The sequence below is a fragment of the Brevibacillus sp. NPDC058079 genome, from assembly GCF_042885155.1.
Taxonomy (GTDB): domain Bacteria; phylum Bacillota; class Bacilli; order Brevibacillales; family Brevibacillaceae; genus Brevibacillus.
Genome location: NZ_JBHVSO010000018.1, coordinates 1 through 83557 on the forward strand (window position 1 = coordinate 1; position 83557 = coordinate 83557).

At 47.0% G+C, this 83557-nt stretch carries 75 protein-coding genes; 36 read left to right on the forward strand and 39 right to left on the reverse strand.

Annotation, left to right across the window (positions count from 1 at the left end):
* The first annotated feature begins 18 nt into the window (after positions 1 to 18).
* The gene (locus tag ACFVS2_RS31145) at positions 19 to 114 is read left to right on the forward strand and encodes an IS3 family transposase (RefSeq protein ID WP_390240434.1); all 96 of its coding nucleotides are present in this window, start codon (positions 19 to 21) and stop codon (positions 112 to 114) included.
* Between the two features lie 67 nt (positions 115 to 181).
* Here the strand turns inward: ACFVS2_RS31145 and ACFVS2_RS31150 are convergent, their stop codons facing one another.
* The 4 genes from ACFVS2_RS31150 to ACFVS2_RS31165 form a co-directional block, all read right to left on the reverse strand.
* The gene (locus tag ACFVS2_RS31150) at positions 182 to 1165 is read right to left on the reverse strand and encodes a FecCD family ABC transporter permease (protein ID WP_390240321.1); all 984 of its coding nucleotides are present in this window, start codon (positions 1163 to 1165) and stop codon (positions 182 to 184) included.
* On the reverse strand, positions 1162 to 2172 hold the full coding sequence (locus ACFVS2_RS31155; protein ID WP_390240323.1) for a FecCD family ABC transporter permease: 1011 nt from the start codon (positions 2170 to 2172) through the stop codon (positions 1162 to 1164). Before ACFVS2_RS31155 ends, ACFVS2_RS31150 begins: the two co-directional genes overlap by 4 nt.
* A gap of 85 nt (positions 2173 to 2257) precedes the next feature.
* Positions 2258 to 3226: an ABC transporter substrate-binding protein gene (locus ACFVS2_RS31160; RefSeq protein ID WP_173620454.1), complete on the reverse strand. Its 969-nt coding sequence runs from the start codon at positions 3224 to 3226 to the stop codon at positions 2258 to 2260.
* 214 nt (positions 3227 to 3440) lie between these two features.
* Positions 3441 to 4589: a glycosyltransferase gene (locus ACFVS2_RS31165; protein ID WP_390240325.1), complete on the reverse strand. Its 1149-nt coding sequence runs from the start codon at positions 4587 to 4589 to the stop codon at positions 3441 to 3443.
* Positions 4590 to 4762: 173 nt separating this feature from the next.
* On the opposite strand from ACFVS2_RS31165, the gene ACFVS2_RS31170 reads away from it, so the two are divergent.
* From ACFVS2_RS31170 to ACFVS2_RS31220, 11 genes are all read left to right on the forward strand, one after another.
* Entirely contained in the window at positions 4763 to 5605 is an 843-nt protein-coding gene (locus tag ACFVS2_RS31170; protein WP_390240327.1) for a class I SAM-dependent methyltransferase, read from the forward strand.
* 49 nt (positions 5606 to 5654) lie between these two features.
* Positions 5655 to 6356 carry a glycosyltransferase family 2 protein gene (locus tag ACFVS2_RS31175; RefSeq protein WP_390240329.1) on the forward strand — a complete coding sequence of 234 codons (702 nt, stop codon included), beginning with the start codon at positions 5655 to 5657 and terminating at the stop codon, positions 6354 to 6356.
* A 2-nt stretch (positions 6357 to 6358) separates the two neighbouring features.
* On the forward strand, positions 6359 to 7072 hold the full coding sequence (locus ACFVS2_RS31180) for a hypothetical protein (RefSeq protein ID WP_390240331.1): 714 nt from the start codon (positions 6359 to 6361) through the stop codon (positions 7070 to 7072).
* 5 nt (positions 7073 to 7077) lie between these two features.
* On the forward strand, positions 7078 to 7380 hold the full coding sequence (locus ACFVS2_RS31185; RefSeq protein ID WP_173620450.1) for an alpha-helical endospore appendage domain-containing protein: 303 nt from the start codon (positions 7078 to 7080) through the stop codon (positions 7378 to 7380).
* Between the two features lie 257 nt (positions 7381 to 7637).
* Positions 7638 to 7970, forward strand: a complete 333-nt coding sequence (locus tag ACFVS2_RS31190; protein ID WP_173620449.1) for an alpha-helical endospore appendage domain-containing protein — start codon at positions 7638 to 7640, stop codon at positions 7968 to 7970.
* Between the two features lie 222 nt (positions 7971 to 8192).
* Positions 8193 to 8537: an alpha-helical endospore appendage domain-containing protein gene (locus ACFVS2_RS31195; protein ID WP_173620448.1), complete on the forward strand. Its 345-nt coding sequence runs from the start codon at positions 8193 to 8195 to the stop codon at positions 8535 to 8537.
* Between the two features lie 64 nt (positions 8538 to 8601).
* Entirely contained in the window at positions 8602 to 8970 is a 369-nt protein-coding gene (locus ACFVS2_RS31200; RefSeq protein ID WP_007720338.1) for an alpha-helical endospore appendage domain-containing protein, read from the forward strand.
* Positions 8971 to 9005: 35 nt separating this feature from the next.
* Positions 9006 to 9788, forward strand: a complete 783-nt coding sequence (locus ACFVS2_RS31205) for a hypothetical protein (RefSeq protein WP_390240334.1) — start codon at positions 9006 to 9008, stop codon at positions 9786 to 9788.
* 28 nt (positions 9789 to 9816) lie between these two features.
* Complete coding sequence (locus tag ACFVS2_RS31210) at positions 9817 to 10740, forward strand: MBL fold metallo-hydrolase (RefSeq protein ID WP_390240336.1); 924 nt, start codon at positions 9817 to 9819, stop codon at positions 10738 to 10740.
* Positions 10741 to 10766: 26 nt separating this feature from the next.
* On the forward strand, positions 10767 to 12638 hold the full coding sequence (locus tag ACFVS2_RS31215) for a glycosyltransferase (protein WP_390240338.1): 1872 nt from the start codon (positions 10767 to 10769) through the stop codon (positions 12636 to 12638).
* A 199-nt stretch (positions 12639 to 12837) separates the two neighbouring features.
* Positions 12838 to 13818 (forward strand): alpha-helical endospore appendage domain-containing protein, encoded by a 981-nt coding sequence (locus ACFVS2_RS31220; RefSeq protein WP_390240340.1) that lies wholly within the window; start codon positions 12838 to 12840, stop codon positions 13816 to 13818.
* 79 nt (positions 13819 to 13897) lie between these two features.
* Here the strand turns inward: ACFVS2_RS31220 and ACFVS2_RS31225 are convergent, their stop codons facing one another.
* Positions 13898 to 14239 (reverse strand): zinc ribbon domain-containing protein YjdM, encoded by a 342-nt coding sequence (locus ACFVS2_RS31225; RefSeq protein ID WP_007720328.1) that lies wholly within the window; start codon positions 14237 to 14239, stop codon positions 13898 to 13900.
* 64 nt (positions 14240 to 14303) lie between these two features.
* Positions 14304 to 16157, reverse strand: a complete 1854-nt coding sequence (locus tag ACFVS2_RS31230) for a hybrid sensor histidine kinase/response regulator transcription factor (protein ID WP_390240342.1) — start codon at positions 16155 to 16157, stop codon at positions 14304 to 14306.
* Between the two features lie 156 nt (positions 16158 to 16313).
* Here ACFVS2_RS31230 and ACFVS2_RS31235 point away from each other — a divergent pair, with 156 nt between their 5' ends.
* The 4 genes from ACFVS2_RS31235 (at position 16314) to ACFVS2_RS31250 (ending at position 20801) form a co-directional block, all read left to right on the forward strand.
* On the forward strand, positions 16314 to 18206 hold the full coding sequence (locus ACFVS2_RS31235) for a serine hydrolase domain-containing protein (protein ID WP_390240344.1): 1893 nt from the start codon (positions 16314 to 16316) through the stop codon (positions 18204 to 18206).
* Positions 18207 to 18381: 175 nt separating this feature from the next.
* A complete protein-coding gene (locus ACFVS2_RS31240; protein ID WP_390240346.1) occupies positions 18382 to 18999 on the forward strand; it encodes an IS607 family transposase in 618 nt (205 codons plus the stop codon).
* Positions 18977 to 20089, forward strand: a complete 1113-nt coding sequence (locus tag ACFVS2_RS31245) for an RNA-guided endonuclease InsQ/TnpB family protein (protein WP_390240348.1) — start codon at positions 18977 to 18979, stop codon at positions 20087 to 20089. The genes ACFVS2_RS31240 and ACFVS2_RS31245 overlap by 23 nt, the downstream gene beginning before the upstream one ends.
* 163 nt (positions 20090 to 20252) lie before the next feature.
* Entirely contained in the window at positions 20253 to 20801 is a 549-nt protein-coding gene (locus ACFVS2_RS31250; protein WP_390240436.1) for an NADPH-dependent FMN reductase, read from the forward strand.
* 148 nt (positions 20802 to 20949) lie between these two features.
* On the opposite strand, the gene ACFVS2_RS31255 is transcribed toward ACFVS2_RS31250, so the two are convergent.
* The 5 genes from ACFVS2_RS31255 to ACFVS2_RS31275 form a co-directional block, all read right to left on the reverse strand.
* Positions 20950 to 22131, reverse strand: coding sequence for an ABC transporter permease (locus ACFVS2_RS31255; RefSeq protein WP_390240350.1), 1182 nt, complete (start codon positions 22129 to 22131; stop codon positions 20950 to 20952).
* Entirely contained in the window at positions 22128 to 22847 is a 720-nt protein-coding gene (locus ACFVS2_RS31260) for an ABC transporter ATP-binding protein (RefSeq protein ID WP_390240352.1), read from the reverse strand. The genes ACFVS2_RS31255 and ACFVS2_RS31260 overlap by 4 nt, the downstream gene beginning before the upstream one ends.
* Positions 22848 to 22859: 12 nt before the next feature.
* A complete protein-coding gene (locus ACFVS2_RS31265; RefSeq protein ID WP_390240354.1) occupies positions 22860 to 24122 on the reverse strand; it encodes an efflux RND transporter periplasmic adaptor subunit in 1263 nt (420 codons plus the stop codon).
* A 166-nt stretch (positions 24123 to 24288) separates the two neighbouring features.
* Positions 24289 to 25380, reverse strand: coding sequence for a sensor histidine kinase (locus tag ACFVS2_RS31270; RefSeq protein WP_173620438.1), 1092 nt, complete (start codon positions 25378 to 25380; stop codon positions 24289 to 24291).
* Complete coding sequence (locus ACFVS2_RS31275) at positions 25373 to 26074, reverse strand: response regulator transcription factor (RefSeq protein ID WP_390240357.1); 702 nt, start codon at positions 26072 to 26074, stop codon at positions 25373 to 25375. Before ACFVS2_RS31275 ends, ACFVS2_RS31270 begins: the two co-directional genes overlap by 8 nt.
* Positions 26075 to 26270: 196 nt before the next feature.
* Here ACFVS2_RS31275 and ACFVS2_RS31280 point away from each other — a divergent pair, with 196 nt between their 5' ends.
* From ACFVS2_RS31280 to ACFVS2_RS31290, 3 genes are read left to right on the forward strand one after another with little or no spacing between them, the layout of a single operon-like run.
* A complete protein-coding gene (locus ACFVS2_RS31280; RefSeq protein ID WP_390240359.1) occupies positions 26271 to 27056 on the forward strand; it encodes a transporter substrate-binding domain-containing protein in 786 nt (261 codons plus the stop codon).
* Positions 27057 to 27107: 51 nt separating this feature from the next.
* Positions 27108 to 27761, forward strand: a complete 654-nt coding sequence (locus ACFVS2_RS31285; RefSeq protein ID WP_017246731.1) for an amino acid ABC transporter permease — start codon at positions 27108 to 27110, stop codon at positions 27759 to 27761.
* The gene (locus tag ACFVS2_RS31290) at positions 27758 to 28480 is read left to right on the forward strand and encodes an amino acid ABC transporter ATP-binding protein (RefSeq protein WP_390240361.1); all 723 of its coding nucleotides are present in this window, start codon (positions 27758 to 27760) and stop codon (positions 28478 to 28480) included. The genes ACFVS2_RS31285 and ACFVS2_RS31290 overlap by 4 nt, the downstream gene beginning before the upstream one ends.
* A gap of 65 nt (positions 28481 to 28545) precedes the next feature.
* On the opposite strand, the gene ACFVS2_RS31295 is transcribed toward ACFVS2_RS31290, so the two are convergent.
* The 14 genes from ACFVS2_RS31295 to ACFVS2_RS31360 form a co-directional block, all read right to left on the reverse strand.
* Entirely contained in the window at positions 28546 to 30237 is a 1692-nt protein-coding gene (locus tag ACFVS2_RS31295; protein WP_390240363.1) for an amylo-alpha-1,6-glucosidase, read from the reverse strand.
* A complete protein-coding gene (locus ACFVS2_RS31300; protein WP_390240364.1) occupies positions 30227 to 30883 on the reverse strand; it encodes a YesL family protein in 657 nt (218 codons plus the stop codon). Before ACFVS2_RS31300 ends, ACFVS2_RS31295 begins: the two co-directional genes overlap by 11 nt.
* Positions 30884 to 30896: 13 nt before the next feature.
* Positions 30897 to 31709, reverse strand: coding sequence for a carbohydrate ABC transporter permease (locus ACFVS2_RS31305; RefSeq protein ID WP_081437287.1), 813 nt, complete (start codon positions 31707 to 31709; stop codon positions 30897 to 30899).
* Positions 31706 to 32626, reverse strand: a complete 921-nt coding sequence (locus tag ACFVS2_RS31310; RefSeq protein WP_390240438.1) for a carbohydrate ABC transporter permease — start codon at positions 32624 to 32626, stop codon at positions 31706 to 31708. The genes ACFVS2_RS31305 and ACFVS2_RS31310 overlap by 4 nt, the downstream gene beginning before the upstream one ends.
* A 57-nt stretch (positions 32627 to 32683) precedes the next feature.
* Positions 32684 to 33985 carry an ABC transporter substrate-binding protein gene (locus ACFVS2_RS31315; RefSeq protein ID WP_390240366.1) on the reverse strand — a complete coding sequence of 434 codons (1302 nt, stop codon included), beginning with the start codon at positions 33983 to 33985 and terminating at the stop codon, positions 32684 to 32686.
* 118 nt (positions 33986 to 34103) lie between these two features.
* Complete coding sequence (locus tag ACFVS2_RS31320; protein ID WP_390240368.1) at positions 34104 to 35300, reverse strand: response regulator transcription factor; 1197 nt, start codon at positions 35298 to 35300, stop codon at positions 34104 to 34106.
* On the reverse strand, positions 35272 to 37008 hold the full coding sequence (locus ACFVS2_RS31325) for a cache domain-containing sensor histidine kinase (protein ID WP_390240370.1): 1737 nt from the start codon (positions 37006 to 37008) through the stop codon (positions 35272 to 35274). The genes ACFVS2_RS31320 and ACFVS2_RS31325 overlap by 29 nt, the downstream gene beginning before the upstream one ends.
* A gap of 94 nt (positions 37009 to 37102) precedes the next feature.
* Entirely contained in the window at positions 37103 to 40207 is a 3105-nt protein-coding gene (gene ebgA / locus ACFVS2_RS31330) for a beta-galactosidase subunit alpha (RefSeq protein WP_390240372.1), read from the reverse strand.
* Between the two features lie 18 nt (positions 40208 to 40225).
* Positions 40226 to 41224 carry an ROK family protein gene (locus ACFVS2_RS31335; RefSeq protein WP_390240373.1) on the reverse strand — a complete coding sequence of 333 codons (999 nt, stop codon included), beginning with the start codon at positions 41222 to 41224 and terminating at the stop codon, positions 40226 to 40228.
* A 28-nt stretch (positions 41225 to 41252) separates the two neighbouring features.
* Entirely contained in the window at positions 41253 to 42197 is a 945-nt protein-coding gene (locus tag ACFVS2_RS31340; protein WP_390240375.1) for a 1-phosphofructokinase family hexose kinase, read from the reverse strand.
* A gap of 1 nt (position 42198) precedes the next feature.
* A complete protein-coding gene (locus ACFVS2_RS31345) occupies positions 42199 to 43290 on the reverse strand; it encodes a bifunctional phosphoglucose/phosphomannose isomerase (RefSeq protein ID WP_390240377.1) in 1092 nt (363 codons plus the stop codon).
* A 29-nt stretch (positions 43291 to 43319) separates the two neighbouring features.
* Positions 43320 to 44183, reverse strand: a complete 864-nt coding sequence (locus ACFVS2_RS31350; RefSeq protein ID WP_390240379.1) for a class II fructose-bisphosphate aldolase — start codon at positions 44181 to 44183, stop codon at positions 43320 to 43322.
* A gap of 34 nt (positions 44184 to 44217) precedes the next feature.
* Entirely contained in the window at positions 44218 to 44997 is a 780-nt protein-coding gene (locus tag ACFVS2_RS31355; protein WP_390240381.1) for a DeoR/GlpR family DNA-binding transcription regulator, read from the reverse strand.
* Between the two features lie 183 nt (positions 44998 to 45180).
* Positions 45181 to 46053 carry a LysR family transcriptional regulator gene (locus ACFVS2_RS31360; protein ID WP_173620421.1) on the reverse strand — a complete coding sequence of 291 codons (873 nt, stop codon included), beginning with the start codon at positions 46051 to 46053 and terminating at the stop codon, positions 45181 to 45183.
* Positions 46054 to 46202: 149 nt separating this feature from the next.
* On the opposite strand from ACFVS2_RS31360, the gene ACFVS2_RS31365 reads away from it, so the two are divergent.
* Positions 46203 to 46793, forward strand: a complete 591-nt coding sequence (locus tag ACFVS2_RS31365; protein ID WP_390240383.1) for a DJ-1/PfpI family protein — start codon at positions 46203 to 46205, stop codon at positions 46791 to 46793.
* 55 nt (positions 46794 to 46848) lie between these two features.
* On the opposite strand, the gene ACFVS2_RS31370 is transcribed toward ACFVS2_RS31365, so the two are convergent.
* A complete protein-coding gene (locus ACFVS2_RS31370) occupies positions 46849 to 48186 on the reverse strand; it encodes an erythromycin esterase family protein (RefSeq protein WP_390240385.1) in 1338 nt (445 codons plus the stop codon).
* A gap of 259 nt (positions 48187 to 48445) precedes the next feature.
* On the opposite strand from ACFVS2_RS31370, the gene ACFVS2_RS31375 reads away from it, so the two are divergent.
* Positions 48446 to 48604: a hypothetical protein gene (locus ACFVS2_RS31375; RefSeq protein ID WP_007720288.1), complete on the forward strand. Its 159-nt coding sequence runs from the start codon at positions 48446 to 48448 to the stop codon at positions 48602 to 48604.
* Positions 48605 to 48633: 29 nt separating this feature from the next.
* On the opposite strand, the gene ACFVS2_RS31380 is transcribed toward ACFVS2_RS31375, so the two are convergent.
* A complete protein-coding gene (locus ACFVS2_RS31380) occupies positions 48634 to 50424 on the reverse strand; it encodes a response regulator (RefSeq protein WP_390240387.1) in 1791 nt (596 codons plus the stop codon).
* Between the two features lie 261 nt (positions 50425 to 50685).
* On the opposite strand from ACFVS2_RS31380, the gene ACFVS2_RS31385 reads away from it, so the two are divergent.
* Complete coding sequence (locus ACFVS2_RS31385) at positions 50686 to 52860, forward strand: serine hydrolase domain-containing protein (RefSeq protein WP_390240389.1); 2175 nt, start codon at positions 50686 to 50688, stop codon at positions 52858 to 52860.
* 234 nt (positions 52861 to 53094) lie between these two features.
* On the opposite strand, the gene ACFVS2_RS31390 is transcribed toward ACFVS2_RS31385, so the two are convergent.
* Positions 53095 to 53583, reverse strand: a complete 489-nt coding sequence (locus ACFVS2_RS31390) for a hypothetical protein (protein WP_390240390.1) — start codon at positions 53581 to 53583, stop codon at positions 53095 to 53097.
* 39 nt (positions 53584 to 53622) lie between these two features.
* Positions 53623 to 54594, reverse strand: a complete 972-nt coding sequence (locus ACFVS2_RS31395) for a YpjP family protein (RefSeq protein WP_390240391.1) — start codon at positions 54592 to 54594, stop codon at positions 53623 to 53625.
* 270 nt (positions 54595 to 54864) lie between these two features.
* Here ACFVS2_RS31395 and ACFVS2_RS31400 point away from each other — a divergent pair, with 270 nt between their 5' ends.
* The 5 genes from ACFVS2_RS31400 (at position 54865) to ACFVS2_RS31420 (ending at position 58668) form a co-directional block, all read left to right on the forward strand.
* Entirely contained in the window at positions 54865 to 55308 is a 444-nt protein-coding gene (locus tag ACFVS2_RS31400; protein WP_390240393.1) for a MarR family winged helix-turn-helix transcriptional regulator, read from the forward strand.
* Positions 55309 to 55359: 51 nt separating this feature from the next.
* Positions 55360 to 56301 (forward strand): ring-cleaving dioxygenase, encoded by a 942-nt coding sequence (locus ACFVS2_RS31405; RefSeq protein ID WP_390240395.1) that lies wholly within the window; start codon positions 55360 to 55362, stop codon positions 56299 to 56301.
* A gap of 15 nt (positions 56302 to 56316) precedes the next feature.
* Complete coding sequence (locus ACFVS2_RS31410; protein ID WP_390240397.1) at positions 56317 to 57375, forward strand: LLM class flavin-dependent oxidoreductase; 1059 nt, start codon at positions 56317 to 56319, stop codon at positions 57373 to 57375.
* 19 nt (positions 57376 to 57394) lie between these two features.
* Positions 57395 to 57961: an NADPH-dependent FMN reductase gene (locus ACFVS2_RS31415; protein ID WP_390240399.1), complete on the forward strand. Its 567-nt coding sequence runs from the start codon at positions 57395 to 57397 to the stop codon at positions 57959 to 57961.
* A gap of 62 nt (positions 57962 to 58023) precedes the next feature.
* Positions 58024 to 58668 carry a hydrolase gene (locus tag ACFVS2_RS31420; RefSeq protein ID WP_007720277.1) on the forward strand — a complete coding sequence of 215 codons (645 nt, stop codon included), beginning with the start codon at positions 58024 to 58026 and terminating at the stop codon, positions 58666 to 58668.
* Positions 58669 to 58742: 74 nt separating this feature from the next.
* On the opposite strand, the gene ACFVS2_RS31425 is transcribed toward ACFVS2_RS31420, so the two are convergent.
* A complete protein-coding gene (locus tag ACFVS2_RS31425; protein WP_390240402.1) occupies positions 58743 to 59348 on the reverse strand; it encodes a TetR/AcrR family transcriptional regulator in 606 nt (201 codons plus the stop codon).
* Between the two features lie 157 nt (positions 59349 to 59505).
* On the opposite strand from ACFVS2_RS31425, the gene ACFVS2_RS31430 reads away from it, so the two are divergent.
* The 3 genes from ACFVS2_RS31430 to ACFVS2_RS31440 all read left to right on the forward strand — a co-directional run bounded on the left by ACFVS2_RS31430 (position 59506) and on the right by ACFVS2_RS31440 (position 61683).
* Entirely contained in the window at positions 59506 to 60075 is a 570-nt protein-coding gene (locus ACFVS2_RS31430) for a hypothetical protein (RefSeq protein WP_173620407.1), read from the forward strand.
* Entirely contained in the window at positions 60072 to 60710 is a 639-nt protein-coding gene (locus tag ACFVS2_RS31435) for a GNAT family N-acetyltransferase (protein ID WP_390240404.1), read from the forward strand. Before ACFVS2_RS31430 ends, ACFVS2_RS31435 begins: the two co-directional genes overlap by 4 nt.
* Before the next feature lie 85 nt (positions 60711 to 60795).
* Positions 60796 to 61683 carry a TIGR01777 family oxidoreductase gene (locus tag ACFVS2_RS31440; RefSeq protein WP_390240406.1) on the forward strand — a complete coding sequence of 296 codons (888 nt, stop codon included), beginning with the start codon at positions 60796 to 60798 and terminating at the stop codon, positions 61681 to 61683.
* A gap of 177 nt (positions 61684 to 61860) precedes the next feature.
* Here the strand turns inward: ACFVS2_RS31440 and ACFVS2_RS31445 are convergent, their stop codons facing one another.
* Both ACFVS2_RS31445 and ACFVS2_RS31450 read right to left on the reverse strand, forming a co-directional pair.
* Entirely contained in the window at positions 61861 to 62043 is a 183-nt protein-coding gene (locus ACFVS2_RS31445) for a PspC domain-containing protein (protein WP_390240408.1), read from the reverse strand.
* 38 nt (positions 62044 to 62081) lie between these two features.
* Positions 62082 to 62777 (reverse strand): hypothetical protein, encoded by a 696-nt coding sequence (locus ACFVS2_RS31450; RefSeq protein ID WP_390240410.1) that lies wholly within the window; start codon positions 62775 to 62777, stop codon positions 62082 to 62084.
* Positions 62778 to 63123: 346 nt separating this feature from the next.
* On the opposite strand from ACFVS2_RS31450, the gene ACFVS2_RS31455 reads away from it, so the two are divergent.
* The 3 genes from ACFVS2_RS31455 to ACFVS2_RS31465 all read left to right on the forward strand — a co-directional run bounded on the left by ACFVS2_RS31455 (position 63124) and on the right by ACFVS2_RS31465 (position 65453).
* The gene (locus ACFVS2_RS31455) at positions 63124 to 64377 is read left to right on the forward strand and encodes a helix-turn-helix domain-containing protein (protein ID WP_390240412.1); all 1254 of its coding nucleotides are present in this window, start codon (positions 63124 to 63126) and stop codon (positions 64375 to 64377) included.
* 16 nt (positions 64378 to 64393) lie between these two features.
* A complete protein-coding gene (locus ACFVS2_RS31460) occupies positions 64394 to 64573 on the forward strand; it encodes a hypothetical protein (RefSeq protein ID WP_048035417.1) in 180 nt (59 codons plus the stop codon).
* Positions 64574 to 65060: 487 nt separating this feature from the next.
* A complete protein-coding gene (locus ACFVS2_RS31465) occupies positions 65061 to 65453 on the forward strand; it encodes a VOC family protein (RefSeq protein WP_390240414.1) in 393 nt (130 codons plus the stop codon).
* Between the two features lie 31 nt (positions 65454 to 65484).
* On the opposite strand, the gene ACFVS2_RS31470 is transcribed toward ACFVS2_RS31465, so the two are convergent.
* The 3 genes from ACFVS2_RS31470 to ACFVS2_RS31480 all read right to left on the reverse strand — a co-directional run bounded on the left by ACFVS2_RS31470 (position 65485) and on the right by ACFVS2_RS31480 (position 71686).
* Positions 65485 to 68676, reverse strand: a complete 3192-nt coding sequence (locus ACFVS2_RS31470) for a hypothetical protein (RefSeq protein WP_390240440.1) — start codon at positions 68674 to 68676, stop codon at positions 65485 to 65487.
* A gap of 81 nt (positions 68677 to 68757) precedes the next feature.
* Positions 68758 to 70233, reverse strand: a complete 1476-nt coding sequence (locus tag ACFVS2_RS31475) for an RtcB family protein (protein ID WP_390240416.1) — start codon at positions 70231 to 70233, stop codon at positions 68758 to 68760.
* Positions 70234 to 70597: 364 nt separating this feature from the next.
* Positions 70598 to 71686 (reverse strand): ankyrin repeat domain-containing protein, encoded by a 1089-nt coding sequence (locus ACFVS2_RS31480; protein WP_390240418.1) that lies wholly within the window; start codon positions 71684 to 71686, stop codon positions 70598 to 70600.
* Between the two features lie 232 nt (positions 71687 to 71918).
* On the opposite strand from ACFVS2_RS31480, the gene ACFVS2_RS31485 reads away from it, so the two are divergent.
* Entirely contained in the window at positions 71919 to 75032 is a 3114-nt protein-coding gene (locus tag ACFVS2_RS31485; RefSeq protein ID WP_390240420.1) for a S8 family serine peptidase, read from the forward strand.
* 152 nt (positions 75033 to 75184) lie between these two features.
* On the opposite strand, the gene ACFVS2_RS31490 is transcribed toward ACFVS2_RS31485, so the two are convergent.
* Positions 75185 to 76684 carry a malate:quinone oxidoreductase gene (locus ACFVS2_RS31490; protein WP_390240422.1) on the reverse strand — a complete coding sequence of 500 codons (1500 nt, stop codon included), beginning with the start codon at positions 76682 to 76684 and terminating at the stop codon, positions 75185 to 75187.
* A gap of 349 nt (positions 76685 to 77033) precedes the next feature.
* Here ACFVS2_RS31490 and ACFVS2_RS31495 point away from each other — a divergent pair, with 349 nt between their 5' ends.
* Complete coding sequence (locus tag ACFVS2_RS31495) at positions 77034 to 77582, forward strand: hypothetical protein (protein WP_390240424.1); 549 nt, start codon at positions 77034 to 77036, stop codon at positions 77580 to 77582.
* Between the two features lie 38 nt (positions 77583 to 77620).
* Here ACFVS2_RS31495 and ACFVS2_RS31500 read toward each other — a convergent pair whose 3' ends face one another.
* Positions 77621 to 78067, reverse strand: a complete 447-nt coding sequence (locus ACFVS2_RS31500; protein WP_390240426.1) for a DMP19 family protein — start codon at positions 78065 to 78067, stop codon at positions 77621 to 77623.
* 181 nt (positions 78068 to 78248) lie between these two features.
* Here ACFVS2_RS31500 and ACFVS2_RS31505 point away from each other — a divergent pair, with 181 nt between their 5' ends.
* On the forward strand, positions 78249 to 79628 hold the full coding sequence (locus ACFVS2_RS31505) for an SMI1/KNR4 family protein (protein ID WP_390240428.1): 1380 nt from the start codon (positions 78249 to 78251) through the stop codon (positions 79626 to 79628).
* Between the two features lie 90 nt (positions 79629 to 79718).
* On the opposite strand, the gene cysI is transcribed toward ACFVS2_RS31505, so the two are convergent.
* Positions 79719 to 81440, reverse strand: coding sequence for an assimilatory sulfite reductase (NADPH) hemoprotein subunit (gene cysI, locus ACFVS2_RS31510; protein ID WP_390240430.1), 1722 nt, complete (start codon positions 81438 to 81440; stop codon positions 79719 to 79721).
* Positions 81441 to 81473: 33 nt separating this feature from the next.
* Positions 81474 to 83300 carry an assimilatory sulfite reductase (NADPH) flavoprotein subunit gene (locus ACFVS2_RS31515; protein WP_390240432.1) on the reverse strand — a complete coding sequence of 609 codons (1827 nt, stop codon included), beginning with the start codon at positions 83298 to 83300 and terminating at the stop codon, positions 81474 to 81476.
* Positions 83301 to 83557: the final 257 nt, after the last annotated feature.

Consider the following 83557-nt stretch of genomic DNA (forward strand, 5'->3'; position numbering starts at 1 on the left):
CAAGATGCTCAAAGAAGAATTGAGGAATATATCCATTTTTACAACGAAGAACGTCTTCAACTGAAATTAAAAAAACTGACGCCTAGTGAATTTAGGCGTCAGTTAGCGGCCTAACGGCCGGGGTTTTTCTTATTGTCTACGAAATGGGGTCTTGACCAAGAGGAAAAGATGGCTTTTCTTTTTACTTTTTCTTCTCTTGACGCACCAAATACAAGAAGTATGGAACACCGATGACCGCCGTCACAATACCCGCGGGAATCTCGATCGGAGGATTCAGTCCCCTCCCCAATGCATCTGCAATGACGAGAATCAACGCGCCCAAAACCGCCGCACCTGGCAATAGATAACGATGCTGATGACCGAACAGCTTTCTCGCCATATGTGGTGCAATCAATCCCACAAATCCGATCGAGCCAATCGCCGCTACACTTGCGCCTGCCAATGCAACCGCGAGCAGCAAGAGCATATAGCGTGTTCGCACGACATTCAGTCCGAGCCCCGTAGAGCTCCCTTCATCCAGACTGATAATGTCCAGCTTTCGGTGCAGGGCAAAGCTAATAGGAATGAATACGAGCAGCCACGGCAGCAAAGCGTAAATTTCATCCCAGCCTTTCCCCCACAAGCTCCCTGCCAGCCAGACAAGAGAATCATTGGCTTGCATCGGATACTTCACCATGATGAATTCCGTCAACGCTTGGCAGATCGCTCCTACTCCCATGCCGACCAACGCAAACGTAGTTGGCTGTGCACCGCTTTTCCGAGCGAAATAGATGAGGGCAATCGCTACCGCCAGTGCTCCCAAAAACGCGACAATCGGGAGAAGAAGCGGTGAAGCGGTCGGAAACAGAATGATGACAACAACCGCGAACAAACCCGCGCCTTTGGTTACCCCTACGACATCCGGAGATGCCAGCGGATTACGGATCATTCCTTGCAAAATCACACCAGCGATCGCGAAGCCCGCTCCAGCAAGAATCGCGAGCAACGCCCGCGGCAATCGATAGTTTTCAATCATAAACGTAAGCGACGAAGATTCTCCCATAATCACTCGAATGATTTGATCAGGGCCGATAAAGATCGGGCCGATCCCCATGCTAAGCAATGCTGCCGCTAAGACTAAGGCGCCTAGGCCAACTAGGAGCAGGGTGTTTTTTCGCGAAGTCATACCATTTCCCTCCCCTTTTTTCTCGCCAAGTACAGAAAGAACGGGGTTCCCAGGAGAGCCGTTACAATTCCTACAGGAGACTCAAACGGATAGGAAATCAAGCGAGCCAGTACATCGGAATAGGTGACCAAGACAGCTCCACCAAGCGCAGACACAGGGATAACGACCCGATAGTCCGTACCCACGAGCCTCCTTGCGATATGTGGAACCATCAGTCCGACGAAACCAACAGCCCCGGCGACAGCAACAGAGGCGCCTGCCAAAATAACGACCACAACATAAGACAGCAGTCGGACGCGGGCGATTTTTTGTCCCAACCCCATCGCGACTTCCTCCCCCAGTCGAAACACTGACAAAGAGCTGGACAGCCAGATCGCCAGAAGGAGTCCCGCCATCGACCATGGCAAAATTAATTGCACATCCGTCCAAGCTGCTCCGCTAATGGAGCCAGACAACCAGTACAATACATTCGAGATTTGTTCGTTAAAGATGATGATTCCCTTCGTAATGGAGGTGAGCAGCAGGTGGATGGCCATTCCTACCAATGCGATCTTGAGATTGGTCATCCCGCGGGAAGCTGCGAATCCAAAGACAACAAGTCCTCCAAGAATCGCTCCAGCAAATGCAAAATAGATGAGATTGGCTTTCCCGATATCCGGTAAAAACACAATCGCGAGTACGACCACCAGACAAGCCCCCGCATTCACGCCAAATACTTGCGGGGATGCGAGCGGATTGCGAGTAACGGCCTGCATCACGGCACCTGCCACAGCCAAATTCGCCCCGATAATGGCTCCCAGCACTGCTCTCGGAACGCGGATGGTTTGGAAAATCAAGAGCTCCTTGGAGTATTCACCCGATAGCCAATGCGTCACTAATGATCGAATTTGCAGCGAAGCTACTCCGGTAAACAAGCTCAGCAACAAACCTATAAACAAGAGGATTGCTAAGCCGATCACTATGAGGACAAAGGTACCTTTTCGTTGTCGTGTCGTTGTTTTCTGCAATACAAGCACCTCGATCAACTACCACGTGCAGGAACACCGAAAAGACCAGATCAGCGATCGGTCTTTCCAGAATTTGCACCGTATGTTATTTTTCCTTGCTATACAAGAGATTTACTGCCTCTTCCACAATGCGTTCCGCAGATTTCAATCCGCGATAGCGCGTCCAGAGGTCACGATTTACTTTGTGTACTTCCTGATTTTTGACTGCGGTGATATTGTTCCAGAGCGGATTTTGCTTCCACTCGTTCAACAGCGCGTCGTCGGCTTCCGCCAGGAAAATCACATCTGGGTCCCACTGCACCATTTGCTCCAGACTGATTTTTACCGTTGGTTCTGCCGCATCCTGAATCGCATTTTTGATTCCAATCATTTCGAGCAATTCGCCATCAAACGATTTCGAACCATGTGCTGACAGCGAATCTGCGCGGAATACTCCCAGCATGACATTGCGGGAATCCCCAGCCGGTACCCTCTTCTTAAACTCTGCGATGATCTCCTTGTGCTTGATCAGGCGTTGTTCTGCTTCTTTTTGCTTGTTCAGAGCTTCCCCAATCGTGGCAAACGAGCTCAAGTTTTCCTGATACGTCGAGTTGCGGCTTTTCAAAATGATCGTCGGTGCGATTTTTTGCAAATCCTTGTATATGTCCTTGTGGCGATTCAAATCACCGATAATCAAATCTGGCTGCAACGAGCTGATGACTTCCAGACTCGGCTGCTGGCGTGTCCCAACAGGAGTATACTCGATTTTTTTGCCGATCAGTCCTTCTACGTCCTTATCCTTCTCCTGCGCGATTCCTACAGGCGTCACTCCCAGCTCCCATAGTCCGTCTACAAAGGAGTACTCCAACGCGACGACTCTTTTCGGGTCTCCGGTAATTTCCGTTTCGCCCAGCTCGTGTTTCACGATGCGCTTTTGTGCGGTTTGCGCACTATCTTGACCTGCTGCTGGCTGTTTTTGCTCTGCGCTGCCGCACCCGGTCAGTAATACCGTACCTGCCAGTGCAAGCGTCCAAAGCATATGACCGAGACGTTTCATTCCGTTTGTTCGCTTCATCTTTTGTCCCTCACTCGATGTAATTGATAATGATTATTATTACCGACAAAATGCGTTTTTTATTGTAACAATCCGCTGCCGCAAATGAAACATTGTGCTTATTAAACCTTTTACCGCAATAAAGGTCATTAACGTCATTTTGTTCATGCTCTGCCATTACGAAAAAAAGCCGTTACGCCTGAACCATCGACGTAAACGGCTTTTCGCCACGATGCTATTTGTTGTTTGGCGTATGACTTACTTCAGTCGCTAAGCTCAGCTTCTCTAATGCTTCCTTGGCAGGCGCATGATTCTCCGCCATCTCCAATGCCGTCTGATAAGCTGCCACAGCCTCATCCACTTGACCCAAGCCTTCGTAGCAAAGCCCTTTGTAATACCAGGCGTGAAAACTTCCCGATCCCTTCAAGGTCAGATGACGAATGTTGCTCTCCCCTAGCTCCAAGCAGTGATCGAACGTCATCAATGCTCGTTTATAGTCGTTTTTCAAATACTGAATGATCCCTTTGTACAAATGCAAATCAACGTAGTCAGGATAAATCTCGATTGCCTTTTCAATTCCTGGCCACGCTCCCTCAGCACTGCCGATCGAGATCAACGTAGAGTACTTGAGCTTATAAAGAAGCGAAGGAGGCATCATGTGGTTTTCGAGAAACCCGATAATAGACAGATTCACGAACTTGAACGTTTTCTCATGCTCCTGGATACGTGAGAATTCACTGGCAAGATGATACTCAATCCATGGAGAGTGGTCCTCTTTTTCCAATTCCTTCATGAGTAGCCCAATATTGCGCTCGAATTTGTTCTTTCTGCCAGTAAATTCATTCATGTAGCCGTAATGGTATATCCGTACAGGCAAGATTTGAATGTGGAGATCTTCGGTCAGATTGGGAAGGACCTCTTCTACGTTGAGCGTTTCATGGATGGGAAAATGGAAGCGAAAACCGATGCCATTGCGAAACAAACGTGAGTGAGCGATATGAAAAGCATCGTCTTCATTTATTTCATCTCCAATGTAATTTATTAGATGAATATAAAAAAGAGAATCTTCTTGACTGCGAAGCAGCTCTTTCAATTTCGTGCTGTCTTCCTTATTCATTTCCTCATCGGCATCCATCCACAAAATCCAGTCGCCCGTTGCCTTTTCCAGTCCAAAGTTTCGTGCTTCTGCGAAGTTATCCTGCCACTCATACGAGTGCACGACCGCTCCGAATGACTTGCCTATCTCTACCGTTTTGTCGGTACTTCCCGTGTCTACGATAATCATTTCATCCACAAGATCTTTCACGCTTTCCAAGCACTTGTGAAGGCACTCTTCTTCGTTTTTTACAATCATACATAAGGAAATTTTGGGCGCCTCAGACATGCTACTCATCTCCTTTTACACACATCAATGAGATCGTAGTCTATCCCCCCTTTACTCTATGAGCGGACTGCTCCTTTCAGAACGGCGCCATTTCCTTGGTTTTCGAACTATTTGCTGGAGCAGCGCATAGGTAGTTGTAGGCAGATATCACAAAGAAAGCAGGGATCGTATCCATGCATGACTCATGCCCTTTGTGCAACAGCGCTCAGGTTGCGCTTTTCCACCAGTACGCTACCTTCTCGCTACTTACGTGCAAAGATTGTGATCTCGTTTTTCAACCTCACCTCGATCAGGTCGACGTAACACAGCTGGTTGCAGACATTTATGATGCGAGTTGGGTTTCCATGCGTGATCAATACGCCAAAAATACATTTACGGAACATGCGATCTTCCATACATTGCTGCTCGATATGTGGTTTTCGGAAAAAGGGAAGTTGCTCGAAATTGGTCCAGGAACAGGAGAGTTGTTATTCCTTGCTCGTGAGGCTGGGTGGGAGGTTGTTGGGGTGGAGCCGTCGCACCAATCATGCGCATACGCCCAAGACCGGTATGGGTTACAACTAGTTCATTCGTTATGGAACTCCTCCGTTCTCGCCCCCGAACACATTGGTACGTTTGATGCCATTGTTTTTTGTCACGTCTTTGAGCATATTTCGCATCCGAAGCAATACCTTGAAGAATTGAAGGTGTTTCTTAAACCAGGAGGAAAGATCATTTTTAGTGTGCCGAACAAAAACTCGTTCACCAATAAATTGTTTGGGGTGTATTCCCCGCTGTATACCGAGAATGACCACCTCTTTCATTACTCCCGTGACAATCTGATCTCACTGCTTCATCAAGGTGGCTGGGAGGTTCTCTCCATCTTTTCTCGAGAAGAAACGAACCGCTTGGAAAACCATCTGCGCAAGACCACGCAAACACCTCTACCGATCCAGGACATCATGAAGCTAGCCGTGAACCTCCAGTCGACCTTCCAAGGCCATGAAATCTTCTGCATTGCCACACGACAAGCCTAACCTGCCATCCGTAACAAAATTTCGAATAGGCAGGAGGTGCAGTACGTAGATGACCAGAGCCAAACTGACTCTTTCTATGATTGTGAAAAATGAAGGCAATCGGTATTTGAGACGAGTGTTGGAAGCACATAAAGACTTTATTGACGCAGCCGTCATCATCGACGATGGCAGTATCGATCATACCGTGGATCTCTGTAGAGAGGTTCTCAAGGGCATTCCTCTTCATCTGGTTCAAAACGCTACCTCTCTGTTTTCCAACGAGGTCACCCTGCGCAAACAACAATGGCAAGAAACGATCCAGACTGATCCGGGATGGATTTTGAATCTGGACGCCGATGAAATCATGGATAGCTCCTTCCCCTCAAAAGTTTCCGAGATTTTGGAACAACAGACACACGAGGCGATCTACTTTCGTTTGTACGATATGTGGAGCGAGACGCATTATCGCGAAGATGTGTATTGGAAAGCCCATCATTACTACCGTCCTTTTATGATCAAATACCGCCCTGACTTCCCATATGTATGGAGGGAAACCCCACAGCATTGCGGCAGATTCCCTCTCTCGATCAACCAGTTCCCTTACCTGTGCCATCCATCACGCGTGAAACATTTTGGCTGGGCCCGACTCGAAGACAGACAAAACAAATACAACCGCTATCAGCTCCTCGACCCCGACGCCCGATATGGCTGGAAGGAACAGTATGAATCGATCTTGGATCAACATCCCAATCTGTTGGAATGGGTGGAATGAGGATGATCATTCGCGATATCGAAAAGGCTTTGCAGCAGCCCAATTGTAATCACTGGCGATACAACTCACTCACGTTGAGCAAACAGGCCCTCGTACATGCATGCCGTCATATCAAACATGAAAATGAGGAGTGCCAGGTGCTTCAGTTCGGTGGAGGTGACTCCGCTCTGTTTTGGAAAGCACTTGGCGAGCTTGAGCTGCTCCGGGTCCAAGCAACCATTGTGGAGCATCATCCGATTCGTGCAAAGGAAATCACGGAGAGTCTAGGTGATGTACCGCATGTCGCATTGGTAACCAGCTCTTTGAAGCAACTATCCGAAGAGGAATGGAACAAGGTCTTCGACAATCCAGCAGAGAGCAGGAGCTTGTGGACTGCCATCGGACAGCGTGTTCCTGAGAATCAATTTGATCATTTTTCTATTCAAAATGCCTTTTACGCCGATTTGGACCAACTATCGCTTTCCGGTCATTCAGTAGATGTCATGGTTGTAGACGGTCCGCATGGCAACGGTCGCTCTCTTGCCTATCCACTATTTGTTGCCACTCTCAAACCAGATGCGCTTATTCTCGTAGATGATTTTGATCACTATCCCTTTCTGGCTCATCTCGGAAAAATCTATCACTATGAAGAACTTTTTCGAGAGATTGCCGGAAATCGTCGCTGGGTATTGGTAAGGCTCCAGGGAACCAAAAATATCACTAAATCCATGAGGTGATGATCATGTCTCAAGCATCGATCCCTAATATTACGCCGGTTATCTCGATTACCCTAGGCCAAACCACTTCGCTATTGCTTGCATCCATCGCTTTAGAAGAACTGGCTTTGGCTCACATTCTGAACGCCGAGGCTGAAAAGATCCAATTTGTTTTAGGTACCCTTGATCCAGGGCTTCAACCAGCCGCAACACTCTCCGACATCCTTCTCGTCAATGCAAGCGTTCGTCAAACGATACAAGATGTCATCAAAAAAGAAATGCTTCTGCAATTCAAATTGGAAAATATCGTGGATAATCTTCTTCCATAGATTCCTTCGTGTTAAATAGGCCTCATTCGTATGAAAACTATCACAATACCACTGACTCGGGTCAATCGATCCGGGCTTTTCCTTTTCCCCGCTCCTATGCGCATGTGTACAAATAAACAGTTCAGTGGGACACACACCTATGCATACACTTACCGTAGTTAAAACGAAGGGGGGATTTGCTAGCGATCACACGTTTAGAAGTAAGCGATAGGCCAAACGAGTAAACTAGTTACCCATTACTTCAAAGAGGTGATCTCATGTCTCAACCTACCATCCCTAACATTACCCCAACGATTTCCGTTACGATTGAGCAATCGGTATCTTTACTACTGACATCTATTGCTCTGGAAGAATTGGCTTTGGTGAATATTATGAATGCAGAGGCAGAAAAACTCCAGTTTGTGGTAGGTACATCGGGGATTACACCTGAGGTCGTTCCCACCATCTCTGACATTCTTGCCGTTCACAACAGTGTTCGCAGAACGCTGCAAGATGTCATCAAAAAAGAAATGCTCTTGCAATTCAAGTTGGAAAATCTGGTTAGCATTATCCCGAGCACCTCTACTTCCTTATCGAATGAATACGATTAAGTTGTCATATTAAGATCGCGGTTACATAACATGTACTGCGAGGAAGTTTCCATTTATTCACTATCAGTTACGCGATCCTGTGACGATCCTATCGTTTTTAAGTACGTTGTAAGAAGCTTGCCTGAAGGCGTTCTGTGCAAATAAAGGGAAGCAGATCGCCTTCTATTTCGGGCAAGTCTTATTTTGTATACAAAGTCATACAAACAAAGGATGTGGTTAACGATGTCAATGCCCACGATCCCCAATATAACACCGGAAATCATATTGAAACGCAACGAAGTATTAAATCTGCTTCTCACCTCCATTGCGCTGGAGGAAATCGGACTTTCTCACATTATTAATACAGAGGGGGAAAAGATTCAAAAGATCGTGAAGGAGCAATGCCTCTCGCTCAATGATGCGCTTGCCTTAAACAACAGCGTAGAACGAATGCTGCGTAATGTCATCAAGACCGAGATGCTCCTACAATTCAGGCTGGAGGATATTATCAAGCTGGAGCAGATGCATAATAATTATGATCATCAGCACAATGACTTACCTGACTTACCCGACCTTCCATGCCTTTGAAGAATAGCCCTCACTCCTTACACTGCTTTTCATAGGATCATAATTTTATTGAAGAGGGATGATGATGACCTTACGGGATAAAGTTCCATCAAATGATGTGCCTACGCGCGAAGAAGCTTTGAGTCATTTGCTGCAATCGATTGCCCTAGAGGAAGAAGCCTTGTCCAGATTGTTAAATGCTGAAGCTGACAAAGCCCTTGCTTTCGTTGGCAAAAATCTGGACTTCCCCAACACCCCGTCTAATGATGAGATCATCACCTTTAATCGTACAGTCATTTCGATTCTGGATTCAGTGCTGATGGCTGAGTGGCTGTTGTTAAAAAAGCTGGATGCGGCCATCCATATGTACCCTGTGGCGCTTAAATCAAATTTCGAGATGAAAGAAGCCGATTTCGGGGATGAATTGGATGACGACTTCACCATCGACTATTAACGATTGATCATTTCAGGAATTCGAGGTCAATTGCCATGAAGAACAGAGGTATCGATGACCAAACCGTTCTAAAGCTGACCTATTCCATCGTCCAGTTGGTCAAAGGATTGGAATCACGCTTTCATCATGCCAAAGATTACGAACTGACGCTGTTTGGCTACCAAATATCAACGATGATCAACCTGCTCGTCAGACTGCATACCCACATACATAATAAGCAGATTGCTCACAGCTTCCTTTTTGAATCGCATAACCCCCTCCATCCCACTAGTGAAATGTACACACATGTCCTTGCTGCGATTGCCCAGTTATCGGAATTGGTAAAGACATGGAGGTTTCCACATAAACAAATCGCCACCTTGATAGAAAATCATCTGCGGCAATTACTAGCTTTTTACCCGATAGAACCGGAAGAGGATTCCCCCTACGACGAGCCAATGCAATTGGAGCTAGAAGGAGATTTTCCAGATGACGAACCTGTACAGCTAGATCTGAGTGAGCAAACGAAAACTACTGACGTTCCACCTATGCCTGCCCCAACCCCTCCATTGCTCGCAAACAACGCACGCATCGATACAGCCAACAATCGGAAATCAGTACGTCCAACCCCCCCATTATTAGCACAGGCCGCCTCCGTCCCTACTCCTGATAAAAACAAAAGCAAATCCAAGCGTCCCAAGCCTGTAACAAACGTGGTAAAAGTGCGTAACCAGAAAAAAATGCACGCTAAGCGAGTGTCTGCACCTACAAAGCCTCCCTTTGTACCGAACTCCGTAAAGGTACGTATCGGCAATGTCACCAAGGTCATCCACATATGAACCTGAATCTAATGAAGGAGTAAGGGATATGGATCGTTTGGAATTGATCGAAGTGGCCGGCAACAGTTATGTGGTCTCCGGTAAATACGGGATCGGAGTCTATTTGGATAGATCCAGCAAGACCGCTGTTTGCATTGATAGCGGACCGAATGCCACGGTCATCGAGAAAGTATGCACGAGAATCAGCGATCGAGGGTATCAAATCCTTGCCGTTGTTCATACACATGGTCACGCTGTTAACCACGGTGGCAATCCCTATTTGAAAAAAAGGTTCCCCAACCTTCGCATCTATGCGACACATCTGGCATCCTATATCATCGAAAATCCGCATCTCGAGCCTTTGGTTTTCGACGCAGGTGGAGGGTCTGATACGAAGCCTGATGAAAACAAAGAGAATACACGTGCGCTCGTAACGGATTATCTTCCATCCACCGATGGTATCTTTCACGTCGATACCATTCCATTCAAAATCGTCTCCTTACCTGGACATTCGCCGGGAATGGTCGGCATTATTACCCCTGATCATGTCCTTTACTGCGGCGATGCCTTGTTTGGTTCCAAAACATTGAACAAGCAGGATCTCCTTTTTTTTAATGATCTGAAGGCTGCCAGAAGAAGCTTCAAGAAGCTCTCGAAGATGAAATTAAACGCTTATGTGCTTTACCATGGCGGACCCTATAAGACAGTCACAGGTTTAATTAACAAGCATCTCACCCTTATGAAAGACACCTCCGCTTTTCTTGAAGCATTGATTCATGAGCAGCCAAGCACTTTGGAACAATTAGTCCAAAAAGTCATGAAAAAGTATGAGTTTGAAGATGACTTGCATCGCTACAGTTTGACTACTTCGATTACCCGCTCTTATTTAAAAGAGTTACAGCAAGAGAACCGAATTGTCGCAAAAGTGGACAATGGTTTACTGCTATTCAGCAAACCTGCGGCAACCACTTAAACAAAGGCTATATCTGGGGGTGTACCATGGGTAAAAAACGTATGTTAATCGGGAGTCCCATTCAGCAATTCCCGATCATTTTGGAGGAATTCCTTCAATCCCTCACGGAGTTGACTACCAAAAATGAACTGGTTCATTACATGTTCATTGACGATAACAAAGACCCCCTATCCAGTACACTCTTGGCTGATTTCGAGCAGGAGAACAAACGAACCGTCATCCTCAAAAACACAGACGATGATACGTATGTCCGAAATGAAATGACCCATTATTGGACGGAACGAAATATTTGGAAAGTAGCGCAAATGAAAGATACGATTATCTCCTATGCGCTCAAAGAGGGTTTCGATTACTTATTTTTGATCGATTCCGATCTCGTTTTACACCCTCACACACTGCAACAGCTGCTTCAAGCCAATAAAGATATTATCTCCAACATCTACTGGACACGTTGGCAGCCTGATTCAATTGAGCTTCCTCAAGTTTGGCTGATGGATCAATACACGTTGACACGCGAAGGCGCGTCCGAATCAACGGAGAACCAAAACTTTTTAGAGATGCTGCGTAAACCGGGTGTCTATGAGGTAGGAGGCCTCGGTGCATGCACGTTACTCCATCGAAAGGTCTTGGAGGCAGGCGTCAGCTTTAAACGAATAGCGAACTTGTCGTTCTGGGGAGAAGATCGGCATTTTTGCGTTCGGGCTGTAGCTATGGGCTTTTCTTTGCATGTAGATACGCACCTTCCTGGGTATCACATCTACCGTCAGTCGGATCTGGCAGGAGTGAGTGAGTATCGCAAAAAAAATGGCATGACAGCGGGGAAAACGAATCAGATTTCAATCAGTTTATGCATGATCGTCAAAAATGAAGAAGACGCTCTGGAGCGTTGCCTCTCCACCATTGCGGATCTCGTCGATGAAATCATTATCGTCGACACGGGTTCAACAGACCGCACGAAAGAAATTGCGTCCAACTATGGCTGCACCATTTATGATTTCGAGTGGATTGATGATTTTTCAGCCGCACGCAACTATGCGTTCAGCAAGGCAACATGCCCCTATATTTTGTGGCTAGATGCAGACGATATCCTTCTGGAAAAAGACCGTCAGCTCTTCCGCGAGTTGAAGTTTACGTTGAATTACAGCATCGACAGTATCACGATGAACTACAACCTTTCTGTAGACAGCAATGGGAATGTGGCGTACAGCATTCGCCGTAATCGCCTCGTAAAACGCGACCGCGGTTTTCGCTGGATTGGACCCGTCCATGAGTATTTGGAAGTAAGCGGAAACGCCATCAACAGTGACATATCCATCACGCATAACAAGCAAAAGGAATACACAGACCGCAATCTGCAAATCTATCGCCGCAGGGATGCCAAAGGGGAAGAATTCTCGCCACGGGACTTGTACTATTATGCGAATGAATTACGCGACAATCAGTATCATGAAGAGGCCATTACTTTTTACACGAAGTTCCTGAACACCCAACAAGGCTGGGTAGAAGACAACATTAACGCTTGCTTGAAGTTGGCGAGTTGCTATTCCCACCTCTATGAGAGACACAATGTTTTGTCGTCGCTATATCGTACGTTCAACTACGGTCGCCCACGGGCTGAAGCGTGCTGCCAGATCGGAGCCTTTCACGTCGAAGATAAAAATTGGCTGCTGGCGGTTTTTTGGTACGATCTCGCAACAAAAGTGGAGCGACCTGCTGAAAAGCTCGCACACATCGACCACGTTTCCTGGACGTGGCTACCTCATCTGCAACTCTGCTTGTGCTATTCCCAAATGGGGGATAACGAGAAATCACGTCACCACAATGATGTTGCCTACTTATATAACCCAACCCACCCTAGCATCCTCTACAACAAAAAGTATTTTGAATCTCTGACCTGACACCCCTCGTGATCATGAAAAAGTTACCCACCCTGTGGGTGAATGTACAAATGCCATAAGCAATGGTGGTCTATTTTTTGATGAGCACGGTGCTTACCGGTTAACCCAAAAGTCAATCTGGAGACAGCCAGGCACGCGCACAGATAAAGCCTCATAGCATAGTGATGAGTTTTTGAATGTAACAGGAAGGATGAATGCCATGACTCAAGCCAATATTCCCAATATTACTCCCACCATTACTGTAACGAGAGACGATGCTATCAATCTCCTCCTTACTTCCATCGCCATCGAAGAGCTCAGCCTCGGGCATATTATTTATGCAGAAGCAGAAAAATTGCAATATGCCATTGGTACACTACCAGGCTTGACTGTTCCTGCTTCGGTAAGCGATCTCCTTCTGGTGAATGCAAGCGTTCGCCAAACCTTGCAAGACGTTGCGAAAAAAGATATGCTCTTGCAATCGAAACTGGACAACATCCTGTCTGTTCCATCCAACAGCACAGGTGGCATAACGGGGGCTACAGGATCGACTGGCGTTGGTATTACTGGAGCTACGGGCACGACAGGGGCCACGGGCATTAGTGTGCCGGGTGCTACCGGGGAAACAGGTGCGACGGGGATTACTGGACCGACTGGGGCGACGGGTGCCACCGGAGAAACTGGCGCTACCGGGGCCACTGGCGCTACTGGACCTGCTTTCACCACTGAAAACTTCTCTGGCTTCTTATCAACTGTGACCCTTAACGCATCTTCCCAATTAGTTAACTGGTCAACAGCGAGCCCCTATTATGGCAGCCCAAGTTTTAATCCTGTAACTGGCACTTACACAGTACCTGCAACCGGAACTTACGCCATAAAAGCAACCATTAACTATGAAACGACCGCGGCCATTACCGTTAATTTAGGCCCTGGAATCACCCCTGCATTTGAAGTCCAGAGAATCACCCCTACTGCAACAAATCTCATTATCGGTGATTTCCCTGTTCTCAACATAAACATTGCGCTCGTACTCACATTAAGAGCCATTCTGGGGACAGGAACTGTCACGCTCGCGGGTGACGTTCAACTCTATGCTGGTGATACACTTGGTTTGTTCTATGTTGCCAATGGATTGACCATCAACCTCAATTTAGGTGGAGGGGGCGAGGGCATCGTCTGGTCCATTCATCGTCTCACCTAACAAAACCCTTCCTTTACGAAAAAAGCTGACTGCAATCTACCATGCAGTCAGCTTTTTCTTGTCCATCACATTCCCCAGCTTACACCTTTTTCACAAACTCCGATTTTAACTTCATCGCGCCAAAACCATCGATTTTACAATCAATATCATGGTCCCCATCAATCAGGCGAATGTTTTTTACTTTTGTCCCGATTTTCACAACCAATGAAGTCCCTTTTACTTTGAGGTCTTTAATGACGGTTACCGTGTCGCCATCATTCAAGACGTTTCCATTCGCATCCTTGATGACCTTGTTATCTTCACCATTATCGTTGCCTGCTTGGAGCGTCCACTCATGGCTGCATTCCGGGCATACCAAGGAGCTTCCATCTTCGTACGTGTATTCTGAATGACATTTTGGGCAATTTGGCAATTGACTCATCTTTGATATAACCTCCATTCGATACTGTCCATTCTATCATAAACTAGCATGAAAACCTGGCCACCTACCCAGTAAGCCCTTCGTCCCGTGCTTTTTTAACTGCCTCTTCGCGATTCTTAACACCCAGTTTTGCATAAATCACTGTGGTGCAATTGCGTACTGTTCCTTCAGAAAGAAAGATTTTCTCCGCGATTGTTTTCATGCGAAGCCCCTCTACTAACGAGGCCAATATGCCTCTTTCCCGTTCCGTCAACCCATAGGGACACTCGCGCCCTTGCTTTTGGCGAAGTCCATTCAGCTCTTCTTGCTGCAAGCGCATTTCTTTGAAAAGGACATCCGCAATCTTATGGTTAATCAACGCTTCACCCTGATGAACAACCCGTATCGCCTCTACCAGCTCGATTGGACTAACCGATTTCAACAAGTAGGCATTCGCGCCTCTCCCTAGCGTTTCTGCCGCAAGGGCTGTTTCTTCGAAGGTCGTCAACATAATGACACGCATATCCGGCCACCGCTCACGTATCTCTTGTAGTGTCTTCGCCCCGTCCATGACAGGCATTTGAACGTCCAAAAGTACGACATCGGGCTTTTCTGTTGGAATAATGTCCAGTGCCATCAAGCCGTTCTCAGCGACCCCGACCACTTGTAAATCTTGCTGATTCTGTAAAACGAGCTGCAAACTTTCCCTCACAACGGGCTGATCATCGACGATCAGGATACGTATGCCTGCACGTGGTACAGCCTGCATAGCTGGCAGACTACAAATGACCGTCACACCTCCTTCGTCCATACAATGGATCGATAATCGTCCCTGAAGTGCTTCCAGCCTTTCCTTCATCGATTGCAAACCAAATCCGAATTCGATCGTCCCATTTCCTTCCCCATTATCTTCGACCTGCAATCGGATCTGGGCTTCTTCAAAGTAAAGCCCCACTTGAATTTGTGATGCTTTTCCGTGTCGCACAGCATTGGTCAGTGTTTCTTGTAAGCAGCGGTACAAAGTTAGCTTTATGGAACGGCTCAACGTATACTCAGCGCCGTACATACGCAGCTTGACGGACACCCCTGTAGCCACTTGAAATTGCCCGATCAATTCAACGAAGGCAGACTCCATGGTCGTAGCAGATTCATAGCCATTATGAGCCCATTTGTGGAAAATCCCTCTGGACTCATCCAAACCTTGTCGGGCCATCTGCAAAAGCATGTCCAGTCGACTAGCCTCCGCATCTGGTATTTTAGACCGAAGCATCTCCATACCCATAATGAGTGATGTCATCGTGTGTCCGATCGTGTCATGCAGCTCTTTGGACATTTTGTTTCGTTCTTCCAGCAGCGTGATTTCCTCCACCTGGGAAGTGTATTGCTCCAATATCTGGTTCTGGTGTTGAATAATCAGGCCTTGCTTGTGCATACGGCTAAGCAATTGAAAAGCAAAACCAAGCGCATATGCCGCGAAATGGTACACAATTAGATCGCTTACGACTATAGGCTCGAAATCAAACCCAATTGCCTCGCCCACAAGAAACGGCATCGCCGGAATCACCAAAATCGCCAATGGTCCCGTCCAGCGATAAGATCGTTCCACACTGTGATATCCGATGAGAAAAGCGATGGGGATAAACTGCCACCTTACTCCTTCAAAAAAGAAGTTCAAGGCAATGCACAAGCCTCCACTCAAAATAATCTCAGCGAACAAATATAAGTTACGAGAGTATCGACGTAAACAACTGGGGACGACAAGCACTAAGAACGAAACGATCAATGTAATCACTATCGGATAAGGCAATTGATCGTGATGGCGGACAAAGCCGAGAATAATCGTCAATCCCCACATAAAGTGGATGGTGAAGATCATCCAGTCGACCCATAACCATCGTTTAACAAATGCAAGCAATTGGCACACCTCATCTACACCCAAACTTTCTCTCCATTATATTATCAGATGACGCCCAGCTACTATCACGATAAACAATGACATTCTGTTACTTCTCACCGTGACACTCCTCGTCCTATACTCATCCCTGTCGCTGGCCTTACAACAATGGACTGACGCTAAACGCGAAAGGTGATGAACATGACATTATTTGCTCTACGAAAATGGTTTGCCGTTCTACTCGTATCCTGCCTCATGCTGATACAGCCCCTATCAGTGGCCAATGCTCGCTCGCCGCTTACTACTCCTACCATCGAACAAGTAGTTGATCCCCTCATGAAAAATGAAATGAACAACTTGCATATCCCTGGCGCAGCCATTGTCATTACCCAGGGAAATCGCATCATTTATAGGAAGGGCTATGGTTTTGCCGACGTTGAACAGCAAATCCCCGTTGATCCTGAGCGTACGGTGTTTCGAATCGGTTCCGTGACCAAGTCGTTTACCGCTACTGCGGCGATGCAGCTCGTGGAACAAGGCAAACTTTCCTTACGCGAAGATTTGAATACCGTCCTAAAAGACTACAAAATTACCAATAATCGTTACGGCCCAATCACACTCCACCACCTGCTCACACATACAGCCGGTATAGATGAAAAAATTTATAAAAGAGACAACCGTCAGAGTGTGATACCGGAATTCTCGACCGAGACCGTAAATGAAACGCTTCAGATGCAGGAGACGATTTTCACGCCTGGCAGCAAATTTCAATACAGTAATGCGGGCACCGGATTGTTAGGAAGTGTAGTCGAACAAGCTTCCGGTCAATCTTTGCATGATTATATGCGGGAGAATATCTTCCGCCCGCTAGGTATGAATTCCGCCGAATTGTATCTCCCGCAAGACAGGAGCAATCTGGCAAAAAGCTATTATTACGACGGAAACGGCTATCAAACGATTCCTTACTCGGGGATTATTTTCCCAGGGAGTGGTGCTGCTAATATGACACCCGTCGACTTCGCCCCCTATATGATCGCCCATCTTTCTGGCGGCAGCTATAACGGCACATCTCTGCTCAAACCAGAAACTGTCCAGCTTATGCATGCCCAACAATTCGCGGCCCATAAACACATGTACGGGATCGGCTACGGCTTTTTTAAAGGAGAGACGAAAAACGGCATTCCTACCCTATGGGCAAACGGTGGGATTGATGGCTTTATCTCGAAAATGGTGCTGATTCCCTCAGAATCAATCGGCATCTTTGTTACGGTGAACGCCACGCATCCGGGCTTGGAGCTGCACGGCAAGGTCGTGAACGCGTTTACCGACAAGCTACTGACAGAGCAAGTACGCAAGCCCCTAACTCCTGTTGATGGCACCATAGACGAAATGAAAAAGCTGGAAGGTCAATATCTGCTTACCCTGACGCCCGAGAATGGCTGGGGCAAAGGGCTTCGTCTACTCAGTAGCTACCCTTACACAGTGAAGGCATTGGACGCGCAGACGATATCCGTGACTGGTATGTTCCAGAATGAAGGACAGCAATCCCTTGAGAAAAAGTTTGTGCAGGTAGACGATCATTTCTTTCAAGAGATCAATGGTGAGGAACAGCTATATTTTCACGAGGAACAAGGGAAATTTTATATGACAGGACCGATGAACTTTTCACTCCCTCGCATCGCCTTCATCGAAAGTCCGCCTGTTCTACTGGCTTTGTATGTGATTCCCGGAATCGCGTTCATCCTTCTTTCGCTCGTCTGGATCGCTCGTTTCGGGCTACGCAAATGGCGCAATCAATCGCACGCTATTTCGAAGATCGTTCCGATTATGGCTCTGCTTCATAGCTTGTTTTTTATCATCCAATTCACCTATGCAAACGCAGAGCTTGTCTATGGCTACCCAGCCTTCTACCAAGTGATTGTCGCATCCCTGCCGATTGTTTCGTTGGCCGCCGCCGCTTATTTGCTCCTGCGAATCGGAACAGCCAAGGAGCGTGATCGCTGGAAGGAAGCGAATAGCGCAGCAGCGGTACTCTCCATCCTGTATACTGGCTATTTATTTTACTGGAACTTTCTTTCGATTCATTACTCCTAAGACTCCGATGCCGCAACAGAGCTTTTCAGTTGCGGCATTTTTTTAAGCATAATGTTTGATCCGAGGAACTACCATTAAACTAAGCCGCATAAGGAGGTGATCAATAGAAAGATACAACATTAAACAACTTTATACAAAAATAAACCTGTAGTACAATGTAATCAGGTGATGAAAAATGTACGCTATAGGGAAGTTTGCAAAGATGATCGGTGTAACGCCTAAAACGTTAAGGGAATGGGATAAGTCAGGAAAGCTAACCCCAATTTTAGTAAAAGAAAATGGGTATCGTTATTACTCGGATGAACAATTGTATGTGTATCTGCGAAGACCTGCTGTCGAGCAGGAAAGAATAATAATTGGCTATTGCCGAGTATCAAGTAACAAGCAGAAAGATGACTTAGAACGTCAAGTGGAGCAAGTAAAATCCTACATGATTGCGAAAGGTTACTCTTTTGATGTGATTACAGACATCGGCAATGGTATTAATTATGAAAAACGTGGGTTTCTTCAACTTATGGATTTCATCATGCAAGGTAAGGTTGATCGCGTTGTTGTTCTTGACAAGGATAGGTTACTAAGCTTTGGCTTCGAACTCTTTGAGAATCTATGCAATAGATTCAGCGTTGTTGTTGAAATAATAGACAACTCTGAGAAAACAGAAGAACAGGAATTAGTTGAAGACCTTATCCAGATCGTAACGGTGTTTAGTTGTAGACTGCAAGGTAAGCGAGCAAACAAAGCAAAGAAAATGATAAAGGAGTTGGCAGAAAATGATTCTAGCGAAGAAAGTTAGGCTCAAGCCAACTCCTGAACAAGAAAGACAACTTTGGAAATCTGTTGGTACTGCTCGTTGGGCTTACAACTGGACGCTTGCAAAGCAAGAAGAAAACTATCGTAACGGTGGAAAGTTCTTGCTAGACGGTGATCTACGTAAGGAGCTGACGCAGCTAAAGCAATCGGAAGAATATCCTTGGTTGTATGAAGTATCCAATAACATCACAAAGCAGGCGGTCAAAGACGCCTGCGATGCTTACAAGAAATTCTTCAAGAAATTAGCGGAAAAGCCATGCTTCAAGAGCAGAAGACGCTCCAAGCCGTCTTTCTATAACGACAACGTGAAGCTGAAAGTTAAGCAGAATCACGCTCTCATTGAAAAGGTCGGATGGGTAACGACATCTGAACAATTGCCAACAGATGTGAAGTATACGATGCCTCGAATCTCTTTTGACGGGAAGTATTGGTACTTATCTGTAGGTGTTGAACAAGAATTCATTCAGCCGGAGCTGTCAGGCGAGAGCCTTGGAATTGACTTAGGCGTAAAAGACCTTGCTGTATGCTCTAACGGCATGACCTTCAAGAACATTAACAAGACAAAGGTAATGAAGAAAGCAGAGAAACGCTTGCGTAGGTTGCAACGTAAGGTTTCTCGAAAATACGAAATGAATAAGGAGGGAAGCCGTTTCGTCAAAACTTGCAACATTGTAAAGGTCGAGAAACACATTCGTTTGCTTCATCGGAGATTAACGAATATCCGTACCAATCACAGTCACCAAGCTACTAGCGCTATCGTGAAAACCAAGCCTAGCACTGTAGTGATGGAGACATTGAATATCAAAGGCATGATGAAGAACCGCCACCTATCAAAAGCTATCGCACAGCAAAAACTTTACGAGTTCAAGAGACAGTTACAGTACAAGTGCGAGAAATATGGTATTCGCTTTATGGAAGCCGACAAGTGGTATCCTTCATCAAAAACCTGCTCTGATTGCGGTGAGGTCAAGAAAGACTTAAAGCTCTCAGATCGAGTATTCAAATGTGTTTGTGGGCTACAGATAGATAGAGATGTAAACGCTTCTATCAACCTTGCAAAATTAGCGAGCTAACCCCAATAAGTTACCGCTAATCTGTAGGATTCGTTGTATCCGAATTTACGCCTGTGGAGTGTCCTATCCAATGCGAGTAGCCTCGGCCAAAGCAGACACAGAGAAGCAGGAAGCAAACAAAAGATGTGTAGACTTTTACAATCTTTTGGCAACGGAACGAACCATGAGTACTTCAAGCTTAAAAATCGGGATTATTCTGGGCAGCTCTCGCCCAGGCCGAGTCAGTCCCCAAGTAGGTGCGTGGCTCAAAGGAGTTGCCGATCAACGAGGAGATGCAGCGTATGAAATCGTTGATATTGCGGACTTTCACTTACCGTTCTTTGGCGATCCAAGTGGTGAGCAACCAGTAGCCGCATGGGCGGCAAAGCTATCCAGCCTGGATGGATTCGTATTCGTTACCGCCGAATACAACCACAGCATCACAGGGGTATTAAAAAACGCACTCGACCTCGCCCGCAAGGAATGGTACAACAAAGCGGCTGGTATCGTCAGCTATGGTTCATCAGGGGGAACTCGTGCAGCAGAGCACTTACGTGGAATCCTGGGGGAATTGCAGGTTGCCGACGTTCGTACACAACCTGCATTCAATCTGTTTACTGATTTTGAAAATTACACGGTCTTTAAACCATCCGAATTGCACATCCCACATGTAAACGACATGTTACATCAAGTGATTAGTTGGTCAACGGCATTAAAATCGGTTCGAGACTAATAAGAAAACCTCTATCGAGGCCTTTTCAAGGAGGAGCGACCGCGTTTTAGCGGAAAGTTTCCATGCGCTCCGGAATTTATTTTATAAATTCCTATACGACAGAAAAATGACTAGCAGTGATATCTGCTAGTCATTTCTTTTTCGTTCCTCACTCATATCGCAACGCGTCAATCGGATGGAGCCTCGCCGCCTTATGAGCCGGATAGAGCCCAAAGAAAATACCGATGGCACTGGAAAACCCAAAAGCGATTACGATACTTTCCCACGATAATAACGGTGGCACATCGACATATTGCGAGGCAAACATGGCTGTCCCGATGCCGAGCAGCACTCCAATCGTTCCACCAATCAGGCAGACGATCATCGATTCGATCAAAAACTGCAGCATAATATCTCCGTAACGCGCCCCTAACGCTTTGCGAATGCCGATTTCCCGCGTCCGCTCCGTGACGGATACGAGCATGATGTTCATGACGCCTATCCCACCGACAAATAACGCAATCCCAGCTGCGACACTAAAAATCGTGGTGAGCGTGCCGGAAAAGGAATCCATCTCCCCCAGTGCGTTCTCGATACTATCGATTTGGTAGTAGTTTTCGCGATCGTGCCTGCGGTTTAAGTATTTCTCTGTCTGACTCTTGGCTGCTTCCATTGTTTCCTTCGACTTGGCTTTTACGGTTATCGTATGAACGTACCTGTACCCGTCCATATTGTGCAGAAAGGTAATCGGCACATAGGCACCCTCGGATCGACCAGCGTCAATCATCAGCTTTGCTTCCCTTACCACGCCAATTACGATGACTGATGCTGCTTGGTAAGTCAAACGCTTGCCAATCGGGTCTTCACGTCCGAAAAGCCCTGCCGCTAATTTTTCGGTTAAAACGATAACCGGCTTCCCCTCTCTTACTTCCTTCGCAGTAAAATATCTGCCTGCAACTATTTTCAAGTTGGGTTGAATCTTTAACAGATCCTCATTTGTTCCTTGTATACTTGCGTCCTTCCCCTTTTTCGGGCCACGAATCGTTCCAAAAAGATTTGTGAACGGCACGGCCGCTTCAATGTAGGGCGATTGTTGGGGAAGTGCATAAGCATCCTCCACTGTCAAATCAGTAATCTTGCTTCCTTGGTCCCACCAAACAGTAACGCTGAAATTAGTAGCACCCAGCTTCTCCAACTGATCGGTATAGGCCTGTTGACTGCCGTTTCCTAGTGTAATCACGGCAATAACAGACATGATTCCGATGATGATCCCAGACATCGTCAAGGTAGCTCGGAGCTTATTTGTCCCAATCCCTTCCAGAGCCGTACGAAAGCTTTCGAGTAAATTCACGTGAGGATCACCTCCTCGGACGGAGTAGCAAACAAGCGCTTCTCCACTCGCTCATCTCGGATGATATGACCATCTCGAAACGTAATGACGCGCTCGGCATGCTGGGCGATATCCGCCTCGTGGGTGACGAGCAGAATCGTTACCCCTTGCGCATGCAACTCCTGAAAAATCGCCATGATCTCGATGCTGGAACGACTGTCCAGATTCCCTGTCGGCTCGTCAGCAAGTAAAATGGCTGGCTGGTTAACCAACGCTCTGGCGATAGCTACCCGTTGTCTTTGACCGCCGGACAGCTGCGTTGGTTTATGATCCATCCGCTGGCCGAGTCCGACACGCTGCAACGCCGCTTTCGCTCTTTTTTTGCGTTCTGTCATGCCGACGCCCGCATACATCATCGGCAACTCTACGTTTCGCAGCGAAGTAGCACGTGGCAACAGATGAAACGATTGAAAGACAAAGCCGATTTTTTGATTGCGTACCTGCGCCAGCCCACTATCCTTCAACTGCGTAACATCAATCCCATCTAAGACATACGAGCCCGTGGTTGGCCGATCCAGACAACCCAGCATGTTCATAAACGTCGATTTTCCGGAACCAGAAGGTCCCACGATCGCCACGAATTCACCTTGAGCCACGTGGATATTGATATTTTGCAAAGCGAACAGCTCCAGCTCATCCGTCTTGTACTGTTTAGTTAACCCCTCAATGTTCAGCATATGTATCCTCCTTTACTCCGCAAACTCTTCAGGAGATGCTTGGAAGATCACTTCATTTTCTTGCAAGGTTTCCGGTGGATTCGCTACCAATTCTTCACTGCCATCCAATCCGCTTTCAATTTGGATAAACAATTCACTTTCAATTCCAGTCGTCACTTTTTTCTTCTTGGCCTTGCCATTTTCCGCTACCCAGACAAAAGAAGATCCATCTTGGTCCATCACGACTGCCTCAATGGGGACTTGCATGGCATTTGCTGCTTTTTGCAGGACGATGTTCACATCCACGTGAAAGCCTGGCTTCAAATACTCCTTCGTCTCATTCAGATGGACAGCGACCGGCACTCTCGTACTCTCTCCACCCGGCTCTTTGCTGGTTACAGCCATAGGAGATATGCGCGATACCTTACCCTGCAACTGTTCTCCGCCTAAGGAAATGCCTGAGACGACCGCATCCTGTCCGATTTTGATTTTACGCAAATCAGATTCTCCGACTCCTGCTTCGACCATAACATCATTGGTATCTCCAACCGTGAGAATTTCCTCGCCTTTACTCAGGTACTTCCCTTCTTTCACCTTCATCGAGAGCACCGTCCCGTCAATCGGAGACACGATGCTGCTTTGCACACGTTGCTTTTCATATTTTGCTTTTTCCAAATTCAGCTTTTGAATTTGCGCCTCGTAGGAGCGAATCTCTGCCTTGTCTGGCCCTTTTTGCTTCAAGAGTAAATCTTGCTTTGCGACCTTCACGCTTGATTCCGCTGTTTGCAGCTTTTGCTTCGCCTCCTCTACAGCCTGTTGGGTAGACACGCCTGCGGTAAACAGCGATTGCGTTCGCTGGTAATCTTTTAATGCTGTTTGGTACTCGCGTTCATGCTGGGCAAGCTGCTCCTGCATTTTCGTGACTTCCTCAGGCTCCACACCTTTGGAGAGCCTTGCGATATTCGCTTCCTGAATGGTGATTTGCGCCTCGATATCCATGATTTCATTGCTGACATCGGACATGTCGATATTGCCGATCACCTGCCCTTTCGTCACTTTGTCGCCCTCCTTGATGGAGAAATTCCGCAGATCGCCTGCATAGTTGGCGAACAATGTGTGTTCATTTCGTACTTTGACCATGCCCGACGTCAAAATGGTGCTTTCCAAATCGGCCGTTACCACCGTTGATAACATGACAGGAATACCATTCTTCTTTTCGCCCGAAGAAGCTGCATAGCCGCCGAACCCGGCCACAAGCACGCCCACACCCAGCCAGATCCACAAACGTTTTTTCATATTCCTTACCTCCCCAAAAACTTTAAACCCCGACCATTCTTAGCCAATCAAAAAACCCCACTTTTTCTATTACAGGTTCCACCCTGGCTCGTCACCCGATCAGGATAAGAAAAACTGTTAAAAGAAAAAGTGGGGTAAAACTTAAATTTTTTTAAAGTGAGGGAGTCTATTCGTAAGGTAAGCGTACTTCAAAAATCGTCCGAATCAAATTGCTCTCTGCAGAAATCGTCCCTTCGTGGCGCTCGACGATATTTTTGGCGATAAATAGCCCGAGACCTGTGCTTCCGTTTTGATGACTTCGGGCCTTGTCACCTGTGTAAAACACCTCGAAAAGATGCGGCAGATCTTCCGGGGGAATCTCGTTTCCATAATTGATAATCTGCACAACGACCTCGTCACCCGCAAGAAAACCGTTGATATCAACAAACTGACCATCGTGCCCGTAACGGATGGCATTCGTCATGATGTTCTCGAAAACGCGTGCCAAGAGCTCGCCATCCCCGCAAACCGTCAATCGTGATGCCACATTCATTCTAGTTTCCAGGTGATTTTTCTCCAAGGAAGGATATAGCTCCTCGTTTAACTGCATGAGTAATTCACTCAGGTCAATCAAGTTCTGTTGGATGGTGAGCATGCCGTAGTTCATTCTCGTAATTTCGAAGAGCTCATCGATCAGCTTTTCCAAACGCTGCGACTTGGTAAAAGCAATATTCGTGTAATGTCGGGATTGTTCCACCGTTAACTGCTCGTCCCGCAAAATGATGTCCAAATACCCTAAAACAGAAGTCAGCGGCGTCCGCAGGTCATGCGCCAGGTTCAAAACCAACTGATCCTTGCTGCTTTCGGCAAAATCTCCTCTTTGTACAGCTTCCTGCAATTTTTCACCCGCCAGATTGATGTCCTTGGCAATATCTCCAAACTCATCGTTCGACGGTATTTGAACATGATGGGTAAAGTCACCATTCGCAAGATGATGAATCCCTCTAGAAATCTCCTGAAAATAGGTGGCATACCGTTTAGTTAGCAAGAAGAAAAACAGTATGGCTAGTGGAACAAAAATAATCAGAAAGAAGTAAATGTCCCCTATTTCTCGCATAAAATAGCGAATCGGCGTTAACAAGCTTTCAAACCTTACCTGTGTTCGATAGTAAAACTGTAGCGTTTTAAAGATCACATAGGTAACCGCACCAGATAGAAGCAGACTTAGGCCCAGTAGCTTGACCATTTGGAACCGAAAGCTCCGTATCATCTTAGCCATGAAAGGAATACCCTACTCCCCAGACCGTTTTGATCCACTTGTTCTTGGTTTTTTCTTCTCCCAGCTTCTTTCGCAAGGTGCGAATGTGCACCATGACTGTATTGCAGCCTTCATAGTACGCTTCGCCCCACACCTGCTGGAAAATATTATCCGCACTAAACACCTTCTTTGGATAGCTGGCCAGCAGGTAGAGAATATCAAACTCTTTCGGTGTTAACTCAATCGTTTCTCCGTACAGGCTCACAGTTCGCTGCTCAGGGTAAATGACAAGTCCACCTACCTCTAAGATCTTGTTACTCGCTACTGTTACTGCTGGTTGATTCAGCTGCTTAAAGCGTCGCAGTTGGGCATTCACACGGGCGACCAGTTCCATTGGATTGAATGGCTTGGTCATATAATCATCTGCGCCCATCACCAATCCCGAAATTTTATCCAGATCGGACGTCTTGGCACTCAAAAAGATAATCGGCATATTGTGCTGTTCACGTATGAGACGGGTGACCTCATAGCCGTCCAGCCCAGGCATCATAATATCGAGGATCGCCAAATCAATCGAATGCGTCTGTACAGCTTGGAGTGCTGCCTTTCCATCCTCTGCGATAATTGTGTGGTAACCTTCTTTTTTCACATGCAAGGCAACGAGCTCAGCAATCTCCGCTTCATCGTCGGCGATCAATATGGTGACCTGCTTCATCGTTTTTCCCATCCCTTTTATACATTTGCTACCATTATAGCAGGTATGAAAAAACTTTTCTGTTATCTCACCATGATATCGTTCATACAATTATGGATAATAATTACTTTCAGTTTCTTTTGACTTTACCGACTTTTCTATATTACTATATTCATGTCCATATCATATCTATCATAAATATACTTGGGGGTAATTTATGAAAAAACTAATGTTTGCTGTTGTTTCTAGTTTGTTGGCACTCACGGTAAGTGCATGTGGCAGTGGCACGGATCAAGCTTCCACAACATCTGGACAATCCGGTGCAAAAAAGTACGTTATTGGTACAGATGCAACATACCCACCCTTTGAGTTTGTAAAAGACGGAAAATACGTGGGAATTGACATCGACCTGATCAATGCCATCGCCAAAGAAGAAGGCTTTGAGGTAGAAATTAAGCCAATGGACTTCAAAGGAATCATTCCGGCTGTTCAAGCGAAGCAATTGGACGGTGCCATTGCAGGGATCAGCATCACGGATAAGCGCAAGGAAATTTTAGATTTCTCTGAACCTTACTATCAAGCAGGTCTTTCTCTGGTCGTACGTGAGGACAACACAACGATCAATGGAGAGGCAGATTTGGCTGGCAAAACGATTGCTATCAAAAAAGGAACTACTGGCGCGACCTTTGCTGATGAGCTCGGGAAAAAATACGGAGCGACTGTCAAATACTTCGACGATAGCCCTTCCATGTTCCAAGAAGTTCAAAACGGCAACGCTGATGTGACCATCGAGGATTATCCTGTTATCTCTTATAAAATTACGGTAGACCCTGCTTCCAAGCTAAAAATTGTAGGCGACCGTCTCAATGGTGACCACTACGGCATCGCGGTTTTAAAAGGCAACAAAGAGCTGCAAGACAAACTCAACTCCGGTCTGAAGAAGCTGAAAGAGAACGGGAAATACGATGAAATCATCAACACATACTTGAGCACGAAAAAATAAAAGGCGCAAGACGCGCCTTTTTTTCACCTTAGAAAGAATGGAGTTGTCCAAATGAGCAGTAGTTGGGATGTCATTGTCGATGCGCTTCCTGTCTTGGCCCAAGGCTCTGTGGTCACGCTAAAAATAACGGTCATTTCCCTGTTTTTTGCTCTCTTAATCGGATTGCTTTTTGGCTTGATGAGCACAAGCCGGTCCAAAGTGCTTCGCGGCATTGCAACCGCTTACGTTGACTTTCTCCGCGGCACACCGCTGTTGGTTCAAATCTTCTTTATTTATTTTGGATTGCCGCCTGTCCTTGATATCAAAATTCCAGAGACAACTGCGGGTATTCTTGCGCTCAGTCTCAATGCCGGAGCGTACCTGGCTGAAATTTTCCGAGGAGGAATTCTCTCCATCGATAAAGGGCAGATGGAAGCTGCTCGCTCCCTGGGACTCACCCACGGAAAAGCCATGCGCCTGGTTATCTTGCCTCAGGCTGTTCGCCGCATGATTCCTGCTTTCGTCAACCAATTTATCGTGACGTTAAAAGACACCTCGCTCTTAACGGTCATTGGTATCCGTGAACTGATGAACAGTGGTGAGATTATCATCTCTGGCAACTTCCGCTCGTTTGAAATTTGGGCAGTAGTAGCGGTCTTCTATTTCCTGATGATTTACATCCTCAGTCTGCTATCTCGTTCCCTTGAGAGGAGGTTCGCGAAATGATTCATGTAGAGAATTTGAAAAAGAGCTTTGGCTCGTTGGAAGTCTTAAAAGACATCTCGACTACCATTGAAGAGCGCGAAGTTGTCTGTGTCATCGGTCCCTCCGGCTCGGGAAAAAGTACGTTTCTGCGCTGCCTGAACCAGTTGGAAGAGGTGACATCTGGCAAAATCACCATTGAGGGTGTGGAGGTTACTTCCCCCAAAGTGGACATTAACAAGCTGCGAGAGCGTGTCGGCATGGTGTTTCAGCGGTTCAATCTATTCCCGCACCTCACTGTATTGGAAAACATTATGCTCGCACCCAAGCACATCAAAAATTCAGAGCGTCAGCAAAATGAACAAAAGGCGCTGGAATTGCTGAAAAAAGTAGATTTGGCGGACAAGCGAGACGTGTATCCAGATCGGTTGTCTGGTGGTCAACAGCAGCGCGTAGCCATTACCCGGGCGCTCGCCATGGACCCTCATATCATGTTGTTCGATGAACCTACCTCTGCACTCGACCCGGAAATGGTCGGAGAGGTTCTTCAGGTGATGAAAGATTTGGCCAAAGAAGGAATGACGATGGTCGTGGTTACGCATGAGATGGGCTTTGCCCGTGAAGTAGCTGATCGCGTGATTTTCATGGATGGCGGATACATCGTAGAAGAAGGCACGCCTGCCGAGCTTTTTGACAATCCCCAGCATGAGAGAACCAAGGCGTTTCTCAGTAAGGTGCTGTAGACAAGCAACGGGCATGATGCGATTTTTCATCCATCATGCCCACTTGTTTTTTCTATGAAACTACCTTACGCATACTCATGCGCCAGCATCAAAAACACACTGGACGTCCACGTAAAGGCCCGGTCCCTCAGTCCATCACCTGTCAACGCATCGAAGTTTTCCGCCATGCCACTGCGTGCTGCCATTCGGCAAAAACGTCTGGCAATCTCCTGAGAAAACGCCACTTCGCCTGCCCGCCGCAATCCATCGACCAAAAGCATCGTCACTGGCGCCCAGATCGGGCCTAACCAGTAGCCATCAGCGCGGTAAAAGGAGCTGGTTGGACTCTCTGTAGCCAGTCCATTCTCGGTCAAAAATCGCTCCTGCAAGTCCGCAATCAGCTTGGCCCGGATGTCCTGCGGCAGCTTTTCACCTAGCACGAGAGGCATATAGCGAATCAGGCTGTCTCCTTGGGTAGGCTGGTCGCTTCCAGAGTGGGTCGCGAAGAAGTTTTCGCCGTTCCAGTGCTTTTCCATGAGCCGTTGCAGTGTCATTTCGGCCCTTTCCTGCCACTTCGCTGCCTCTTCAGGACGGCTCAGCCTCTTTGCCAAATCCGCCAGCACATCCATTTGCAGAATCAAATACGCAGGCAAATCCGGGCTTTCAATTGGCGCCCCATCGAGGAAAATCGTGCTGTTGTCCCAGCCGCAATCATAGCCGTGATTGTACTGCGGAATCCCGTCCTGATCATCATCGCGGTAACGGAACCACCAATCTGTCCAGCGACAAAGCGGCTCGTACACCTCATCCAGCATCTCGTTTGTAATCGCGTCGTTCCGATCCAGCATCCAGCGCAGCGTCCAGCCGTGAATCGGAGGCTTACAGCAATTCCACAACGCATACCGATCATTGATAAAATCGGGGAAGACACCACTTTCGTCCTGCCTGTCGATAAAAATCATGAGTTGATCCCACGCCAGCGGCAAGTTTGCTCGCGTCAGTGCCATCGCATTGAAACAATGATCCCAGCTCCAGATATTCGTCATCCAGTTTTTGGACATGTACATCGCGGACCGTGGCAGATAGCCTTCAGGTCTCACCACACAAGACCAGGTGATGTACGCCGCGAGTTCTCGTGCTTCATTCAAGCCTTCGCGATGCTCCTCAGATACAGAGAGCGTCCGTTCCAGCCACTCGTCGTACTCTTTTTTTACCTGTGCCCATCCATCAGCAAAGGCAGGGTAGCTACGCTCCTTCCATACCGTGTGGAATTCCTCCAATACGCCTTCCAGTACACCAGTTTCCTCGTCGGGAAGAAAGGTTACGCCCACTTGCTGATCACGCGATGCCTTCGTAGGGTTGACCACCAGCGCTCCAGCAAGCGGAGTCACTCGCAAGCGAATTTCCGTGGAAAAGTGATTGATTTCCCAGCATCCAGCTCCTGCTTGAATCGCGTAGTCTGCTGCCGTCGATTCCAGCACCAGTCGCAAACCAACGCCTTGACCACGTACCTGCACTAGCTGCGGCTCGCTCATGCACAGCTTCACTTCGCCTTTATCCCCGTAAAGACGCAGCAAGGTTGGCGTAGCCTCCGTCTCAAATGGAATCGCCACACCATCGGCTACCAATTCGATTCGAAAAATTGCGCCATCGTGGTTGTCTCCTCCACGAATATTGCGCAAATACAGCCCTTCTGCTCGCTTGGCGTTACCCAGTCGCGAGAGTACGAGATATGACCCGTATCTGCTAAAAGGAACGATTCCTAAATCAAACTGCATATGTCTCACCTCGAGGTTGCGTTGTCGATCGTTTACGATCGCGCTTTTCCAGCAGACGGCTCATTCTGGCATTCATCCACCAAACAGGCAGGCTCGCTCCCAACAAGATCGGCAAAGCGGGAATTGCCAGTAAGAGAATCAAGAGAAGGAGCAAGCCTCCCATCGTGAAGAGCGAATGCAACGGAAAGGCCGCGACCAGCCAAAACGATTGCTTGAGCGTCCTCTTCACGTCTGCATCCTCCCGAACAAGCAGGGAAAAAGCATGGCAAGAGGTAGCCGCATGCAAAAATCCAATCCCCACAAAAACGGCCGCGATCGATAGCCCCCACAGGGAGCCCATGCGAAGGAAAAACACCACATCGACCCACAGGATTGCCCCTGTTAGCACCGTTCCCCAGCCAAGCCATTGGCTCCTCCAGAAGTAGTGTCGAAAAGCATGCCAGAAGGCGGACGGAAGCCCACGGTCATTCCACTTGCCGCTAAGTACGTCGTTCAGAGCAGCTGTCGCTGGGAAGACTCCTAAGACGATGCCTCCCAAGAGCGTGCACACCACCCACATGAGATGCGCTGCCGCCATCCGCAACAATTGCTCACCAAATTGATGAAATGACCATGCCCAGCCTTCCCACTTCGCCCGATTCCCCACTGTAGCTCCCTCCTTACTTGATAGCAACGCCAGCTGAATTGTCTACGATATATCGTTGTGCGAGGAAAAAGAGGAGTAACGGCGGAAGCGAGATCAATAACGTTACCGCCATCAGCCCGGTAGCCTCTACTTCATACATCCCTTTAAATTGCGCCAGTCCCAGCGTCAGCGTGTACTGACTTTGGTCATTCAAGAAAATGAGTGGACCCAAATAATCATTCCATGTGCCCAAGATGTTGAATACACTCACCAAAATCAGAGCAGGCATCATCAACGGCATAATAATCCGTGCGTAAATCTGAAACGAACCGGCACCATCAATACGCGCCGCTTCATCCAGCTCACGAGGAATGGTCAAAATAAACTGTCGCATGAGGAAAATGTAAAACGCTGACCCGAAGAACGAAGGAACAATCAACGGCTTGAGCGTGTTGATCCAGCCCAGGTAGTTGAATTCCATGTACAGCGGGATCATCGTCACTTCCCACGGAATCATCATCGTGGCCAGAACGACCATGAACAGAAAGTCTCTCCCTTTAAACGTAAACCGAGCAAAGCCGTACGCGACCAGTGAAGACGAAATCAACTGACCAATCGTGGTCAGGATCGTCACCGTCAACGAGTTTTCCAAATACAGATTAAACGGCTGCGACATCCACGCATTCCCGAAGTTCTCCCAATGCAGCACATCCGGAATCCATTTTGGTGGATACTGCAAAATCTCAGCATCTGACTTGAGCGCAGTAGAGATCATCCAGTAAAACGGTGCGAGAAACAGGAAAGAGAAAAAGATCAAGCTCGCATAAGCGATCGTTTTGCGTATCAAGCCTCTTCCCCTCCCCTGCGGTTGTCGCCCTCGTAGTACACCCATTTGCCGGACGTTTTAAATACGATGAAGGTCAATACCAAAATGATCGCAAACATAAACCAGGAGTTCGCCGAAGCATATCCCATCTTGAAGTATTTGAAGGCGTTGTCATATGCGTACATGGCATAAAAATAGGTAGACTGCAACGGTCCGCCTCCTGTGAGCAAGAGTGCTAGACTCAGCTGCTGGAACGCACTAATGATCGTCATAATCAGGTTAAACAAAATCGTAGGACTCACCATCGGAAGTGTAATGCGGAAAAACTTTTGTACCGCCCCTGCCCCATCAATCGAAGCCGCTTCATACAAGCTCTCCGGGATGCTTTTGAGCCCCGCCAGGAAAATCAATACCATGGAGCCTTGCCCCCACAGACTGGCGATGACCATTGCTATGAGCGCCCACGTCGTATCGTTTAGCCAATCTGGACCTGTAATCCCAATCAGACTGAGCAAATAGTTGAAAATACCGTATTCCCCGTCGTATACCCACGCCCAAATCATCGCCAGCGCCACACCAGAAATCACGCTCGGTAAGTAAAACACTGTGCGGAAAAAGCCGCTGCCTTTTACCTTCTGATTCAGCATCATGGCCAAAAACAACGCGATGAACAGATTCAACGGTACAAACAACAGCGCAAATTTAATCGTGACCCAGAGCGATTGCCAAAACAATGGATCGTCCGTAAACATATTAACGTAGTTGTCCAAGCCGACGAACGTAACCTCACCAACGACAGGCCAATCAAAAAAGCTCATGACGAGCGAAAACAACATCGGTCCCAGCGTAAAAGCGAGAAAGCCGAGAATCCAAGGCAAGATAAAAAGATAGGGCGTAAGAAACGCCCTTCCCTTGAGTTTTTTCGGTTGAACGGTCATGGCAGGCTGTTTATGTGTCACGACACTCTCTGTATTCAATTCCCTGACCCCTTCCCGTTATTTTTCTAAAAACTTCTGGGAGTCTTTGACTGCCTTGTTCAGTAATTCCTCTGCATTTTGTCCCATCATGATCGCATTGACCGCTGCGGAAAGGTTCCGATTGATTTCGTTCCAGTGTGGATTCAACAGGAATGCTGGTGTGTCAGTCGATTGCTCCAATGTCTTATAGAACGGCGCGTAGAGCGGGTCCTGATCGAGCCTCTTCTCTTGTACGACACTAATACGCACAGGTAAGTCAGATGTACGCATCTTGATCGCATCACTGGAAACGAAGAACTTCAAAAACTCCCAAGCCAGTTCTTTGTTTTTGGAATCCTTGGCGATCGATACAGAGGAGGTTGCAATGACACCCTTACCAGGCTTGCCAGGGAATTGCGGCATTACGACCGTACCAAAGTCGACATTCGCCTTCTTGTACGACTCGAGCGACCATACCCCGTTGTCATACATCGCGAGCTTGCTTGCTTTGAACAAGTCGTTTCCGCTCTGCTGGTTTTTGCCACCGACGAGCAAAGCGCTCTTGTCCTTCGCCAAATCACTGAAAATTTGCAGGGCCTCTGCTGTTTCCTTGCTGTTCATGTAGCCTTCGATGGTTTTTCCGTCAGGGCTGATGAAGCTGCTGCCATTGCTCCACACGAACTGCTGCAAATCGTACGTATCCGGCTCCGAACGAACAGCGAAGCCGTACTGCTTCTTCTCGCGAACGGTCAGCTGTTTGGCTGCCGATTTGAAATCCTCCCACGTCCAGTCGTCTGTCGGAAGCGGTACATTTGCTTCGTTAAACAGCTTTTTGTTGTAGAAGACGACCCGCGTCGAGAAGCCCGCTGGGAGACCAAACAATTTTCCATCGAATCGATTATAGTTTAAGAGGCCTTGGTAAAAGTCGTCGATTGCCACTGAGGGGTCCTTCTTTACGTACTCATCCAATGGCTCGAGCGAAGCGTTGTACGTCGGGAAATCCCACATGTACATGACATCTGGCGGGTTTTTCGCTCCGAATGCCGCTACCAGCTTCTGATCAAAACCATCTGCATATGCCTCGACTTGTACCTTCACACCCGGATTTTTCTGTTCGAATTGTTTCGCGATATCTTGTTGGATCTTCAGCATTTGGTCCGTATCCCATGTCGCGAAACGCAATGTAACCGTTTCCTTTTTATCAGACGATGCTGGCGTTGTCGCACCTGTGTTACTAGACGTGCCGTCTGTTCCTGCTGGCTGGGCTTGTGAACAACCAGCTACGACGGCCAAAAGAAGTGCCATGCCAGCTGCCAACCATTTTGACGCAACCTTTTTCATCTGTGATCCCCCCTAGATTTGCCCCTCATTTTTCTTTATTTTAATGAAGGGAAAAAAACGGTGAAACCGCTAACTGTTCGCAATAGTGTGTGAATTTGTTTCCTTTTTTTCGCTTTGTTCAGGTTTGCGCGGTGGAGTGGACGATTGTTCGACTGGACTCCTCCTTTTGTTTGAAACGGTAGTGGCTCGGGGTCATCCCTGTCCACTTTTTAAACCATTTGCTGAAGTATTTCGCGTCAGGAAGACCGACTCGCTCAGCTACCTCCTGAATGGACAGAGCTGTTTCATCCAAAATCGCTCGGGCCATTTTTACCCGGCGTTTGTCGAGAAACTCGCCGAAGCTCTCGCCCACTCCCTTTTTAAACATCACGCTAAAATGACTGCGGCTCAGTCCCACCTGTGAGGCTACCTCACTGACCGTCAATGGCGTATCCAGACGATCGAGCGCGTAATGAACAGCCTGCTTGATCGGTTCCTGCCACGGGTCTTGAATGACGCCGTACTTGCGCGCCCGCTCCGTACGCTGGTAGAGCATCCGTACCGTCTGAATCCACGGTTCGAGTCCAGCAAACGGGCTTGTTGTCTCCCAGCTCGTCACCCTTCCAGCCAGCTTCCATTCCACGAGCAATGACTCTACCTGCCTGCCAGTACTTGCGGGAGTCAGCAAAAAACGGATATCGCCACATGCGATCCACTCCCATTGGCTGTCCAGCTCCCGTTTAATCCATGCCCGCTCCTGCTCCTCGCCATTTGCACTGCTACCCATTCCTTCCAAGAGCCATACACGCATGGAATCGTTCATCCACGACCAGTGTGTTTGCAGGAGGGAGGACAAGCTTTGCTCGAAATCCGGGCTCAGGCCAGTCAACCACGCACCGAATTCCCGCTTCCATTCATCAGGGCGTTCACGAATGTTTTCAGGTCGCGCGCTCTCGCCTGCCAACTCAGTCCGCAGCTTTTCCAACAACGTACCCCATTCCTCATCCTGAAACTCGGTCTTCAACAAATATCCGGACACCCCGAGAGAGATTCCTTGCTGGGCAAAAGAAAAATCGCGGTGACAGCTGAGCAGAAGCACCTTTGTCTGTGGAGCCTGTTCCTTCACCCGCCTGCACAGCTCCAACCCATCCATTTCCGGCATGACGATGTCCGTAATCACCAACTCGGGCTGTATTTGCAGGAAAGCCTCCCAGCCTTTCCGACCATTCGGTGCATCCGCTACCACTTCCATCCCGTAGCGACTCCATGGCACCATTGCCTTCAGTCCTCTTCGCACCAGCACTTCGTCATCCACAATCATTACCTTGATGTTCATCAGGAATTTCCTCCCTTTTCGGCCATGTGATTTGAATTGTGGTTCCTTCTCCTCTGACAGATGAAATCTTCATGCCGTGCTCCATACGGAAATGAAGCTTGAACTTCTGATCGACGTTGTACACGCCGAGTCCTCGTTTGCTAGAACGCTCCAGATCAGGATCGAGAAGTTTGGCCAATCGCTCCGGCACAATTCCTGCACCGTCGTCTTGCAACAGCAGCGTCACAAGCCCTTCTTTTTCACTGACACTGATCCGGATCGTTCCGTGCCCGTCTTCGAATGCGTGGAAAAAGATATTTTCCAAAAGCGGCTGGAGAGTCATTCGCGGGATCAAATAGCGGCGGCAAGCCTCTACTCCCGTCTGTTCAAATTGAAAAACAGGCCCGTACCGCAGCTCTTGGATTTGCAGAAAATGCTCGACGGTTTGCAGCTCCTTTTCCAACGGGACGAGCTCCTGCGTGATGTCGAGGTTGCCCTCTAGCACTTTGATGAGATGATAGAGCATATTGCCGATTTCATTGGCACCAGATAATCTTGCTTTCCACTGGATGGAATTAAGTGTATTGAACAACAGATGCGGGTTGATCTGGTAGTGAACAGCTCGCAGCTCTGCTTCCTTTTTCAACTGCTCGTTGCGACTCACCTCGGCGATTAGCGTTTGAATCCGCCTCACCATTTGGTTGAAGCTCACCCCTAACCGCCCCAGCTCGTCTTCCGTGTCTACCTCTGCGCGCGCCTGTAGCTCGCCTGTTCCGACCAGTCGCATCGTTTCTTGAAGTCGTTTGATTTTGCCTGTAATCCGTCTGGAAAATAAATACGCCAAAAGAAGTGCCAGCACTGCCGAAAGAATCAGCGCTGCGATAAAGAAGGATTGAATCACTTCCGCAGAGCGGTTCATTTGCTCGTACGGCAAGCGCACCTGAATCATCCAGTTGTTGGACTCCAGCGGCTTGTTCCAGACGATATCGCTCTCTTGTTGGACAAACGTACCTGCAGTCCGGTAAATCAGCTCGCCATTTTTAGCTGTAATCGTCACATGCGCACTCATGTCCTCTTCCAACTGCGAAAACAACTGAAACAGCTTGCCTGCCTTCATCTCGATCAAAATCCGGCTGTCCTTCAACACGCCATATCCACTGAGAACGGGAACGACCAGACCGAGTACCTTCTCCTGATTTCGCAGCTCCGCCTCATCCTGAAACCCGACATAATGCCTGGGCGTGTAAAAGCCGATCCATTGCTCCTCATCCAGCTTGGCGGGCAGTCCCTTCCACCACCATTCCCGCAACAGATCCTGTCCATTGATCACATTTTCTCCGAAAAAATAACCGGAGGGCGTCACGATAAAAATCCCCTTTGTATCAAGGTTGCGGTGCGCCCCCAGGTATCGCTCGAAGTTTTTTTGTTCCAGGAAGCCTGTGTACGTCTTCGGCTGTTCCTCCCGCATGACGACCAACGTCGGGTCTGACACGTACGTATTGATGTCATAGGCCATGTATCTCATTTGACTCAGGTAGTTGTCGATCTGGATTTGCAGCTGCGTAGCGATATACTCGCCTGACTTGCTAAATTGCTCGCGAACGACCATCGACGATTTCCAATACGCCATACTCCCCAGAGTAATCAGCGGAATAATGGCTGCAATCAGCATAAAAGCGAGCAGCTTGGCATGAATGCTTCTGCGCGGGAAGAGCGACCATGACTTCATGTGACAACCACCACCGTATTTTGATTAGTTGTACTATTCAATCTTCAACTAGATTGTACAACGTTTCGGCGATGCCTTCGAGAACAATCAGCGGTTAGTCACACAAATTCCGCTTAGACAACTGAACCGGAGAAATCGTATCCTTCGAGAAAGGCGTTAACCTCATTTGGAACTGGAACTCCACTGGACGCAAGGCATGCTGCTCCGATTGCTTAGGTCCGCAGCTATTGCTACCCAGCCCGTTTTGTCGATAATCGAGATGTAGTGTGACATACTCTCTTTTTACGAGATCTGTCGTGTGCTTTGCTTGCTCCAGATCGTCCGTATCATAGCGAAGTGCACTAAATTCCAAGGTCGGTTGACCCATCGCGAAAAGTCCAATGCCTCGCTGATCGGTGATCGACATCCATTTGACGTCCGTGCGATTGCCATTTTCCTGTGGAAATACATACGGCGTGTACAGCTCATCCACACTCGCGTGATATACCCCGATGCGATTGGCTTCCATGCTGTCGATATACGACTCACCCGGGCCACGACCATACCACGAGACACGCTCCATATCTTTGGCGACCAATAGCTTTAAGCCGATTCGTGGCAGCATCGCTGGCGGGGTGCCTTTGGGTGTGCCTTGAACATCTACCTGCACTTCACCATTTCCGAACACGGTATACGTGTAGCGGCACACAAACGCCCAGTCGTATACAGGCGGAGCAATCCGTACATCGCAGGTAATGACCACCCGATCTTCTCGATCCTGCTGGATGCTTACGTGCTCCACCCGGCTTTGCAAACGATCGAGGTACACCTTGCGCCACTCTTCCACTACGTACATGTCATTGTCAATCGGAGCACGCCAGAACGTGAGTCGAGGTCCTGCCACCAACAGCTCCTTGCCTGCAAACACCCAACTCGTCGGCACACCGCTCACTTTGTCAAAAACGAACTGAAAATCTGCTCCTGTAAAGATGATGTCCGTTTTCGTTTCTTTTGTATCTACTCTGCCGAACAGAGGCTGATAGGGAGCGACCGTAACCTGTTGGGCAGCGGTCACTGGCAAGGCAAATTGTGCCCAAGCCAGCTCATGTCCAGCCTGTACCCAGCTCTCATCTTGGTCCAGAACAAAGGAGAGCGTCAGCCAGTAGTCAGTCCGATCCTGTACCTGCACAGGCAAGGTATAGGGAACAGCTACAATGGTGCGACTTCCTGCTTCTGTATGTGGCAGCGACAGCGTTCCGCTCTGCACCACTTGTCCGTCTGCCGTCACACTCCAAACCATTCTCACATGCGCAAGCGTGCGGAAATCATAGCGATTCGTAATGGTGACGAGCCCACTTTCCAAATCAGTCGCTTCTACGACGATTGGCTCAATCACTTTTTTGTATTCGAGTAACCCAGGGGATGGCGTGCGATCCGGACGAATCAGTCCGTCGATGACGAAGTTGCCATTCGTCGGGTAGTCCCCGAAGTCTCCCCCGTAGGCATAATACTCTCGCCCATCCGGCGTATATTGGCGTAAGCCGTGATCAATCCATTCCCACACAAAACCGCCCTGCAAGCGTTGATATTTATCAAATACATTGGCGTAGTCTCGCAAGCCACCGGGTCCATTCCCCATGGCATGAGCATACTCGCACATGATATGCGGCTTTTGCAGATGTTCATTTTCACCGTGCTGGATCATTTTTTCTACCGAGGAGTACATGGTGGAAAATACGTCGCACACTTCTGCTTCGCGATCCTCCTCGTAGTGGATGAGGCGAGTCGGGTCCGCTTGTCGGCACCAAGCGGCCATTGCCCGGAAATTGCAGCCGAAGCCGGATTCGTTGCCAAGCGACCACATGATGATCGACGGATGGTTTTTGTCCCGCTCCACCATGCGCTCCATGCGCTCCACGTACGTCTGCTCCCACTCTGGATCATCGCTCAGCTGACTAATGTTGCCCGTTAACTGGAAGCCATGTGTCTCCAAATCGGTTTCGTCCATGACATACAATCCGTATTGGTCGCACAAATCATAAAAGCGCGGATCGTTCGGGTAATGCGCGGTACGAACGGCGTTGATGTTGTGACGCTTCATCATGAGCACATCTTCACGCATCGTTTCATACGGGACAGCACGCCCGAGATCGGGATGATGATCATGGCGGTTCACGCCGTTTAGGCGAATCGCCACGCCGTTTACGAAGAAGTTGTTTCCTTTTACTTCGACCCGTCGGAAGCCCACACGAATAGGAATAACTTCTGACTTTTCGCCCGACTCCTGCTCAATCGCAAGCAGCAGATGATACAGGTTCGGTTCCTCCGCCGACCATTTTTTCGGCTCCTGCACCGGAAGCTCCAAGGTCACTACCTTTTCCTGTCCGGCTGCCAGCTCGCCTGCTCCGGTTTCGGTCAGCGAAGCGACAAGCGTGTAGGATGGATCCAGTAGCTTTGCGGTCACGCTCACTCCGTCATAAGCTGCTGCCGAACTGTTTTCTACATGGACACGTACACGCAGCACACCATGGCGGTATTCATCATCCAGATCAGTCACGACTGCCAGATCTCTCACATGCAGCTTCGGTCTGGCAATCAGGGAAACATCTCGGAAAATCCCACTCAAGTACCACATATCCTGATCCTCGACATACGTACCGTCCGACCATTGGTACACTTGAACAGCCAAGCGATTACTGCCTTCCTGCAACAGCTCCGTCACATCAAACTCAGATGGCAAGCGGCTTCCTTGGCTATAGCCGACTTCCTTCCCGTTCAGCCACACATGAAAAGCGCTGTCGACTCCTTCAAACCGTAGGATCACCTGCTGATTTTGCCACGAAGACGATACGGTAAACTCTCGTAAATAGCAGCCTGTCGGGTTATCTGACGGAACATGCGGCGGATCGACCGGAAACGGATAGTACAAGTCCGTGTAATGCGGTTTACCGTACCCTTGCAGTTGCCAATGCCCCGGCACCTGAATTCGGGCCCACTCCGTCGCAGCATAATCGGCGGCAAAAAAGTTTTCCGGCACTCGCAGCGGTGATTCTGCGTAAGCAAACTGCCAAAGCCCATTCAACAATTGAAACCACGGTGTCGCGCCTCTTTCATACGTCAGTGCTCCCGATTCTTCCGGGTAAGACAAAAAGTAAGCCCGCGCCGCCAAGCGATTTCGCTCTAACAGCTGATGATTTGCCCAGTCATACCGTTGATGCATCGATGTACACTCCTCTTTTTACGATTTCACGGTTCCTTGTTCCCTGCTCATTGCTTGCAGGGCCAAGGCGCCTGCACCGAGCATTCCTGCATCTGCACCGAGCTCGGCCAAAACGATCTTTGTCTGTTGATGAACGACTTCCATGGCGTACCGTTGTACACTCGCTTGCACTGGTGCCAGCAATAGCTCCCCAGCCCGGCAAACCCCACCACCGATCACTACGAGTTGCGGGTTGCACACGTTCACCAAGACAGACAAAGCCCAGCCAGTTACTTCACATGCTTCGTTCCATGCGCAGGTCGCCACTGCATCACCTTGTTCCACTGCCGTAGCCACCTGCTCAGCCGTAATCCGCTCAATCTGTCCATCGCACAGAGTAAACAGAGGAGAGGCTTTTGCTTGCCGCGGATTTGCATCGAGCTCCTTGTCCAAGCGTTCACGGGCCAGTCTCGCAATACCTGTGGCAGATGCGACCGTCTCTACACAGCCGAGCTTGCCGCAATTGCATGGAGCAGTAAGCCCTGGATAGCGCACATGACCAATCTCTCCCGCGAATCCGTGACTGCCGCGAACGAGCTTGCCTTCGTTTACAATCCCTGCCCCCACTCCCGTACCAAGCGGCACGAAAACGAGGTGACTTACCTCCCGACCCGCACCGAATATGGCTTCTCCGAGCGCAGCTGTCCGTAAATCGTTTTCAAAAAAAAGCGGCAGCTCCACCAGCTTCGCGAGTGGTGTCCGCAAGTCTGCTCGGTGCAATTGAAAGTTGGGCGAGTGAACTGATATCCCATTTTCTGCATCAAAAGGACCAGGAAATCCGATCCCTACTGACTCTATTTGAACGGGTGATTGATCCCGCAGTTCGTTAATCAAGGCAGCCATTCGCTCGATCAAGATGGGCAAGTTGTTATGAACTTTTGTCTCCTTGGCAGCCCGGAGGAGAATTCGCCCATTCTCGTCCATGACCGCCCCTTTCATTGTCGTACCACCGACATCGAGGCCAATTACATGGCGCATGCTACTCCTCCCTTCTGAACCAGCTATTCTACTCGACTCGCTCCACATGCATCGGCTGACTTCTCAACCTCTGCACATCGTCGGGCGCGATCATGCCCGCTCCAAACGACCGTGTATTCGCGGCGCCGCATGCCATCCCCAACCAAATTGCATCTGGCCAAGCAAAGCCTCGCAGCCGTCCGACAAGGACACCCGCAAGCATGGAATCACCGCAGCCCACTGTATTTTTCACTTCGGTATCCGCTAACGGGATCGCCGAAATACGCCACGTCTCCAGGCCATCGCCAAACCACGCGCCCTCCTCCCCTAACGAGAGAAGGACTCGTTGGGCACCACGCTCACGTAGCTCGCGTATCGCTCTGCATCGGGCCTCGTCGCTATCCAGCGAAAATCCGAGAATCGCTTCTGCTTCCGGTCGATTGGGCTTGATGAGCGAGGGCGTTGCTTTTATTCCTTCCAGCAGGGCCTGGCCGCTCGTATCGAGCACGCATGCGGTTCCTTTCCGGGCGACACCTCGGATGAGCGCAGCGTATGTTTCAGCTGGAACGCCACCTGGCAAGCTTCCGGAAAAAACCATGTACTGTGCCTTGGCCGCCAGCTCGATCAAACGCGTTTGCAAGCGACTGATCTCTTCTTCACTGGGTGCAGGTCCTTGCTCTAACACTTCTGTCACCGTTTTTTCCTGTTCGTCGAGAAAAGCGAGACACAGTCGAGATTCTCCGCTCGTTTCGATAAAGGAGGACGCAATCCCCTCACGCTCGCAGCCTTCCGCGATGAACCTCCCGTTGTGACCAGCGACAAAACCGCTTGCGACTACATCCTGCCCCAATGCTTTCGCTACACGCGCTACATTTAGCCCTTTTCCGCCGGGCAGGCTCAGTACATCAGCCGTACGATGCAGCTCTCCAGATCGAAAATGCGAGAGGCGATACGTCTTATCGATGGCTGCGTTCAGTGTTACCGTTACGAGCATGCTATCTCACCTGCACAGTAACGAGCGGCTGCCCCATTTTTTGTTTGAACAAATTGATCACTTCTACAGGGGTTGGATCGACGCCACGAATCAAAGCAGCGTACAGCGACACGAAGTCAGCTAAGTACACGATAGAAAACAACCGAGCCATTCGGGATACGCCGTGGGAATGAACCACCCTTACCCCACCAGCGCGCTCACGCAAAATATCAGCGCTGATCTCTACACGTTGGGTCGTCTTCTCGCTGTCCTCCAGATCGCGAATGAGTGTAAAATGAACGCCCTTCAGCAGTGCAGAAGGCGAATCCCACCCCACAGCTTCGTCGTGGTGAAGGCTCGGAATGGCGTTCCAAAATGCCATCAGCTTGCTGTTTTCCCCGAGTTGGTTTTTCCAACGCCATGCAGGAGCATCGAAAAACGGTAGCGTTCCGTACACGACAGGTATCAGTCCATCCATCTCGATAGCGATTTGTTTGGCTTCATTTTTCTCGATCGGAGAGTCTGTTCCGTAGATGTGCTTCCACTCCTCGAACAGGGCAATCGTCTCCTCGACCTCCGCACGTTTATCGGAAATCAGCCCGAGCTTCGTCAGGATGGACAGTATCGGCAGGAAGATGTAGCCGAGTACGATCCGCGGCATCATTCCGCCCGGCACGAGCAAGCACGCATGATTGTGTTCACGAGCCATCTCCAATACTTTTCCGCCCGCCGTAATGACGGCGATCTGTGCTCCTTTGGCAATCGCTGCTTCGTAGCCGCTGACGACTTCTTCTGTATTGCCGGAGTGGCTAACGACGATGACGAGCGTCTTCGCATCCACAAAAGCCGGGATGGTGTAGCCTTGATTTAACTGAAGCGGCACTTGCAGCTCGTCAAACAAATACGACTTGATCAAATTGACGCTCGCTGCCGAACCGCCGCCAGTCCCAAGTACCACAATATTTTCAATTTTAACAGAAATATTCGACACATCTAAAGAATCAGATAATTGTAAACCTGTTTTAAACTGTTCATCATAGGTTTCCGTATCTTGCAGTGCCCGAATCGTATCCAGTTCACGCAGTGCTTTTGTATCATCGAGATTCATGCGCATGTAAAATCGTCCCTTTCCCATTTTTTTGATTAACGTCCACTAGCTTTCCCGATACAACCACACATCTCCATCTTGGCGAGAGCCACTTCTTTGACCGCCTGCTTGGCCTGCTTCATATAGGTGCGCGGGTCGTTTTCCTGCGGGTTGTTGTCAAATACGCCCTTGATCGCTTGTGAAAACGCGATACGCAGCTCTGTCGCTACGTTCATTTTTGCCATGCCGAGCTGAACCGCCCGCTTCACCTGCTCCTCGGGAATTCCCGAGCCGCCGTGCAACACAAGCGGTACAGAAACACGACGGGCAATCTCTTCGATACGAGCAAAATCAATACGCGGCTCCCCCTTGTAAATCCCGTGGGCCGTACCAATAGCCGGAGCCAACGTATCCACGCCAGTCAACTCGATAAATTTCTCGCACTCGATCGGGTCAGCAAGCGCAGCGTCTGCATCGTCGACAACGAGATCGTCCTCCACGCCACCAACTTTGCCGAGCTCAGCCTCCACATTGACACCGCGCTCTCTAGCCAGCTCCACTACACGCCGCGTCATCGACGCATTTTCCACAAAGGGATGCATCGACGCATCGATCATGACCGATGTATAACCCGCTTCGATACATCGCACGATCAGTTCCTCTTCATGACAATGATCCAAATGCAGGGCAATCGGCACCCGAGCCTCTTCTGAGGCTACCCGGGCGATTGCTGCTACATACTCAGGTCCGAGATGCCGGACCGTTCCGACTGTGGTCTGTAAAATGAGCGGTGCGTTTGCTTCGCAAGCCGCCTCCACTACTGCTTGGAGCATTTCCATCGTGTGTACATTGAATGCTCCTACACAATATCCTTGCTCCCTTGCTGTGCGCAGCATCTGTGTCGATGATACCAAGGCCATATCGATCCCTCCGCTTCCTTTCTGATCTCGTAGTTTACCTGGTCACGCCCTGCAAGCTCGCCAGCTCCAGGTTGATGCCCAGCTCCGCATACTTACTGACAAGTTGCTGTCCTGCCGCATCCGTAATAATCCGATCCACATCGGACACCCCGGCGAACTTCGCCAAATGCGTCTCTCCGAACTTGCTGTGGTCGGCCAGCACGTAGACTTTTCTGGCGCGTTCCATCATGACTTGGTTGATTTGCGCTTCAGCCAGATTGAGCGTTGTCAGCCCATTTTCTGGATGAACCCCATCTGCTCCGATAAAGCATTTGAAGACAGAAAGTCCTCGCAGATTATCCGCTGCGACAGAACCAACGAGAGCAAAGGATTTGTGGCGCATCTCTCCACCGATCAAGATAACGTGATGCTTGCCTTGACTGTTTAGCTCCATGGCGATGTTGACCGCATTCGTCACGACCGTCAGATCATTTAAGCCGCGCAGCAGCTTGGCGAGCTCCATCATCGTGGTCCCTGCCCCGAGAATAACCGTGTCCCCCGGCTGTATGTGCAACAGCGCTTGATGGGCAATCGCTTGCTTCTCTTCGCTTCTCTCTTCCAGCTTTTCCGTGAAACTACGCTCCAATGGCAAGAAATTCGTAATCGTCGCGCCTCCGTGAATGCGCGTCAGCAGACCATCGTTTTCGAGCTTGATCAAATCTTTTCGAATCGTTACTTCAGACACATCCAACGCCAGACTCAATTGGCTGACGGTTACGCTCTGTTCTACCTTCAATTGTTCGAGGATCTTGCTGTGCCGTTCGGCTGCCAGCATATGACTTCACTTCCTTACGATCATAAATTATACAGTTTCGTTTTGTTTCTGTTTTCCTTTCGTTTACTTTCACTTCGATCTTAGCATTGTAGAAAAACGAATGTCAAATAAGTTGTGAAATTTTCAGAAAATAAAACCAGCCTGCTCTGGTTCTAGACCAAAACAGACTGGTTGGTTGCCTCTTTACCCGATATCCCGACTTTCCAGCATGAAATCAATAAACTTCTTATGCGCCCGTGAAAGCCACTTGTTTTTATGGTAGGCAATTTGCGCATAGAACAACAGCTCTTCCTCGCACGCTATCATTTTCACTTTTTGCTCATTCAACAAGGCTTCGACACTAATATAAGGCATCAAGCTCACGCCTAGCCCATTCGCCACACTCTGCTTGATCGCTTCCATACTGGAGAATTCCAGGTGGTGCTTCGGCCTGATCTCCCTTTTTTCCAAGAATCGTTGAAAAAACCGCCGCAGAGCACAATGCTCTCCGCTAAAAATCATACATTCCTCGCCAGCATCCTCTATTTTCTCAAACGAATGATCGCGTCCCCCGATAAATACCAATCGCTCGGTAGAGAACTGCTCCACGACTAGATTCGGATCATCGAGCTTTGGCTCCAGCGTGATCACGATATCCAATAGACCTTCATGCAGCTTTTCCCGCAAGCGAATGCAGTCGTCCATTACAAATGAAATATTTACGCCTGGGTAGCTCGCTCTATACTTGGACAAAATGTCACCCAACCGATAGATCGTAATCGTCTCCGAGGCTCCGATACGCAGCTCGCCTTGCAGTGATTGCTCATTCGCCGATATATCCTTGATTTTCGCATACGAAACCAGCAGTTCCTCGACATACGTGTACAGCTCGCGGCCATAGGCGGTTAACTGAATTTTCTTTCCCAGTCGATCAAACAGAGGGACACCCATTCCTTCTTCCAGCTGCTGAATATGGGATGTAATCGTCGCCTGTGAATATTGCAGTGCTTGTGCGGCCTTCGTAAAGCTGTTGAAATCGACGACTGCCTTAAAGGTTTGAAATTGGCGAATCTCCATGCCCGCTCCCCCTTGCCCGCAATTTTATTATTAGAAATTCTGAAGATCATCTTCAGAACTTTCATTTTTACTAATAACTAATGATAGCATATGATTCTTGATAAGTACCGGTACGGCTTGAACGATTCGAACATAGGAGCTGATTTTCGATGAAAAAAGTGTGCTTGTTATTACCGAATGGATTTGAAGCAGTAGAGGCTAGCGTATTTACAGACGTAATCGGCTGGAACAAGGAAGAGGGCGACGGAACAACGGAGCTGGTGACCGTGGGCACGCGCAAAGAGTTGAAATGCACGTGGAATTTTACTGTGATTCCCGAAATGGTGATCGACGATGCGAATGTAAACGACTTCGATGCACTGGCACTGCCTGGCGGTTTTGAGCATGCAGGCTTTTATGAAGATGCTTATCGCGAGGACGTTCTCGCTTTCATTCGTGAATTTGAAAAGCAAGGCAAAGTGATCGCCTCCATCTGTGTCGGCGCACTGCCCCTCGGGAAAAGCGGGATTTTGCAAGGACGAAAAGCAACAACCTACAACCTGAACAACCAGTTGCGGCAAAAGCAACTAGCTGCGATGGGTGCCAATGTCATCCCTGACCAATCCATCGTCATCGACAACAATATTATCACCTCGTACAACCCTTCGACCGCTTTTGATGTGGCATTCACCTTGCTGGAGTCGCTGACATCCCGCGAAAACACCGACAATGTGAAACGCTTGATGGGGTTTCTTGTATAATAAAACCGGCATTCTGCCCAGTGCTCTTGGGTAAATGCCGGTTTCTTTCTGCTATTTAACGAACAAGCTTGCCAGCGCTCACTGTGTCTATATGAATGAGAATATCAAATGTTTGCCCAAGCGCAGCTGTTACAAGGTTTGGTGTGTTTGGATTAGCAGAACCGCGTCCGTTCAAAAACGGCCGTTCTTCGTCTAACCATTTTTTGGTGAGACCTGTAGCATTCCGTAAATCAACAAAGTATTGATCCTTTGAGACTTGATCTAGGGTGTGATTGGATGTATTATCATTCGATTCAATGGTAACTGGAACAATTTTATATTCAGAGTTATACGCGTTGAAATCGCCTTTCCCGAATGAAGTTCCAATCGTTACATATTTCTTACCATAATGGTCCAGTAAATGCTGACCGGCGAGCTTCGGGTATACATCCGGCACTATATTGCTCTTTGCGATGTGCCCATTGTGCCCCCATACGATTGTTTTTCCTAGCTGTTCATGAGCCCACTTCGCATTCTCAAACATCGCGATATCATGCCTCAAAAATACTTCTGATGGATTCTCCGAGAAGTTGAAATACATGCCAGTAAATTGCTCAATGACCTTGGTGTGTTGCTTGATCTTTGCGAACTCCTCGGATTGGCCGTTCAGACGCTTTTTGTTTTGTTCCAATATTTTCGTGATTTCTTTCGCTTGCTCATGATGTTTTTTCTGAATGGCCTCTGGCAAAGATGTATAGGTTTCCAGATCCTTCGTAACTTCGGCAAGTTCCTTCATTTTTTTATCCACACGGGGCAGCAGGTCAGGCTTATATTCTTTTATATACTGTCTGATCTCATCGTATACATTTTCGCTGACGTTTTGTACATCCATCCCGACCACTCGCAGTTTCTCTTCGTTCTCGGGATCGGCATTGTACTCACGCATCCATTCCAGCATGTCTACGATTTCTTGTGTTTGAAATAGGGGCATTAGATATTCACTCGGATTTCCTTCTCCTGTGAGAACGTAATGATCAAGTTCCAATGCGTTGCCCCAGTTTTCTTCTAATACAAGGGTGGTAAAGCCCATTTCCATGACGAGAAATTCAACAATCCGGTGTTTCATCGTAAAAATTTCACGACTGCCATGATTTGCCTCACCTAAACCTACGATTGAAGCAGAACCGATCATGTCGCGCAGCGGTTCAATATCTTCAAGATCAGTCCCTGGCTCAGCGCTATTCAATTCAAAAGATTTCAGCTCTAACCATTCTTTTGGACTTAGATTTTTTGCCTTCTTCCCTTGTTGTTCGCTGTCCATCTCGGTTAATGGAGCTGCATACGTGGCATGGGCGCCTGTTAAAAGTAGACCACAAATCGATACCGTGACGACGCTACTTCTGTAAAAGTTCATTTCTCTCTCCTCCTAAAATCTTCGTTTGCCCAAAGTATGGCCCGGGCACTGCCTGTACAACAAGTAACGTTTTGTCATAAATTTCAAACGCCCAGCTGCCAACGGTTTCTCCCTCCCCCATATGACAATTTGTCATCAAAAAAAGCACCGAATCTTGAAGATCGGTACTTTTGAAATAGCATTTCCAATGTCATATGCTGCAATCGGGGATAAGAATAAGCCATCCATCACACCCTACCTTCTAAAGGAGTGGTGAATCATGGATAATAAAAAGCGTTCCTCTGAGCACGATCCAACGATTGCGCCAAGTATGTACGGTCATGATCCATTAGAAGAAAAGGCGACGGAAGAAGAAGTGGAAAAAGGGGATTACACAAAGGTAACGCGGCTGTTCCTAGATCGAACGCCGGAAGAGTAAAGACGGGATTTCTCCCGTCTTTTTGTCATCTATAGGATACTCTCAGTTCGCGCCAGTTCAATTGCTTCTTCCCGGTTGCTAACACCGAGCTTCGAGTAAAGAGTGGAACAGTAATTTCGTACCGTTCCCTCCGATAAATATAGTTTGGTGGCAATCGATTTGTAGCGAAGCCCATCTGATAAAAGCTGTAAAATCTCCCTCTCCCGTTTCGTCAATCCATACGGATCATTCGGGCTGTACTTCTCTAACTGCTCACGTTGGCGCTTCATCTCTTCGAACACGCGCGTGGCAATCGACTGATCAAGCCACGTTCCCCCGCTATAGATGAGCTTCATCGCTTCCATCATCTCTTTTGGACGAGTAGACTTCAGCATATATCCTTTTGCCCCATGCTCCAATGCTGTTGCTGCCTGTACCGAATCCTCAAACGTTGTCATGACCACAACCTTCATGTTCGACCAGCGTTCTTTCATTTGAAGGAAGGTCTCCAGTCCGTTCATCCCTTGCATGTGCACGTCCATTAACACGATATCCGGCTGGTGTCGCTCACACTGTTCTAAAGCTTCTTGCCCATCACTCGCTGTACCCACAACGATAAAGTTGTCCTGCTGGCTTAAAATTTGCTGTAAGCTGTCAGCAATCATCACCTGATCATCAACAATAAGCAGACGGATACTTCCCTGTCCAGCTTCTGCCTGAATGGGAACATTACAAATGACAACGGTCCCTTGCCCTGATTGTGAATGAACGGACAGCGTACCTTGCTGTTGCTCAAGCCGTTCTTTTATTCCCTTTAGTTCTAAGCCGAATTCGATGGATTCTAGTCCGTTGCCATTATCTTCGATTTGTAAACGGAGTTGCTGACTTTCGAAATACAGATCAACAGCTATCACACTTGCTTGGCCGTGACGAACCGCATTTGTAAGCAATTCTTGCAGGCAACGATATAAAGAAATGCTCATTTTTTGCATAACGAGCGTCTCACTGCCGATCACACGGAAGTTGACCGTTACACCTGTTGACTTCATAAATTCTTCCGTCAGTTCCATGAGTGACTCACTTAAAGACTGGTTGAACCGAGCATGAGCATGAGAGAGCTGATGCAAATGCTTTCTGATATCATCCAGGCTGCCCTGTGCTATGGAGACAAGTTTATCAACTCGTTCGACCTGTGAATCAGGAACCGAGGATCGGAGCGACTCAACGCCAACAATCAGAGAGGTTAGCGAATGGCCAATCGTGTCATGTAACTCATGTGACAGCCGATTACGTTCCTCGATCAGTGTCAGCTCCTCGATTTGCTTAATATGCTGCTCCAATAATTGCTTCTGTTCCTGAATGATGCGGCCTTGCTTATGAGACTCAATTAATATGCCAAATGCCATACCGATCGCAAAACCAAAGCTGCAACTAAACATGAACTCGTACGGGGGACGATTGGTAATCAACCCGTTCAAAACCGGAAAAATAATCCCACTAGTGATTCCCGTCCACATATACGTTCTGCGACTACTGGCCACACCAATAATGATTACTAGTAAAACGAAAGGCCAATTCCATCCAGGTGCTACAAAGGCCACAAATAGATAAAAAAAGCCTGTCATTACGACTTCGACTGCCAGATACCAATCTTTTTTTCTATATTGAACGATCAATGGAATGGCATAAACCAAAAGGGCACTAAGGATGATGACTCCGAACGGAACGGCTATCATTGCCGGATACATAATATCTGCGATGACGATGATACCTAGCCAAATCGTTCGCAAGGCAAAAATCACCCAATTGTACCAGAACCATTTTTTTATCATGGATAACATTTGTCATGTACTCCTGCTCATCTGAATGGTAAGGAATTTCCCGAATGTTTCTGACTCATCATGCATCATCATTTCCCGATTCGTCAAGCAGAATGCGCCGTGTCATATAGCTCTTATGACATTCTATCATGCCGCAAATATGAACGGTTAGCACGATGTCATATATAGATTGAACGGTATTGTCACTATGTGATTTTACAGCCCTGAGAATAAGGTGGATGTGTAAAGACAACACAAATCAACTTACAGGAGCGATGAGAAATGAAACCATTCCCTATGCAAAAAGGAGCGTCCCTTACGTTATCTGCATTATTGATAGGAACGCTGATACTTCCTACTTACGGTTGTGCGGAAGCAGGTTTGGACCAGGCAATCACGCAACAACAGAAAACGGATCATACCAAAATAAAAGAAGCGATTGATAAAGCTGCTGCCAGCGAAAACATTCCAGGTGTCCTCTTTGCAGTAAAGAAGGGGAATGATTTCTGGTCGTATGCTTCCGGCGAAGCGAATATAGAAAGTAAGAAACCGATGGAAGCTAACTTTTCATTTCGAATCGGGAGTATAACGAAATCGTTCGTCGGTGTAGTGACCCTGCAACTAGCTGAGGAAAAGAAGCTAAGCCTCGATGACTCGGTAGAAAAATGGCTGCCAGGTGTCGTCCAAGGAAACGGATATGACGGTAACAAAATTACGATTCGTCAGTTATTAAATCATTCGAGTGGAGTGGCAGACTACTTAGATGATGAACTCAAGGAAAGTTTACTCCAGAACTCCACTCAAACGTTTACAGCAGAACAACTCATTTCTCGCGCATTAAAGCATACACCGACCACGGGTGGCTATTCGAATACGAATACAGTGCTGATGAAACTCATTATCCAAAAGGTCACAGGAGAAACGGTTGCCGAACAAATCAAGAAACGAGTGATTGAGCCGCTTCAACTAACAGAAACGTTTTTCCCGGATAACTCACAATCCATTCCGAAAAACAGTCCGAATGGATACTTTGACAATGCTGGTACATTAATGGATATGACTGACCTTAACCCTTCGTTTGCAGACGCAGCAGGGGCTATGATCTCGACTACGAAGGATTTAACAACGTTCTTTAGCGCTTTATTGGGCGGAAAATTGTTAACACCTGAGATGCAGAAAGAAATGTTAACCACTGTTTCTAATCCACACGGAAAATTCGGACTCGGTATTCAGGAAGTAACATTGCCGAACGGCACTACTATATGGGGTCATCAAGGTGGCATTCCTGGATTCACCAACTTCGCAGGTGGAACAAAAGACGGCGAGCATGTGATCGCGATGAGTATCAACGTATTAGGAGCTGCTGTACCTCATATTGAGAACATCCAGATGACTGAACTCACGGGACAAGCCAAGCAACCATCCACCCCGGATCAAGCAGCTCAAAAACATGGGAAAGAAATGAAGGACTTCATTGATCAGAAAGCAAAAGTCGAGGGAGTCCCTGGAATAATTGCTGCTGGGTTAAGAGACGGAGAATACTGGTCTTATGCAGCCGGTGTAGCCAACCTCGATCATAAAAATCCGATGGAGCAAGACTTTACTTTCCGTATTGGCAGTGTCACAAAGGCGTTTGTTGCTACCCTTGTCTTACAGTTGGCTCAGGAGAAAAAGCTGAATCTGGATGACTCGGTAGAAAAATGGCTCCCAGGTGTGGTAAAGGGCAATGGGTATGACGGCAACAAAATCACGATTCGTCAGTTATTGAACCAAACGAGCGGGATTGCAAGCTATACGAGTACAGACATGCGATACGCTACCTCATTCCCTCAATATACCGTTAATGACCTTGTACGTATGGGACTGGCTAAGCCGCCAGTATTTCAACCGGGAGCAGGCTGGGACTATTCGAATACAAATACCGTACTAGCTGGTCTTGTTATTCAGAAGGTGACAGGAGAAACGTACGATGTGCAGATGAAGAAACGAATCCTCGACCCGCTTCAGATGACAGATACATTCTTTAGTGGTAGTAATCCGAAAATCCCGGGCCAGCATGCAACAGGCTATAACATGAATCAGGCAGGTAAACTGTATGACTTCACAGAGTATAATCCTTCATGGGCGAATGCTGCGGGGGAAATGATCTCCACAGGGAAAGATTTGACCACCTTTTTTAGTGCGCTTTTGGGTGGGAAACTATTAAGTGACGAGATGATGAAGCAGATGACAACAGGTGTGGAATCGCCTTTTGGCAAATATGGACTAGGAATTTATGAGGTGACACTGCCGAACGGAAAGACCTATTGGGTTCATGGAGGCGGCATTCATGGGTTTGAAACGTTAGCGGGTGGTACCTTAGGCGGGAAGGATATTTTGGTGACGAACATCAATGCGGTCGGTCCAGAACCTGTCGTCGCTAATCAAGCCATGTTCGAAAAGGAATTTAGCCGTTAAGTTAAAAAGGAAAATTAATAGAAGGCTTTTGCTTTGGGAAATCCAAGAGCAATAAGCCTTTTTCCTTTTCATCTTTTATCTATAAATTTATTTATGATTATACCAATAAAACATAATTTGTTTTATCGATAACTCGACCTTAGAATAGCAACTGTACCCCCAATCCAAAAATACAGGAGGCAATATAGATGGCAAAACAAATCTTGATGGTAGTCACCAATCATTACAAACAGTTTAAAGTTTTAACATCTCGTTTATCCAGGATCTAAAATTTTCTTGCATATTTGGATATGTTCCATCAAAATTTTCCCTCAATGTCACCCACTGTAAATGCTGAGGAAGATTGCATATTTTTAATCTGAGATCATTCAACTCTCCCGTATAATCTTCTAATATAAGCAACCGTTCACCATCTAGCGTTTCCTTTCCATATGCTTCATATTTTACTTCATTGATTACTGCAGTCGTATGCCAGTGTTTGTATGTGCACCAACGGAAGTTCCCTGGTAGCCCTTTTAATTTCAAATTCAATTCTTCTATGTCTTCTTTTCTTACATAAGATCCAATTATTTCAGCATCTAATTCAATTCTTGGATCGAACTCTTTACAATCAATGGTAAGCTCATAATCTGCATTTTCTTCAGTATGATAGTGAAATAGGATATCTCTCAAGTTGTTTAAGGCAATTTCTTTGCCAAAGTATACTCCTGATTTTTTCTCCATAAATGATCCCCTATTTCATAAATAGTGTGCATTACCTTTTTAATCTGTACCCCACTTGGGCAAAGTTCCATTCCGAGTAATTGTATATATCTCATAGTGTTCTTCCATATCAGGATCAGAATCCGTCTTTTTATGGTAGTGGAAGTCTAGATGCGTTTTCCCCCGTAGTTCTCTTTTTCTAATATCAAACCTAAATATATCGCTTCCTCTATCATCATAAAGAGTAAATACTTCTTCTCCTTGTTTTATTCTCCCATTAGAATTTTCGGGACCAGAATAGTCAATCTTTCCTTTATGCTCATCATATACAGCCTCTGCAGCATTGCTAATTTCATCCCAAACTCTATCTTCAAATTCATCCCAAATCTCACGCATGATTTTTTTTCCAAATTTCGATTTTACAAATCCCTTTAATGCGAGCGCCACAACTGGCCAAAGTAACGGAAGAGCGAGGGCTTCTACCTTATCTCCCGAACTATATTGAATTGTTTCGCTTCTTCGTTCATTTATGTTTTCACTACCATATTTTAATACAACTGAGGTGATACTCGGCAAAATTGTAGGAGAAAGCTCGTTAGCGTTAAACTCTTCTTCGATATCTTCTTTAATCTGATCAACCAGTGAGTATAATTTTTCACTTTTCTTTTCTTCATTCTTTATTTCTAATACAGATTCTAACTCTTCCTTTAGATCATCGTTTATGGTTGATTGATTCATAAACAACTCTCTATATTCTTGATCCTCCTGTAAAGCAAATACGATGTATTCCAAATGAGTAAATACAAATTCAGTTGAGTAGCGCAACTCGTCTTCACTTAAATTAAGTTCAACGCCTGCATCTTCTAAGTATTTACTATTAATTATTTGTTTTAAAACTTCGCTATCTATTTTGGGAATTTTATTAATTTGTGTATTTGCAGATGCAGTTGATAGTAATACTGTGTTAAATAATAACGCAAAAGCTAACACTATTGCTGTGGTATGTCTTAGTTTAAGCAGCAGCGCTTTCATACTATCCCTCCGTAGATCAATTAAAGTTTTAGCTAGCGTTTGAATATGCATGAATTACAAGAAAATAGATCACCCTTTCATTCGAATTAATTAAATAATTTGTATACAATTACAAAATATCACATTTGAAATTGTAAATAAATACCAAATAATCGACACAACATTATACTTGGATGAATAAATGGGTGTGGAAGAAAATTAAAAACGCTTGCCTTTTTATCAATTGAGTAGTAAAGTGATAATAAGCTCAGCGAAGGGAGGCAAACTAACATGCGTAATAACACCATAGGCTCATTAATCTGGTTACGCTTGATGCGGTTTACCACCCAAAGCAACCAGCTGTCAAATGAGTTTCTCAAACGCTTCGATTTAACAACAGCTCAATTCGATGTCCTGATGCAAATAAGCGTCTACCAGCCTCTCACCCAGTCGGAGTTAGCTGAGAAAGTAACCGTTACACAAGGTGGTATTTCTCGGATGCTCGTCAGACTTGAAAAAGAGGGCTACATTATACGCAAGCAGGATTGGAAAACGAAAACGATCAGCCTAACCGAAAAAGGGGAAGCCGTACTGGAACAAGCCTTTCCTGAACAACTAGCGTTTCAGTCGTCATTCTTCGATGAGGTACTGAGTGAAGAAGAACAAAAAACGCTTTACACCCTAATGACACGCGTTCATAAAAATAGCCAAAAAAAAGAATTACCGCCTGAGTAATTTTTTTTAGACATTCACTTGATTAGTCAAGTTAAACAAGGAGTGACTACCATGTACACCATTCCAGGCCATCACCATGTATCTATGTTAACCAAACATGCTCCATCGAATAATCACTTTTATCAAAACGTATTGGGACTGCGCAGAGTGAAAAAAACCGTCAACCAAGACGATCCGTCGATGTATCACCTGTTTTACGGAGATTTGACAGGCAGTGCCGGAACCGAGTTGTCGTTTTTTGAAATGCCGATGGTAGGAAAAACCGTACGCGGCACGAACGCCATCACTCGAATCGGACTGCTCGTTCCGTCACTGGAGAGCTTGGCCTTTTGGAAAAAGCGCTTTGAACAACTGAATGTTCACCATGGCGAGATTACCAAGTACGCTGGCCGCGATGCCTTGCATTTCGAAGACACCGAAGGCCTGCGAATGATCCTGATCAATAACAACGACGAAGGAGTTCCATCGAATTGGGCTCCATGGGACGAATCCGTTGTCGAAGAAAAGCATCGCATCTTGGGAATCGGCACGGTTGAGATTACCGTCCGCTCCTTGGACAAAATTGCCAGTCTGTTGACAGACACATTCGGTTATACCGAAGTATCACGCACAGAGCAAGAAGCCATTTATCAATCCGTCGCTGGTAAATCCTTCGGTGAAATTGTCATCAAGCAGGAAGAGGGGACCCCTGAAAAACCGGGTCGAGGAAGTGTTCATCACTTGGCGATTCGCGTGAAAAACGATGAAGAGCTGCAATACTGGGATGACGCCGTTCGAAAACGCGGTTTCCGCTCAACAGGGATCGTGGATCGCTTCTACTTCAAAAGCTTGTATTTCCGTGAGTCAAACGGCATTTTGTTCGAAATTGCAACAGACGGTCCTGGCTTCACAGCAGATTCAACCGTTGCGGAGCTCGGAAAAGCTTTGGACTTACCTCCATTCCTCGAAGAACGCCGTGCAGAAATTGAAGCGAAATTGACACCTATAGATTAAAAGGAGTGAATCCACATGGAACAATATCGTATCGACACCAAAAAGGGGCTTGAATTCGGTTTATATTCGATTGGCGATCATGTCCCGAATCCACATACAGGCTCCAAGATTTCTTCTGAACAGCGCATCAAGGAATTAATCGAGGCAAGCAAGCTGGCAGATGAAGCAGGACTTGATGTATTCGCTGTCGGCGAAAGCCACCAGACGCATTTTACGACACAAGCGCATACCGTCATTCTGGGTGCGATCGCACAAGCTACGAAAAACATTAAAATCGCTAGCTCCGCCACTGTATTGAGCACATCTGATCCGGTCCGCGTGTATGAGGATTTCGCTACCTTGGATCTGATCTCCAATGGTCGGGCAGAAATTGTTGCCGGACGCGGTTCCCGAGTAGGAGCATATAGTCTCCTCGGCTACGATGTGCGCGACTATGAAGAATTGTTTGAAGAGAAAATGGAGCTTCTTCTCAAGCTAAATAACGAGGATCGGGTTACGTGGGAAGGGCAGTTCCGTGCACCGCTACAAAACGCTACGATCCTCCCGCAGCCTATACAAGGACGTCTGCCCATCTGGCGTGCAGTAGGGGGACCACCTGCAAGTGCGATTAAAGCTGGTCAAGCTGGTGTGCCTATGATGCTAACCACACTTGGAGGTCCAGCCATTAACTTCAAAGGTTCCGTCGATGCTTACCGGGAGGCGGCGAAGCAAAATGGTTTTGACCCAGCGACCTTACCAGTAGCGACAACGAGTTTGTTTTATACAGCCGACAAAACTTCGGATGTTCTTCGTGAGTACTATCCGCATCTGAACGGTGGTTTTATCGCATTGCGTGGCAGTGGCTATCCGAAGCAACAGTTTGCACAATCAGTCGATTATCGTGATGCATTAATGGTAGGCAGCCCTGACGTCATTATCGAAAAAATGCTTTACCAATACGAAATGTACGGACAACAACGCTTCATGGCACAAATCGATTTTGGCGGCGTACCTTTTGATAAAATCGCGAAAAACATTGAACTGATCGCAACGAAAATTTTGCCAGAAGTGAAAAAGCATACCACCAAATCGTAACAAAAAAGGAGTGGCACCTATGAAAATCGTCGGAATTGCAGGCTCTAACGTAGGCTCAAAAACAAGAACAGCCATGGATTTGACACTCAAGAAGGCCCGGGAAAAATACCCGGATGCAGAAATTACGTTGCTTGACCTAGCCGAGTACAATCTCGTCTTCAGTGATGGTCGGAATTACACGGATTACGAAGGCGACACCAAGTTCGTGACCGAAACCATCATGGGAGCCGATGCACTTATCATTGGAACACCCACATTCCAAGCATCCATCCCAGCGACATTGAAGAACATTTTTGACCTGTTGCCCGTCAACGCATTCCGGGATAAAGTGGTCAGCGTATTGGTCACAGCAGGAACATCCAAGCACTATCTCATGGCGGAACAACAGTTGAAGCCGATCCTCTCTTATATGAAGGCGCATATCGTCCCCACTTATGTCTTTATCGAAGAGAAGGACTTCAATCGCAAAGAAATCATCAATGACGATATTCACTTCCGCCTGGAGCGTCTCGTTGAGGATACGGTGCTGCTCGTCGATGCCTATGCACAGATTCGGGAGCAAAAAGATGCGGAGTACGATTTTTAATCGAATCAATTTTATCTCAAATTAAAGAAACTAAATACAAAGATATTCAGGAGGAATTATCCATGACAACGAAAAACCACAATGTAATTGACGTAAACGATGCAGCGCTGTTGTTGATCGACCACCAAAGCGGTTTGTTCCAAACAGTAGGGGACATGGATGTGCCAACACTCCGCCGAAACGTGATCGCCCTTGCAAAAGTGGCAAAGCTGCTGAATATCCCGACACTCACAACTGACTCTGTACCAACTGGCCCGAATGGCCCATTGATTCCAGAAATCGCTGAAATCCTGCCAAATAACGTGTATGTACCGCGTAACGGTGAGATCAATGCTTGGGATAACCCTAATTTTGTAAAAGCGGTTGAAGCAACTGGCAAGAAGACCCTGATTATTGCCGGTACACTCACCAGCGTTTGCATGGCATTCCCTACCTTGTCTGCACTGGCAGAAGGCTACAAAGTCTTCACAGTTATTGACGCATCGGGTAACTGGAGCAAGATGGCGACAGATATTACACTGGCTCGCGTAGTGCAAGCAGGAGCAGTTCCTATTGATACACTCGCTGTCATGTCCGAACTGCAAAAAACTTGGAACCGCCCAGATGCCCTAGAGTTCGCAGAAATCTATGCGGAAGTAATGCCAAACTACGGACTGCTGATCGAAAGCTTCCAAAGAGCGTTTAAAGAAGGCCAGGCAGCTAAGTAACCTGCCGTCCAACAACCATCATAAATAAAAGACGCGGATCTTCTTCTCACAAGGAAAGAAGGTCTGCGTCTTTTTTATTTTCCCATCTTCTGCTTCTGCCCAACCAGACCAAAGAAAAACATATCCACCCATTGCTCCATACTCACTGTTACTCGCTCACGATTCGATGCTTCCCAATGCCGTCCCAGCTCATTTTTGTACATCGTGAAGTACATCATCATCATTTCTTCTGTCAGATCACGCTGAATATAACCTTCTTGCTTCCCAAGCGCGACAAACTTCGTAAAAAAATGCCTGATTTTTTGCTCGTATTCGCTTTCTATTTGTTGCAGCAAACCGCTTAGTTCAGAAAAGGGGGCGTTCTGAAACTCGTCCGTGAGGGTATGCAAATTCTTGGCTTCCAACAGCATGATGTCCTTTGTCTTTTCAGGAAAAGAACTCCCCGAATCGAGAATCCTCTCATACTGCTCCAACTGCATGTCCATCCAGTTCATTAGCATGTCCGCGTAGAGCTGTTCTTTTGTCCCAAAGTAGTTATAAATAGTCGCCGGAGAAACCTTCGCGTTCTGCGCAATTTCATTTACGCTGACTTTTTGAAAGCCATGCTTGGAGAACAATGGAAAGGCGGCGCTGTATATTTGATCGATTTTGTTCTGTTTTCGTCGTTCGAATCCGTTCATCTTCTCCACCTCTTTCTGTAGTGTAGCTCAGGTTTTAGAGTAATTCAATGAATTGACTACAAAATTATTGAAATGGACTGACTTCGCTAGTTATAATTGTTTTGTAGTAAACAGGTATATTTACTACATATCTTTGAGGGATAGGAGTGAATTTATCATGAAACAAATACGGATTCCCGCTTTTTTACATGACGTCTTCGGTGAAAAGCAGAGCATTGGCTCGATCGCAGCTATCCTGCTGTTCGGCGGAGTCCTAACCACTGCTCTCTATTTGCGATTCCCTGAACTCACGGAGAGCTTGCCCATTTGGCGCAGCACGCTGGCATTGTTGCTTGTATTCGATATATTTTCTGGCTGCCTAGCGAATTTTACGATCTCAACCAGCAACTTTTATGCCGCACGTAAAAAAAATCGCCTCGTCTTCATCGCCATTCACGTCCATATCATCCTGGTTGCCTTTCTCTTACAGCAAAGCCTCGCGTATTCCATAGGGGTATGGGCTTATACGATTGCAGGAGCTTTTGTTGTAAATGCTCTTTTTGGGCATCGTTCGCAGCTGTTTGTCGCAGGTATTCTCCTGTCTGTTGGCCTTGGCTGGATACCATTGCTATCGGGTATGCATCCGTTTCTGTTGATCACCTGCTTATTCTTTATGGTAAAAGTGTTGTTTAGCTTTGCTGTCAATCATTATGGGAAAGTAATCGACGACACAGGTACAAAAAAATGAAAACTTCCTACCGCATATCCAAACTCACAAAGTCGGATAAACCCGCATTCGTATCACTCATGAGCAGGGCATTTTCGCGTGATCCTTTCTTTCTGCACGTATTTGGGGATTCAGAGCTCGATCATACAGCAAGAAAAGGTGTAACAGCTTTTCTGTCCTTTCTGTTTGATAAGAGCTTTCTGTTTCATGAGGAAGTTTGGGGCATTTTTGACGAAGACAGCTTGCTAGGCACTTACGTCGTCGAGCAGCCGCAAACAAGCAAGCATTCGAATAGGAAAGGGGGGCTCCTGTTAATCGGTAGATTGATTCCGTTAGTTTTTCAACTGTCTGGAAAAACGCTGATACTCCTTAATTCTTATATGCGCATCACACGTTCTGCCGCTCCTCCATGGAAGCATCACTACCTCATTATGATTGGTGTAAAACCGGAGGCTCAAGGTAGGGGAGTCGGCAAAGCCCTGATGCAACACCTGTTTCAAACCATAAAGGATGACCACGAATCGCAGGGGGTCGCGCTGGATACGGAAAAGGAAGAGAATGTGGGTTTGTATCAAAAACTCGGATTTACGTTACGAGAACAAACCAAAATCGATGATGTACCTGTGTATTGTATGGTCTATCAAAAAAATTGCTAGAATGACGGATACATGCTGCCGCCACTTCGCATTATGTTACAATTATTGTAAGAAATTCGCACAGCGAAGGAAGCGAGTTGATCTTATGAAAAAGAAAGTCATCCTGGCCGGCGGCACTGGCTTTATCGGCAAATATCTAGCAGACAAATTCAATCAACTTGGCTACGAAGTAATGATCATCGCAAGAACTTCCCCTCATATAACATGGGACAATCACGCAAAAATCGTGGAAGCTTTGGAAGATTCCGAGCTGCTCATCAACCTGGCGGGCAAATCCGTCAACTGTCGTTACCATGATAAGAACAAGGAAGAAATCCTGAAATCTCGGACAGAGACCACTCACATACTCGGCAATGCTGTTTTGGCTTGCAAAAACCCACCTTCGCTCTGGCTCAATTCCAGCACAGCCACCATCTATAGGCATGCGGAGGATCGTCCCATGACAGAAGCAGGGGGGGAGATTGGAACAGGGTTTTCCGTTGATGTCGCCAAGCAATGGGAAGCAGCCTTCTTTTCCTTTGACTTGCCGCATACCAGACAAGTTGCCTTACGCATGGCAATCGTGCTGGGGGAAAACGGCGGGGTTATCGATCCATACAAAAATCTCGTTCGTTTTGGACTCGGGGGTGTACAAGGGTCTGGCAATCAGCGTTTTAGCTGGATTCATGTCGATGATATCTTCCAGATCATTCTCTTTTTGAAAGAGCGAACAGACTTAAGCGGCGTATTCAATTGTTCTTCTCCATATCCCGTTACAAACCGTGAATTCATGCAGCATTTTCGCAACGTGATGAATCGAAGCTTCGGACTGCCTTCTCCCAAATGGATGCTGGAAATGGGAGCGATCCTGATCGGAACAGAAACAGAGCTGGTCTTGAAAAGTCGCTGGGTCATTCCAGAAAGGCTTGAGCGTGAAGGGTACCCGTTTCGCTTTGCCCATATTGATAAGACGTTGCAGGATATCTTGAAATGACCGACATTGCCTTTGAGCTTGGATTCAGTAACCCCGTTTCCTTTAGCAAAATGTTTAAGCAGCATAAACGCAAAAAAAACCACCAAGGGGGTGGACTAGAAAATAGCCGGTGATACCCTTACTTGGATAAACACCGGCTTACCAATAAATTTTAAATCACAATGCTAAATACGACCTTTATAATCGTCTATCTTCTTCGAGAACATTCCCTAAAACTATATACACAACACCTAAAACAGGGATCAAAACAATAAAAATAAGTCTCACAATCAATGAAGAGATACCAAAAAAATCTGCAATACCACCACAAACACCTAGAATAGATTTGTCAGTAGAAGATCTTTTCAACTGTCTCTTCATTAATAAATCTCCTAACATTTAATTTGAATATTCATTAATTATTTGGTGTCAGATAAACTAAGTGTAGTGTCATAATCATCGTTTCCTACATTAAAATAAAGTTTCGCCGTAGCTGATACAGGTGGTAGAGGTAGACTAAATGTATAAGTAAAATCCATTTGACTATAAGCATATTTCGAACTAGTTTCTTTTGCTCTGTGTATAGTCACAGTAGGAGTAGTAAAAGTTCCTCCAATTACGGCAACAGTCGGATTATAAGCTTTTGATATAAAATCATTATCTTTACCTTTTACAATAGTATAATCATTGTAGTAAGAATAATTGACAGTTCCTGTAGCCCAGTAAGACTCAACTGTGTAACTCCCAGGAGAAACCGACTTTATCCCTGAATTTACTGGTCTAACTCCATACTTTATTTTAGAACCATCAGCAAAAGTAACTACTTCAGACTGATTTAAACCTTTCTCAATATTAAAAGACCTATTTAGTTTTTTAATAGTCTTTTGGATATTCTCCTCTTTCATAGAATCCAACATTTGCCCGTTTTCTAATTTCTTTATTAAAGTATTCTGTGTTTTTTGGTCTATACCCAATTCATTAAAACTATGTTTTAATTCTGCAACATGAGCTTGACTAATCTTAGAAACACTTCTAGTTTCTTCTGCAAAAATGCTTTGAGAAAAAATACCTAACGTTAACGCAAAAATCGACATAACTGAAACTAATTTTTTCAAATTAATCACTACCCCTTCTGGATAAATTCTACAAATTTAACTAATTATCCTTTAAATCCGTTGAAGATACTCCCCACTTGCCACCCATGCTTTCAGGTAATCCAAAGTTACGGCTTTGCTAAAGACCTGCGGTAGCTTTTTTATAGCTATATAATCCCTCCTTATTCTTATTAACAAACTTTTTGCACCCTTACAGTAACATGCATCCCCCAAAAAACCTCTTTTCACTTTTTTTGATAAAAGAGATATTTCTCGAAAAAATTTTTCCTTTTTATAAAATTTAGTGTAAAAATGTAAAACCAAGTTATAATTCACCATAAATGGATAAAGTAGGAAGGTGTTACGGGTGATTGGTGATCTTGTAAAAGAATACAGAGGTCGTGCGAATTTGACTTTAACTGAATTATCGGAGAAGACTACTCTCTCTCATGCTACCATCAGTAAGATCGAAAATAACGGCGTTCAGAGACCGAATCCACGCCATCTCCTTACACTAGCTGAGGTTCTGGGGATACCCTTCGACCAGATAATAGGCGGTTGTGTTAACTATGTAAGAAACCCTGAAATGCTGAACCTCTTGCTGGACAAGGCTATCACTCATAAGCATCACAGATTAATTCAGAAAATATCCGAAAAAATATTAGAGTGTACCAGAATGGATACATTTCAGACATTAGACCACCTTTACCAATATGCCGGTCTAGTGAAAGATGTAAAAATTCAAGTGCTGCTTTACGATACGATTTTGAAATACGCTCGTGAGCATGGAACTCCTGTTTATCTTGCCCGCGCGCTTTTCCAAAAATATTTGATTAAGCGTAAAGACTTAGCTCGACGAGAACAGTCCTACAACGAAGGAAAAGAGGTAGTGCACTACTTGCATTACCTCCATGAAAATGATCAGGTAATTACTCTCTACCGACTGGGATTACAAGCGTTTAGTTTGAAACTGTACAGTGAATGTATTGAATTTTGTCGAAAGGGATTGTCCAAAAATCAGGAAGTGAGTGAGTTACAAGCAGCAGCAACTTTGGCAACTTGCAATTCCTATTTGTTTTTAGAAGATTACATACTTGCTAGCGTTTATCTGAAGGAATATGAAAAATTCGATTATCCATATGTACAAGAAAATGCCGAATATCTACGGGCCATTATTTATTCCAAAACCGAAGACTATAGAAAGGCAATTCCGTTATTTGAGAAGTGCTTGGAACGCTCAAAACCAGATGCACGAATTCCCATTGCAAACGACTTACTGAACATTTTTCTTAAAATGGAGGATGCTAACGCAGCACGAAATATTTTTCATCAAGAAGCCGCTATTTTACCCGCTAAGATCGAAACACCATATATGTTCGATCAAGTAGGACTCTACTACAGCTTAAAAGGGAAATTCTTGATCGAGCAAGGCATGTTTGATGCGGGAATAGAGTGTTTACAGAAGAGTATTCAATATTACGGTGAAATTGGTGCTCATAGCGAGATTATCGAAAATACATCACTAATTATTCGTTCTCATGTAGTTCACGGAAAAATGTTGAATTTAGAGGTGTTACAGGAACTCGACAGCCTATATAATGTAATTATTAGAAAAAATTGAGAGAGATGGTGATTACATGAAAAAGAAGGCGTCTTTCCTGCTAGTAGCATTATCAATGGTGCTTGGTTCTTTTCTAGCAATTGATGTTCCGTATAAAAACAGCAATAATGATTCTCTTTTAGCAGTTGATGTTCCTTATGGAATTAGTAAGGAAAAGTCTAACTCTCCCCAAAGAGTTCCAGACCCTGGTTATTAAAGTGTGCGGCCTATCTATACTTGTTTGCCCGGTGAGGTATGGTAGCCTCACCGTTTTTTATTGTGGTCCGCTAATATCGTTTCGTACTTCGTTTAGATAGTTCCAGTTCGTATCCCGAACAGTAAACAATCAATAGACAGAAACGTCCGAATCCTCAAAGTCGGGCGTTTTTTGCTGTTTTTGGGGATAGAAATCATCACGATTAATCCTTTCCCGGTAGGAAGCAGTTTTTTTGGCGTTACGCTATGCGACTTTGCCGCACAGCGCCGGGGGTCGGGGAATCACCCGATAACCAGAGGGCCTAGCCGGGCGCAAGAGACGGAAGAACCTAGAAAGCCCTGAAAAGCCCCTCTAGGCAGTTCAGGGAGCACTTCGAGGGGGCGGCATTTCTCCTCTGTCATTCAGAAAAAAAGTGATTTTGGATAAGAAATAATCATTGGATTCGTTTATGCTGATAAGGAAACGCGAACAAATGGGGGATTTTATCATGAAAACGAACCTGATTCAAAAAGTAGGGCAAATCGGCATCCCTGTCAAAAACCTAGAAAAGGCCGTCCATTTCTACAAAGAGCAGCTCGGGCTCCCTCTTTTGTTTCAGACAGGCAATATGGCTTTCTTTGAATGTAACGGACTTCGCCTCATGCTGAGCCTGCCGGAAAAAGAGCAATTTGCACATGCCAGCTCCGTCCTTTACTTTCAAGTGGATGACATTCAAACCGCTTTTGAAGAATATAAAAAGAGGGACGTTACGTTTATCGACGAGCCACATCTCGTAGCCAAAATGGGGCAAACGGAAACGTGGATGACGTTTTTCAAAGATACGGAAGACAATACGCATGCCTTCGTGAGTGAAGTACAAGGAGAGACCGTTTATGTTTGAACGGTCTCTTTTTTATTTTCCCAAAAATAATTCACTCCCCAACATACTGAAAAGCACTTATGCTAATATCCCCTCTCGTCCGTTTCGTGACCATTCTATTCAAGAATGCGAGCAGATTTTTCTGATCAGCGAAACTGACGTTGAATGCATTGCCGATATTGCCATATCCGTGTGAATCGAAAACGATATATGATTGATTAATCTTCACAACCGCAATCGTATAACTGCCGATGACAATGGCGTATCCAATTTTAGGAGCGTCGGAGTTTGAGAGGATATTTTCAAAGAAAGTAGCAAATTCCGTTGCCTTCAAAGTCCGATTTTCGAGAAAAGCGATTTCAATCTGATCTCTAATCTGTACGTGATGCGCTTCGTATGGATTCAAATAGCTTCCTTTGTGTAGTTTGCCTTCGCTGCCTCTGATTGTTTCTTTGTACAACTCTGCACCGCTATTCAGTACTTGATCGATTTCCTCAGTGGATAGCATCCGACCTTCCTTCAAGATGGCGGTAATCGCCATGAGTGAATGAGCGGAGCAAGCCGAGCTTTCCGCTACTCGTTTAAATTGGTTGCGAGTTCCCTCAACACGGACTGGTGGCTGAATTTCTAAGTCCATGGCTACTTCCTTTTCTTCCGGTACCTGTTCACTCTCGAATAAAAACTCATCTTCCAATTTAAGCTCCTGATCCATGGCCCCCGTAACGTGGACAAATCGCTTATCTGCGGCAACATAAGGGGACCCAGATTTTTTGAGCTGTTCCATTTGTTCGTTCACTTCTTTTAAGTCCTTCTCATACTGCTTCCAAAGTGCATGTTTTATTTTCCACTTTTGCTCGTAATCCGAAACTCTGGAGCGATAAATCTCGATATCACGCTTTACTTTATCACTCTTTACTTTGGTCTTTTCAGCTTCCTCGAGCTTATTCTTGTTATTATTAATATGTTCGGCGTAAGCAGCGGTATTTTTGCGGGCCAATGGCATCGCTTCATCGAGGAACTTTTTACGCTGGATGATTTTGATTTGCTGCATGATTGGTGAATTCGCTGTACCATCGGGATTCCATCTCTTGTCTCCGTCCGGGTTAAGCACCCTCATGTCAGAAATCGGGTGTTCATTAAACCGCAATGCGACAGGATACTTCCCTTCCGGCCGAAATAATTTGCCGATCAGTTTCTTAAGAAAGTGAACACGTTCCTCACCTTTTTTGTTACGGAATGCTTCAAGAAGGTGATCACGGTAACTGCTTCTTTCAAAATACCGAAGCTCATGTATAAGCGAGAGCGCAATGCCTTCCCGAATCTCTGGTCCGTAAAACACGTAATCCATGAAATTGGTCTCTCTGTCCACATCCTCGTATCGCTCTGAACCTTTTGCCTTCAAGTTCGTCTTGGAGAATGTTGCTTTAGGTTTTTTCCCAGTCTGTGGAATATATCCGTACTTATAATTTTGCTTGTATTGGTTTGTATTGCCTTTACTCGGTATCTCAGCTTGCCGAATAAGCGCACCCTTGTGGTCATAGTAGCTAATCATTGTATTAGAGGACAGTGGCTTGAGCTGATCGAACATCGATACCCATCCATCATACTCAATAAGCGACATATCACTGGAAATTTGCGTTCCGCCGTAACGTGTTTCAATTTTTTCGTCGCCAACGTCTACACGAAAAAAAACAAATCCGTGATTACCGAGCTTTTTCACATTCCCTGGGGTGCTGAATTCCGACTTCCAATTAGGATTTTTCTTTGAGTATTCGGCAAAAGAGTCCAAGCTGCCGTCATTTGCTATGGGATGGAAGTTTGGCGTAGCGTGCTTAACGGTAAACGGCAACCCGTAGACGGCCAAGAATAGTTCCTTCTCGTCTGCCATTAAACAGCCCACGCCTCTATTGAAATACGTCTCCAGTTCTTCTGGATTCGTTTCAAAATGCATCTGTGCATTGTCGATGAGTTGCTCATGCAGCTTGTGGATATTGCGCTCCGAAAGTAGCTTGATCGGATTTGCTTTGTCCTTATCTTTCTTTTTGGGGTGTGTAAAGTACGGATCATTTGGATAGAGGTAATGCTTTTCCCCGGCATATTTGTCGAGCTGTTCGGCTATATCGTCAGGATCATCACTTACTTTGCTCAAAGCGTCCTGCAATAAGAGCTCATACTCCTCCCATTTCTCCTTCGTGTCGATGTTAAACCCACGTGAACGGGGATTAGGAATCCCAAGCTCTTGCTCCAAATACGGCTCGACAACCTTATAATCCATCCATGTAAAACTGCTATATGTCTCCACCAAATCGTCATACGCTCGCAAGGCCTTCATTTTTATCAACGTTTTTCTACGGTATGCCGCCAACTCGTCTTTGAGCTTCGCCGATTTCCATTTGGCACCTTCTCGAATGTTGGCGTAGGCATGATGCTTTTTCCAAATTTTGATGATGCTTTGCCCTGCACTTGCCTTCTCACTCATTTCCTTGTCATCGGGTTCGTCAAGCGGCTGTGAAACATCGCCCTCCTCCATATCTTTCAGTTTTTCTTCTGCCTGCATTAAAACGAGAGAAGCTTTTAGCAACATCGGATTGTAATCATCGATAATGCCGTACACGCCCTGATAGTTCCGGTAGTTTTTCGCATCCTTCAGCTTGGAAGAGCCATTGAGAGTAGTCAAAATATAGGTTCGCAGCTCTGATGCGATTTCCAGAGAAGATTGCAAATCTTCTTTATCCAGACCGCCGTTGATGAGTACATGCACGTATTCATCTAACTGCACTATCTTTTGAATAAACTCGTCGTAATGAATTTTCTCCTCGTCCTCTGCTCCCGACATTCCAACCGTTTGGAGATTGCCTGTAGTTGTCTTGACAACATCCTCCTCCGAATCATCCATGCCTTCAATAGATTCCAGTTTCTCTATATCCTGATCTTCCACCGGATTATTCGGTTTGACCTTCTTTTTGACTCGGCTTGCATTTTCTTCAATTTGAATGGAATCGGATTCTTTTTTTTCATCGAGTTGCCTCTTTTTTCCTGAACCTTTCGCATTGCCAGTACGCATTAGTTGTAGGACAGCCTGATTGCCGTATGCGCTTTGCAATTGTAGAATCGATCGTTGACTGGTTCGAGACTGTTTGGACAATAAGGGTATGATTGACGAGGTATTGATTTTTCCTATCTCCTCAGGTTGATTCGCATGGGGTTGTTGGCTGTCTATTGGAGTGGGTTGCCGAGTGAACATGAACTTCCTCCTGACCACGAGTGAATTCTCACTTGCTGTCTACTCATGTTGCTCCTGTCTACAAATAATGGCTTCCTTGTCTTACCCTTTCACCGTAGCAATCGGTGCCACTTCGGCTACAATCTCAGCCATACCATGATCGACATGCGACTGAATCACCGGAGTAATATCTTTATAGGCATAAGGCGCCTCTTTTTTCAGCTCTTCTTCCCATTTCTTCAAAATATCGCTCCGTCCGCGCAAGTCCGCCCGCTTCGGGTCAATCGGATTGATCACACGGAAATTGGCAAGAAACTCGCGAAATCGATCATCGTCCACTTTCACAGCATCGCCGCGAGAAAGTGCACGACCTGCGCCATGGCTTGCACTAAACAAGCTATCCCGATTGCCGAGTCCTGCCAAAATAAAGCTGTGCGAGCCCATGGAACCGGGAATAAACACAGGTTCTCCCGTATACTGAAACGGCGTTCCCATCATTTGCTCGGCTGATTTCGCCGTACACGACCCTTTTCGATGCAAAAATCCACCCACCTGCTCGAGCTGTTCTTCCCACAAATAATTATGAGGCGCATCGTACAACAGCCTGTGTTCAAAATCGCCCAACACATCGGAAATCGATTTGTACATCATCAGGCCCAGCATCAATCGATTGGCAAATGCAAAGTTCGCCGCATTGTGTAGAAGACTCCAAAACATTTTCCACTGCGGTTCGAAACGTTCAGAGAGTGGCAAGGGGTACATCCCGTTATCCGGATGCTTCAAGGAAGTCGGGTACATCTTTTTCAGCATCTCTTTGATCCATGCACCGCTGTGATAACCAATGGAAACGGAGCCGGTATGAATCATGAGGACGACTTGCCCTTCTTTCAGCCCCCACTGACTGGCGATAGAGCCCTGATGCACTTTTTTGACCACCTGAATCTCAAAAAAATGATTCCCACCGCCAAGCGAGCCGATTTGTGCATCCCGAGAAAGCTCGGCAGGACCGAGAAAATCATCGAGGCCAATCGTCGATTCCGCGATAAAAGACCCCATTTTATTAACATGGCTCAAATCCAGCTCCTGCTGCTTCTCGTTGTAATAACGCCAAATTCCCTCGCCATTCGCTTCCTTGTGGCTGTCCAGTATGCCGATCAGACCTTCCTTGAACATTTTCTCGCGCATCTGCCGCGTCATGGGAATATTGCGGCCCCCTTCGAAAAAAACATGGCGCACATTCCGCTCAATGGCATCCAGGTGTGTTCGAATCTGTTCCTCGCACAAATCCGTAACATACAAACGCATCCCGCAGTTAATATCGTTTCCAATCGCTTGCGGCAGCACAAACCCACGCGTAAACAGCGTCGTGCCTACAGGAATGCCGCTTCCTTTGTGAAAATCGGGCGTAATGGCTACTTCCAAAACCCCAGCATCGGGATCGTCAAAATAATCGGGCGAATGCTTTTGCAACATTGCAATTGTTTCATTCACCTCTAAGAGCCGATGAAGCTCCTCTACCGCATTGTTTTCTACTTTTACTTCCGGATTGATGAAATACTTAATCGGAGTGTTGCTCAATAGAAGACCACCTTTATTTATTTTTCAGGAACGTACGTTCTATATTTTCCAATAGAAAAAGCCGCTTTCCTGCTCATTTCTTCATTCCTGGATGAAAAAATGCAGCATGGAATCGCAGCCTTTACGCTTCGAGCTATTGGGTTATAGTAGGGGCGTTATCCGCAATCTATGAGAAACGGAATTGGCTCACCCTTAAACAACGCGATTGCGTAAAAGGCATACCTATGGAGTTGGATCTTTGCTTGGTTACGTATGCGAACATGTTTGAATCCTCCTCCTTTCGTTTCTTGATCACGATCTTATCATTGGATAAATTTTACTGTCAAGCCCCCGAATTATCGAGGGCCCGTGTGTTCTTTCCCTTTTACATCGATTCTAATTCGCCTTCCATAAACTTGATCAGGTACACATCAGCCTGCGCGATAAATTCTGTAAAGCTGCACAAATCCGCATACTCCTGATGCTCCTCATCATAGCAGCCGATGACACCCTTTTTCTTCGGATTCCACACAAGATGCAGATGGGAGTAGTTGTCGATTTCGGCAGACAAACGCAGCAGCTTTTGCCGACCGATTTTCATCTCAATCGTATCGGTCAATGTGAAAAAGTCGATATACGCGATGTCATACTCATTTTCCGCCAGCTCAAGACGCAGCTCTTCTCCGGTAAGGAAGCCAATCAGTTCTTCGGTCAGTTTATATTTTTGCAGCTCGTACTTTCTGTTCTCCACATCATGTAGCTCGGCAGGCTCCAGCGATTTCAAATACGCAGCCAACACCGTATCTTTATTGCTGACCGCGATGGTATAAGGCCGCTCGCCACCCTTTTCCGCTATCATAACGTCCGCACCGCGTTCAACCAAATACTTGACCATGGCGACATTCCCCAAGCGCGTGGCAACTGTTAATGGAGTCGCTTGATACGGATACACCATATTCGGTTTGTTGTAATTGATGTCCACCCCATGATCGAGCAAGTAGGCCGTGGTCGTAAGGTCATGATCCGACACGGCTTCACGCAATACATCGCCGCCATGCAGTCTTATATCCAGTCCCAGCTCTTGAATGAGCGGGATGTTCTTTTTGTTGCCGTAGTAAGCCTCCGAATAAGCGCCTGAGCGCACCTGATTGAGCATGTCCAGCTTGGCGCCTTGCGCTACAACATAGCGAACGATCTCTTCCTTGCCATAACGTACGGCCTTCAAAGAAGCCGGTTTATTTTTGACATTCAGATTAACGCCATGCTCTACCAGCAGCTTAACAACTTCTAGTTTCTCCGATACAAGTGCCAGATCCAACGGACTTATCGTCGTGTATTCGCTAAGCACGATGCCCTTTTCTATATCCCAGCCCGCCGCAATCGCATCTTGCAAAGCCGTGACATTTCCTTGATAAATATGCATCGCGATTTCCGGCAGCTCTTCGAACCTCCCGATATCTTTCAACTTGATCATCGATTACCCTCTCCTAGCCTATGTCTTATGAAAAATATAAAAAATTAATTGGCAAAAAACAACAAATTATTACATTATCCCTCTTTATTCGTTTGAAAATACATGCAATTTTGTCTATTTTTGACGAATTTGCTCGATAAAAAGTTTTTTCCCAATAAAAGGAGTAGTCTTACGGGAAGAGAAATACTTATGCAAATCGTCTTATACATAATTTTTTAAGGAGAGTGGACCGATGAAGAAGATGCGTACTCTCGCTTCTCTTACGCTTGCAGCATCACTCATGCTGAGTGGCCTTCCTTACAATGCACTGGCAGCGGCGGAGTTTAGCGAACAGGATTGGGAGAAAGTAAACGAATATACCAACGCGGAAGTAGAGCTTGGCTCCGAAATCTCGAAAATATCCCCCCTGCTGAACACCAGTTCCAGCAAAAACGTCAGTGTCATTATTGAGCTGAACAGCGAGCCTTCGATCACAGCTAAACACGAGGAAGGTTCAGAATCTTCCGTTAGATCGTTGCGAGCAAAAGTAGAGGAGGAGCAAGAATCTTTCCTCGATGAGGCAAAAGACAACAAGGTCAAACTGAAGGTAAAGCGCAAGTTTGAGCATGTATTCAACGGTATGGAAGTAACAGTGTCAGCCGACGAATTAGAAGAGCTGGCTGGATTGCCACAGGTGAAACGCATTTATCAAAATACGTATTATGAGCTTCCCGAAATTGATGCCGTCAGCGAGAAAGCATCGTCCACCAAATGGGATCAGGCCCCGCTCCAACAAATCGGCGTTCTCGATATGTGGAAGGAAGGTCTGACAGGGAAAGGATTGAAGGTCGGCGTCATCGATACGGGTGTCGATTACAAGCACCCTGATCTCAAGGATGCTTATAAAGGCGGATATGACTCCTTCGACAATGACAAAGACCCATATGAACAAGCGCCAATCCCTGTGGAAGAGGACCGCGATGGAAAAGGATATGAAGGCTCCAGCCATGGAACCCACGTCTCCGGCACCATCGTAGGACGCGCCAAAAACAGGACCTCAGATGTACAGGTAAAAGGGGTTGCCTACGGTGCAGACCTCTACGTCTACCGCGTATTGGGCCGAGGCGGCGGTAGCTCCGCTCAGGTCATCGACGGTATCGAAAAAGCGGTGAAAGACGGCATGGATGTCATTAACCTGTCGCTTGGCTCCGCTATGGAGAAGGACTCTGACTCCCCAGATGCCATCGCTGTGAATAACGCGGTGCTGTCTGGTGTGATCACTGTCGTATCGGGTGGGAATTCAGCCGACGATGAACGCGGCAGACATTTCTACACGGCGGGATCACCTTCTGGAGCGAGGCTACCGATCACAGTTGCAGCGGTAGACTCCCCTACCGTGCAATATGACGGCTCAGCAACCTCGTCCTTCGGAGCCAATTACGAATTCCCTGTGATGGCATGGCAGGTCAGAAAGGATAACTTCTCCTCCATTATCGGAACCAAAGCGCTGCCAGTCGCCTATGCCAACCTTGGCTCTCGCAGCGATTTTGAAAAGGCAAATGTAAAAGGCAAAGTCGCTCTCGTTTCCCGTGGTTCTCTCGGTTTCACGGAAAAAATCGATAACGCCCGAAAAGCTGGTGCTGTCGCTATCGTGGTCTTTAACGGTAACGACGTCGACGGAGATGGCCAAGCTGACCTGGATATCCGTGATCGCGAAGGATATGTCAACACGATCCTGGGTGACCAGATCGAAGCGATCCCTACCTTTGACATGAAGGGTCTGGAAGGCCGAACACTGGCAAAAGAGCTGTTGGCTGACCCTGCAAAAGCGAAAACACTGACGTTCACGTTCTCAGGAAACTACCCAAGCACAAATGATCCGGGCGACCGCATCGCCGGATTTAGCTCACGTGGTCCAATCATGGGCGACGATTACAGCATCAAGCCGAATCTGGCTGCGCCAGGTGTAGCCGTTCTGTCCAGCTATCCATCTTGGAGCAAGCTCATCCCTGACGCCAAGTACGACAAGGCATACGCCCGTCTAAACGGTACAAGCATGGCAGCTCCACACGTTTCCGGTCTTGCCCTGCTGTTGAAACAGGCACATCCGGACTGGACACCTGCCGATATCAAGGCAGCGCTCGCGAACACTTCAAAACCGTTGTATAGCCCAGACGGCTTACTGTACGATGTCTACTCCCAAGGTGCTGGCCGCGTAAACGGCCATGCCGCGTCGAAAACACCTGCTGTTCTGACAACAGTAGAGCAGCTCACCATTTTGGGCGAAGATTTTGAACCGAAGACCATTCCGTATTATGCGGATAACGTTTCCTTTGGCTTGCTGAAGGCTGGCAGCAATACCGTCACGAAAACGCTCCAGCTGAAAAACCTGTCCAAGAAAGAAGTTTCTTACGAAGCAAAAGTGATCATGCATCCGTCCGTCACGACAGATCCGTACAAACCAGGCTCCAAAACGCCAGATGTCGATGACATCGATGTGGAAATCTCCGATGATTCCATCTCCGCTAAAAAAGGCGATGCGACCACATTTGAGCTCAACCTGTCCGTTGACTCCGATGCAAAAGACGGCGTGTATGAAGGGGAAGTCCTGCTGACAGCGAAAGGCAACCCTGACCTGCGCCTGCCGTTTGCTGTACACGTGGGAGACAAGCGTGAGGATACCAACTTCGGTTTCGACAACCTGAAGCTGTCCGATACGACGATCACGCCTGATGGCGATGGCAATGAGGATTCGTTCACACTCGAAGCCGAGCTGCAAGCCAAAGACGTGAACCAGATCTCTGTTGAAGTATGGAACATGGACGATAAATACGTCGGTACGCTCGCATCCGTGTTCAACAATTACGCGCTGATTGCACCAGGCCCTATCACCTTCTCTAATCTCGATGGTACTTACTACGATGGTAGCCAAGTAGCGAAGAAGCTCGATCCAGGCAAATACAAGCTGAAGCTCGTCGGTCGAAGCGTTGACCAAAGCAAGCCGAAGGGTGAGCAGATTGTAAAAGAGTACGAAGCTTGGAAATCCTTCATGATTAAGGTGTCTAATAAAAACGCAGTCTTGTCCAAGGTAGTTGAAGAAGCCGAGGAGCAATTCGAGTTTGAGGTTGCGAACACCACAGAGCTGGATCAACCAGTGCTTTCCCTGCCGGAAGAGAGCGATGAAGTGACTTATCAGGTGACAAAGAGCACTGATGAGGCGTTTATCGACGATGAGGGTATTTTGAAGGAGCTTCCTGCCGAAGGTGAAGAGACAGTTACGCTGTATGTGACGATTACTTCTAAGGAAGATGAGTCGGTTACGCGGACTGTGAAGGTGGAAGTGACGTTGGAAGCGGTAGTAGAGTAGTTTGGTAAGACGCTTCATAGATAAAGGAAGGCTCTGCCATGATGTGTGGCGGGGCCTTCTTCCTTCATCTCCCCCACTCCTACTCTGCGAAATCAAAAAGAACCTTCAATCCAAAAACGGATCAAAGGTTCCAAAAGATTGCTATTAACTAATTAACTATAAGCCAGTTCTTTTTCTACGAGACCAAGCACCTCGTCTGTCGAACGTTGAAGCTCTTGGAGAAGCTCTTCGTTTTGCAAGAGTGACACGCCATAAGAAGGAATCATCTCTTTGATTTTCGGTTCCCACTCTGCCATACGTTGTGGGAAGCATTTTTCTAATACCTCAAGCATAACCTGAACAGCTGTAGAAGCACCTGGAGATGCGCCGAGCAATGCAGCTACGGAACCATCAGCGGCACTAACCACTTCTGTACCAAATTGAAGGGTACCTTTTCCTGCTGGTGTATCCTTGATAACTTGCACGCGTTGACCCGCTACCACGATACCCCAATCCTCGCTTTTCGCGTTCGGAATGAACTCCCGTAGTTCTTCCATGCGTTTTTCATGCGATAACATAACTTGCTCGATCAGGTATTTGGTCAATGCCATTTCTTTTACGCCTGCCGCCAACATCGTAATGACGTTGTTCGGTTTTACGGAAGTGATCAAATCCATGTTGGAACCTGTTTTTAAGAACTTTGGCGAGAATCCCGCAAAAGGTCCAAACAGCAAGGATTTTTTATTGTCGATGTATCTGGTATCCAGATGCGGTACCGACATTGGAGGAGCGCCGACCTTTGCTTTACCGTACACTTTTGCATGGTGCTGGTCTGCCACTTCCTGGTTTTTACAAACCATGAACAATCCGCTTACCGGGAAACCGCCGATATGTTTGGACTCTGGAATACCGGTTTTTTGGAGCAGATGCAAGCTTCCGCCGCCACCGCCGATAAAGACGAATTTGGCAATATGGTCTTCGATGTTACCGGTAGCCATATTGTACACTTTCAATTTCCACATGCCGTCGCTCGTACGTTTGATATCCTCAACAGCATGGTTGTAGTTAATCGCGACGTCTTTCGTCTTCAGGTAATCAAACAACATACGTGTCAAAGCACCAAAATTGACATCCGTACCAGAGTCGATTTTGGTTGCAGCTATTGGTTCATTCGATGCGCGGCCTTCCATGATAAGCGGAATCCATTCCTTCAGTTTTTCAGGATCATCGGAGTATTCCATCCCTTGAAACAGAGGATTGTTTACCAGCGCTTCAAAACGTTTTTTCAAAAAGCTTACATTCTTTTCGCCTTGCACCATACTCATATGAGGTATTGGCATGATAAAGTCTTGCGGATTTTGGATGAGATTGTTTTTTACAAGGTAAGCCCAGAATTGTCTGGACAGCTGAAAATGTTCATTGATTTTAATGGCTTTGCTAATATCTATAGACCCGTCAGCTTTCTCGGATGTATAGTTCAGCTCACAGAGTGCCGCGTGGCCAGTACCCGCATTATTCCATTCGTTAGAGCTTTCTTCGCCTGCTTTTGCGAGTTTCTCAAAAACTTTGATTTCCAACTCCGGTGCCAATTCTTTCAGTAATGCTCCCAGAGTTGCGCTCATGACACCTGCACCAATCAAAATAACGTCTGTTTTTTGCTGTATGGAGCTCATATTACCCTTCCTTATCTACTGTTTTTGTAAAAAAGAAGTAGTAGCTCCTTGCCCCGTTGCAAGACGCTACGAAAACATCTTACCTTTCACAACTATAACTATATCATAGAAATTATTTATTGATTCAATTATCTATTATAATTAGAGGATTAATAACTATTTAATGTTGGTAAAAAAGGGAGGATTCCGCAAACAGTGCCTGATGAACACGTAAAAACCATTGTCTTATCTCAGTTTCTTGCAGAGGTGAAGGATTTGGTTTGTTATTACCAGTGAGGCGCTTACCATATAAATTACGCTGTACTTGTGGTAAAACTTGGTAAAATCTCATATCTAAGGAGAGATGGAGATGAACTCTTTGACCCACCTGACAACCAACATTCCGTGGCAGCGTTTGACGACAGCCTATGGAAGAGGGACGGACATTCCGCGGCTTATAGATACCAGGAAATATGAGGAATTGGCCAATCTAATCGAGCACCAAAGTACCTTGTGGCAGACGACGCCGTGGGTGCTGCGGATACTCTTGCAAGAGCTTGCCAAACAGAAACCAGAGCAGGTCTCTTCGGAGGAAATTCAGTTATACTCGGCTGTAGCTTCTGCTATAAACGTGGACGAAATGGATTCACAAAATCCGGTTGAGACCATGAATGAGCTATTGGACGAAAAGTATTTATGGCCAGAGGACGAGGAAGACGATGAATTATGGTGGGAAGAAGAGGAGCCGCGGGGCTATGAGCAGCAAGCATTTTTCAGCTATTTTTCTTTTAGTTATTGGCTACTAAAGGATTCCATTCCCGTTTTCACCGCGATTATGGAAGGGAATGATAAGCTCGCTCCTTCTATTCAAGAGCTACTGCTGATGCTTCAGTCAGAAGGGGATAGTGCTGACGAATAGGTGTCGGAGTCTCTTTGATAGGACCCACCCCCGTCACTTTACGATGGGGTGGGTATTCCCAACTGCTGTACGTAATATCGATGTGCAACTTCTGCAATGCGATCCTGGTCTTCCCAGAAGGTCTGATCGAGCTTATCCAGCCGTTCTGCCTCTTCCTCGGTAAGAAACTGTGGAATGTCCCAAAGTTGGTTGAGGCGGTTGTCTTCTGATAAATGCTCGATGCAGGCATATCCGGACTGGACGATTTCGATTGCATGGACTGCCCCGATGGCTTGTAAGGCCCGTACCGCGTAGATATATGCCTCTTCTCCCCAGTTGCAAAAAAACTGCAAGAACCCGCCGTTATACACATCAGCTTCCAACAGCCATAAGGCGGCAATCTCTTGTTCCTGTGAGGTCAGTGTGTTCCAGCCCGAAGCATTCTTTTTCTGCACAAAGGCTGCGGCAAAATCGAACCATACGTCATGGATATCTATCTTACTCAACTTGTACGCCCCCTTAATGTTTAACCCATCTAGATCAGCTGTGCACAAACGATACGAAATAAATTAATCTTATATGAATACATAATCATTTGGTAGATGGCGGTAGCTTTGCATGGCTGGGGTCGAAATAACCTTTAAACACGAAAAATTTTTAAGAAAAAGAATCGTTTAGGAGGCTACCATGGATCAGGCACTTCTCGAACAATTGGATCGCTGGCATGAAGAAGACGAACAGCAGCGAATTGTGGACTTGCTGCAAACCGTTCCCGAGGAGGAACGAGACTATGAGGCGGTCAGCCGACTGGGCAGAGCTTATAACAACTTGGGGCTTTATGATGAAGCACTTAACCAATTGAAGAAAATTGCTGAAGCAGGTCAACAAGATCCGGTCTGGCACTTTCGGGTAGGTTTTGCCCTCTATCATTTGAAAAGATATGAAGAAGCGGCACAGGCATTCCGTACCTCTGACAAGTTAGAACCGGGCAATCAGAATACCGAATCATGGTTAAGGTGGAGCCTGCAAAAAGCGGAGAAGCAGCAAAGACATGAGCTTCGGATGGCAGCCAAAAAGGCAGCCGCTGTTGAGGGTTCAGCATCGGAGGAAGTTCCTTTTTCGAACATGTCGCTTGATGACTTTTGGGACGACAGCGAGTACGCAAGAAAGTCCTATCTATCCGAGCCACCCACAGATGAACTGATCGCATCGATCGAGGAAGAGCTCGGATACAAGCTCCCTGCCTCCTATCTTGCACTAATGAAGCATCAGAATGGCGGCATTCCGAAGAACACGTGCTTTCCAACAGAGGACCCGACTTCTTGGGCGGAGGATCATATTGCCATTACGGGCATTCTAGGCATTGGCCGAGAGAAAAGCTATTCGCTCTGTGGGGATCTCGGCAGTCTATTTATGATTGAAGACTGGGGATATCCCGACATCGGGGTCGTCATCTGCGATTGTCCTTCAGCAGGTCATGACGTAATTATGCTGGATTATCGGGCATGCGGGAGAGATGGTGAACCCGAAGTCATTCACGTCGATCAGGAAAGCGATTATGAAATTACTTTCCTGGCTGAAAATTTCGAGGCGTTTATCAGGGGCTTGGTGAGCGAAGAAGAATACGATACCTCCGAGGAGGACAAGGAAGCGGCTCTTTACAAAGTAGCTCACGGGAAATTCTCTTCCTTGCTGGAGGAGCTGTGCACGCCAGTATCGGAAGTGGAACAAATCGATCAGAAAATACGCAGCATTTGTACACGGATTGTAGAGGAAAAAGGCTTCTTTTCTTTTCATGCGGATGAACTCTCGTATCTGATGTACGATGTGCAGTTTTGGTTATACACGAAGTCATATCCCGATACCAGTCGCGAACAGTATTTGGCTGTCTATGAGAATATGATTGCCTTTGGCGGAGAATTCGGTCAAGGCGGCTATGCTCCGGGCTGGATTAGCGAATGGCTGGACCGTCGCAAGAAAGAAGGGCGGATCATACAGGAAAATGGACACATCCGGTTTACAGATCAGTTCGCTGCGGAAGTGATTCAACAGCTACGAGAAGCCTAAAATACATGCAAGCAACAAAGAGCCCACGTCGTCGTGGGCTCTTCTTTTATTTCAATCAATTAAGGGCGCATCCCTGAATGCTATGCCGTACTACTCATGAAAATCGAGGCCAGACCTTACTTCTTTCACATACCCTGCCCGAATGACGAAATCTCCGAAATGTTCGCCTTCCTTACGTTCCTTCGCATACCGATTTAAGATCGGCCGCAGCTCATTCAGTATTTCTGCTTCCCCGATGTTTTCACGATACAGCTTGTTCAATCGATTGCCGGAGAAACCGCCGCCCAAATACATGTTGTATTTACCGACAGCCTTCCCAATAAAAGAGACTTCCGCCAGGGCAGGTCTTGCGCATCCATTTGGGCATCCTGTCATGCGAATGACGATCTCCTCGTCGCGCAAACCCGCCTCATCCAAGATCAGCTCGATCTCATCCAGCAGTGTAGGCAAATAACGCTCTGCTTCAGCCATCGCGAGTCCGCAAGTCGGCAACGAAACACAAGCCATGGAGTTTTTCCGCAGTGCAGAATAAGAAGTTCCATCGGTGAGCCCGTATGCTTGAATGATCTGTTCAATTTCCGGCTTCTTTTCACTGGTGACATTTCCAATGTGGAGGTTCTGATTCGGCGTCAGGCGGAAATCCCCTGTATGCACCTTGGCAATCTCCCGTAGGCCGGACTTCAGGAGGTAGTTGTCCTCGTCTTTTACACGGCCATTCTGAATGAAAAGGGTAAAATGCCAGTTATCGTCACTCCCTTTCACCCAGCCGTAGCGATCGCCATTATGCTCGAAGTGATAAGGACGTGCCTTCTCCAGCTCCCAGCCCAGTCGTTGCTCCAGTTCATGGATAAACCATTCAATACCGCGGTCGTCGATTGTATATTTGAACCGTGCGTGCTTCCGCACCGCGCGATCTCCGTAATCTCTCTGGATCATGACCGTCTTCTCGGCGACATCCAATACTTGTTCCGGTGTGACGAAGCCGATCACTCGCGCCACCTGCGGATACGTTTTGGGATCACCGTGGGTCATTCCCATTCCGCCTCCGACCGCAACGTTGAAGCCCAGCAGTCGGTCTTCCTCATGAATGGTGATAAAACCCAAATCCTGAGAAAACACGTCAACATCGTTGGCAGGCGGTACGGCGATGCCGATCTTAAACTTACGAGGCAAATAGACAGGCCCATAGATCGGCTCTTGCTCTACCCCATCCCGACTGTCGACAACCTTTTCTTCATCCAGCCAGATTTCATGATAGGCGCGGGTCCGGGGGTCGAGATGATTGCTTATTTTTTTGGCCCATTCGTACACCTCTTGATGAACTTCCGACTCGTACGGATTCGGATTGCACATGACGTTACGATTGACGTCCCCACAGGCAGCAAGTGTACTTAACAAGGCTTCGTTTACTTCTTGAATCACCTGCTTCATATTCCACTTAATCACGCCATGCAGTTGAAAAGACTGACGAGTCGTCAGGCGAATCGTTCCATTCGCAAACTGCTGGGCGATATCGTCCATCATGAGCCATTGCTCTGGTGTGACAACGCCACCAGCGGCACGCACGCGCACCATGAATTGATAGGCCGGCTCTAGCTTCTGTTTGCTCCGTTCGTTGCGAAGATCCCGGTCATCCTGCATGTAGCTGCCATGAAATTTCATCAGGCGGTTATCATCCTCAGGGATGGACCCTGTAATTTTGTCTTCCAGTGTTTCCACCAGGCTCCCCCGCAAGTAATCGCTTTTGCGTTTAATGTCCTCTACATCGCTGTGAGGAGCACTGTTTGGCGAAAGCAAATGATTTTCTGACATGGTTTCATCTCCCCTCTCATTCTTTCTCAAAAATCAGTAGACATCTCGCTGATAGCGTTTTTCCTGCTGCATCCGTTTCAAATACGCAACGGCTTCCTCTGAATCGAGTCCGCCCTCTTTTTGGAGAATGGTGACCAAGGCTGCTTGAACATCATGTGCCATCTTCTTCTCATCTCCGCATACGTATACATGCGCCCCAGCCTGTAGCCATTGGTAAAGCTCCTTGCTCTTCTCAAGCATCCTGTGCTGAACATACACCTTTTCGCTTGTATCTCGAGAGAACGCGACGTCCATATGCGTCAGTACGCCCTGTTTGAGCCAACGCTGCCATTCGAGCTGATAGAGAAAATCCGTGGAGAAATGCTGGTCGCCAAAGAAAAGCCATGTCTTGCCCGTCGCTCCAAGCTCCTCCCGTTCACCCAGGAAAGCGCGGAATGGAGCAACACCCGTGCCAGGACCAATCATGATCAACGGGATGTCCGGGTTAACTGGGAGCTTAAAGTTGGGGTTATGCTGCACAAATACTGACAGCCTATCACCCGTCTCCAAACGATCCGCGATATAGCTCGAACAAACGCCGTACCGCTCACGACCATGAGCTTGATAGTGAACATTGCGAATTGTCAGATGAACTTCGTCCGGGTAGGACTTTAAGCTGCTTGAGATCGAATAGAGACGCGGCGGCAGCTTTCTAAGGATGGAGACAAATTCTTTGGAAGGCACGCCTTTAAAATCGTATTCCTCCACCAGGTCTAGCAAATCTCGATTTCGAACATAATCGCGAAGCTCTTGCTCCTGTCCTTCCGCAAGCAGTTCCTGCAACCCGTTTCCTGATGATAGCTTTACTGCTTGTTCCAAGAGAGGCTTGGTGAGAACTGTGATTTCAAAATGGCTGGACAAAGCCTCTTCCAACGTGCGCTCTTCCCCGTTTTTATGAATAGGAACGAGCTCTTCTGGCTTCCAGCCCATCGCGTCAATTAGCTCACTGACAAGGCCAGGATGATTTTTAGGATAGATCCCCAAACAATCGCCCGGTTCATACTCGAGATTGGAACCCTCAAGGGAGATTTCCAGATGGCGCGTTTCCTTATCTGATCCCCGTCCGTTCAGATTCACGTTTTCCAAGACCACAGCCTGAAACGGATTCGACCGGGAATATTCGGTCTGTGACCCTGTTCCGATCACTGCACCGCCCACGATTGCGCTTGCAGCAGCAACCTGAGTTGCCGACGTTTCACTGAGAGAAGCCAGGACCTGATTCATCCATTCAGAGGCTTGCTCGTCGTAATCCACATCGCAATCGACCCGGAGAGTAAGACGCTTGCCGCCTAGCTCTTCCAACCGCTTATCGAACTCTTTACCAGTTTGGCAGAACAATTCATAAGAGGTGTCGCCCAATGCCAGCACGGAAAAACGCAGGCCCACCAATTGCGGCGCTCTTTTGCTGTGCAGGAATTCATGGAAGGAGATGGCGTTGTCCGGTGGTTCACCATCCCCGTGTGTGCTTACCACAACAAGCAGATTTTCAACCTTTTTCAACGCATTCGTCTTGAAGTCGCTCATGGAGGAAAGAGTTACGTGGAAGCCGTGCTCCTGAAGCTTTCCAGTCAGCACCTTGGCCAACTTTTGGCTGTTCCCGGACTGAGATCCGAAAACCACTGTCACCTCTTTGGAAATGACTGGACCATTCGCAACTGAAGCGGCTTGAAACCCAGCGACCATCGGTGCATCCACTTTGTGAAGAGCTGCAAGATACCCACTCAGCCAAACCTTTTGCACCTCCGAAAGCGTGGGCAGCAACCGATTTAGGAGCTCTACTTGTTCCTGACTGAAAGGACTGTCTGTCACCTTAAGTACCAACGATATACACCTCACACGAGAAAAAATTAATTCCGAGTAATCTTATATGATTATTTACTTTAAGCTACCACAGCGAGTAGAACCCGAGCAATTGGAATTCGTTATTGTCATCATAAGTTTTTCTAATCATTGGAAAACAACAAAGAGCCCCGGTCCTAAGATGGGACTGACCCCCGTTTCTAGGACAGGGATCAAAACACCTTACAAGTTTAAGCAGCCAGTCCTCGGAATTCAACCGGCGACTGGTTGTTTAGTTT

Excerpts from the sequence above, each read along its gene's own strand:
- ACFVS2_RS31150 (WP_390240321.1), bottom strand. The coding sequence starts at position 1,165 with ATGACTTCGCGAAAAAACACCCTGCTCCTAGTTGGCCTAGGCGCCTTA.
- ACFVS2_RS31160 (WP_173620454.1), bottom strand. The coding sequence starts at position 3,226 with ATGAAGCGAACAAACGGAATGAAACGTCTCGGTCATATGCTTTGGACG.
- ACFVS2_RS31165 (WP_390240325.1), bottom strand. The coding sequence starts at position 4,589 with ATGTCTGAGGCGCCCAAAATTTCCTTATGTATGATTGTAAAAAACGAA.
- ACFVS2_RS31170 (WP_390240327.1), top strand. The coding sequence starts at position 4,763 with ATGCATGACTCATGCCCTTTGTGCAACAGCGCTCAGGTTGCGCTTTTC.
- ACFVS2_RS31175 (WP_390240329.1), top strand. The coding sequence starts at position 5,655 with ATGACCAGAGCCAAACTGACTCTTTCTATGATTGTGAAAAATGAAGGC.
- ACFVS2_RS31180 (WP_390240331.1), top strand. The coding sequence starts at position 6,359 with ATGATCATTCGCGATATCGAAAAGGCTTTGCAGCAGCCCAATTGTAAT.
- ACFVS2_RS31185 (WP_173620450.1), top strand. The coding sequence starts at position 7,078 with ATGTCTCAAGCATCGATCCCTAATATTACGCCGGTTATCTCGATTACC.
- ACFVS2_RS31190 (WP_173620449.1), top strand. The coding sequence starts at position 7,638 with ATGTCTCAACCTACCATCCCTAACATTACCCCAACGATTTCCGTTACG.
- ACFVS2_RS31195 (WP_173620448.1), top strand. The coding sequence starts at position 8,193 with ATGTCAATGCCCACGATCCCCAATATAACACCGGAAATCATATTGAAA.
- ACFVS2_RS31200 (WP_007720338.1), top strand. The coding sequence starts at position 8,602 with ATGACCTTACGGGATAAAGTTCCATCAAATGATGTGCCTACGCGCGAA.
- ACFVS2_RS31205 (WP_390240334.1), top strand. The coding sequence starts at position 9,006 with ATGAAGAACAGAGGTATCGATGACCAAACCGTTCTAAAGCTGACCTAT.
- ACFVS2_RS31210 (WP_390240336.1), top strand. The coding sequence starts at position 9,817 with ATGGATCGTTTGGAATTGATCGAAGTGGCCGGCAACAGTTATGTGGTC.
- ACFVS2_RS31215 (WP_390240338.1), top strand. The coding sequence starts at position 10,767 with ATGGGTAAAAAACGTATGTTAATCGGGAGTCCCATTCAGCAATTCCCG.
- ACFVS2_RS31220 (WP_390240340.1), top strand. The coding sequence starts at position 12,838 with ATGACTCAAGCCAATATTCCCAATATTACTCCCACCATTACTGTAACG.
- ACFVS2_RS31225 (WP_007720328.1), bottom strand. The coding sequence starts at position 14,239 with ATGAGTCAATTGCCAAATTGCCCAAAATGTCATTCAGAATACACGTAC.
- ACFVS2_RS31235 (WP_390240344.1), top strand. The coding sequence starts at position 16,314 with ATGACATTATTTGCTCTACGAAAATGGTTTGCCGTTCTACTCGTATCC.
- ACFVS2_RS31240 (WP_390240346.1), top strand. The coding sequence starts at position 18,382 with ATGTACGCTATAGGGAAGTTTGCAAAGATGATCGGTGTAACGCCTAAA.
- ACFVS2_RS31245 (WP_390240348.1), top strand. The coding sequence starts at position 18,977 with ATGATTCTAGCGAAGAAAGTTAGGCTCAAGCCAACTCCTGAACAAGAA.
- ACFVS2_RS31250 (WP_390240436.1), top strand. The coding sequence starts at position 20,253 with ATGAGTACTTCAAGCTTAAAAATCGGGATTATTCTGGGCAGCTCTCGC.
- ACFVS2_RS31260 (WP_390240352.1), bottom strand. The coding sequence starts at position 22,847 with ATGCTGAACATTGAGGGGTTAACTAAACAGTACAAGACGGATGAGCTG.
- ACFVS2_RS31265 (WP_390240354.1), bottom strand. The coding sequence starts at position 24,122 with ATGAAAAAACGTTTGTGGATCTGGCTGGGTGTGGGCGTGCTTGTGGCC.
- ACFVS2_RS31270 (WP_173620438.1), bottom strand. The coding sequence starts at position 25,380 with ATGGCTAAGATGATACGGAGCTTTCGGTTCCAAATGGTCAAGCTACTG.
- ACFVS2_RS31275 (WP_390240357.1), bottom strand. The coding sequence starts at position 26,074 with ATGAAGCAGGTCACCATATTGATCGCCGACGATGAAGCGGAGATTGCT.
- ACFVS2_RS31280 (WP_390240359.1), top strand. The coding sequence starts at position 26,271 with ATGAAAAAACTAATGTTTGCTGTTGTTTCTAGTTTGTTGGCACTCACG.
- ACFVS2_RS31285 (WP_017246731.1), top strand. The coding sequence starts at position 27,108 with ATGAGCAGTAGTTGGGATGTCATTGTCGATGCGCTTCCTGTCTTGGCC.
- ACFVS2_RS31290 (WP_390240361.1), top strand. The coding sequence starts at position 27,758 with ATGATTCATGTAGAGAATTTGAAAAAGAGCTTTGGCTCGTTGGAAGTC.
- ACFVS2_RS31295 (WP_390240363.1), bottom strand. The coding sequence starts at position 30,237 with ATGCAGTTTGATTTAGGAATCGTTCCTTTTAGCAGATACGGGTCATAT.
- ACFVS2_RS31310 (WP_390240438.1), bottom strand. The coding sequence starts at position 32,626 with ATGACCGTTCAACCGAAAAAACTCAAGGGAAGGGCGTTTCTTACGCCC.
- ACFVS2_RS31315 (WP_390240366.1), bottom strand. The coding sequence starts at position 33,985 with ATGAAAAAGGTTGCGTCAAAATGGTTGGCAGCTGGCATGGCACTTCTT.
- ACFVS2_RS31320 (WP_390240368.1), bottom strand. The coding sequence starts at position 35,300 with ATGAACATCAAGGTAATGATTGTGGATGACGAAGTGCTGGTGCGAAGA.
- ACFVS2_RS31325 (WP_390240370.1), bottom strand. The coding sequence starts at position 37,008 with ATGAAGTCATGGTCGCTCTTCCCGCGCAGAAGCATTCATGCCAAGCTG.
- ebgA (WP_390240372.1), bottom strand. The coding sequence starts at position 40,207 with ATGCATCAACGGTATGACTGGGCAAATCATCAGCTGTTAGAGCGAAAT.
- ACFVS2_RS31335 (WP_390240373.1), bottom strand. The coding sequence starts at position 41,224 with ATGCGCCATGTAATTGGCCTCGATGTCGGTGGTACGACAATGAAAGGG.
- ACFVS2_RS31340 (WP_390240375.1), bottom strand. The coding sequence starts at position 42,197 with ATGCTCGTAACGGTAACACTGAACGCAGCCATCGATAAGACGTATCGC.
- ACFVS2_RS31345 (WP_390240377.1), bottom strand. The coding sequence starts at position 43,290 with ATGCGCATGAATCTCGATGATACAAAAGCACTGCGTGAACTGGATACG.
- ACFVS2_RS31350 (WP_390240379.1), bottom strand. The coding sequence starts at position 44,183 with ATGGCCTTGGTATCATCGACACAGATGCTGCGCACAGCAAGGGAGCAA.
- ACFVS2_RS31355 (WP_390240381.1), bottom strand. The coding sequence starts at position 44,997 with ATGCTGGCAGCCGAACGGCACAGCAAGATCCTCGAACAATTGAAGGTA.
- ACFVS2_RS31360 (WP_173620421.1), bottom strand. The coding sequence starts at position 46,053 with ATGGAGATTCGCCAATTTCAAACCTTTAAGGCAGTCGTCGATTTCAAC.
- ACFVS2_RS31365 (WP_390240383.1), top strand. The coding sequence starts at position 46,203 with ATGAAAAAAGTGTGCTTGTTATTACCGAATGGATTTGAAGCAGTAGAG.
- ACFVS2_RS31370 (WP_390240385.1), bottom strand. The coding sequence starts at position 48,186 with ATGAACTTTTACAGAAGTAGCGTCGTCACGGTATCGATTTGTGGTCTA.
- ACFVS2_RS31375 (WP_007720288.1), top strand. The coding sequence starts at position 48,446 with ATGGATAATAAAAAGCGTTCCTCTGAGCACGATCCAACGATTGCGCCA.
- ACFVS2_RS31380 (WP_390240387.1), bottom strand. The coding sequence starts at position 50,424 with ATGTTATCCATGATAAAAAAATGGTTCTGGTACAATTGGGTGATTTTT.
- ACFVS2_RS31385 (WP_390240389.1), top strand. The coding sequence starts at position 50,686 with ATGAAACCATTCCCTATGCAAAAAGGAGCGTCCCTTACGTTATCTGCA.
- ACFVS2_RS31390 (WP_390240390.1), bottom strand. The coding sequence starts at position 53,583 with ATGGAGAAAAAATCAGGAGTATACTTTGGCAAAGAAATTGCCTTAAAC.
- ACFVS2_RS31395 (WP_390240391.1), bottom strand. The coding sequence starts at position 54,594 with ATGAAAGCGCTGCTGCTTAAACTAAGACATACCACAGCAATAGTGTTA.
- ACFVS2_RS31400 (WP_390240393.1), top strand. The coding sequence starts at position 54,865 with ATGCGTAATAACACCATAGGCTCATTAATCTGGTTACGCTTGATGCGG.
- ACFVS2_RS31405 (WP_390240395.1), top strand. The coding sequence starts at position 55,360 with ATGTACACCATTCCAGGCCATCACCATGTATCTATGTTAACCAAACAT.
- ACFVS2_RS31410 (WP_390240397.1), top strand. The coding sequence starts at position 56,317 with ATGGAACAATATCGTATCGACACCAAAAAGGGGCTTGAATTCGGTTTA.
- ACFVS2_RS31415 (WP_390240399.1), top strand. The coding sequence starts at position 57,395 with ATGAAAATCGTCGGAATTGCAGGCTCTAACGTAGGCTCAAAAACAAGA.
- ACFVS2_RS31420 (WP_007720277.1), top strand. The coding sequence starts at position 58,024 with ATGACAACGAAAAACCACAATGTAATTGACGTAAACGATGCAGCGCTG.
- ACFVS2_RS31425 (WP_390240402.1), bottom strand. The coding sequence starts at position 59,348 with ATGAACGGATTCGAACGACGAAAACAGAACAAAATCGATCAAATATAC.
- ACFVS2_RS31430 (WP_173620407.1), top strand. The coding sequence starts at position 59,506 with ATGAAACAAATACGGATTCCCGCTTTTTTACATGACGTCTTCGGTGAA.
- ACFVS2_RS31435 (WP_390240404.1), top strand. The coding sequence starts at position 60,072 with ATGAAAACTTCCTACCGCATATCCAAACTCACAAAGTCGGATAAACCC.
- ACFVS2_RS31440 (WP_390240406.1), top strand. The coding sequence starts at position 60,796 with ATGAAAAAGAAAGTCATCCTGGCCGGCGGCACTGGCTTTATCGGCAAA.
- ACFVS2_RS31445 (WP_390240408.1), bottom strand. The coding sequence starts at position 62,043 with ATGAAGAGACAGTTGAAAAGATCTTCTACTGACAAATCTATTCTAGGT.
- ACFVS2_RS31460 (WP_048035417.1), top strand. The coding sequence starts at position 64,394 with ATGAAAAAGAAGGCGTCTTTCCTGCTAGTAGCATTATCAATGGTGCTT.
- ACFVS2_RS31465 (WP_390240414.1), top strand. The coding sequence starts at position 65,061 with ATGAAAACGAACCTGATTCAAAAAGTAGGGCAAATCGGCATCCCTGTC.
- ACFVS2_RS31470 (WP_390240440.1), bottom strand. The coding sequence starts at position 68,676 with ATGTTCACTCGGCAACCCACTCCAATAGACAGCCAACAACCCCATGCG.
- ACFVS2_RS31480 (WP_390240418.1), bottom strand. The coding sequence starts at position 71,686 with ATGATCAAGTTGAAAGATATCGGGAGGTTCGAAGAGCTGCCGGAAATC.
- ACFVS2_RS31485 (WP_390240420.1), top strand. The coding sequence starts at position 71,919 with ATGAAGAAGATGCGTACTCTCGCTTCTCTTACGCTTGCAGCATCACTC.
- ACFVS2_RS31490 (WP_390240422.1), bottom strand. The coding sequence starts at position 76,684 with ATGAGCTCCATACAGCAAAAAACAGACGTTATTTTGATTGGTGCAGGT.
- ACFVS2_RS31495 (WP_390240424.1), top strand. The coding sequence starts at position 77,034 with ATGAACTCTTTGACCCACCTGACAACCAACATTCCGTGGCAGCGTTTG.
- ACFVS2_RS31505 (WP_390240428.1), top strand. The coding sequence starts at position 78,249 with ATGGATCAGGCACTTCTCGAACAATTGGATCGCTGGCATGAAGAAGAC.
- cysI (WP_390240430.1), bottom strand. The coding sequence starts at position 81,440 with ATGTCAGAAAATCATTTGCTTTCGCCAAACAGTGCTCCTCACAGCGAT.